Here is a 105,899-nt window from a genome sequence, read left to right as displayed (position 1 = left end):
TTGCTTGCCCAGGATGATCAGGCCCGGTTGCTCCTTGGCCACCAGCGCGTTGAGCAGCTTGGCCACGGCCAGGGGCTGCAGTTCGAGGTCGGCGGGGGTTTCGACCAGGATGGCCCGGTCCGCACCGATGGCCATGGCCGTGCGCAGGGTCTCCTGGCACTGGGCCACGCCGCAGCTCACCGCGATCACCTCGGTGGCCACGCCTTTTTCCTTCAGGCGCACCGCTTCTTCGACGGCAATCTCGTCAAAGGGGTTCATGCTCATCTTGACGTTGGCGATGTCCACACCCGTGTTGTCCGACTTCACCCGGACCTTCACGTTGTAGTCCACCACGCGTTTGACGGGGACGAGAATCTTCATGTTGCTTCCTCTTGAATGAATGCTTTGTTCAGTCGAGCTGGGCGCCAGACTGCTTGACCAGACGCTCCCAGACGGGAAATTCGCGTTTGTAGAATGTACCGAATTGTTCGGGGGTGTTGCCCACTGCCATGAAACCCATGGACGCTATGCGCTCCTTAACGTCGGGTAGCGCGCAGACCGCGCGCACCTCGCTCGAGATGCGTTGCACGATGTCCACCGGGGTTTTGGCCGGTGCTGCCATGCCCACCCAGCCCGAGGTGCGGTACACCTCGTCCTTGAGCCCCTGTTCAGGGAGTGTGGGCACGTTGGGCAGCACGGTCATGCGCTGCTCTCCTGTGACGCCGATGGCCTTGAGCTTACCCGTTTCAATGTGGGGTTTGGCGCCCAGGGCGCTGGCAAAAGCCAATTGAATCTGCCCGCCAATCAAATCCTGCAGCATCGGGGCCTCGCCCTTGTAGGCCACATGCGACATGTCAGCGTCCTGGGCCTGGCTCATGTAGGCGCCGGCCAGATGAGCCTGGGAGCCCACGCCCCAGGACCCATACGACAGCTTGCCCTTGTTCTTGGCCATGTAGGCCATCAGCTCGGCCCCGTTGCTCACCGGCAGGCCGGCATTGACGACCAACACCGTGGGCGCATTGGCGATCAGCGACACCAGCGCCAGATCGCGCTGGGCGTTGTAGGGCATCTTGGTGTACAGGAACTGGTTGATCAGCAGCGAGGTGCTCAGCGACAGCACCAGGGTGTAGCCATCGGGCGCGGCCTTGGCCACGGCATCGGTGCCCAGGATGCCTGCGGCACCGCCCCGGTTGTCGATCAGCACCGGCTGGCCCAGGCGCGAGGACAGCTTCTCGCCGATCACGCGGGCCACCGTGTCGGTGGCGCCCCCCGCATTGAAGGGCACGATGATCTTGACCGGCTTGGTGGGCCAGGGCTCGGCGGCACGCAAGGGCATGGCCCCGGCCAGGAGCAGCCCGGCGGCGCCGGCCTGCCCCAGCCAGTGGCGGCGGGTGCTGTGATGGATGTCTTTCATGATGTCTCCTTTTTTGAATTCTTGGGGCCTGATGCTCAGCCTTGCCAACGCACCTTGACGGGCAGGCGCTCCAGGGCGGTGGCCAGGGCCTGGGCCCAGGCCTCTGGGGCCTCCCCATTCGCGGGCGCCACAAGCCAGCCCTCGGCTGAATGTTCGATGCGCAGCTCAGGGGCCTGGGCTAGGCCGGCCTCGGTCGCACATTGGCGCGCCAGGTCCTCGATCACGGCCCGGGTGGCCAGGGCGCGCAGATCGGGCTTGAAGATCTTGCCCACGTTGGTCATGGGCATCTGATCGAGCACGGTGATGTGGCGCGGCCGGGCCGGCGCCTCGTCCACGCGGCTGGCGGCAAAGGCCAGCAGCTCCTGCTCGGTGACGCTCTGGCCGGGCACCAGCGTGACGTACACCACCGGCAGCTCACCCGCGTAGGCATCAGGCGCCCCCACGGCGGCGCTGAGCTGCACGGCCGGGTGGGCCGCCACCGCGTCTTCGATCACCTTGGGGTCGATGTTGTGGCCGCCGCGGATGATCAGGTCCTTGGAGCGGCCCGAGATGTTCAGGCGCCCCTCCTCATCCACAAAGCCCAGGTCGCCCGTGGCCAGCCAGCCATCCGCGGTGAAGGCCTTGGCGGTGTCGGCCGGGTCCAGAAAGCCCGAGAACAGGTTGGGCGACTTGAACAGGATCATGCCGGGCTGACCTGCGGGCAGGTCCTCGTTGCTGGCGTTGCCGCTGGCGTCCAGGCGCACGATGCGCATCTGCACGAAGGGCAGCGCAAAGCCCACGCAGCCCGCCGGCCCCACCACGCCGGGCGGCGTGATGGTGGAAATGCCCGCCATCTCGGTCATGCCCAGCGATTCGTGCACCTGCAGGCCGAACTGCTGCTGGTAGCGCAGCGCCAGCTCAGGCGGCATGGGGGCGGCGCCTGTGCGGGCATAGCGCAGCGAAGAAATGTCGGCCCCGTCGAGCGGCACATTGGCCAGCGCGGCCAACACCGTGGGCACGGCCGACAGCACGGTGCTGCGGTAGGTCTGCACCAGCTTCCAGTAGTTCTGGATGACGGCGCGGTTGCGCATCAGGCTGGTGGTCGGAATGATGGTCTCGGCCCCGGCCGAGCAGGCGCTCAGGGCACCGGCCAGCACGCCGGCCACATGGAACAGGGGGTAGCCGTTGATGGTCACGTCCTTCGGGCCCATGCCCTGCACCTGGATGCCGGCCCAGGCCGAGAACACCTGTGCCCCATGGCTGTGCCGCGCCAGCTTCGGAGCGCCCGTGGTGCCCCCGGTGTGGAAATAGGCCGCGATGTCGGTGGGCTGGATCTCGCGCCCGCTGAGCAGGCGGTCATCGGGCTGAGCCGCGATCAGCTGGCGGAAGCACTGCACGCCTTCGGGCAAGGCCGGTGTGTCCACTTCGTCGTGCGGTGGCACACGCAACACGGTGCGCAAGGTCGGTACCTGGTCCAGCAGGTGCCGGGCCTTGGTCCAGTAGCCGGCCTCGGCATCGGCACCATAGGCGATCAGCACCCTGGCCTGGGCCGCATGGAGCAGCGACACCAGCTTCTCGTCACTGAGCAAGGGGTTCAGTGGCTGCACGATGCCTGCGGCACCACCGCCCCACAGGGCCAGGTGGTACTCCAGGCAACCCGGCAGCAGCACGGCCACCGCGTCGGTGGGCTCAAAGCCCAGGCTGTGCAGCGCGTTGGCGGTCTGGTGGATGCCGGCCAGCAGTTGACGGTAGCTCCAGCGGATCGGGGCATCGGCCGGGTCGGCCGTGCGCAGAAAGGTCAAGGCAGTCTTGTCACCAAAGGCGGCCGCCGAATTGCAGAAGATCTCGTAGGTGCTGCGCACCGGCAAGGCCTCGGCCAAAGGGCGGGCCTGCTCGATGCGCAGGATGTCGGCGCGGCTGCGCACCGGGTGGGCTTGAGAAAAAGGCGGGTGGATCACAGGCATGGAAGCTGGAAAAAGAAGTGGACAAGGGCCAAGACAGAACCCGGCAAGTTAAAGCCGGATGAGCCAACCGTCTGTCGTTTACGAGACCCCGATCATGATGGTTTCAGGCACGCATTCACTCGAGTGCAATGCCTTTGTCGCGGATCACCTTGCCCCACTTGGCGTCGTCCTGTTGAACGCGCTGGGCCATCTGCTCAGGCGCCTGGAAGCGACTGAAGGTGCCGGCCTGCAGAAGTTTGTCCTGCGTTTCCTTTTCGGCCAGGATGGCCTTGACCTCGTCGGCCACGCGGTTCACCACCTCTTTGGGGGTGCCGGCCGGGGCCATCAGGCCACCCCAGGACACGGCATCAAAGCCTGTGATGCCCTGTTCGGCCACGGTCTTCACCTCGGGCAGCATGCTCACGCGCTGGGGCGAGCCCACCGCGATGGCGCGCAGCTTGCCCGAACGGATGTGCGGCAAGGCGGCCACCAGATCGGCATACATCATCGGCACCTGGCCGCCCAGCAAGTCGGTGATGGCGGGCACGCCGCCCTTGTAGGGCACGTGCTGCATGTCGAAGCCGCCGAGCTGCTTGAGCAGCTCCATGCTCAGGTGGCCGAAGCTGCCGGCGCCCGAGCTGGTGTAGTTGATCTGGCCGGGCTGGGCCTTGGCCTTGGCGATCAGCTGCGCCAGCGTGTTCACATCAGGCAGCACCGTGGGGTTGACCACCATCACGATGGGCAGGTCGTACACCGTGGCCACGGGGCTGAAATCTTTCACGATGTCGTAGCCGGCCTTCTTGTACAGGTGCGGCGCCAGCAGCGTGGGGGTGGCCAGCATCATCAGGGTGTAGCCGTCGGCCGGGCTCTTGGCCACGGCCGCCGCGGCGATCGAGCCCGAGGCACCGGCCCGGTTCTCGACCACCACGGGCTGCTTCAGGCGCTCGGCCAGGCGCTGGCCCACGATGCGCGAGGCGGTGTCGGTGGGCCCCCCGGGTGGGAAGGGCACGATCAGCTTGATCGGGCGGCTCGGAAAGCTCTGTGCCAGGGCCACGGCGCCCAGGGTGTGGGCGGCCAGCAGCCCGCTCAGCAGGCCCAGCGCCCAGCGGCGGCCCAGGGGCATTCCGGCGCCCCAGGCGCCAGCAGACATCTTGCTCATGAAACAGTCTCCGTCGGCAGGCTGGGGCCGGGTGGCCCGCCTGCCTTTGTTGCAATCAGAAAGGGGCAGAAAAAGAGGTTCAGAGCACGCCGCGGGCCTTGAGGTCGGCCACGCGGGCCGCATCCAGGCCCAGCAGCTCACTCAGCACATCCTGCGTGCCCTCGCCCAGCACCGGTGGGGGGCGGCGCACCGGCAGACGCTCGCCATCCAGCCGATACGGCGGCGCCAGCACGGCCATGCTGCCGGCCACCGGGTGCGGCTGCTCGGTCACCAGGCCGCCGCGCACGGCGCGCTCGGAGGTCAGGGCCTCGTGCAGGCCCAGCACCTCGCCGCAGGGGATGCCCACCGCAGCCAGGCGCTCCAGCAAAAGCTTGCGTGGGCGGGCCTTCAGTTCGGCCAGCAACTGGGGCACCAACTCGTCGCGGTTGGAGCCGCGGCCCAGGTTGGTCTTGAAGCGCTCGTCGCTGGCGATGTCAGGGCGGTCGATCACGTCGCGGGCAAAGCGCTCGAACTGGGCGTTGTTGCCCACGGCAATCACCAGCGGGCCGTCGGCCGCGTCGAACACGCCGTAGGGCACGATCGAGGGGTGGGCATTGCCATAGCGCGGCGGGTCTTTCTGCTGCAGCAAGGCCTCCAGCCCGTAGTAGGCGGTGATCATCAGGCCGCAGTCGAACAGCGCCATCTCGATGTGCCGGCCCTGGCCGGTGCGCTGGCGCTCGAACAGGGCCGCCAGCACGGCCTGGGCCGAGTACATGCCGGTGAACATGTCGACCGCGGCCACGCCGAACTTCAACGGGGGCTGGGTGGCCTCACCGTTGAGCGCCATCAGACCGGCCTCGCCCTGCACCAGCAGGTCGTAGCCGGGGCGCGCGGCCTCGGGGCCGGTGCGGTCGTAGCCTGAGACCGAGCAGTAGATGAGATCGGGCTTGAGCGCCTTGAGCTGCTCGTAGCCCAGGCCCATGGTCTCGACATCGCCGTACTTGAAGTTCTGGATCACCACATCGCACTGCAGGGCCAGGTCGCGCACGATCTGCTGGCCCTCGGGGGTCTTGAGGTCGACCGTGACCGAGCGCTTGTTGCGGTTCACGCTGTTGAAGTAGGCGGTCTCGGTCTGCCCGATGCGCAGGCCCCAGTCGCGGGTGTCATCGCCGCGCTTGGGGTGCTCGACCTTGATCACCTCGGCGCCGAAATCGCCCAGCACCATGCCGCACCAGGGGCCGGCCAGCACGCGGGAGAGATCGAGCACACGGACGCCGGCCAGCGGCAGTCCAGAGGGGGAAGCGGTCATGGGTCTTGTCTCCGTCAAATCGTTGGGGTCAGCCGGGCTGGCGCAGTTTCACGAAGTCAGGTTTGCGCTTGTCGAGAAAGGCACCGATGCCCTCCAGCGATTCTGCACTGCCCTGGGCCCGCACCATGTGCTGGGCCTCCAGGTCAAGCTGCTCTTCGAGCGTGGCCTGGGGCGCGGAGCGGCACAGGGCCTTGATGGCGGCATTGGCCTGCAGCGGGCCGCTGGCCACCTGCCGGGCCAGGTGCACGGCCTGGGCCAGCGCGTCGCCCGCTTCGGTGAGGCGGTTGACCGCCCCCAGGGCGTTCAGGCGTTCGCCGGTGATGCGCTCGCCGGTCAGGCACAGCTCGGTCAGCACCTGGCGCGACACGAACTCGGCCAGGAAGGCGGTGGCGCCACCATCGGGGGTGAGCCCCACCTTGACATAGGCCACCGAGTAGATGGCGTCGCGGGCACTGACCAGCAGGTCGCAGGCCAGGGCGATGGACAGGCCGGCCCCGGCGGCCGCGCCCTCCACCGCCGCCACCACCGGCTTGGGGCAGTCGCGCAGGGTGCGGATCAGGTCGTGCAGCCCTTCCAGGCGCTCGCGGCGCTCGGTCTCGGGCAGTTCGCGGCGCTTGATCAGTTGGCGCAGGTCGCCGCCCGAGCAGAACATGCCACCCGCACCGGTCAGCACCACGGCACCGACCGAATCATCGGCGGCGGCCTGTTGCAACGCTGCGGTGAGCGCGGCATAGAACTCGGGTGACAGCGCGTTGCGCACGGCCGGGTTGTTGTGCGTGAGCACCAGCACCGCGCCGTCGCGCTGCTGCAGCAGGATGTCGGTGCTGCTCATGCCACGCTCCGGCCCAGCGCGATGTAGCGCTGCAGGTGGTGGTCTTCATCGCCCAGCTGGTGGTCGATCATGACCAGGCGCTTGGCGTAGTGGGCCAGGGGCAGCTCCCAGGTCATGCCGATGCCGCCGTGCATCTGCACCGCTTCTTCGGCCACCCGGGCCCCGATGCGCCCGATGCTGAACTTGGCGGCCGACAGCGCGCGCTCGCGCGTCAGGCGATCGGCGTCCATGGCGGCAGCGGCATTGATCACGGCCGAGCGGGCCTGTTCGATCTCCAGCAGCACATCGGCCATGCGGTGCTGCAAGGCCTGGAAGCTGCCGATCGGCACGCCGAACTGCTTGCGCGTCTGCAGGTACTCGAGTGTGTACTGCTTGGCCACGTCCATGGCGCCCACAGCCTCGGCGCACAGCGCCAGCAGGCCCCAGCCGATGGCCAGCTCGAGCGTGGCAAAGCCCTGCCCTGCCACGCCCAGCAAGGCGTCGGCGCCCAGCTGCACGCCTTGCAGCGTGACTTCGGCAGCCCGCCCGCCGTCGATGCGGCCGTAGCTGCGCAGATGCACACCGGCGGCATCGGCCGGCACCAGGAACAGCGAGAGGCCGTCTTCGGACTCGATGTCGTCCGACACCCGGGCGCTGACCAGCAAGAGCTGCGCGGCCTGGGCCTGCAGCACCACGGCCTTGGCGCCGTCCAGCTGCCAACCGGTGGCGGTGGGCGTGGCCCGGGTGGCCACGCGCGACAGCTCGTAGTGGTTGCCAGGCTCGTCGTGTGCCAGGGCGGCCACGGTGCTGCCGTCGATCAGGCCGGCCAACGCCGCCTGCTGCGCCGGGCTGCCGGCCGCAGCCAGGGCCCGGCCCACGATCAGCGCGCCCAGAAAGGGTTCGACCACCAGGCCACGGCCCAGGCTTTCGAACACCACACTGACGTCAAAGCCCGCGCCGCCGAAGCCACCCACGCCTTCGGGGAACAAGGCGCCCAGGGCGCCGATCTCGGCCAGTTGTTGCCAGACGGCGGTGCTCAGGCCCTGCTCGCTGCCCGCCACCTGCTTGCGCACCTCGAAGGGGTATTGCTCGGTGATGAAGCGGTTCAGGGTGTCCGCCAGCATGCGGCGGTCTTCGGTGTGTTCAAAGTTCATCGCGGTGTCCCTTGCTTCACAGGCCCAGGATCATCTTGGAGATGATGTTCTTCTGGATCTCGTTGGAGCCGCCGAAGATCGACAGCTTGCGGTTGTTGAAGTAGATGGCGGCCGCCTGGGCGGCCTCGGCCGGGCCCACGGGCTCGTCGGCATAGCCTTCGTACATGGCCTCTTCGATGAAGGGCAAGGCGTAGGGGCCCATGGCCCGGCGCGTGAGCGAGGTGAGCTCTTGCCGGATCTCGGTGCCGCGGATCTTCAGCATCGAGCTCTCGGCGCCCGGCACGCCACCACCGGCCACGGCGGCGATCACGCGCAGGTTGGTGGTCTTCATGTTCTCGAGGTCGATCTCGACCTTGGCCAGGCGGGTGGCAAAGGACGGGTCTTCGATCAGGGGTCGGCCATGGCGCTGCACCTTGGCAGCGATGCGCTTGAGCCGCTCAAGTGCGGCCACGCTGAAGCCCACGCCCGCGATGTTGGTGCGCTCGTAGGTCAGCAGGTACTTGGCGTAGGTCCAGCCCTTGTTCTCTTCGCCCACCAGGTTGCCCACGGGCACCTTGACGTCGGTGAAGAAGACTTCATTGACCTCGTGCTCACCGTCCAGCGTGATGATGGGCCGCACTTCCACGCCAGGGCTGTTCATGTCGACCAGCAGGAAGCTGATGCCCGACTGCTGCTTGGCCTCTTTGTTGGTGCGCACCAGGCAGAAGATCATGTTGGCGTGGTGACCCAGCGTGGTCCAGGTCTTCTGGCCATTGACGATGTAGTGATCCCCCTCGCGCACGGCCGTGGTCTTGACCGAGGCCAGGTCCGAGCCCGAGCCGGGTTCGGAATAGCCCTGGCACCACCAGTCGTCGCCGTTCAGGATGCGCGGCAGCCAGTATTGCTTCTGGGCTTCGCTGCCGTACTTGATCAGCACCGGGCCCAGCATGTTGACGCCGAAGGGCACGATGCGCGGCGCACCGCCCACGGCACATTCGTGCTCGAAGATGAACTTCTGCACCGCGTTCCAGCCCGGGCCGCCGTACTGCGTGGGCCAGTGGTTGGCCAGCCAGCCGCGCTCGTTGAGCAGGGTGTGCCACTCCACCGAGTCGTCCCGGGTCAGGCGCAGGCCGGCCTTGACCTTGTCGCGCAGGCGGGCGGGCAGCTTGTCGCGCAGAAAGCCCTGCACTTCGGCGCGGAAGGCTTCTTCTTCAGGGGTGAAATTCAGGTCCATGAGGGCTCCGGGATCAGAAGATTTCGAACAGGCCGGCAGCGCCCATGCCACCGGCGATGCACATGGTGACCACGGCCCACTTGGCCTTGCGGCGGCGGCCTTCGAGCAGCACATGGCCGGTCAGGCGGGCGCCGGTCATGCCGAAGGGGTGGCCGATGGAGATGGCGCCCCCGTTGACGTTGAGGCGCTCATCGGGGATGCCCAGCTTCTGCTGGCAGTAGATGGATTGCGAGGCAAAGGCCTCGTTGAGCTCCCACAGGTCGATGTCCTCGACCTTGAGACCGTGGCGGGCCAGCAGCTTGGGCACGGCGAACACCGGGCCGATGCCCATCTCGTCGGGCTCGCAGCCGGCAATCGCCAGGCCCCGGAAGGCGCCCAGGGGCTGCAGGCCCAGGCGCTCGGCCTCGGCGGCTTCCATCAGCACGCAGGCCGAGGCACCATCCGACAGCTGCGAGGCATTGCCGGCGGTGATGAACTTGTCGGGGCCATTGACCGGGGCCAGCTTGGCCAGGGCCTCGTAGGTGGTGCCGCGGCGGTTGCAGTTGTCGGCGGTGGCGGTCACCTCTTGCTTCGTGACTTCCTTGGTCTCTTTGTTGACCACGGCCATGGTGGTGGTGCAGGGCACGATTTCTTCGGCGTAGCGACCGGCCAGTTGGGCCTCTTCGGTCTTGCGCTGGCTCTCGGCCGAGAAGCGGTCTTGCGCCTCGCGGCTGATGCCGTAGCGCTGGGCCACGATGTCGGCGGTCTCGATCATCGACAGGTAGAGATCGGGCTTGTGCTCGACGATCCAGGGGTCCAGCGTGAGCTGGGCGTCGTCGCGGCTCTTGATGCCCGAGATGCTTTCCACGCCACCGGCAATCATCGCCGGCACGCCCTCGGCCACGATGCGGCCCGCCGCCATGGCGATGGCCTGCAGGCCCGAGGCACAGAAGCGGTTGACGGTGGTGCCGCCGATGCTCAGCGGCAGGCCCGCGCGGATGACGGCTTGGCGGCCGATGTTGCGGCCGGTGATGCCCTCAGGGTAGCCGCAGCCCAGGATGGCGTCTTCAATCAGGGCCGGGTCGATGCCCGAGCGCTCGACCGCCGCCTTGACGGCAAAGGCGGCCAGCGTGGGGCCGGGGGTGATGTTGAACTCGCCGCGATGCGACTTGGTGAGCGGGGTGCGGGCGGTGGAAACAATGACGGCTTGGCGCATGGTGAGTCTCTCTTGAAAAGTTGGGTTCAGGCTGGCTCTGACTTATTCGGGCTTGTTCAGCGAGTCGAAATTGGCACCCTTGGCGACCAGTTCCACCAGCAGGGGCGAGGGCTTCCAGAACAGCGGGTCTTCCTTGGCGAAGGCTTCGATGTCAGCCAGGATCCGCGGCAGGCCCACCATGTCGGCGTACTTCATGGGGCCACCGCGGAAGCGCGGAAAGCCGTAGCCGTAGACAAAGGTCACGTCCACATCGAGCGGGCGCAGCGCGATGCCCTGGTGCACCACGTTGGCCCCTTCGTTGACCATGGCGGCCATGTAGCGGCGCATGATTTCTTCGTTGCTGAAGGCGCGCGGCGTGATGCCGGCGCGCTCGCGCTCGGCGTCCACAATGGCCAGCACCTCGGGGTCGGGGCTGCCGACGCGGGCGCCGTTGGGGTACAGGTAGTAGCCCCGGGCGGTCTTCTGGCCGAACCAGCCGCGCTCGCAGATGCGGTCGGCGATCTGCACGTAGCGGGCCTGCGGGTCGCGGGTGGCGGCACGGCGCTTGCGCGTGGCCCAACCGATGTCGCCGCCGGCCAGGTCGGACACCTGGAACGGCCCCATGGGGTAGCCAAAATCGCGCACGGCCTGGTCGATCTGGTAGGGCGAGGCGCCGTCTTCCATCATGTGGTCGGCGGCCGCCCGGTACACCGCCAGGATGCGGTTGCCGATGAAGCCATCGCACACACCGGCGCGCACCGGCACCTTCTTGAGCTTTTGCGCCAGCGCGAAGGCGGTGGACACCACATCGGCACTGACCCGGGCGGGCACCACGATCTCAAGCAGCTTCATGATGTTGGCCGGCGAGAAGAAGTGCAGGCCCACCACATCCTGCGGGCGGCTGACGCTGCCCGCGATCTCGTCGATGTCGAGGTAGGAGGTGTTGGTGGCCAGCACGGCGCCGGGCTTGCAGACGCGGTCGAGTTCGGCAAACACGGCCTTCTTGACGCCCATCTCCTCGAACACCGCCTCGATCACCAGGTCGACCTGGGCCAGTGCGTCATACGAGGTGCTGCCGCTGAAGCGGGCCATCACCGCGGCCTTGGCCTCGGGGCTCATGCGGCCCTTGGCGACCAGGCCGTCGTACACCTTCTCGACATTGGCGCGACCGCGCGCAATCGATTCGGCATCGCGCTCGACCATGGTGACCGGCAGGCCGGCATCGAGCACCGACACCGCGATGCCGGCACCCATGGTGCCGCCGCCCACCACCCCGATGGTGTTGAAGGGGCGCGGCTGGGCGGCCTTGGCCTCGGGCACCTTGACCACTTCGCGCTCGGCAAAGAAGGCATGGATCAGACCGGCCCGCTGCGGGCTGTCAATGCATTGCAGGAACAGCTCGCGTTCGCGCTTCATGCCTTCGTCAAAAGGCAGGTCAAGGGCGCCTTGCACGGCTTCGATGATCTTGAGGGGGGAGAACAGGCCCTTGCTCTTCTTGGCGGTGTCGACCTTCAAGGCGTCGAGCTGGGCCTGGGCGGCGGCCTTGTCGGCCAGCGCCAGCGCGTCGCAGCTGCGGCGCACCGGGGCCTGGCGGGCCAGCAGTTCGCCGGCATAGGTCAGGCCCTCGGTCAGCGCGTCGGCCGCGCTGCCCACGCGGTCGACCAGGCCCAGCTTGACGGCCTCATCGGCCCCGATGTGGCGCCCGCTGAGCATCAGCTCGACCGAGGCCTGGATGCCGGCCAGGCGTGGTGCCCGCTGGGTGCCGCCCGAGCCCGGGATCAGGCCCAGTTGCACCTCGGGCAGGCCCAGCTTGCTGCCGGGCATGGCCACGCGGTAGTGCGCCGAGAGGGCGATTTCGAGCCCGCCGCCCAGGGCCGGGCCATGGATGGCGGCCACCACGGGCTTGCTGCACAGCTCGATGGTGCGGCACACCTCGGGCAGCGAGGGGGCTTGCGGCGGCTTGCCGAACTCGCGGATGTCGGCACCGGCGATGAAGGCGCGGCCCGCGCCCACGATCAGCACGGCCTGCACCGCGGGGTCGGCCTCGGCGGCCTCGATGGCGGCCTTCAGGCCGGCGCGCACCGCCACGCCCAGGGCGTTGACGGGGGGGTTGTCCACGGTGGCCACCAGCACAGCGCCGCTGCGGGTGGTCTTGACGGCTTCGGTCATGGGTTTTGTCTCCGGAGGCTATGAAATGGCAAGCCAATGACAAGCAGTTGGCAGGCAGGAGGCTGGCAGATGAATCCGCCACAGCCAGCGATTGTTGTGGCGACAGTCATTCTTGACAATCCCATGAACCATTGACAGACTGTCAAACCATTTTGAACAACCACCCATCTGATGCACAGCCTGGACCTTGGCTCCCTCACCCTGCTGGTCGAGATCATCGATTCAGGCAACCTCAGCCAGGCGGCGCGCAAGCTCAAGATGAGCCGCGCCAACGTGAGCTACCACCTGAGCCAGCTGGAGAAGTCGGTGGGCGTGCAGCTGGTGCGGCGCACCACGCGCCGGGTGGAGCCCACCGAGGTGGGCATGCGGCTGTACGAGCATGGGCGCAGCATCGTCAACGAACTGCTGGCCGCCCGCGAGACCATCAACACCCTGGGTCAGGGCCTGCAGGGCCGTGTGGGCCTGAGCGTGCCCAGCGGCTATGGGCAGATGGTGATGTCGCCCTGGCTGATCGAGTTCAAGCGCCTGTACCCCGGCATCGTGCTCGATGTGATGTTCGAGAACCGCGTGGACGATCTGGTGCGCGACGGCGTGGACATCGCCATCCGCGTCATGCCCGAGCCGCCGCCCCAGCTGGTGGCGCGCGACCTGGGCCCGGTGCGCTACCTGGCCTGCGCCTCACGCGGCTGGCTTGAGGCGCATGGCCGCCCATTGACGCTGGAGCAGCTGCGCACCGCCCCGTTGATCACCTCCGGGGTGGTGGGCCGGCAATTGCGCCTGCGGGCCTATCTGGAGGGGGTGCGCGAAGAGATCACGCTGGAGCCGACGCTGATCTCGGAGCATTTTCCGTTTCTGCGCGACGGCATCCTGGCCGGGCTGGGGGTGGGCCTGGTGCCCGACTACGTGGTGCAGGACGCAGTGGACAGCGGCGAGGTGCAGACCCTGTTCGACGAATACCGGCTGAGCATCTTCGGCACCGGCATGTACCTGCTGTACATGCCCAACCGGCACCAGACCCGTGCCGTGCGCACCTGCATCGACTTCATCCTGGGCAAGGCCATGCCGGGCCACAGCCCGCCGGAGACGGCCAGCGCGACCTGATCCAGAGGGGCTCAGCGGCCCACCAGGTGGCGCACGGCGTGCATCAACTCGGTGGGCGAAAAAGGCTTGGTGAGGTAGCCGCGGGCCCCGGCGTCGCGCGCCTGGTCCACATCGGTCTTTTTGTCGAGGGCCGACAGCATCAGCACCGGGATGCCGGTCAGCTCGGGGTCCATGGTCACGGCCTGGCACACCTCGTGGCCTGACATGCCGGGCATCATCACGTCGCAGATGATCATGTCGGGGCGGCGCAGGTGCGCCATCTCCAGCCCCTCGGCCCCGTGGGTGGCTTCGACCACGTCGAAATCCTCGAACTCGAGCGTCATGCGCAGCAGGCGTCGGATGTCGTCGTTGTCATCAATGATCAGCACCACTTTGCTGAGGCTCATGCTCTGGATTCCGGTTGAATGTCTGGGACCGAACTGAATCGGGCTGGGGGATTTTAAGGCGGCTTTGCAGGCGGCCACTGCGCGAACCCCGCAATACAGGGCAAGTCCTGAGGCAGGGCAGTCACCCTCCTAAGTTCAAGATAACTGGGATATTCTGCAGGTCAAGCGGTACCAATGGGGTGCCGTCCCCCCAACACACCGCATGATCGACCCCAGCCGAACTGCTCTTGTGCTCAGCGGAGGCGGCGCCCGCGCCGCCTACCAGGTGGGCGTTCTCAAGACCCTGGCCGCCCTGCGCCGCGAGGCCGTGGGCGAGGCGGACAGCCGGGTCAACCCCTTCGGCATCATCGTCGGCACCTCGGCCGGCGCCATCAACAGCGCCGCCCTGGCCTGCCATGCCGACGACTTCAACGACGCCGTGGCCCGCATCACCGAGGTATGGGCGCACTTCCGCGCCGAGGACGTGTACCGCGCCGACATGCTGGGCGTGGCCCGCAACGGCGCCCAATGGCTGACCATGCTCTCGATCGGCTGGGCGCTGGCGCGCTGGCGGCGCTTTCGCCCGCGCTCGCTGCTCGACAACAGCCCCCTGATCGGACTGCTGCAACGCGTGGTGCCGATGGAGCGCCTGCCCGCCATGCTGGCACGGCGCCATGTGCATGCCCTGGCCGTGACCGCCTCCAGCTACAGCACGGGCGAGCACGTCACCTTCTACAACTCGACCCAGCCGATCGAACCCTGGGTGCGCTCGCAGCGCCTGGCCGTGCCCACGGCCTTGTCCCATGAACACCTGCTGGCCTCGGCGGCCATTCCGTTTGTGTTTCCGGCCCAGCGCCTGTTCAGCGAGGGCCGCTCGGCCTGGTATGGCGACGGCACCATGCGCCAGACCGCGCCGCTGTCGCCCGCCATCCACCTGGGGGCGCAGCGCATGCTGGTGATCGGCGCCGGCCGCATGCACGAACCCGCCGCCCAACGCCTGCCCGACCGGCGCTACCCCAGCCTCGCGCAAATTGCAGGCCATGCCATGTCGAGCATTTTTCTGGACGCCATGGCGGTGGACATCGAGCGCCTGGCGCGCATCAACCGCACCCTGTCACTGCTGCCGGCGCAGGCGCTGGAGAACACGCCGCTGCGCCCGGTGGAATGTCTGGTGATCGCCCCCAGCCAGCGCCTGGACGACATCGCCGCCCGCCACCTGGACGCCCTGCCCGGGCCGGTGCGCACGCTGTTGCATGGGGCCGGTGTCAGCAAGGCCGGGCCGCAGGCCCAGGGCTCGGCCCTGGCCAGCTACCTGCTGTTCGAGGCCTCTTACACCCACGCGCTGATGGCGCTGGGTGAGGCCGACACGCTGGCCCGGCGCGAGGAGGTGGCCCGGTTTTTCGGCTGGCCGCAGCGGCGGCTGGCGCAGCCGATCGTGTGAACCCGTGGTCGGAACCGAGGGCCTGAACGCTCAGGCCTCAGGCTCTTCTTCAGGCGGCGCGTCCCACAGCGCGATCTGGGCGCGCAGGCCGGCCGACACGGGGCGGGCCCGGTCCACCGACTTGATCAGGCGCTCGAAATCCGAGCCCGGCGCCACGCAGCTGCGCGGCACCTTCTTGCCCGGAAACGTGTCGGGGTAGACGCCGTCGGCCAGCGGGCGCACCCGCAGGCGCAGGCCGCGCTTGACCATCAGCTCGCGGGCGTACAGCTCGGCCAGCTGCTCCAGCGTGACCCAGCCCGAGCGCACCTTGTCTTCACCCGAGCCGCGCAGGCTCAGCATCACCTCGAACAGGCCGGCGTGTTCGCCCTCCGGCTCGGCAAAGGGGTGCACCGTGAAGGTGACCGGCTCGCTGACCTTGCGGCCCTTGTAGACGTGTTCGATCGCGATGTCGGTGAGGATCATGGTTGGGGCTCCTGCTCGGTGTCGTCGGCCTCATCTTCGCCGTCGCCGCCGTGCCCGTCCAGACCCGCAGCCAGGGCCGCTTCGCGCTTGGACACCCAGCCTTCGGGCCGGGGCGGGCGCTGCGCGGCGCGGGCCAGCACCTCGACATAGGCCTGGGTGGCACCGCCCTTGGCGATGGCATCGACCTGGCCGATCAGGGCCGACAGCAGCACCACCTCGGCGCTGTCCTTGTCGGCGCCGATGCGGCAGTCGAAATCCCAGAAATCAGCGCCCTCGGGCAGGTCGCGGCGACGCTCGCGCTTGAGGTATTTGCGGATGTCGTGCTTGACCGATTCGAGCACCCGGTCGGGGTGGCGGCCTTCAGCCTGGAAACTGTATGTTTTTCTCACAAGAGCCCTTCAGATGCCAGCAACGGCCCCCTGTGGGCGGTGCTGGCCAAGGGCGCGATTATGCGACCTGCGCCATCTCGGAGGATTGCAAGGCCCCCAAAAGCAGCGGCAACACCGCCGGCATGCTGCGCTCGTTCCAGACCAGATGCACCTCCGAGCGGATGTCCGACGGGGGCAGCAGGTGGTAGGCCACGCCGGCCACGCCGCTGCCGGCCAGCGCCTGCGGCACCAGGGCCCAGCCCATGCCCTTGCCGACCAGGGCCACCACGCTGAGCCAGTGCCGCACCTCGTGGCGCACGCGCGGCTGCAGGCCCAACTGGCCCGACAAGGTGAGCACGCGCTCGTAGTAATCAGGCGAGGCCCCGCGTGAGAACAGCACCAGGGGCTCGCTGGCCAGGACCGCCAGGTCCACCCCCTGCGGCCCACCGGCCGGGTGGGCCTCGGGCAGGCAGGCCACAAAGGGCTCGGACATGTACAGCGAGCGGCTCAGATCCGGCGGCACGCGGGCGGTGTGCACAAAGCCCAGATCGATGCTGCCGCGGGCCATGGCCTCGAGCTGCTGGGCCGAATTGAGCTCGATCAGCTCGGTCTGCACCTGCGGGTGCAGGGCCTGGAAGGCCTGCAGGCGCTCGGGCAGGCCACGGAACAGCATGGAGCCGACAAAGCCGATGCGCACCCGCGCCGTGACGCCCTGGGCCACATCGCGCGCCCGCTGGGTGGCGGCTTCGGTCTCGGCCAGCACCCGCGCGGCCGACTGGCGGAACACCTCGCCCGCCGGGGTCAGCTTGACGCCATGGCTGTTTCGCTCCAGCAGCTGCACCCCCAGGGTCTGCTCCAGCTGCTTGATGTTGAAGCTGAGCGGCGGCTGGGCGATGTGCAGGCGCCGCGCCGCGCGGCCGAAGTGCAGTTCATCGGCCAACACCAGGAAGTAGCGCAGGTGGCGCATTTCAACGGCCATACAAATTTCAGATCGGATCAGTGAAATTCAATATTAGACACAACAGTCCGCGCTTTGAACAATGCCGCATCCCCTGCCCTGGAGCCCGACCCATGAACGCCCGCCTGCCCCAAGCTCTTCAAACGCCTCCCACCGAACACCCGGTGCCCGATCGCGCCGGCACCAACGCCTACCTGGAAGACACCGAGCTGCAGCAGTTGCTGCCCCTGTACCTGCCGCCCGACCTGGCCGCCCACCTGCAGCCACACCTGGAGCGCCTGGGCGCCCTGGCCGGCGGCCGCCTCGACGAGCTGGCCCACAGCGCCGACCAGAACCCGCCCACCCTGCAGCTGCGCACCCGCACCGGGCTGGACCAGGAACGCATCCTCAAGCACCCCGACTACATCGAGATGGAGCGGCTGGCCTTCAGCGAATTCGGCCTGGCCGCGATGTCGCACCGCGCCGGCGTGCTGGGTTGGCCCCAGCCCATGCCGGCGGCCGCCAAGTACGCGCTGAGCTACCTGTTCGTGCAGGCCGAGTTCGGCCTGTGCTGCCCGCTGTCGATGACCGACTCGCTGACCCGAACCCTGCGCAAGTACGGCGAGCCGGCCCTGGTGCAGCGCTACCTCGACCGCCTGGTGACGCAAGACCTCGATGCCCTGACCCAGGGCGCCATGTTCATGACCGAGCAAGGCGCCGGCTCGGACGTGGCGGCCACCAGCACCGAAGCCCGCCCCGACCCCGAAGACCCGCAGGCCTGGCGCCTGCATGGCGACAAGTGGTTCTGCTCCAACCCCGACGCCGGCCTGGCCATGGTGCTGGCGCGCCACCAGGGCGGCCCGGCCGGCATGAAGGGCGTGTCGCTGTTCCTGCTGCCGCGCGAGCTGCCGGACGGCAGCGCCAATGCCTACCGCATCATCCGCCTCAAGGACAAGCTGGGCACCCGCTCGATGGCCAGCGGCGAGATCCGCCTCGAAGGCGCCAAGGCCTGGCTGGTGGGCGAGCTGGGTCGCGGCTTTGCCCAGATGGCCGACATGGTGAACAACTCGCGCCTGTCCAACGGCATGCGGGCCGCCGGCCTGATGCGCCGCGCCGTGGCCGAGGCCCTGCACATCGCCCGGCATCGCCAGGCCTTTGGCCGCCACCTGATCGACATGCCGCTGATGCAGCGCCAGTTGGCCAAGATCCTGCTGCCCGCCGAAGAGGCCCGCAGCATGGTGTTCCAGACCGCCGACGCCCTGCGCCGCGCCGACGCAGGCGAGCCCGGTGCCTACGCCCTGACCCGGCTGCTGACGCCGCTGATCAAGTTCCGCGCCTGCCGCGACGCGCGGCGCGTGGCCGGCGACGCCATGGAGGTGCGCGGCGGCTGCGGCTACATCGAGGAATGGGGCGACCCGCGCATCGTGCGCGACGCCCACCTGGGCTCGATCTGGGAGGGCACCAGCAACATCGTGGCCCTGGACGTGATGCGCGCCATCCGGCGCGAGGGCTCGCTGCCGGTGTGGCAGGCCCATGTGCGGCAACTGATCGCCGACAGCCAGTGGCACCCCGCCGCCCAGGCCCGGCTGCTGGGCCTGGTGGAGCAGGCCAGCACCCTGGCCCTGGCCGCCACCGAGCGCGAGCACGAAGCCCTGACCCGCCAGGCCGCCTCGGCGCTCTACCACCTGAGCGCAGCCGCCGCCATGGGCTGGGAGGCCAGCCGCACCGGCTCGGCGCGCCGCATGCTGATGGCCCAGCTGGTGCTGCTGCACCGCCTGCTGCCACACGACCCGCTGCAAGGCCCCACGACGGCCTCCGTTGACCTGGGCCCCTTGTTCGACCCCACGCCCTCGACCGGCGGTGTGGCCCGCGTCAACCTGTGGTCTGACAGCTGAGCGCCCCCCCAAAAACAACAGGAGACAAGCCCCATGACCCCCACGACCCACCCCCTCAACCGGCGCCTCAACCGGCGCCAGTCCTTGCGGCAGCTGAGCCTGCTGGCCGCCCCGACGCTGCTGCTGTCCAGCCTGCCCGCCGGGGCCCAGGGCAACCCACAGCCCGTCACGCTGGTGGTGCCGTTCTCGCCCGGCGGCCCCACCGATGCCATGGCCCGCACCCTGGCCAATGCGCTCAAGCCCTTGCTGGGCCAGAGCGTGCTGGTGGACAACCGGCCCGGTGCCGGCGGCAACATCGGCGCCGAGGTGGTGGCCCGCGCCGCCCCCAATGGCAACACCCTGCTGTTCGGCACCTCGGGCCCCCTGGCCATCAATGTGAGCCTGTACAGCAAGATGGGCTACGACCCGATCAAGAGCTTTGCGCCCGTGATCCGCATCGGCCACCTGCCCAATGTGCTGGTGGTGCACCCGGGCCTGCCGGCCAAAAACGTGAGCGAACTGATCGCCCACGCCAAGGCCAACCCGGGCAAGCTGAGCTATGCCTCGTCGGGCAATGGCGCCAGTTCGCACCTGGCGGGGGTGCTGTTCAACATGCGTGCCGGCACCGACATCCAGCACGTGCCCTACAAGGGCACGGGCCCGGCACTGAACGACCTGCTGGGCGGCCAGGTGTCCATGGCCTTCACCGATGTACTGACCGCCCTGCCCCACATCAAGGCCGGCAAGCTGCGCATCCTGGGCGTCACCTCGGCCACCCGCTCCAAGAGCCTGCCCGAGGTGCCCACGCTGCAGGAGCAGGGCCTGAACCCGTTTGACGTCAGCGTGTTCTTCGGCATCGTGGTGCCGGCCGGCACCCCGCCCGAGACCATCCAGCGCCTGAACACCGCCCTGGTGCAGGCCCTGAACCAGCCCGAGGTGCGCCAGACCCTGGAGGCCCAGGGCCTGGAGATCGCCACCCAGACCCGCCCCGAGCAACTGGGCCAGTTCATCCGCAGCGAGGTGGCGCTGTGGCGCGAGGTGGTGAAAGCCTCGGGGGCCCAGCTCGATTGAGCGCCCCGCCAACGATTTCAGGGAGACACGACATGACCACACCATCCTCACAGAACGCCCCCAACCGCCGTCAGTGGCTGAGCATGGCCCTGGCCGCCACCGCCACCATCACAGGCCCGGCCCTCGCGCAAAGCACCGCCTTCCCGACCAAGCCCATCACCCTGCTGGTGCCCTACGGGGCCGGCGGGCCCACCGACCAGCACCTGCGTGCGCTGGCCGAGGTGGCGGGCCAGCAGCTGGGCCAGCCGGTGGTGCTGGACAACCGCCCCGGGGCCAACGGCACCAATGCCGCCGCAGCCCTGGCGCGTGCCGCGGCCGACGGCTACACCCTGGCCATCCTGCCGGCCTCGGTGTACCGCGAGCCCTTCATCAACAAGGTGCCCTACGACCCGGCCACCACCTTCAGCTACCTGTTGCTGCTGTCCGACTACACCTTTGGCCTGGCCGTGCCCGCCAACGCGCCCTGGAAGACCTGGGCCGACTTTGCGGCCGACGCGAAGCGCCGCCCCGGCAAGATCAATGTGGGTGCGGCCGGCGCCATCGGCACCCCGCGCATCGTGATGGACGAGATCGCGGCCGCCGCCGGCATCGAACTCAACATGGTGCCCTACAAGGGCGATGCCGACATCACCGCCGCCTTGCTGGGCGGGCACCTGGACGCAGCCCCGCTGTCGGGCGTGGCCATGCCGCACATCGAGTCGGGCAAGCTGCGCTACCTGGTCATGCTGACCGAAAAGCCCCTGCCCAACGACAGCAAGACCCCCACCCTGGTCGACAGCGGCATCCCGCTGTGGATCGACTCGCCCTACGGCCTGGCCGCCCCACGCGGCCTGCCCCCCGAGCGGGCCCAGCGGCTGCATGACGCCTTCAAGAAGGCCCTGGAGTCGCCGGCCAGCCAGAAGGTGATGGCGCAACTCAACCAGCGGGCCAACTACCTGGGCCCCACCGAGTACCGCGCCTACGCGATCCAGACCCTGGCGCGCGAGAAGACCCGGGTGGCCCGCCTGCGCGAGCGCGGGCAACTGGACTGAACACCCATGCCAGCCCCGTTTGACGAAGGCACCCTGTTCGGCCACCCCATCGCCCTGGCCCGCCTGTTCGGGCTGCGCGGCGAACAGATCGGTGACGACCGGGCCCGCGTGCGCCTGCCGCACCGGCCCGACTTCAGCAACAGCCGCGGCGACGTGCATGGCGGCGCCCTCAGCGCGCTGTTCGACTCGGTGCTGGCCTGTGCCGTGCGCGCCCACGAGCCGCTGCGCTGGGGCGTGGTCACCGTCGACCTGAACGTGCACTTTCTGGCCAGCTGCCGCGGCGACGTGGTGGCCGAGGCACGCTGCGACCAGCGTGGCCGCAGCCTGTGCTTTGCCCGTGGCGAAGCATATGACGACAGCGGCCGCCTGCTGGCCACCGCCACCGGCACCTTCAAACTGGTCGAGCGCCAACCCGACCCGACGCCCTCCGCCTCCCCCACCCCATCCACACCCGACAGGCCCTGCCCATGAACACCCCCCACCCCTCAGCCCCTCCCGCCTCAGCCCATCCGGCCCCAGGCGCGCTGGCCGGCGTGCGCGTCATCGATGTCTCGCGTGTGCTGGGCGGCCCCTACTGCGGCCAGATCCTGGCCGACCACGGCGCCGATGTGCTCAAGATCGAGCCGCCGCAGGGCGACGAGACCCGCGCCTGGGGCCCGCCCTTCGAAAACGGCGTGGCCTCGTATTACATGGGCCTGAACCGCAACAAGCGCGGCATGCGACTGGACCTGAGCTTGCCCGAGGGGCGGGAGCAACTGCTGGCCCTGCTGGCCGATGCCGATGTGCTGCTGGAGAACTTCAAGACCGGCACGCTCGAGAAATGGGGCCTGGGGTATGAGGCCCTGGCCGAGCGCTTTCCGCGCCTGGTGCACGCGCGTGTCAGCGGCTTTGGCGCCGACGGGCCGCTGGGCGGGCTGCCCGGCTACGACGCGGCCATCCAGGCCATGAGCGGCCTGATGAGCGTGAACGGTGAAGTGGGCGCCGAGCCCCTGCGCGTGGGCCTGCCGGTGGTGGACATGGTGACCGGCCTGAACGCGGTGATCGGCATCCTGCTGGCCCTGCAGGAGCGCCAGCGCAGCGGCCGCGGCCAGTTTGTGGAGGCGGCGCTGTACGACTGCGGCCTGTCGCTGCTGCACCCGCACGCGGCCAACTGGTTCGGTGATGGGCGCGTGCCCACGCGCACCGGCAACGCCCACCCCAACATCTACCCCTATGACGCCTTTCCCACCGCCAGCACGCCGGTGTTTCTGGCGGTAGGCAACGACCGGCAATTTCAGCAACTGTGCCGGGTGCTGGGCCAGCCGGCCCTGGGGCAGGACCCGCGCTACGCCACCGCGGGCCAGCGCTCGGTGCACCGCGCCGAGCTGCGTGCCGCCTTGCTGCCCCTGCTGGCCCAACACGCGGGCGAGGCCCTGGTCGAGCAGTTGATGGCCCAGGGCGTGCCCAGCGCGCCCATCCTCGATGTGCCCCAGGCGCTGAGCCACCCGCACACAGCCCACCGCGGCATGACCGTGAGCCTGCCCGGCGGCTACCGCGGCCTGGGCTCGCCCATCAAGCTGAGCCGCACACCGGCCACCTATCGAATGCCACCGCCGGCCGATGTCTGAGGCCTTGCTGCGCTTGGCAGAGCCCCTTCACCCCGGCTCCAAGCGCTTCAAATGTTCCAAAAAGCAAGAGTGAGGCTTGAATTTGTAACCAAAACGGCCATCCGCCTCATTTGTTCACTTATGGCTTATTGGACGGACTATGGTGAAACCAGGGCGCTGAATCGCAGCCCCACCCGACTCGCCATGAACCAAGGAAGACACCCATGACCACCACCCGTCGCATGTTCCAGACCCTGGCCCTCACCGGTGCGGCCCTGCTGGCCACCGGCCTGAGCGCGCCCGCCGCATGGGCCGCCGACGCCAGCGCCCTGAGCCAGCAGGCGCAGCTCAGCCTGCAACAGCTGTACAAGACCCGCCCGGGCTCGGAAGCCCTGGCCAAGAGCGCCAAGGCCATCCTGGTGTTCCCCAAGATCATCAAGGCCGGCTTGATTTTCGGCGGCGCCTATGGTGAGGGCGTGCTGTACGAGAACGGCCTGCCCAAGGGCTTCTACAACTCGGTCACCGGCTCTTTCGGCTGGCAGGCCGGCGCCCAGTCGTATGGCTATGTGGTCTTCCTGATGAACGACAAGGCGGTCAAGTACCTGCACCAGTCGCAAGGCTGGGAGTTCGGCGTGGGCCCGACGGTGGTGCTGGTGGATGAGGGGGTGGCCCGCAACCTGAGCACCACCACCCTGAAGAACGATGCCTATGCCTATGTGTTCGACCAGGAAGGCCTGATGGCCAGCCTGAGCCTGGAGGGCACCAAGATCTCGAAGATCAAGCCCTGACCGGGCCTGGGTTCAACGCGCGGCGTAGGCGTCGCGCAGCTCGCGCTTGAGCACTTTGCCGATGGCGCTGCGCGGCAGCTCGTCGATCAGATGCAATGCGGCCAGGCGCTGGGTCTTGCCCACGCGCCCGTTGAGCCATTGGCGCAGCGCCTCGGCGGCCACATCGACACCGGGCTGCAGCACCACAAAGGCCACCGGGGTCTCGCCCCATTCGACCGAGGGCATGCCCACCACCGCGGCTTCGGCCACGGCCGGGTGGCTGCGCAGCAAGGCCTCGAGATCGCTGGGGTAGATGTTGAAGCCGCCCGAGATGATCATGTCCTTCTTGCGGTCGAACAGGCTCAAGAAGCCATCGGCATCGAAACGGCCCACGTCGCCCGTGCGGATGAAACGTTTGCCATCGGGCGCGAACCATTCGGCCTCGCGCGTCTTCTCGGGCTGGCCGTGGTAGCCGGTCATCATGCCGGCCGAATGGCCCACCACCTCGCCGGCCTCGCCCGGGGGCACTTCCTGACCGGCTTCGTCGATCAGGCGGATGTCGTGCCCCTCGGCTGGCTGACCCACGGTGTGCAGTTTGTCGGGGTTCAAGTGCGCATTGAGGATGCAGGTGCCGCCGCCCTCGGTCATGCCATAGAACTCGACCAGACCGCCGGGCCAGCGGGCCAGCACGTCGGCCTTGAGCTCGGCGTGGAAGGGCGCGCTGGTGCAGAACTTCATGTGGGTGGCGCCCAGGTCGTGGGCATCGAAGTCGGGCCGTGCCATCAGGCGCTGGTACTGCACCGGGACCAGCATGGTGTGACTCATGCGGTGCTGCTGGGCCAGACGCAGGTAGGTGGCAGCGTCGAACTTGGGCATCAGGAACACGCTGCCGCCGAAAGCCAGCGTGGGGAAGAACACCACCAGGGTGGTGTTCGAGTACAGCGGGGTGGACAGCAGGGTCAGCGATTCGGGCCCGTAACCATAGACTGCCCCCCGGCTCACGTGGGCCGAGCGCATGCCATGCGACTGCACGATGCCCTTGGGCGTGCCCGTGGTGCCCGAAGAATAGATGATGTTGAAGGGCCAGGCCGGCTCGATCTCGACCCGGGCCGGGCGGGCATCGGCACCTGCCAGCCAGTGGGCCAGCGGCGTGCCCACCGGCGAGCCATCGAGCGCGATGCGCGGCACCCGGCCCAGGCCGGCATCGGCCACCGTGGCGGCCGCGGCAGCGTCGGTGAACAGCAGGCGGGCGCCGGCGTCGTCGATCATCCGGGCCAGGGCCTCCGGTGTGCTGCCAGGGGCCAGCGGGGCCACCACCACCCCGGCGCGCAAGGCCCCCAGGAACACGGCAGCGTAAGGGATGGAGCTGCTGGCACACACGGCAATCGCCTGGCCGGGCTGCACGCCGTCACGCTGCAGGGCCACCGCCACCTGGTCCATGAGCCGGTCCAGCTCGCCGTAGCTCAGGGCCTGGGTGGCGCCGCCCTGCTCTTCCAGCAGGGCCCGCCGGCCCGGCTCCACCAGGGCGTGGGCGCGGATCATGTCGGGAATGGACTGGAAGGCCGCGGCAGCGGGCGAAGAGGCAGTGGTGGGGGTCATGGGTGTACGGGGGCAAAGGAGGCGAAATGATAAGGAGCGCCCCCCCGATCCGCCCTGTCGCAACAGCGACTGAGCCGCGCCACCAACGGGCCAGCCCCGGCTTGGGCGCGCTGTGTGCACAGAGTTTCGTGCCGATTGTTTCCAATTTCGGAACTTTCATTTGCAAGAAAAGCTGTTTTATTGCAACGGACGATCACCTACAGTCACTCCATCGATGAGCCGCGAGCCAGAAACAACGCTTCATCGAGGCTGGACAAGCCAGGCCACCCGGCCCGACCTGCCCGGAACGTTTTTTCAGCATACGAAAGGAAACTCACCATGTCCCGCTCTTTGATGGCTTATGTCCTCGTCTCCGCCGCTGCTGCTGCAGCCTTCGCCGCCGCCCCGGCTTTTGCCGCCGGTGAAGCCGACTCCTACCAGGGCCCGACCCCGGTGGTGTCGCAACGCAGCCGTGCCGAAGTCCATGCCGAGGCCTTGGTGGCCGCCCAGCGCGCCGCCGACCCAGACACCCTGTCGCGCATCGCTGCACCGGTGAAGTCGGCTCTGACCCGCGCCGAAGTGCGCCAGGCAGCGGCCGCTGCGAGCCGCGCCGCTCAAGATTTCAGCACCTACTGATGGACACAGAGTGGCCCGACAGGGCCTCTCACATGCACCGTCTCAATCACCCCATTTCAACTCGAAAGTACATCATGAACCGCCAAATCTTCGCCACCGCCCTGATCGCCGCCGCCGCCTTCGCCAGCGCCCCCAGCTTTGCCGAAGGCCTGGCCGAGTACCAGCAGACCCCCGCCAGCGTGTCGCAGCGCAGCAGCGCCGAAGTGCGTCAGGAAGCCATCGTGGCCGCCCGCCAGGCCGCCGTGGCTGTGGACGCCAAGTCCAAGGTGCAACCCCAGGTCAAGTCGGCCCTGACCCGCACCGAGGTGCGCCAGGCCGCCATCGACGCCAACCGCGCCGGCCAACTGCCGCGCGGCGAGCTGAGCTACTGAGCCTGGTCGCGCAACGCCCAGACGCCAGAGATCTCTCAACACCCCTCTTGCCCCGCTTCGCGGGGCTTTTTTGTGCCTGGAACGTATCAGCCAGCCGGCACCACGATGCGCCCCGCCACGCGCCGCGAGACCGCCCAGGCCAGCACCAGCACACCCAGGCCCGCCAGGGCCATGGCGGGTGCCAGACCGCCCTGGTCCACCGTGCTGCCCACCACCAGCACGCCCAGGCTTTGCCCCAGGAACAGCAGGCAGGCAAACAGCGTGACCGCGCTGCCACGGGCGTGCGGCGCCATCTGCGTGGCCTGCGTCTGCAAGGTGTTGTGCAGCATGTAAAAGCCCAGGCCGGCCAGAAAGCAGGCTGACACCGCCACGGCCGCCACCGGCACAAAGGCCAGCGCCCACAGCGACACGGCGATCAACGCGCCCCCCAGCAGGGCCAGGCCGCGTTCGCCCAGCAGCCGCAACCATCGGGTGACGAACTGGCTGTAGAGCAATCCACCGACGCCATAAAGCATCATCACGCCGCCTGCAGCCGAGGGGCTGAAACCCAGTGTGCTGACCAGGCGGCTCGGAACAAAGGCCAGGGTCCCGAAAGCCAATGCCCCCTCCAGGGCCGTCACAGACACCACCCAACGCACCCGGGGCAGGTGCAACAAGGTAAACGTGGCATGGAAGGAGCGTTGCCAAGGCACCGGCGGCGTCTGGGCCAGGGCCTGGGCGTGTGCCGCGCGCTGCGCACCGGTCTTGCGGTAAAGCGTCAACGCCGCCAGCGCGAACAGCACCGACAGCAGGCCAAAGGCCATGCGCCAGCCCAGGTATTCGGAGGCCACGCCGCCAAACCACTGCCCGGCCATCATGCCGGTGACCGTGGCGCCCATGAAGCGCCCCAGCGTGGCCTGCCGCTGCTCATAGCCCACCTGATCGCCGATCCAGGCCATGGACAGCGGGATGATGCCGGCGGCCGCCCCACCCATGGCGGCCCGCGACAGAACCAGCACATCCAGGCTGGGGGCCAGTGCCGTCAAGGCACTGAACACGGCGCAGCCCGCGGTGGCCAGGTTGATGACCCGGATCTTGCCCAGACGATCACCCAAAGGCCCATAGAACAACTGCAGCACGCCATAGGCCACGGCAAAGGACGCGATGACCCGCGAGGCCTCGCCCGTGCTGACGTTGAAGTCATGGCCCAGCGCCCCCAGCATCGGGTCGCACACCCGCATCGAAGCCATGCTGCCGAAGGCGGCCAGGCCCAGCAGGCGCAAGGTCAGGGACAAGGAGTTCATTCGGACCTTCTGAAAAGCGTGTGATTCTGCCGGGAATGGTCCGATTCCGCTTTGGTGCACTCAGCCGCCAACACAGTGCAGACGGCGCCATAACAGTGCCAAGCGTTTATTTTGTTGCTGAAAGCGAAATAGTATTTTTCTGATGTCACCATTTTGCTCATGAGCTAATGAGAATAAAGTTCACCCCATCGACTCACTGCCCCAATTTAGTGATTTCAGCAAGTCGGCATTACACCTAAAGGAAATCCCTCATGAACCGCACTCTCATCGCCTCCGCCCTGATCGCCGCTTCGGCTTTCGCTGCTGCTCCCAGCTTCGCTGAAGGCCTGGCCGAGTACAACCAGACCGCCGCCACCGTGTCGCAACGCACCCGCGCCGAAGTGAACGCCGAAGCTCTGGTGGCTGCCCAGCACGCCGCTGATGTGGACAGCAAGTCCAAGGTGCTGCCCCAAGTCAAGTCGGCCCTGACCCGCGTTGAAGTGCGTCAGGCTGCTGCCCAGGCCAACCGCGCCGGCATGCTGCCGCACGGCGAACTGAGCTACTGAGCCACGAGCCGGATTCACCCGACCGGGTGAACCTCCAGCCGCAAAAAAACCCGCTTGAGCCTTTGGCTCAGCGGGTTTTTTGTTAGGGCCTGGCTGCAGAGAGGTCAGCGGGCAGCCAGACGGGTCGCCGCGTCGGACGGGGACAGGCCCCCTACCCGCGACACACCGGATTGCTGCTGCAATTGTTCACGGGTGTAGGGGCGCTCGGCGCCCGACAGCTTGAGGGCAATGCGCACCTCCCACTCGTGGGTGGGCAGGTGCGGGGCACCACGCCCCGCCAGCAACAGCAGGGCCAAAGGAAACACCCCGGCCAGACGCGGCAGAGGCTTCATGCGCCCCAGGGTCTGCAAGGTGCACAGGCAGACCATGGCGCCGAGAAGCCAGGCCGACACCACCTCGCTCACGCTGTGGGCCCCCAATTCCACCCGCGACACGCCCACCAAGGCCGCCAGCGCCAGGCCCGCCGCGGCCGTCAGCCAGCGCCAGGCCCGCTGCTGCGGGGCCAGCAACACACTGAACAGGATCGGCAACACCGAGGTGGCAAGCAAGGTGTGGCCGCTGAAACCCGTGAAGTCCCAGGCGGCAATGCCGATGCCCCAGCCGATGAACAAGGTCTTGCTGACCAGCGTCAGCGCCACCGCCACGCCCAGGCTCAGCAGCCACACCGCTGCAGCCAGACGCTCACGGGCCCACCACACCCCGCCCCAGGTCAGAAGCCACACCGGCAGCATGAGGCCCGCCGACCCCAGCCGGGTGATGATTTCCCATTCATGGGAGGTCGATGGCAGCCAATCGATCATGGAGATTCGGTGTTTCTCATGGTTAATACCTAGTCAAGTGTAGCGATGAATGGCAAAAACACCGTATCAAGACGCGACCAAGGCCAGGTAAGCACGCTGGGTTTCGGGCGACACCGCAGCCAACACCTGGGCATGCGAGGTCTGGTGACGCGCCAGCAGCCGCGCCGAGGCCACCGCCTTCGACTTGCAGAACCAGTGACAGCTGTGCTGCATGAGGAACAGCTCCGCCGACAAGCGATAGGCCCGGTCGCGTTGCGACAGCTCCCCCTGGGCCAGCGCGGCCTGGGCCAGGCCGCGCGCATGGATCTTGAACAGTTCGCGCAGATCGAAAGTGAAGGCCGGCAGCAGCCGGTCCACCCAGGGCAAGGCGATCGGGAAGCGGCTCACCCGCGTGATCGTGGCATCCAGCCGTGAGAACTCCTGGGCAAAGCGACCGAACTGGTCGCTCAGGCTGTTCTCGGCACTGGCCAGCAGCTGCCAGATCTGGTCGCGGCGCGCCAGGTCTTTCTCCCCCAGGGCGCGCAGGTAGCCCTCGGTCACGGTCTCCATCAGCTTTTCGATCTGGTACTGACCCAGCACACTGCCCAGCACGCCGATGCGGCGGCGCTGCTCATGGGTCTTGACGATATGAAAGGCAAAGCCCGCGAGCAGGGCCAGTAAAAAGAAATCCATCGGGGGGCGCAGTCAGCGTTGGTTGGAACGGGGGGAGCCGCTGAGTGTAGCCAGCCCGCACGCCACCGGCCTCCATCCACGCGGGTTCAGCCCAGCGATTCGATGCGCAACCAGGCCGAGTCCTGCGCACCCGCCCCACCCGGCTCCTGCGCCATGGCCGCCCGCAGCGCCACGACGTCGCCCTCCAGGGCCGGCCCCGTCAACACCACCAGCGCCGGCGCCTGTTCTGCCTCGCCGGGCACCCGCTCCAGCCGGCGCACCGGGATGCGGTGGGTTTCCAGTGCTGCGGCCAGGCGGGCCATCAGCGGGCTCAGGCCGGCCTCGTCAGCGGCGCTCCAGCGCAGGTAGTGGGCACCGCGCAGCCCTGCCATGGGCAGCACCGGCAAGGGGCGCAGGGCCGCGGGCTGGAAGGCCAGGTGCGGCACCCGGTGCTCATGGCGGCCACCGTGCAGGCGCGCCAGGTCGATCAGATCGGCGATCACGGCGGAGGCCGTGGGCTCGGAGCCCGCCCCGGCGCCGTAGTACATCGTGACGCCCGAGGCATCTCCCTTGACCAGGATGCCGTTCATGCTGCCGTTCACCTGGGCCAGCAACTGATCGGCCGGCAACAGGGCCGGGTGCACGCGCAGCTCCAGCCCCTCGGGCCGGCGCCGTGTGATGCCCAGCAGCTTGACGCGGTAGCCCAGGCGTTCGGCCAGGCGCACATCCTGCGCCTGCAGGTGGCGGATGCCCTCCACATGCACCCGGTCGAACTGCACCGGGGTGCCGAAGGCCATGGCCGACAGCAGCGTGAGCTTGTGCGCGGCGTCCACGCCGTCCACGTCGAACGCCGGGTCGGCCTCGGCGTAGCCCAGGCGCTGGGCCTCGGCCAGCGCGGCGTCGAAGCCCAGACCCTGCTCGCGCATGGCGCTCAGGATGAAATTGCTGGTGCCATTGATGATGCCGGCCACCCACTCGATGCGGTTGGCGCCCAGGCCTTCGCGCAAGGCCTTGATGATGGGGATGCTGACCGCCACCGCACCCTCGAAGGCCACGCTGGTGCCCGCGGCCGAGGCGGCGGCAAAGATCTCGCTGCCGTGCTGGGCCAGCAAGGCCTTGTTCGCGGTGACCACCGGCTTGCCCAGGGCCAAGGCCTGCAGCAGCCACTGGCGGGGCAGCTCGGTGCCGCCCACGGCCTCGACCACCACATCCACCTCAGGGTCGTTGATCAGGGCCTGGGCGTCGCTCACCAGTCGCACCGTGGGGCCCAGCAGGCTGGCGGCACGCTCCAGATTGCGCGCTGTGGCCACCGTGACGCGGATCGGCCGGCCGGCCCGCAGCGCGATTTCATGGCGGTTGCGCTGCAGCACCTGCAGGGTGCCCGCGCCCACCGTACCCAGGCCAATCAGGCCCACGCGCAGGGCCGGCAGCGAGGCGGCCGCCAGGGCGCCCTCGGGAAAATGGGATTCGGGATCGTGGTACATGTGTTTCTCCGGACCAGAAATGAAAAAACCCAGCTGCCGGGCTGGGTTGGTTCGGAGACTCACACCAGGGGCAGCCGGTACGGCCACCCCAACGCTGCTAGGGGGCCGCGGTGGTAATGGTGATCATCATCATGCCCATGCACGATGCCCCGGTCCGTGCAATCACGGACACGCCTGCAGGCACCGCGATGGCGGGGCAAAAGGCGTTGAGGAAGCGTTCAAAGGTCATGCGGCACAGTGTAACGTGAAAAATCAGCGCCCTGCACGCGCTCGCTCGCAGCTTCGCCGCAACCAGGCCGGGTCGAAGCATTGCTCGACCTGATCGGCCAGGCGCTCGAACACCTGCTCCAGCGTGGGCGCATCGGCACCGAACAGGGCCCGCAGCACGGCGGCGTCCTCGAACAGGCCATGCAGGTACAGGCCCAGCACGCGGCCATTGGCGCTCTGCCAGGCCAGGCCCGGGATCAGCTCGCGTGCCACATCACCCGCCGCGGCCATGGCCGGGTGCTGGGCGGTCTGGCCATGGTGGATCTCATACCCCTGCAGGGCCACCTGTGACAAGGCAGCCCAGGGCTCGGCCACCTCGGCAAAGCGCGCCTGGGTGTGGCGCACGGTCTTCTCGACCTCGAAGGTGGTCACCAGGGGCAGCAGGCCCAGGCCAGGGGCGTTGCCATCGATGCCCTGGGTGTCGATCAAGGCTTCGCCCAGCATCTGCAGACCGCCGCACACGCCCAGCACCCGGCCACCCCGCTCGGCATGGCGGGCCACGGCCTGGTCCAGGCCTTGGGCGCGCAGCCAGGCCAGATCGGCCGCCGTGGCCTTGCTGCCGGGCAGGATCACCCAGTCGGCACCGTCCAGATCGGCCGGGCTGCGGGCCCAGTTCAGGCGCACGCCGGGCACGTTCTTGAGCGGCTGGAATTCATCGAGGTTGCTGATGCGCGGGTAGGCCACCACCGCGATGCGGGTGTGCACCGCGCCGCTGACACCCGCGCTGCGATCGTCGAACACGCCGTCCTCCTCGGGCAGGCCGTGCTGCCAGTTCATGGGCACCACGGCCACGGTGGGCACGCCAGTGAGCTGCTCCAGCATCTCGGGCCCGGGCGCCAACAGGCTGGCGTCGCCCCGGAACTTGTTCAACACAAAGCCCTGGATGTAGGGGCGCTCGTCTTCGGGCAGCAGGGCCCAGGTGCCGTAGAGGTGGGCAAAGGCGCCGCCCCGGTCGATGTCGGTCACCAGCAGGCATTCGGCCTGGGCATGGCGGGCCACGCGCAGGTTGACGATGTCGCTGGCGTGCAGGTTGATCTCGGCCGGCGAGCCGGCGCCTTCGATCACCACCACATCGTGGTCGGCGCGCAGCGCGTCCAGGGTTCGGGCGATGGCCGGCCACACCTTCTCGCTGCGACCGCGCCAGGGCATCTCGGTCAGGGCCGTGTCGACCTGGCCCAGCAACACCACCTGGCTGCGCGTGTCGGCCTCGGGCTTGAGCAGCAAGGGGTTCATGCGCACCTCGGGCTCGGCCCCGGCGGCCAGCGACTGAAAGTACTGGGCACTGCCGATCTCGCCGGGCTGCCCCCCCGGGCCGGCCACCACGCGGGCGTTGTTGCTCATGTTCTGCGCCTTGAAAGGCGCCACCTTGAAGCCCTGGCGCGCATACCAGCGGCACAGGGCGGTGGTGAGCCAGCTCTTGCCGGCGCCGCTGGTGGTGCCCAGCACCATCACGCAATGTGCCGGGCCGGGGGTGGTTTTCTGAAGAGTCATGTCGGTTCCGGTTTCAAGACAGGGCCTGGGCCAGCGCCTGCTGGGCGGCCGGCGGCAGCACGCCCATGCGCCACCAGCCCGGCAGACCGAAGGAGGTGGCGTCACGCAGCTTGATGCCCTGCTCGCGCAGGCCCGGCAGGCGGGCCGCGTGCGCGGGCGTGGGCTGCACGCAAAAGAAGTTGGCCTGGCTGGGCTGAACCTGCCAGCCCAGATGGTGACACAGCGCCTGCTGCTCGGCCTTCCAGGCGCGCAATCGCGGCAAGGCATCGGCCAGCCAATCGTGCACGGCCGGCTCGCACCAGGCCTGCAGCAGGGCCACCCCATGGGCCCCCAGCGGCCACGAGGGGCACAGGGCCTGCAAGGCACCCACTGCCGGCTCGGCCCCCACCGGGGCCAGCGCGTAAGCCCCGCGCACGCCCGTCAGACCCAGGGCCTTGTTGGGGCTGTACAGCTGCCAGACCTGGGCCAGGCCGGTGGCCGAGAGGCCGCTGGCGCCGCTCAGGCGCAGGGGCTCGTAGGCGCGATCGAGCACCGCCAGGGCGGCGCCCTGGAGCACCGCATCGCCGGGCAGGTCATCCCCCAGCGGGCTGGCAGGCTCACAGGCCCAGGCCAGGAAGGGCGGCGCGGATGCGGCCAAATCGAGCCCTGCCGCGTCGTCGTGGGTCGTCAACGCCAGGCCCCAGGCCTGGGCCGCCTGGGCGTAGTCGCCATAGGCGTGGCGGGGCAGGCGCGCGTGGCGCAGCCCTTCGCGCCAGGCCCAGGCCGTGAAGCGGAAGATGAACTCACTGGCGCTGCCGGCCAGCACCACCCGCTCTGGCGCCACCCCGTGGCGCGCGGCCAGGCGCTCGCGCAGCGCGTGGTAGCCCGCATCGGGGTAATGGGTGGCGTCGGCCGATTGCACCCGCTGCCAGGCGGCCGGACACGGGCCGCAGGCATTGCTGTTGGTGGAGAAGTCATGCAGCGGCACCCCCAGCGCATCGGGGCCGCCATGCACGCGCGGGGAGCTCATCATGCAAGCCACCCTGAAGTCAGGGCCACGGCGCCCGCCGTGAGCGCGGTCGCCCAGGCCACGGCGCTGCCGGCCCAGGCCAGGGCGCGCTGGGTGTGCACAGGGCCTGGGCTGGGCGCCTGCGGGTTCAGCACATAGGCCCCAGGCTTGCCCAGGCGCACGCCCAGGCGCAAGGCCATGGCCGCCATGGGCCAGCCGCTGTTGGGTGAAGGGGTCTTGCCCGCCTCGGTGCGCAAGCGGTGCCAGCGCAGGCGCGCGGGCAGCGCCAGCAGCAGCGCCGTGAGCCGTGCCGGCACCCAGGACAGCACGTCGTCCGCCCGCGCGGCCCACTTGCCGGCCCAGGCCCAGTAGTGGCGCCCGGCACTGCCGCCGCGCCAGCCCGGGTAGCCCCACATGGCATCGGCGGTGTTGGCAAAGCGGTACAGCGCCGCCCCGGGCAGCCCGGCCACGGCAAACCAGAACAGCGGGGCCACCACCGAATCGTTGAGGTTCTCGGCCAGCGACTCGATGGCGCTTTCGCGCACCTGGTGCGGCCCCAGCTGGCTGACATCGCGGCTCACCAGCCAGGCCAGGCGGGCGCGACCGGCGGGCAGCGATTCGGCCAGGGCCTCCTCCACCGCCTGCACCTCATCGCCCAGCAGGCGCCAGGCCAGCAGCGGCTTGAGGGCCAGGCCCAGCACCAAGGCCGCCAGCCAGACCGGCTGCTGAGCGGCCCAGGCCTGCAGCCCGACGGCCAGCCCGGCACAAAGGGCCGCACCGCCACACCACAGCAGGGCCCCACCCAGCAGGCGCGGCAGATCACGCCGGCCTTCCGGGTCGGTGCCCTCGCCTTCACGGGGGGCCAGGCGATGCCCGGTCCAGGCCAGGTAGCGCCCCATCCAGACGACAGGGTGCACGGCCGAGGGCGGCTCGCCCCACAGGCGGTCCACCCCCAGGGCCAGCGGCACGGCGGCGGCCAGGGCCAGGCCCACCCAGGGCTCAGTCAGACTCAAGGGCGGGCCCCTCGGCGAACAAGGCGCTGGGCTGGCCCCATTGCTCGTCAAACACCAGATCGCCCAAGGCCGCGCGGCGCGCCCAGCGCTCCTGCTGCAGCATGGGCTGCTCGTAGAAGGCGCTGACCGGGCCCAGGCACAGCAGCGCGATCACCTCGGCCCCCTCGGGCAGGCCCAGCACGCGGGCCACCGCCAGCGGATCGAAGATCGAGACCCAGCCCAGGCCCAGCCCTTCGGCACGGGCCGCCAGCCACAGGTTCTGGATGGCACAGCTGGCCGAGGCCAGGTCCATCTGCGGCAGGGTGCGGCGCCCGAAGATGTGGCGCTCGCGCCCATCGCTGAGCGCCACGGCCAGCAGCTCGGCACAGTCGAGCACGCCCTGCACCTTGAGGCGCATGAACTCTTCCTGCCGCACACCCAGGGCCTGGGCGGTCTGCACGCGCTCGGCCTCGACCAGCGCATGCAAGCGCGCCCGGGTGTCGGGCCGGCTGATGCGGATGAAGCGCCAGGGCTGCATGAAGCCGACGCTGGGCGCGTGATGGGCGGCCTCCAGCAGTCGGCGCAGCAGCTCAGGCGCCACCTGCCCGCCGCTGAAGTGCCGCATGTCGCGCCGCTGGTGGATGGCGCGGTACACCGCCTCGCGCTCGGCGGGCGCAAAGGCCTGGGCCGCAGGGGAGGTGTCGGTGCCCGACCCAGGTGAGGTGTCACCAGCCACGTTCAGTCCTCGATGCCACGCTGGGCCGGGATGCCGGCCTGGAAGGCGTGCTTGATCAGCTTCATCTCGGTCACGGTGTCGGCCATCGTCACGATCTCTTCGGGGCAGCGGCGCCCGGTGAGCACCACGTGCACATGGCGCGGGCGCTCGCGCAGGGTGGTCAGCACCTCGCCCAGGGGCAGCCAGCCATAGATCAGGGGGTAGGTGATCTCATCGAGCACCACCAGAAAGTGCTCGCCGCCCAGGATCACGGCGCGGGCGCGGGCCCAGCCGTCGCGGGCCAGTTGGGCGGAGTGGTCCAGGTCCTTGCTCTTCCAACTGAAACCGTCGCCCAGGCCTTCGACCGGGATGCCCAGTTGCTCGAACATGCGGTGCTCGCCAAAGCGGGCCGTGGGCACCTTCATGAACTGGTAGATCTTGACGGCCTTGCCACGGCCATGCGCGCGCAGCGCCAGGCCGAAGGCCGCCGTGCTCTTGCCCTTGCCGTCGCCGGTGTTGACGATGATCAGGCCGCGGCGTTCGCCCTCGGCTTTGTCATAGGGCTTCTCGGTGGGTGGGGTTTCGATCTGCATGGCGTGGCTTTCAGGAAGGCTCGGGGTGGGGTTTGGTTTCGGCACGGGCCACGGGCAAGGGCACCCATTGCCCCTGCACCGGGTGGATGCGCAGGCGCTGGTCAAACACCTGCTCCAGCGCACGGTGCGTGGCCGGCGCGGCGGTGGGGCCGTGGTGGCAGATGCGGCCTTGCGCCATCACCACCAGTACGTCGGCCTGCAGGGCCATGCCCAGCTCGTGCAGCACGCTGACCACGGTGTGGCCTCGCCCCACCAGTTGGCGCACGGTGTCCAGCCAGTCGGACTGGTGCGGCGGATCGAGGTTGGCCAGGGGCTCGTCCATCAGCAGCACCGGGGCCTGCACGGCCAGGGCGCGGGCCAGCAGCACGCGCTGGCGCTCACCGCCCGAGAGCTGGCCCAGGCTGCGCTCGCGCCAGTCCCAGGCCTGGGTGCTGCGCAGCGCCTGTTCGACGGCGGCGTGGTCGACGGCACCGGGGGCGGCCAGCCAGCCGCGGTGCGGCAGGCGGCCCAGCATCACCACGTCCAGCACCCGCAGATCGTGCGCGGCCTGCTCGCCCTGCCCCAGCCAGGCCACGGTGCGGCCGCGTTCACGCGCGGGCCACTGGCGCAGAGGGCGTTGCAGCAGGGTGATCTCGCCCCCGCAGGGCAGCAGGCCCGCCAAGGCGCGCAGCAGGGTCGACTTGCCGGCCCCGTTGGGGCCCACGATGCTGGTCCATGCCCCCTGGCGCAGCCCCAGATCGATGTCGTGCAGCACCGGGCGCTCGCCCAGGCGGGCGCTCAGGCCCCGGGCCTGCAGGGCCAGTGGCACGGTGCTCATGCGCCGCCCCCCAGGCTGCCCCGGCGGTGCATGAGCCACAGCAGGTAGCTGCCGCCCAGCACGGCCGTCAAGGCGCCCACGGGCAGCTCCTGCGGTGCCGTGAGGCCGCGCGCCAGCACGTCGGCCAGCATCAACAGGCAGCCCCCGGTCAGGCTGGCCAGCAGCAGCTGCCAGGCGTGGCCCGTCTTGACCAGGCCGCGCACCAGGTGCGGTGCGGCCAGGCCGACAAAGGCAATCAGGCCGGTCTGCGCCACCGCCGTGCCGGTGGCCAGCGCCAGCACGGCCACCAGCACACTGCGCAGCACCCCCAGCGGCAGGCCCAGGCTGAGGGCCGTGGCCTCGCCCAGCGACAGGCCATCCAGCCCTCGCGCCGCGCCCAGCGCCACCAGCGCGCACAGACACCACACCGCCCCCATCAGCGAAGCCGAGGTCCAGCCCACAAAGCCGGTGTTGCCCAGCATGAAGGCCTGCATGGGCTGCATGATCTCGGGCACGCGCAGCAGCAACAAAGAAGTGATGGCGCCCAGCACCACCCCCACGATGACGCCGGCCAGCAGCAGGCGCAGGGTCTGTTGCACACCGCGCGCCAATGCCAGGGTGAGCAACACGGCGCCCACGGCCCCGACAAAGGCGGCCCCGGTCAGGCCCAGTCGCATCAGCCAGTCGGACGACAGCAGCAGGTTCAAAGGCCGCTGCCCCAGCCACACCAGGGCAAAGGCCACGCCCAGCGAGGCGCCCGAGGCGCTGCCCAGCAAATAGGGGTCGGCCAGCGGGTTGCGGAACAGGCCCTGGGCCACGGCGCCGGCCAGGCCCAGCAAGGCCCCGGCGGCCAAGGCGCCCAGCGAGCGCGGCAGGCGGATGTCGAGCACGATCTGCCCCGCCAGCGGGTCGTCGAACAAGCGGGTCACCAACTCGAAGCCGGTGCTGCCCACGCCCAGGCTGAGCGCCAGCAGACCGGCTACCAAGAGCACCAGCACGAAGAGCACGGCGGCCGGCGGCCAGGCGCGGGGGCTCATGGTGCGCGCTCCTGCAGGCAGCGCGCCATCAGGCGGGCGGCCTCGCCCATGCGCGGGCCGGGGCGCACCATCACGTCGGATTCGGCGGCACTGAAGCGGCAGACGCGGTCTTCGCGCACGGCGCGGATGCGCTCCCAACCTGGGCGCTGCGCCAGGCCCTCGAAGTTGCGGTCACCGATCATGATCAGATCGGGGTTGGCGCGCACCACGTACTCGGGGTTGAGCTTGGGAAACGGGCCCAGCGAGGCGGGCACCACATTGCGCGCCCCGAGGCGGCTCAGGGTCTCACCGATGAAGGACGATTCGCTGGCCGCATAGGGTGCGCGATTCACCTCGTAATACACCCGGGCGTTGCGCACCCGCGCCGGCAGCGACTGGGCCGCCGCCGACACCTCGGCATCGATCTGGCGCCAGATGCGCGCCGCGCCCTGGGCCTCGGGCACCTGCAGCACCACGCCGATCTTGCCCAGCACGCGCTGCACGTCGGCGTAACTGCGCGGCTCCAGGGCCACCACCTTGAGGCCCAGCTGCTCCAGCCGCGGCGTGGCACGGGCCGATTTGGCCAGCAGCACCACATCGGGCCGCAGCGCCACGATGCCTTCGATGTTGGCATCGTCCAGCCCGCCCAGATGCGGCAGGGCCTGAACGGACACGGGCCAGGTGGAGTAGCGGTCCACCCCCACCAGGCGGGCACAGCCGCCCATGGCGCAGATCGACTCCGTCAACGAGGGCAGCAGGCTGATGATGCGCTGCGGCGGCTGGGCCAGTTGCACGCTGACGCCCCGGTCGTCCTTCAGTTCGATGGCGGGCGGGGCCGCCCACAGGCTGGCACTGGCCACCAGAGCCAAGCACGGCAGCATGCCGCGGGCCAAGGATCGAAAGGGAGCGAAGAGATTCAAGCGAGGGCCTTCAAGGTTTCAAGGTCAGCGGCAAGCCGGCGGCCATCAAGGTGACGCGGTCGCAGGCCTGGGCCAGGCGTTGGTTGAGCTGCCCCAGCGCATCGACAAAGGCGCGCACCTCGCGCCCCATCGGGATGACGCCCAGGCCGATCTCGTTGCTGACCAGCAGAACCGGGCCCGAGGCCCGGGTCAGGGCTTCGGCCGCGTCGCTGATGCGCCGCGCCAGCCCATCGACGCCCACCGCAGCGGCCGGGTCGATGGGCATGAGGAGGTTGGTCAGCCACAGGGTCAGGCAATCGACCACCACCAGGGTGTCGTGCCGGCTCAGGCGGCGCAATTCGGCGGGCCAGTCCAGCGGTGATTCGACGGTCTGCAGGCCCGGCACACGCTGGGCCCGGTCGCGCTGGTGACGCTCGATGCGCGCGGCCATCTCGGGGTCCCAGGGCTGGGCGGTGGCGATCAGCATGGCCTGGCGCTGCGGCTGGGCCAGCCACTGGGCGGCCTGCTGCTCGGCACGCGCCGACTTGCCACTTTTCTGGCCGCCCAGGATCAGCTCACGGTAGGCATGGTTCATGACTGGGCCTCCGGCAGGAACAAGGCCGCCACCGCCTCGGGGGCAGAGGCAAACCAGGCATGGAAGTAACTGGCCCGCACCGGGCCCAGGCCATACACGGCCTCGCCTTCGCTGCCATGCGGCGACACGCCGGGGCGCACGCTGCGGCCCACGGGCTGCAGCGCGGTCTCGCAGCGCGAATGGTGAAAGGTGTGCCCGCGCAAGCTGGCGCCGCCCGGGGTGGGGGTCCATTGCTGCGGGCCCAGGGCCACCAGCCGCTTTTGCATCAGCACCTGGCCGGGCAGCAGGCCGAAGCCGGCGTGCGGCTCGCCCTCGCGGGTGACCAGGCGGTCGAACAAGGCCATCATGCCGCCGCACTCGGCCCACACGGGGCGGCCGGCGGCCACATGGGCGTGCAGGCTTTGGCGCATCGCGTGGTTGCCTGCCAGGGCCGGGCCGTGCAGCTCGGGGTAGCCGCCGGGCAACCACAAGGCATCGCAATCGGGCAAGGCGGCGTCGGCCAGCGGCGAGAAGAAGACCACCTCGGCCCCCAGGGCACGCAGGCAATCCAGGTTGGCCGGGTAGATGAAGCAGAACGCAGCGTCGCGGGCCACGGCCACGCGGCGGCCTGCCAACAAGGGCGGCACCGGCAGCGGGGCGGCGGGCAGGTCGGCCGGGGGCTGCCAGGCCGGCCAGTCAGCCAGCGCACGCTGGCCGATGGGGGTGGCGGCCAGGGCATCGGCCGCCGCGTCCAGCCGGGCCAGGGCGTCGGGCAGTTCTGCCGCCTGCACCAGGCCCAGGTGCCGCTCAGGCAGAGCCCAGTCGGCACTGCGTGGCAGCGCGCCCAACCAGGTGGCAGGCTCGCGCAGGCCATCGCGCAGCATGTGGGCGTGGCGCTCGCTGCCCACGCGGTTGGCCAGCACGCCCAGCCAGGGCAGGCCCGGCTGGTAATGCTGCAGGCCATGGGCCAGGGCGCCGAAGGTGCCGGCCATGGCCGAGCCGTCGATCACCGCGAGCACCGGCAGGCCAAAACGGCGCGCCAGATCGCCAGCGCTGGGCTGGCCGTCGAACAGGCCCATCACGCCTTCGACGATCACCAGATCGCTGTCGGCGGCGGCCTGTTGCAGGCGGGCCGCACAGTCGGCCTCGCCATTCATCCACAGGTCAAGCGAATGCACGGGGCCGCCGCTGGCCAGGGCCAGCCAGCAGGGGTCGAGAAAATCGGGCCCGCACTTGAAGGCACGCACCCGCCGCCCGGCCCGGCTGTGCAGCCGCGCCAGGGCCGAGGCGACCGTGGTCTTGCCCTGGCCGGACGCGGGCGCGGCCACCAGCACCACGGGGGCCAGCGCAGCCATGGGTGCGCTCATCAGCGCGGCGCCCAGATCAGGCCCAGGTACACGCTGCGGCCGGGGGTGGCGTAGGTGTTGGCCAATTGGTAGGACTTGTCGGCCAGGTTGTTCAGGCGGGCCAGCAGCTTCCAGTCGGGGGCGATGTCGGTGCTGGCGCGCAGGTTGAACAGGGTGTAGCCGCCCAGCGTCACGGTGTTGGCGGCATTGTCGAAGCGGCGGCCCGACCATTGCGCCTCGGCGGCCAGGTTCCACCGGGCCAGGCGGGTCTCGGCACTGAAGGTGCCGTGCTGGCGCGCACGGCGGGCCAGTTGCTTGCCGGTGACCAGGTCCTTGGGGTCTTGCACATCGAGCGAGCCGCGCAGCAGCACGGTGTCGACGCGCTGCTCACCCGTGAAAGTCAGGCCTTCGTAGCGCGCATGGCCGGTGTTGGCATAGCAGCCAAAGGGCGAGGAACAAGCGCCGGCGCCGCCGAAGTTGATCAGGTTGTCCACCGTGTTGCGGAAGGCCACCACGCTGTACAGGCTGCTGCCCTGCTGGTAGCGCAGGCCGGCCTCGAGGTTGCGGCTGGTCTCGGGCTGCAGCGAGGCCAGACCGTACTCACTGAAGCGCTGGTACAGCGTGGGCGCACGGAAGGCCGTACCGGCCGACACCGTGGCGCGCCAGGCCGGGGTGATCGCATAGCCGTAGGCGGCACTGCCGGTGTTGTGGCTGCCGAATTCGCTGTCGCGGTCATGGCGCAGGTTGAGCTGCACGGTGTGGGGCTGCCAGCGCAGGCCGTAGCCCAGGGCCAGAGCGTCCTGCGAGCGGCTGCGGTCGATGGGGGCGTTCTGCAGCTGATCCTCACGGCGTTCGAGCGCCGCAGTCCAGTTGGCCGCGCCACGCTTCCATTCGTTCTGGAACAGGTAGCCGCGCACGCGGGTGTTGGTCTGGTAGGGGTTGGGCTGGGTGGTGTAGTGGTCGGACGATTCGGTGATGCTGACGCGGGTGCTGTAGCCCTCGTTCCAGCGCGCCGACCAGTTCAGGCCGGCGGCATACAGGCGGTGCATGTTGCGGTCGTCCTTGCTCAGATTGGCGTCGTAACCCGAGTTCATGTTGCTGCCCAGCAAGGTGGCTTCCAGCCGCTGGTCGCGGTTGAGCTGGGCGCCGACACGGGCATAGCCCGAGTTGCTGCGGTAGCCGTCGCGGTCGGGGTTGGCCGAGGCGATGGGCCGGGCGTTGAAGCCCAGGCTGGTCTCGTTCTGCACGCCCAGGGCGTAGTCGATGGCCCCGTCGGCACCGCTGATGGCGGCCTCAAGATGGGTGCTGCGCAGGCTGCCGATGCCCACGCCGACATAGGGCTTGGGGGCGCCCTCGCCCTTCTTGGTGAAGATCTGCACCACGCCGCCGATGGCGTCGGAGCCGTAGACCGCGCCCGCCGGGCCACGCAAAACCTCGATGCGGTCGATCAGGCCCAGGGGAATGGCCTCCCAGGCGGCGCCGCCGGTGGATTGGGAGTCGACCCGGATGCCATCGATGAACACGGCGGTGAAACGGGTCTCGGCCCCGCGCAGGAACACGCTGGTGGTGGTGCCCGGACCGCCATTGCGGGAAATTTCAATGCCGGGCACGCGGGCCAGCACATCGGCCAGGCCGGTGGCACCGCTGTTTTCGATGGTCTCGCGGTCGATCAGGGTGACGTCGGCCACCAGGTCGGCCAGAGGTTGCTCGGTGCGCGTGGCCGTGACCACGGTTTCCTTGAGCGGGTTCAAGCCGGCCACCAGGACAGGCGCTTCGGCGGCCTGCGCAGCAGTCTGCAGGACACACAGGCCGGCGGCCAAGGCAAGAGGGCTCAGGGCCAGGCAGGCGCGCGCACGGACAGGCGATTGAACGGATGGGTTCTTCATGGGGCAGGAGGCAGGTCAGCAAAATAGGTCCGGGCCGGCTTCCCCGCCGGCACTTGGACGTCACGAACACCCGGGCCTAAACAGGCAAGCCATGGCATTCACCTTGTTGGCCGGTATCCGGGCTGGCAGAGACAACCCCCCTCGCCTTCCCAGATGCGTGTTCAGAGCATCCAGTGGCTGGTGTGAGAGAGGCGGAGCCTGCAAGAGGCTCGTCTGCTTGACCGTTGCGGGGGCAGCGCAGGTTGAAGGCGGTGCGCGTGGCGCCTGCCCGTTCCTGCTTCCCGTTGAACTGCGGTGTGTGAACCACACCGCGAGCACCAACAGTCGGCATTTTAGAACCATTCACTGACGCTCGTCCTACAATAGCCGGCTGTATGGCACCCTCCGACCTGCACCCCATTGACCAGATCGCCGATCGCGTTGAGCGGCTTCTGGTGCGCCACGAAGAGTTGCAACGCACCAACGCCTTGCTCACCGAGCAGGTGGCCGCCCTGGGGCGCGAGCGTGACAGCCTGAAGTCGCGGCTGAATGCCGCGCGCTCCCGTGTCGAGGCCTTGCTGGAGCGCCTGCCACCGCTGCCCACCGAACCGACCGAGGACAAGGCCGCATGAAGCAAGTCGAAGTCCAGATCATGCAGCAGAGCTATCTGCTGGCCTGCCCCGATGGCCGAGAGTCGCGCCTGCTGGATGCGGTGGAGCGACTGGACACCGCGATGTGCAAGATCCGCGACGCCGGCAAGGTGCGGGCCCGTGACCGCATTGCCGTGCTGGCCGCGCTGAACTTCGCCTTTGAGCTGGCCGACCGCGAAAACGCCGAACTGCAGGCCCAGGCCCTGGCCCGACAGTCCCCCCCCACACCCCAGCCCGCCCCCGCCGAGAGCCTGCCGGCCGGCGCGCTCAGCGAGCACGATGCCCAGCGACTGAACCAGCTGATCCGCCAGCTCGACCACGCTCTGGGCGGCGACGGCCACCTGATCTGATCCAGCCCAACGGGTGGGCTGTCAAGCAAAGCCCCCGAACTGCCAAAGATCTGAGCCACTTTGGTGCCAGCACCTCTTCGACAGGCCTACAATGGCAACCGTCTGCAGTGCATGCCGGGCTTTATATTTCCTTGAACCAATGCTCATTGAGCCCGGGCTTGGTACATCGGCTGGTGAGCGTGATCGTCTCGCGTCAGATGAACCCAACGCCAGTCTGCCCTTGCCCACCTGAACCCCCGGTTCAGGATGCCGGTCCGGTGGCACTTGCAGACACCTATCTCCTGAACAAGCCGGCCTCGCGCCGGCTTGTTTTTGTCTGCCGTCGCCTCCAGGTGCCTTCGCCATGCTGCTTGAGCCCATCCTGATTCTTGAACTGGCCCTGCTGGGCATCTTCTCGGGCTTTCTGGCAGGCTTGCTGGGCATCGGCGGCGGCATGCTGATGGTGCCCTTCATCACGGCCATCCTGGGGCGCCAGGGCGTGTCGGCCGACCTGGCCGTGAAGATGGCGATCGCCACGTCGATGGCCACCATCATGTTCACCTCCATCTCCAGCGTGCGCGCGCACCACAAGCGCGGCGCCGTGCGCTGGGAGCTGGTGCGCGGGCTGGCACCCGGCATCGTGCTGGGGGGCGCACTGGCCAGCCTGGGTGTGTTCGCCTTACTCAAGGGCAGCGCGCTGGCGATCTTCTTTGCACTGTTCGTGGGCTTTTCGGCCACCCAGATGTTCCTGGACAAGAAGCCCGCCCCGGCACGCCAGATGCCGGGCATGGCCGGGCAATTGGCCGGCGGCGGCGTGATCGGCTTTCTGTCGGGCCTGGTGGGCGCGGGGGGCGGCTTTGTGAGCGTGCCCTTCATGACCTGGTGCAACGTGCCCATCCACAATGCCGTGGCCACCTCGGCCGCGCTGGGGTTTCCGATCGCGGTGGCCAATGTGGTGGGTTATGCGATCGCAGGCCAATCACTCACCCAGTTGCCGCCCGCCTCGTTCGGCTACATCTGGCTGCCCGCGTTGGGCGTGATCGCCGCCTGCAGTGTGCTGACCGCGCCCCTGGGCGCCAAGGCCGCCCATCAACTGCCGGTGAAAAAGCTCAAACGGGTGTTTGCCAGCCTGCTGTACCTGCTGGCGGCCTACATGGCCTGGAAAGGCCTGAGCGCCTGAGCCTCTGAACCGGCCTCGGCGACCGAGCCCGGCACGCTTCAGCGCCTCGAAGCAGGCCCCGGCAGAAAAGCGGCGAACTGCGCCGCTGGCACACCGGGCGAGCACAGAAAGCCCTGGTACTCGTCGCAGCCCAGTTGCTGCAGGGCGGCGCGCTGTTCTTCGGTTTCAACACCCTCGGCGATCACCGACAACCTGAGGGCACGGGCCAGGCCGATCATCGCGGCGACGATGGCCACATCGCTGTCGTCGCCCGGCAGGCCGCGCACAAAGGATTGATCGATCTTCAGCTTGCTGATGGGAAACTTCTTCAGGTAGGCGAGGCTGGAGTAGCCGGTGCCGAAGTCGTCGATGGCCAGATGCACCCCCAGGCCCGCGAGCGCCCGCAGCCGCTGCAAGACCTCGTCGGCATCCTGCACCAGGATGGACTCCGTGAGTTCCAGCTCCAACAGGTCGGGCGGCAGGCTGAACTGCGCCAACACCTGGGCCACCCGCTCCACAAAATCAGGCTGCCTGAACTGCAGGGCCGAGACGTTGATCGACACCTGCACCGGGGTGCCCGCCCGCCACCAGGCCGCGGCCTGCTGCACGGCCTCTGCCAACACCCAGGCACCGATCTGCACGATCAGCCCCGACTCTTCGGCCAGCGGGATGAACTGCCCGGGGGAGACCGCGCCGCGCTCGGGGTCGGACCAGCGAATCAGGGCCTCGGCGCCGATGAGTCGGCCCGAGCTGAGGTGGAGCTGGGGCTGGTAATGCAGGCGGAAGGCCTGCTGCTCGATGGCCTGACGCAGCGCCGTCTCCAGCTTCATGCGCGAAAGCATGTCCACATTCATCTGGGGCCGGTAGAAGCGGACATGCCCGCGCCCCGCCCCCTTGACCTCGTACATGGCGGTGTCGGCCTGCTTGATCAGTTCATCCAGGGTGTTGCCGTCGCCCGGGTACATGGCCACCCCGATGCTGCAGCCGATGCTGAAGTTCATCTCATCCTGCAGGAAAGGACGGGACAAGGCCTCCAGAACGCGCGACGCGACGCGCTCGGCACCGGCCACATCCACATCGTGCAGGTACAGCACGAACTCATCGCCGCCCAGGCGGCACAGGGTGTCCACATCGCGCAGACAGGAGCGGATGCGATCGGCCACCTGGATCAGCACCCGGTCGCCGAACTGGTGGCCCAGCGAGTCATTGATGTTCTTGAAACGGTCCAGGTCCAGGAACAGCACGGCAAAGCTGCAGGCCTGACGCCGAGCCATGTTCAGCGCGAAATCCACGCGCTGCGACAGCAGCAGGCGATTGGGCAGGCCCGTGAGCGCATCGCTGTAGGCCAGTTGCTCGATGCGGCGCTGAGCGGCCCGCTGCTCGGTCAGGTCGCGGAAGAAGCCGATGCTCTGGCGGACGCCAGACGCTTCATCGTGAAGCTGAACCCAGGACAACTGCACCGGGCAGCGGCTGCCGTCCTCGCGGCACAGGCTGACCTCGCCCTCCCAGAAACCCAGTTGCTCGCGCCGCTGCCGGATGCGCTCCATCAGCCCCGGGTCGGCAGGATCGGCAAACAAGTTGGCCGCAGTGCGCCCGAGCCAGCGCTGAGGCGCTTCAGGCGAGCTCACCTGGACCAGGCGCACAAAGGCCGGATTGACCGCCATCAGCTCATCCCGCGCAGTCGCGATGAAGACCGCATCGAGGCTGCACTCAAACACCTTGGCGGCACGCCTGAGCTCGGCCTGCGCAGCCACCTGATCGGTGATGTCACGAAAGGAATACACCCGCCCGACCGCCCGACCGCGGCTGATCTGCGTCACGCAGGAGCGCTCGAGCACATGGCCATTCTTCAGCAACAGGGTATCGGTCACCTCCAGCTCGGGGCTGGCGGCCAACTCGTCGAGCCGGGCCTGGTAATGCGCCGGGTCCAGCACCGAGGCCTGCAGATGGGCATGCAGTGCCGCATCGTCACGCCGGATGTGCAGTGGCTCGGGCACCGCCCAGATCTGGCTGAAACGTCGGTTGAATGCACGCACCTCGCCGCGCAGACTGCACACCAGCATGCCATCGGCGGTCGAGTCGAGGGTGGCACGCAACTCGGCCACCAGTTGCTCGAATTCATGCGCTGCCCGCTGTTCACGGCTGCGATCCAGCATCACCACCTGGTAGGCAGGCGCACCGTCGGGCAGGCGGGTGACACTCACGCGCCGCTCCACCGGCAGCACCGAGCCGCCCGGGCGGCGCAGCAAGGTCTCGGACCACAAGCCCGGATCCTGGTCGGGTTGGACCGTGGCCCAGAACACCATGTCTTCAGGCGAGGCCGCCCAATCGGTCACCGGGCGCCCCAGCACGGCCTCGGGCGTCACATCGCCCAGCAAGACGCAAGCGGCCTGGTTGACCCAGCACAATGTGAGCCCCGCCGCCTCCACCAACCAGACCGACTCCAGCAGGCCATCCAGATCAGGCCTGGCCAGGGCGGCATCGCTCACTGCTCGGCTCCAGCCGGTGAAGGCGCCTCCACGGCCCGTTCAAAGAAGTAGCAGATGCGTTGACGGGGGGACAGGTAGTCCAGCGCGGCCTTGGGCAGCTGCGACGCCTTCAGGCTGCGCTTGATGCCCAGTTCGGGCACTTGCTCCAGGTCCAGGATCAGCGCTTCGGAACGCGGCACCTGCGGGTCATGCACCAGCACGCGGGGGCGCAGTGGCCGGGATGAGTTGACCGACACCACCAGGGCAAAACGGTCATTCACCAACTGGACCACCGAGCCCGGCGGGTACACCCCCATCATGCGGATGAAAGCCCCCAGCACCGAGGTGTCAAAGCGCGCCTTCATCTGGGCAAAGATCACCGACAGGGCCTCGTGCGGCGTCAGCGCAATCGCCAGGCGTGAGGGGTTGCACAGGTTGTCGTAGCGGTTGACCAGGGCGACGATCTTGCCCAGGGTCTCCAGGCGATCGACCTTGTGCCGCATCGGAAAGCCGCTGCCGTCCGCCATTTCGTGGTGCTGGGAGATGCCCTTGAGCACCCCGGGCGACAGCCCCATGCGCTGCCCCAGGATCACGCCCTGTTCGACGTGCTCCTGGTACATGCGGTATTCGGCAGTGGTGAACTGGTCATCAAATGAGCGGACCCGGTCGGGCAATTCGAGCTTGCCGATGTCATGCAGCATGGCCACCAGACCCAGGTCCTTCAAGGCAGCCTCCTCCAGGCCCAGGGCCTTGCCCAGCAGCAAGGCAATCACCATCACATTGATGGGGTGGGTGGCACTGCGGTCACCCGATACCTCGGTCAGCAAGCGGATCACCGACTCGCCATTGGCCAGCAATTCAGACACGCAGGAGCCGACCAGCTCCTCGCTCTGGCGCCGGGCCTCCTGGGGACTCAGGCGCAGTTGCTCGCCCACCTTCTTGTACTGGCGTGTGGCATCAAAAAAACGCCGCTCGCAGACCTCCAGGCAGCGCTCCTGGGCCAGGCGCGCCGCCAGACGCGCCTGACGCGCCCGCTCAGGACCCGAGCTCGGGCTTGCTTCGGGGGGGTTGGCGGTCTCTTGCGCTGCGGCCGCGGGTTCATCGACCGCGGCCGGCACCGGCAGGGCCTGGGCTTCATCCACCTGCACATCGCTGCGCGAGGGCACGTAGCGGATCTGGGTCAGACCGAGCGAGCGCAGGGTCTGGATCTGCTCGTCCGAGGAGATCTTGAAACTGCCCATCGGAAACGGATGGTCCATCCAGCCGAGCTCAAGCTGCACAAACATGCCTTTGCGCAGCCGCTGAATGTCGATGAGCTTGCTCTTACTGTCTTCCATGGATTCGAGAATAGCTGACCAATGAGTCAGTGATACGAAACCATTATGGCGGGAATTTGCGACATCTTTTACTTCTCAGAAGCATCCCCCTGTAAACCTGATTCCCAGGAGGTTCACAGGGTGCACAGCGTGCAAATCACAGACACCAGTCGGCCACCCGGTGGGCCACGTCCAACCACAAAGACCAGCCTGCCAGCGCGCAGAGGAACAAGCCCGCCAAACGGGTGCCCCAATCCTGATGCCAGCCGTTGACGCGCTGCCGCAGCGAGCGCCAGAGCCAAGGCCCCAGCAACAGCGAGACACTGCCTCCCAGCGCAAACATGGCCATGACCAGCGCGCCCTCAGCAGGCCCACCCGCCAGACCGGCCACCAGCAAGGCCGAGTAAAGCAGTCCGCAAGGCATGAAGGCCCAGGCCACACCTGTTGCAAAAACACCACTGCTGCGCGCCGTGAGGGGCTGTACGCGCTGCCAGACCGAGCGAGCGGCGCCTTGCACCCAGGCAGGCTGCTCCGCACGGATCACGAGCCACAAGCCCCAGGCCAACACGGCCACATGAAACAGGCTCCAGACAGGCCGCAGCACCGCGGTCTTGCCGCTGAGCCATGCCAGGCCGCCGACCGCAACAGCAGCCACGGCGCCAGCACCGGCATAGCCCATCAAGCGCCCGATCTGGAACAGCCATTCGCGCCAGGTCGGCATGCTGTGCAGACCGGGGGCAGACAGCGCCCCACCCTGTCCAGCCGCCGCCCATTGAATCGGCTGAGCCCCCCCACCCGAGGAGCGCCCCAGGGCTGCGCAGGCAGCACCACACATCGCCACACAGTGGGGGCCACCGGCCAAGCCCATGAGCAAAGCCGTCCAGGCCAGAGAACTCAACACCTTCCGTCTCCTTGCAGACAAGCGCCAGCCGCGCCCGCCCGGGCGCGCTGACAACCAGGCTCAGATGATGCGGGAGAAACGGGCACGGTTGCGATCGGCCTGCAAATAGCGATCAAAGACCATGGCGATGCCACGGATGAAGAACCAGCCATTGGGCGTGACCTCGATGCCAGAGTCGTCCATGGTCAGCAGGCCTTCTTTGGCCAGATCCTGCAGCAGGTTCATCTCTGTCGCGAAGTAGCTGCGACTGTCGATCAACCAGGCCAGGTCGATCGATTCGTAGACCAGCCTGCCCTGGCACATGAGGGCCATGATGACGGCGCGCCGCACCAGATCGTCCCGCGACAAGGCCAGGCCCCGCACCACGGGCAGTCGCCCCTGGTTGAGGTAGTCGTAATAGTCTTCCAGGGTCTTGGCGTTCTGGCTGTAGGTGGCCCCGACACGCCCGATGGCCGAAACCCCCAGACCGATCAGATCGCAATCAGGCTGGGTGCTGTAGCCCTGGAAGTTGCGATGCAAGCGGCCCTGGCGCTTGGCCACGGCCAAGGCGTCGTTGGGCAAGGCGAAGTGATCCATGCCGACATAGACGTAGCCCGCCTCGATGAAGGCCGACAACGAACGCGACAGCATGGACACCTTGGCCGGACCACCCGGCAACTCGGCCGAGATGATGCGACGCTGGGGCTTGAATCGCTCAGGCAGATGCGCATAGGCGTACAAGGCAATGCGATCAGGTCGCAGCTCGTTCACCTGGGCCAGGGTCCGGTCAAAGGATTCGGGGGTCTGCCGCGGCAGGCCGTAGATCAGGTCAACGTTGATCGACTCGAAGCCGATGCGACGGGCCTCGGCCACCAGTTCGAACACCTGCTCTGCAGGCTGGATGCGATGCACGGCTTTCTGCACCGCAGGATCGAAGTCCTGCACGCCAAAGCTGAGGCGGTTGAACCCCAGGCGGGCCAGGTGGGCCAGACGTTCCCGGGTGACGGTGCGGGGATCGACCTCGATGGAATATTCACCGCCCGGCGCCAGCGAGAAATTGCGCCGCAGCATGGCCATGAGCTCGCTCAAACCATCGTCGTTCAGAAAGGTCGGGCTGCCGCCGCCAAGGTGAAGCTGACTGACGGCCTGCCCCGTGCCGATCTGCTGCACATGCAGGTCCACTTCACGCCCGAGGTAGCGAAGGTACTCGTCCGCCCGCTCGGGGTGCTTGGTGATGATCTTGTTGCAGGCGCAGTAGTAACAAAGCGACTCGCAAAAGGGGATGTGGATGTACAAAGAAAGAGGCAAGGCCAGCGTCGCAGCCCCCCCACCACGGCGCTGATCCAGAGCTTGCCGGTAATCTGCCTCCGTGTAAGCCTCAACAAAGCGGTCGGCCGTAGGATAGGAGGTGTACCTGGGCCCCGGTACATCAAACCGACGCAACAGCTCTGGCGAAACGACATTCATCTGGCATTTTTCCTTCTGGACACCATAATGTGCATCAGCCAAGGAAAGAGGACTTGATGTGGATCAAGCAGGCGACGCGGACCCGAAGTCACAATTTGAGGCATATCAGGAGGAGCCATGTTTGACACACCTGTAACTACCGAGCCAACAAAGCCGTTAAGCTCTGGCGCAGACTCTTCTACTAGGCGAATGAACCCACAAACCATCAAAGTTGCCTGCTCCAACTGCAATCTGCGCGAGTTGTGCATGCCCATGGGCCTGAAGCCCGAAGAACTTGAACGCATTGATGAAGTGGTGGCGATCCGGCGCAAAGTGAAGCGCGGCACAACGCTGTTTCGCAACGGCGAGAAATTCACGTCGCTGTATGCGATCCGCACCGGGTTCTTCAAAACCTGTGTGGCCACCGAAGACGGCCGCGACCAAGTCACGGGCTTCCAGATGGCCGGCGAGATCATCGGCCTGGATGGCATTGTGCAGGACCATCACACCTGCGACGCCGTGGCCTTGGAAGACGCCGAAGTGTGCGTGATGCCGTTTGACCGCATCGAAGAACTGTCGCGCGAGGTGACAGCACTGCAGCACCACGTGCACAAGATCATGAGCCGAGAAATCGTGCGCGAGCACGGCGTGATGCTGCTGTTGGGCAGCATGCGTGCCGAAGAGCGTCTGGCCGCCTTCCTGCTCAACCTGGTCCAGCGCCTGCACGCACGCGGGTTCTCCCAGTCAGAGCTGGTGCTGCGCATGACACGTGAAGAAATCGGCAGCTACCTGGGCCTGAAGCTTGAAACCGTGAGCCGCACCTTCTCCAAATTTGTGGAAGAGAACATCGTCGAGGTCAAGCAGCGCCATGTGCGCATTCTTGATACCGATGCCCTCAAGCGCATCGTGAACTCGCAGACCTGCCAGTAAGATCCAGGGGGCTTGCCCCTTGGGGTCGCCGACACCCACCCAGGCCTTGTCAAAAGGCCCACAAAACACCCGGTCAGCCGGGTGTTTTCACGTCAGAAGCTGTGGGCTGGCCTGGCAGAAAGCAGGCCCGAACCCCATCGCAGCTCAGACGCAGGAAGCCTCTTGCTTGGGGCAACCATCAGGCCGATCCGAGCCCGGCAGCGGGCAGCGATTGACCTCGAAAGGGGACTGCGACAGCAGGGTCGTCAACCCGCTGGAAACAATCGCGCACACCCAAAAAGCAAAGAACGCAATGGTGTACACCCCTTGGCGGGACAGCTCCACAGGCTGACCGAACCAGGTCAGGTCGTTGGGGTCAACAACGGCAAAAACCAGTATTTCAAGCACCCCTGCCACCAAAAAGGCAGGCCAGGCGATCCACATCAAGCGCTGATTCAGCATGAGGCTCTCCGGTTGTTTGAACCATCCTAGCCCCCATCCACCAAATCGGTAAGAGGCTTAACGCTTGGGCTCGGGAATATCCTGAGTCGGGGTCGCCGCATGGTTGCGCCCCTGCAGGGCCGGCATCATGGCCTTGGGGTCCACATCGGGCAGGGTGCGGTTGATCTCCACCCCTCGTTTGTAGTAATCCGCCTCGATGACGGGATCCGGGGTGCGGATGGCCAGCCACAGGGTGACAAAGCCCGCAACCACGACGATGGCAGGGCCGGAAATGATCATCCAGACATGGCCGTGGGTCCACCAGGGGCGTGGAGTCACCTCAGCGACGGGGGACTTGGAAGAGATGGAAGAGTTCATAAGACATTGCCCTCAGCGAGGTACCAGGAAAACTGACTTTTCAGACACATGGGCCCCCCCACCGGCTTCGCCGACGGCGAAGTACACAGTATGGGACCCAGGAGGAACGGCACCATAAGGAACCTGCAGGCGCACCGGCACCCAACGCGACTGGGCTGGCTCGATGACCACCTGCTGCTCGGAAGCGACCTCGATGCCCTCCAAGCCGTTGGCCTGGATCACATAGGTCTGCTCTTTTTCGGTGGCATTCATGATCTGCAGACGGTAGACGTTCTCGAGCTTGCCGCCGGACACGATGCGGGACAAGGCCGCGCGGTCACGCACGATGTCGACCTTGAGCGGGGTCCTGAGCACCAGGCTGACCAACAGCCCCACCGTGAGTGCCAGCAGCACCACCCCATACAAAATGGTGCGCGGCCGGAACACGCGCTGCACGATCTCGGGCCGCCCCCATTTGTTGGAGACTGCATTCTGAGTGGAGTAACGGATGAGCCCACGCGGGTAGTTCATCTTGTCCATCACGGTGTCGCACACATCGACGCAGGCGCCGCAGCCAATGCATTCGTACTGCAACCCTTTCCGGATGTCGATGCCGGTGGGGCAGACCTGCACGCACAGACTGCAATCCACACACGAACCCAGGCCCAGCGCCGCAGGGTCGGCCTTGCGGGAGCGTGATCCTCGCGGGTCACCCCGGGCCTCGTCGTAGGTGACGATCAGGGTGTCCTTGTCGAACATGGCGCTCTGGAACCGCGCGTAGGGGCACATGTACTTGCACACCTGCTCGCGCATGAAGCCGGCATTGCCATAGGTGGCAAAACCATAGAACAGCACCCAGAAGATCTCCCAGCCGCCCATCTGGGTGGTCAGAAATTCCATGCCCAGATCGCGGATGGGTGAAAAGTAGCCCACGAAGGTGTACCCCGTCCAGACCGACAGGGTCAGCCAGACGATGTGCTTGAAGCTTCGCTTGACGAATTTCTCGAGGCTCATGGGCGACTCGTCCAGACGAATGCGCGCCTGACGATCACCTTCGATGTGGTGCTCGATCCAGAGAAAGATTTCGGTGTAGACGGTTTGCGGACAGGCATAACCACACCAGAGCCGGCCGGCAATGGCCGTGAACAGGAACAGGGCCAGGGCCGAGATGACCAGCAAGCCCGTCAGATAGATGAAGTCCTGGGGATAGAGAACCAGGCCAAATATGAAGAAGCGGCGCGCGCCCAGATCAAACAGCACCGCCTGACGCTGCCCCCACTCCAGCCAGGGCAGGCCATAGAAAACCAATTGCGTGAAGATCACCAGCGCCCAGCGCCATTGACTGAAAAAGCCACTGACGGAGCGGGGATGGATTTTTTGCTGGGCCGCATACAAAGACACCAGCTCGGCGCTGTCATCGGTGGCAGCAACGATGGGAATGATTTTGCGACGATCGCCTGAGGTGGGTTCCAAACTGCAGTCCCCGATCAGGCCCCACAGAGGCCTCATCACGATTGAAAAGGAAAACCCGCCCGGACGTCAATCAGCGTCCGGGCGGGCGCAAGGGTCAAGCCTTACTTGGCAGCCGCAGCGGGAGCCAGATTGGACATGCCCCACACGTAGGATGCGAGCACATGGATCTGAGCTGCGGTGAGCTTCTCAGCCTGAGCAGGCATCTGGTTGGTCTTGCCATTGTTGATCATGTTGATGATCGCGGCTTCGCCGTAACCATGCAGCCAGATGTCGTCGGTCAGGTTGGCCGAGCCCAGGGCCTGGTTGCCCTTGCCGTCGGCACCGTGGCAGGCGGCGCAAGCACCGAACTTGGCCTTGCCCAGCGAAGCGCGCAGCGAGTCGTGGGGGCTGCCCGACAGACTCAGAACGTAGTTGGCCACGTTCTTCACGTCGTCAGCCGTGCCCACGGCTGCGGCCATGGGAGGCATGTTGCCGATGCGGCCACCGGTGATGGTCTCGGTGATCTTTTCGGGCGTGCCGCCATGCAGCCAGTCGCCATCGGTCAGGTTCGGGAAGCCCTTGCTGCCGCGGGCATCAGAGCCGTGGCACTGAGCGCAGTTGTTCATGAACAGACGCTCGCCAATGGCCTTGGCCTGCGGGTCCTTGGCTGCATCTTCCACAGACATGCTGGTGAAGCGTGCATACAGGGGCTCGAGTTCCTTGTTGGCCTTGGCCACTTCCTTGTCGTACTCGTTGGCGGTCGACCAGCCCAGCTTGCCGGCAAAGTCACCCAAGCCAGGGTAGAACGTGAGGTAGCCCAGACCGAAGACCACGGTGATGATGAACAGGCCCACCCACCACAGGGGCAGCGGGTTGTTCATTTCACGCAGGTCCTCATCCCAGACGTGGCCCGTGGTGTTGTCCGCCGTGGCGGCCACTTTCTTGCGGGACGCGATCCACAGCAGCAACAGGCAGGCAAGAATGCCCCCCAGCGTCACTGCCGCCACGTACACCGACCAGAAGTTGCTTTTGAAGTCACTCATGGTGCTCTCTCGTTCTGTGTTCAGTCTTGATCAAACGGAAGCTGTGCAGCCTCCTGGAAACCTGCGGCATTGCGGCGCGAGAAGGCCCACACCATGATGCCGACAAAGGTCACGAAGCAGGCCAGCGTGGCTGCAATGCGAAGTGTGGTGATGTCCATCACAGCTCCTTACTTGAGTGCGCGACCCAAGGATTGCAGGTAGGCCACGAGCGCGTCCTGTTCGGTCTTGCCCTTGACTTCGTCGCCACCGGCAGCGATCTGCTCGTCGGTGTAAGGCACGCCCACGGTGCGCAAGGCCTTCATGCGGGGAGCCACCACAGCGGGATCGATGGTGGACTTGTCCAGCCAGGAGTAAGCCGGCATGTTGGACTCGGGCACCACGTCACGTGGGTTGTTCAAGTGGATGCGATGCCATTCATCGCTGTACTTGCCACCCACACGCTGCAGGTCGGGACCGGTACGCTTGCTGCCCCATTGGAAGGGGTGGTCGTACACGAACTCGCCAGCCACCGAGTAGTGGCCATAACGCAGGGTTTCAGCGCGGAAGGGGCGGATCATCTGCGAGTGGCAGTTGTAGCAGCCTTCGCGGATGTAGATGTCACGGCCCACCAGTTGGAGGGCGGTGTAGGGCTGCACACCCTTCACCGGCTCGGTGGTCGACTTCTGGAAGAACAGAGGAACGATTTCCACCAAGCCACCGACCGCCACCACCAACAGGATCAGCACGATCATGAGGAAGTTGCTGGTTTCGATGCGCTCATGCGAGAAGGCGCCGGGAGCCGCTTGATTTGCGTTGTGTTGACTCATGGTTTTTCTCTCCTCAAGCGTGGGCGACCACTGCAGGCACCGGGGTGTCGACCGAGCGACCCGAGATGGCAGTCATCCAGGTGTTCCAGAGCATGACAATCATGCCGCCCAGGTACAGCAGACCTCCGGTCACACGGATCACGTAGAACGGGAAGGTGGCCTTGACGCCTTCAACGAAGGTGTAGGTCAGCGTGCCGTCGGCATTGATGGCGCGCCACATCAGGCCCTGCATCACACCGGCAATCCACATGGCAGCGATGTACAGCACGATGCCGATGGTGGCGGTCCAGAAGTGGACTTCAATGGCCTTCACCGAGTACATGGTCTTCTTGCCGAACAGGCGCGGGATCAGGTAGTACAGCGAACCCATGGAGATCAGACCCACCCAACCCAGAGCGCCCGAGTGCACGTGGCCCACGGTCCAGTCGGTGTAGTGGCTCAGGGCGTTGACGGTCTTGATGGACATCATCGGGCCCTCGAAGGTGCTCATGCCGTAGAACGACAGGGACACGATCAGGAAGCGCAGGACGGGGTCGTCACGCAGCTTGTGCCAGGCACCCGACAGGGTCATGATGCCGTTGATCATGCCACCCCAGCTGGGGGCCAACAGGATCAGGGAGAACACCATGCCGACCGATTGGGTCCAGTCCGGCAGAGCCGTGTAGTGCAGGTGGTGAGGACCCGCCCACATGTAGGTGAAGATCAGCGCCCAGAAGTGGACGATGGACAGGCGATACGAGTAGACCGGACGGCCTGCCTGCTTGGGGATGAAGTAATACATCATGCCCAGGAAGCCTGCGGTCAGGAAGAAGCCCACCGCGTTGTGACCATACCACCACTGCACCATGGCGTCTTGCACACCGGCATAGGCCGAGTACGACTTCATGAAGCCAGCCGGCACTTCAGCGCTGTTGACCAGGTGAAGGATCGCCACGGCAATGATGAAGGCACCGTAGAACCAGTTCGCCACATAGATGTGACGCACCTTGCGGATGCCGACCGTGCCGAAGAACACGATGGCGTAGGACACCCACACCAGCGTGATCAGGATGTCGATCGGCCATTCGAGTTCAGCGTATTCCTTGCCGGTGGTGTAACCCAGGGGCAGGCTGATGGCCGCCGCCAGAATCACCAATTGCCAGCCCCAGAACGTGAACGCGGCCAAGGGGCCCGCGAACAGACGCACCTGGCAGGTTCGCTGCACCACGTAGTAGCTGGTGGCGAACAGCGCACAACCCCCGAACGCGAAGATCACGGCGTTGGTGTGCAAGGGTCGCAAGCGACCATAACTGAGCCATGGAATGCCTAAGTTGAGTTCGGGCCAGGCGAGCTGGGCGGCGATCACGACGCCCACCAGCATGCCAACCACCCCCCAGACCACCGCCATGATTGAGAACTGCCTGACTACGGTGTCGTTGTACAGGGCAGCTTGTGTATTGGATGAATTCATCGGTTACCTCTAAGTTGCTGATCGAGTGTCAGAGCGAACGTGCACAGGTGCATTGACGTGCGTCAATCGTTCCTGAGAATCCGCTCTCCCTCCTGCTCCACGCCCTCAAATTGCCCATGGTGGATCGCCCACCAGAGCCCTCCCAGAATCAGCAGCACCAAGGCCACCGACAGCGGAATAAGCAGAAAAAGAATGTCCATCATTGGCTCCGCAAAGACAGGCTGGGCAAGGACAGGCGGGCCGCGTTGAGCACCACGATCAGCGAGCTCAAGGCCATGCCCAGGCCAGCCAGCCAGGCAGGCAACCAGCCCACCACCGCCAAAGGCACACAGATCGCGTTGTAGCCTGCCGCCCAGATCAGGTTCTGACGCACCACACGCAAGGTGCGACGGGCCAGCGCCACGGTGTAGGGCAGGCGCGACAGCTGCCCCCCCATCACCACAAAATCAGAACGGGAACGCGCCAGCGGCACCGCATTGCCGAAGGCGAAAGACACATGCGCCCCCGCGAGCACCGGGCCATCGTTGAGCCCATCGCCCACCATCGCCACATGGTGGCCCTCGCGCTGTGCTTCGCGCATGATCGTCAGCTTGTCGGCCGGGGCACAGTCACCATGGAAGCGCTCAATGCCGACCTGCCCGGCCACCCGACCGGCCGATGCTGCCCGGTCGCCCGAAAGCAAAGCCACACCCACCCCCTGCGCCTGCAGATGACGCACCGCCTCTGCAGCATCTTCACGCACGTCCTCCTGCAGGTCGAAGGTGGCCAGCCACCCTTGCTCATCGGCCAGATAGACCTGCTGGAGGTCGCCGGCACGCGCCATCTCTGCGGCGCTCAGGCGACACCAACTGGCCGAGCCCAGGCGATAGCTGACCTCGCCGTGCCCGAACAGATTGACCCGGCCTTCCAGCCCTGAGCCAGAGACCTCGCGCACGTGCTCCAGCACAACGGGCGACAGATCTTCGAGGGACAAGCCCTGCTTGTGCAGGGCCGGGCTCAAACCCGCGGCCGAATGCACCGACCGGGACACCGGATGCAGCGAATGCGCTGCCAGCCCGCGGGCCAGCCGCAGGGCAAGCCCGAGGTCAAAGCCTGGCCGCACGCGCATGGCCTGCACGGTCATGCCGTCGCGGGTCAGGGTTCCGGTCTTGTCGAACACAAATTGATCCACCTCGGCCAACGCCTCGAGCGCCTGCAGATTGCGCACCAGCACGCCTTGGCGGGCCAGGGCCCCGGCCGCAGCCAACATGGCCGCCGGCGTGGCCAGTGACAAAGCGCAAGGGCAGGTGACGATCAGCACGGCCACGGCCACCATCAAGGCCCGCCCCGGGTCCACCGACCACCACCAGGCGGCCGAGAGGGCCGCCGCCGCCAGAACAGCCAGCAGGAAAGGCCGGGCCAGCCGATCGGCCAGCAGGGCCAGGCGTGGCTTGTCCATGGAGGCGTGCTCCATCATCGTGACGATCTCTGCAAAGCGGGTATCGGCCCCCAGGCGCGCCACGCGCACCAGCACGGGCGCCGACAGGTTGTGGCTGCCCGCCGTCACCTGCGAGCCCACGGCGTGGTGCACCGGGCGCGACTCGCCGGTGAGCAAGGCCTCATCGACCAGGGTTTCGCCCTCCAGCACCTCGCCATCGGCCGGGAAGCCTTCACCCGGCAGCACGCGAACCACATCACCCACCACCAGACGGCGTACCGCGACACGCTCGAATTGGCCGTCGGCGCCGCGACGCTCCACACTGTCGGGCAGGCGGTTCATCAAGGCCTCCAGGGCGCCCGCCGTGCGATCCCTCAGGCGCAATTCCATCCAGCGCCCGGTGAGCAGAAAGAACACGAACATGGTCAGCGAGTCGTAGTAGACCTCGTGACCCAGCGGCCCGCTGGCATCGAAGGTGGCCGCCGAACTGACCACAAAGGTGACGGCCATGCCCAACGCCACCGGAAAGTCCATGCTGATGCGGCGCTGGCGCACATCGCGCCACGCATTGCGAAAGAAGGGACTGCACGAAAACAGCATCACCGGCAGGGTGAGCACCCACGAGGCCCAACGCAGCAGTTGAGCCATGTCGTCGGTCATGTCGCCCGGGCTGGCCACGTAGGCCGGCCATGCGTACATCATGACCTGCATCATGCAAAAGCCTGCCACCCCCAGACGCCACAGCGCGCGGCGCTGCTCCTGTTGGCGCAACTCCACGGTGAAGGCATCACGGGCCGGCAAAGCGCGGTAACCCGCCGCCCCGACCGCCGACATCCAGCGAGATGGGGCCACCTGCGCCGGCTGCCAGACCACGCGTGCACGGTGCGTGGCGGCGTTGACCTGAGCCTCCATGACCCCCGGCACCGCCAGCAAGGCCTGCTCGATGGTCAGGGCGCAGGCGGCACAGTGCATGCCCTCCAGCACCACCTGAGACTCCCACGGGCCCGACGCACTGGCCTCGGAAGGCGCCTCGGACGGCCCCGTGTCTTCGCATCGCCGACCGAACACCGGCCATTCCTGAGGATCGTCCAGCAGGCTCAGCCGCTCGGACTCGCGGGCTGCAGCACCACCCACCGGCTGGGCTTCCGTCGGAGACGCCAGCAGGTCAAGCGAAGATAGGGGCGCGGTGCTTGCTGAATTCATGGGCTGGAGCCTAACCGCGATTCTGTGTCACCCTCTTGATTCAGATCAAGCCCGAAATGGCGCTCGATCGCTAATCTGACCTCACTGAAGCCCAAGGAGATCCTCTCATGTACAAGCGAATTCTTGTTGCAACCGATGGTTCCAAACTGTCCCAGAAAGCCGTCAAGACCGGTATCGACCTCGCCACACTGGCGGGCGCCGAGTTGGTGGCCGTGAAGGTGGTGCCGCGTTACCCGCAAAGCTACTTCGAGGGCTCGGTTCCATTGAGCGTGGACGAAGTGGGGCGAATCGAAAAAGAATGGACCGACCATGGCCAAGCCGTGGTCGATGCCGTCAAGAAGGCCGCTGTCGAGAACGGCCTCAAGGCCAAGTCGGTGGTGGTCAAGTCCGACCTGATTGCCGAGGCCCTGCTGGCTGCCGCCAAGAAGCACAAGTGCGACCTGATCGTGATGGCTTCGCACGGTCGCAAGGGCATCAAGCGCCTGCTGCTGGGCAGCGAAACCCAGCAGGTGCTGACCCACTCCACCATCCCGGTGCTGGTTCTGCGCTGATCGGATTCCGCCTGCGCCCCGCTGGCCGTCAAGCCGGCGGGCGCCGCTGCAGGCTCAGGGATAGCTGCCTTGGCAACTGCCGGGCAGGTACTTGGCCTCGATGGTGGTGTTGCCCTTGATCGGCGTGCTGCCCTCCCGTGCGCCGCAGGCCCAGCCATGCAGTTGCGCATTACCGGCGGTGGTGCCATCCAGAGCCTCAAACACGCCCTCAGATTTGCGGATCACCGGCGTGAGGGTCAAGACGTTCTTGCCCTCCTCCAGCTTGGCAAGCGTCGCTCTTTTACCTGTGACTGCGATCTGGCCGTTCTTGTCAGTCGCCACAGACTCGACGTACTTGGTGGCTTGCGGCGGGCACCCTTCGGTAAAACGCTTGCTCAGATCCGCCTCTGGCGCAGTCTGCACCAGTTCACTCACGACCAGGCGGCACGGTGCAGCGGCCAGGATCAGCTCCGTCACCTTGGTCCGGGTGGTGTAGTCCTGGTAGGCCGGCAAGGCCACCGCAGCCATGATGCCGACGATGGCCACCACAATCATCAGCTCGATCAGCGTGAAGCCGCTTTGCGCAAGATGTCTTCTCATAGGTCCTCCTTGAAGCTGGAACCCCTCCAGAAGGCAGGCAGCCCCTGGTGTTCCAAGCGCAAGGTTGTCAAAGAGGACAGGCCGCGGGGCTCCAGGCTGTAACGGCCAGCTTGGGCTCTGCGGCTTCGCCATTCGCCGTGGGAGGCATGGCAGGTGAGATGAAATGTTGCAAGCGGCTCATCCACCCCCACGGCTCAACCGCTCACCGACCTGCCCCGAGGCAACAAGGCCCAGGCCTTGGCTTACACCCGCTGATCGTCTTTACATGGCCATGCAATGGTGGAGGATCCAGTGCCCAAAAAAAATCCCCGCACCAGGCGGGGATCAGGCAGCTCAGCTCAGAACGAGATCAATAGGTTTCGTCCAGCTGGGTCAGGATGGCCGGGTTCTCCAGCGTGCTGGTGTCCTGGGTGATGGACTCACCCTTGGCCAGGCTGCGCAGCAGACGGCGCATGATCTTGCCCGAGCGGGTCTTGGGCAGGTTCTCGCCAAAACGGATGTCCTTGGGCTTGGCGATCGGGCCGATCTCCTTGGCCACATGGTCACGCAATTGCTTGGCGATGGCCTTGGCCTCGTCACCCGTGGGGCGTGGGCGCTTCAACACCACGAAGGCGCAGATGGCCTCGCCGGTGGTGTCGTCGGGGCGGCCCACCACGGCGGCCTCGGCCACGAGTTCGGTGCAGCTGACCAGGGCCGACTCGATCTCCATGGTGCCCATGCGGTGGCCCGACACGTTCAGCACGTCGTCGATGCGACCGGTGATGGTGAAGTAGCCGGTCTTCTCGTCACGGATGGCACCGTCGCCTGCCAGGTAGTACTTGCCCTGGAAGTCGGCCGGGTAGTAGCTCTTGACGAAGCGGTCCGGATCGCCCCAGATGGTGCGGATCATCGATGGCCAAGGCTTCTTGACCACCAGGATGCCGCCCTGCCCGTTGGGCACGTCCTTGCCGGTTTCGTCCACGATCGCGGCCTGGATGCCCGGGAACGGCAGGGTGCACGAACCGGGCACCATGGGGGTCACGCCCGGCAGCGGAGTGATCATGTGGCCGCCGGTCTCGGTCTGCCAGAAGGTGTCGACGATGGGGCAGCGGCTGCCGCCCACTTCGCGGTAGTACCACTCCCAGGCGGCCGGGTTGATCGGCTCGCCCACCGAGCCCAGCAGGCGCAGGCTGCTGAGGTCATAGCTCTTGGGGTGCACGGCTGCATTGGCCTCGGCCGCCTTGATCAGCGAACGGATGGCGGTCGGTGCGGTGTAGAAGATGCTGACCTTGTGGTCCTGGATCATCTTCCAGAAGCGGCCGGCGTCCGGGTAGGTGGGCACGCCCTCGAAGACGATCTCGGTGCCGCCCAGTGCCAGGGGGCCGTAGGTGATGTAGCTGTGGCCTGTCACCCAGCCGATGTCGGCGGTGCACCAGAACACATCATCGGCCTTGAGGTCGAAGGTCCACTTGGTGGTCAGCGCTGCATGCAGCAGGTAGCCGCCGGTGGAATGCTGCACGCCCTTGGGCTTGCCGGTGGAGCCCGAGGTGTAGAGCAGGAACAAGGGGTGCTCGGCCTCGACCCATTCCGGCTCGCAGGTGGTGGACTGCTTGTCCGCCACATCCGCCATCCACAGGTCGCGGCCTGCGGTCATGGCGATGTCGGCGCCCGTGCGCTTCACCACCAACACGTGTTGAACCGATTCGCAGCCGCCCAGGGCCAGTGCCTCGTCGACGATGGCCTTCAGGGGCAGGTGCTTGCCACCGCGAACCTGCTGGTCGGCGGTGATGATGGCCTTGGCGCCGGTGTCCTGCACACGGTCACGCACCGATTGGGCCGAGAAGCCACCGAACACCACCGAGTGGATGGCGCCGATGCGGGCACAGGCCTGCATGGCGGCCACGCCGTCGATCGACATCGAGATGTAGATGATGACGCGGTCGCCCTTGCCGATGCCGATGGACTTCAGGCCATTGGCGATCTGGCTGGTCTTGGCCAGCAGATCCTTGTACGAGATCTTGGTGACCTCGCCGCCGTCGGCTTCGAAGATCAGCGCCGTCTTGTCGCCCAGGCCACGCTCGATGTTGCGGTCCAGGCAGTTGTAGGACGCGTTCAGCGTGCCGTCGGCAAACCACTTGAAGAAAGGCGCCTTGCTTTCGTCCAGCACCTGGGTGAAGGGGGTCTTCCAGGTGATCAGTTCCTTGGCGAGCCGACCCCAGTAGCCCTGGTAGTCGGTTTCGGCTTCTTTGCACAGCGCCTCGTAGGCGGCCATGCCTGACACGTGGGCGTTCTTCACGAACGCCTCGCTGGGCAGATACACGGCGGCGTTGTCGCCTGCTTGGGGGTTGGCACTCATGCTTGTCTCCTTCAATTCGATAGGGCTATTTGCGCGTAAATGTGGGCCTTCGCCCTTACAGCGCTCTGACTGGCGTCAAGCTTACAGCCGCTTAACAGCGGAGTTGCTGACATGGCCGGTATTCAGCATGGGCATTGCGTTGGATTCCCGTATCGTTTGTTACAACCTAGGCTTGGTTTCAATCGTTCAGAAAATTCAATCATGAGTTCACCCACTCCACCCAAAGCCTCGCCACTGCGCCCACTGCCCGCGCTGATCTTTGCCAGCCGCTGGCTTCAATTGCCGCTGTACCTGGGCCTGATCGCCGCCCAGGGCATCTATGTATTTCACTTCTGGGTGGAACTGGTCCACCTGATCGAAGCGGCCTTCGGCAGCCAGACGGCGCTGCAGGCACTTGTGAACGGTATTGGTTACAAGACAGGCACGGACATCCATGCCCTGAACGAAACCATCATCATGTTGGTCGTGCTGGCCTTGATCGACGTGGTCATGATTTCCAATCTGTTGATCATGGTGATCGTGGGCGGCTACGAAACCTTTGTGAGCCGCATGAACCTCGAAGGCCATCCGGACCAGCCGGAATGGCTGAGCCATGTCAACGCTTCGGTACTGAAAGTGAAGCTGGGCACGGCCATCATCGGCATCAGCTCGATCCACCTGCTCAAGACCTTCATCAACGCCGACAACTACTCCGACCGCGTGCTGATCGCCCAGACGGCGATCCACATCACCTTCCTGCTGTCGGCCCTGGCCATCGCCCTGACGGATCGGCTGATGGGCGGGCAACACGCCGACGCGCACTGAAACGAGGGCGGGCCCACCGCCCTGCCCCACTCAACCCGGCTGGGTCATGGTGGCCGGCACCACCCAGGCATCGAACTGTTCGGCGGTGACAAATCCCAAGGCCAAGGCCGCCTCGCGCAGGCTCACCCCATCGCGGTGGGCCGCCTTGGCCACCTGGGCCGCGCGGTCGTAGCCGATGTGCGGGCTCAGCGCCGTGACCAGCATGAGCGAGCGCTCCAGCAACTCGGCAATGCGCCCGCGCTGGGGCTCGATGCCCACCACGCAATGCACCCTGAAGCTGTTCATGCCGTCAGCCAAAAGACGCACACTTTGCAAAAAGTTGTGGGCCGCCATGGGCCGGAAAACATTGAGCTCGAAATTGCCGCTGGCCCCCCCCAGGTTGATGGCCACGTCATTGCCCATGACCTGGGCCGCCAGCATGGTGAGGGCTTCGCACTGGGTGGGGTTGACCTTGCCCGGCATGATGGATGAGCCCGGCTCGTTCTCGGGCAGGGCAATCTCGCCGATGCCACAGCGCGGCCCGCTGGCCAGCCAGCGCAGGTCGTTGGCAATCTTCATGAGGCTGGCCGCCAGCGTCTTGAGCGCGCCATGGGCGTGCACGATGCCGTCCATCGAGGCCAGGGCTTCAAACTTGTTCGGTGCCGTCACAAAGGGCAGGCCCGTCAAACCGGCCAGTTCGTCCGCAACGGCCTGTGCGTAGCCTGGCGGCGCGTTCAGCCCGGTGCCCACCGCCGTTCCGCCCAGCGCCAACTCGTACAAATGCGGCAGCGCGTCGCGCAGGTGGCGCTCGGCATGCAGCAGTTGCGCAGCGTAGCCCGAGAACTCCTGGCCCAGCGTGAGCGGGGTGGCGTCTTGCAGGTGGGTGCGTCCGATCTTCACGATGTCGGCAAACGCCTGCGCCTGCTCGCTGAACACGGTCTGCAACTGCAGCAGCGCCGGCAGCAGCCGATGGGTCAGCCCGTCCACCGCGGCCACGTGCATGGCGGTGGGAAACACATCGTTGGAAGACTGGCTGCAGTTCACCTCGTCGTTCGGGTGCACCAGCCGCCCCTGCCCGCGCGGCCCGCCCAGCAACTCGCTGGCCCGGTTGGCCAACACCTCGTTGAGGTTCATGTTGGTCTGCGTGCCCGAGCCGGTCTGCCAGACCACCAGCGGAAACTGGTCGTCGTGCCGCCCTTCCAGCACCTCTTCGGCCGCCGCGATGATGGCCATGGCTTTGGGGGACGGCAGCAGCCCCAGGCGCTGGTTGACATAGGCACAGGCCCGCTTGACCTGGGCCAGCGCCATGATGAGCTCGCGCGGCTGGCGCTCGCCTGAAATGGCAAAGTTCTGCAGCGATCGCTGGGTCTGCGCGCCCCACAGGCGATCGGCCTGAACGTCAATGGGTCCAAAGGAGTCGACTTCGATGCGAGTTGACATGACGCGACCTCGGGTTGTTTCAACCTGTCAAAATACCGCCTGCCCGTGATTCGGGCAAGCTGCTGACGTGCCCGGCTTTCGCGCTCACCCCTGGGATAATCGCGCGGGACCGCCAGACGGCCAGCCCTCACCGGATCCCGCATTGTCCCTTCCAGCCCACGAAGAACCATGACCACCATCAAGCAAAGCGACCTCATCGACTCCATCGCCGGGGCCCTGCAGTACATCAGCTACTACCACCCCACCGACTACATCGCCCACCTGGCCCGCGCCTACGAGCGCGAGCAAAGCCCGGCGGCCAAGGATGCGATCGCTCAGATCCTGACCAACAGCAAGCTCAGCGCCACGGGTCAACGACCGATCTGCCAGGACACCGGCATCGTGAACGTGTTCCTGAAAGTGGGCATGGACGTGCGCTGGGAAGGTTTCACCGGCAGCCTGGACGACGCCATCAACGAAGGCGTGCGCCGCGGCTACAACCACCCCGACAACACGCTGCGCGCTTCGGTGGTGGCTGACCCCCAGTTCGCGCGCAAGAACACCAAGGACAACACCCCGGCCGTGATCTTTGCCGAGATCGTGCCCGGCAACACCGTCGAAGTGACCGTGGCCGCCAAGGGCGGTGGCAGCGAGAACAAGAGCAAGATGGTCATGCTCAACCCTGGCGACAGCGTGGTCGACTGGGTGCTCAAGACCGTGCCCACCATGGGCGCCGGCTGGTGCCCGCCGGGCATGCTGGGCATCGGCATCGGCGGCACCGCTGAAAAAGCCGTGCTGATGGCCAAGGAAAGCCTGATGGACGACCTGGACATGTACGAGCTGCAAGCCAAGGCCGCCAAGGGCGAGAAGCTGACCCAGGTCGAAGAACTGCGCCTGGAGTTGTTCGACAAGGTCAACGCCTTGGGCATCGGCGCCCAGGGCCTGGGTGGCCTGACCACCGTGCTGGACATCAAGATCAAGATGTACCCCACCCACGCCGCCAGCAAGCCCGTGGCCATGATCCCCAACTGCGCCGCCACCCGCCACGCCCACTTCGTGCTGGACGGCTCGGGCCCGGTCTACCTCGATCCGCCCAGCCTGGACTTGTGGCCCAACGTGGACTGGACCCCCGACTACAACAAGAGCCGCAAGGTCGACCTGAACACCCTGACCCCGGCCGAAGTCGCCAGCTGGAAGCCCGGCGACACCCTGCTGCTCAACGGCAAGATGCTGACTGGCCGCGATGCCGCCCACAAGCGCATCCAGGACATGCTGGCCAAGGGCGAGAAGCTGCCGGTCGACTTCACCAACCGCGTGATCTACTACGTGGGCCCGGTCGACCCAGTAAAGGACGAGGCCGTCGGCCCGGCCGGCCCCACCACCGCCACCCGCATGGACGGCTTCACTGAAATGATGCTGGCCCAGACCGGCCTGATCGCCATGGTGGGCAAGGCCGAGCGTGGCCCGGTCGCCATCGAGGCCATCAAGAAGCACAAGTCGGCCTACCTGATGGCCGTCGGCGGCGCCGCCTACCTCGTGTCCAAGGCCATCAAGGCCGCCAAGGTGGTCGGTTTTGCTGATCTGGGCATGGAGGCCATCTACGAATTCGACGTGGTGGACATGCCCGTGACCGTGGCCGTGGATGCCGGCGGCACCAGCGCCCACATCACCGGCCCGGCCGAGTGGCAAAAGCGCATCGCCACAGGCGAGTTCAAGGGCATCGCGGTCGCGGGTGCCTGACAGCCGCAAGTGGGTGCCGGGCCGCAGGGGCTGGCACTCACCCGGAGTCAGCCCCTCCTCGCGAGGGTCTGACCTGCACCCTTGGTTCATCCATGTTGAACTCCCCTCTGCAGGCGCCTGACGCAGGTGCCTCGGGCCCCATCGGGGTCTTTGACAGTGGCATTGGCGGCCTGAGCATCCTCAAGGCCTTGCGCCAACGCATGCCACGGGAAGACTTCATCTACATCGCTGACAGTGGCCACGCCCCCTACGGTGAACGTGGCGATGAGTTTGTCCGCGAACGATCCCGCTTCTTGACACAAACCCTGGTCGATCAGGGTGCCAAGGCTGTTGTCGTGGCCTGCAACACCGCCACTGCCGCAGCCGTGCAGGAACTGCGATTGCACTGGCCCCATCTTCCGTTGATCGGGGTCGAGCCTGCACTGAAGCCGGCGGCCCTGCAAACCCGTACTGGCCACATCACCGTTCTGGCCACCCGGGGCACCCTCAACAGCGCCAAGTTCCAACAACTGCTTGCTCAACAAGCGCCTGAGCTGGACATACGCTGCCAGCCTTGCGATGGCTTGGCCGATGCCATCGAGAACCTGGACGACCGCCAAATTGCCCACTATTGCCGGCACTACCTGGACCAGACCGGACCTTGGCTCAACGCGCCCTCCGCACCGGACACCCTCGTGCTGGGATGCACCCACTACCCCCTGGTGCTGCAGCAGTGGCTTTCAGAATTGCCGCCTCACGTGACCGTGCTGGACACGGGCGCACCGGTCGCCGAACAGACGCATCGGCGGCTGCTGCAGATCGGGCAACTGCGCCAGCCCGACCTTGCGGAGCCAGTTGAGCCGACCGGTCTGGTCCGTTGGTACACCACAGGCAAGGTCGAGCACCTGGAACGCGCCGTTCAGCATTGGCTGCCGGAGGCCTCCGGGCCCTGCCAGCCCCTCCCCAAACGATGAAAGCCGGCACAAGGCCGGCTTTCTATCTGATTCAGACCGCGAAAAGGCGATCAGGCCTTCTTGGCGTAAGCACTGCACCAGCCTTTGGTGGCCACTTGCTTGCCGGCAAACAGCGGGCAGCCACCGGCAGCGTCAGAGGCCTTGCCCTGGAACAGGGCGCAGCTGCCGCAATGGTCGCCGGCAGCGTACTTGGGGAACTTGGTCTTGTCGACCTTGGTGGCATCCGCCTTGTAGCCCAGGGCCGCGGCCTGCGGATCGTTCTCAGCCACCAGCGGAGCGGCAGCGCGAACAGAGGAAGCGGCCAGCACGAAGCCGGTACCAGCACTCAGTTGGAAGAAGAATTGACGACGATTGGACATGGCAAACCTCAGGTGGGGAGAGTCTTGTTTGTAAAACGCCAGCGCCTTGCGAAGCTGGCAAGGCATTGTGAACCGCCCCCGGGCAGCCCACCTTGAGCCAAAGCAAGACCAAGCACCAACCCCGGTCAATTTCTGGACCACCTGCCTCACAGGCTTGCCCGGCGGCAAGCTGATCAGGCCGACGCCGAATCCGGCAAGCCCCACAGCCGGGCGCCCCCGGCCTCCAGATGGGTCAGGTACAGACGCACATCCAATTCAAGCTGGTGGTAGGCCGGCTCCAGGTGCTCACACAGGCGATAGAACGCCTTGTTGTGCTCGCGCTCGCGCAGGTGGGCCAACTCGTGAACCACGATCATGCTGAGGAATGGCGCGGGGGCGTCCTTGAACAAGGCGCCAATCCGGATTTCATGCTGCGCCTTGAGTCGCCCACCCTGCACGCGAGAGCTGATGGTGTGCAAGCCCAACGCGTTGCGCACCACATGGATCTTGCTGTCATACACCACCCGGTCCAGCCGCGGCGTCTGTCGCAGGTGCTCCTGGCGCAGCGCCTCGACATGGCGATACAAGGCGCCATCGGTGCGCAGGCCGTGCGGCGTGGGGTAGCGTTCCATCAACCATTCGGGCAAGCGCCCCGAGGCCAGCAGGCGGGCGGCCTGCTGCTGCAATGACTCGGGATAGGCCGCCAGGTACTTGGAAGCAGAAACGGCAGCAGACAGGGCCTCGGTCACAGCACCCTCACCCGACCCTGAACCACACGCGCCTTCACTCAGTGCAGATGGCGCGGCCTGCGGCCACCACCGTGCCCGGAGCCCCCCCGAACCACGCGGCGGACGGCCGATCTCGAGCGAGTTGACCAGGTCATCAAAGCGCTGCGAGAACAGCTTGTCGATCTCGGCAACCACACCACCCAGCTCGGAGCCGTCGAAGTGGCGCTCCATCATGTTCACGACATCCTGCACCAGCAGATCACGCTGCACCTGCATGATGGCGGCCGGGTTGGGGCCCACGAACAGCATCAGAAAATCATCGCGCGACTCGGCGCCACGGTCTTCTTCCTCTTCGTCAAACTCGGCGTCGTAGAAGGTGACTTCGATCGCGGCACCCAGCTCGGAAATCTCGTTGAGATTCATGCACATCTCGTCCAGCGACTGGCGGAAATCCTCGTCGCCGCGCACCGTCCAGCACATCTGCAGCAGATGCTCCTTGGGGTCGAACTTGATCCCGGGCTCCTCGTCGTAGGCGCTGGTCGCCCCATCGGCCAAGGAACGCGCGCCGGCGTAGTGCCACAGGGGCTTCAGGGCCTCTTGCAACTGGTCAAACTGGACATCACCACGCAACTGCACCTGACCGTGTACGTGGATTTCAAAGGGGGCGTTGTAACTTGACATGATTCAATGGTAATAGTGCCCCGAAACAGACCCATCGGGTCCGAACCTGATTGGCGAATGGTCCTGGCTAGGGGGGGAACCACTGGCTGAGCGCCAAGCAGACCTGCACCCATTTTGGCACGGCGTCAGACCGACGAAAGGCATTTGAGAGACCGAAGCAGGCCCCAATCGCGCACTTTGCGTGCTGCAAACAAGGCCCGACGAGCCAGCAACAGCCCGCGTACGACCTGGGTTCGAACCCAAAAAAACCCGTTCCGCCTTGCAGCGCGCGGGTTTTGAGGTGGTGTGAGATGGCTTGAAAGCCAAATTTGGTGCCCCGAGCCGGGGTCGAACCGGCACGCCCCTTTTACGGAAAGCGGCGGATTTTAAGTCCGCAGTGTCTACCAATTTCACCATCGGGGCACACCGCTCAAGCCAAGGGGCTGCGGGTGAGCAGTTCGCGGCCTGATCGGTTCAGGCGCGCATCATAACGCGACCCGGCACAGCCCGTGGCTGCCACACGGGCAACAAAAAAGGGAAGCCTGGGCTTCCCTTTTTCTAATTTGGAGCGGGAAAAGAGTCTCGAACTCTCGACCTCAACCTTGGCAAGGTTGCGCTCTACCAACTGAGCTATTCCCGCATATTTTTCACCGTGTCTGCAGTTCAACTTGTTGCCCTGCGTATCCAGCGAAGCCTCGAATTATACATATTTTTTGCCCAGCTCAAGACAGTCCCAAAAAGTTTTCATGGCCCCACGATCGGCAGGTGCTGGCGACAAGCCCAAGCGAATTCCACGATACTCATCGCCCAAGCAGACCCTCGAAGCCATCATGAAAATTGCCACCTGGAACGTCAACTCCCTCTCGGTCCGACTGCCGCAAGTGCTGGACTGGCTCAGTACCCACCCGGTGGACGCCCTGTGCCTGCAGGAACTCAAGCTGAGCGATGACAAGTTCCCGGCCGCTGCGCTGCAGGAGGCCGGCTACCACAGTGCCTTCATGGGCCAGAAGACCTACAACGGCGTGGCCATCCTGAGCCGCACGCCAGTCACCGAGGTGGTGAAGAACATCCCGGGCTTTGCCGACGAGCAGTCACGCGTGATTGCCGGCACGCTGCACACCGACACCGGTCCGGTGCGCCTGGTCAATGGCTACTTCGTGAATGGGCAAGAGCCCGGCTCCGACAAATTCGACTACAAGATGCGCTGGCTGCAGGCGCTGCAGGACTGGCTCCAGGAGCAGCTCCAAAGCCACCCGCGCCTGGTGCTGGTGGGCGACTTCAACATCACCGCCGATGACCGCGACACCTGGGACCCCGAAGGCCTGCGCGAGACCATCCACCACACCACAGCCGAGCGCGATCATTTCAAGGCCTTGCTGGCGCTGGGTCTGCACGATGCCTTCCGCCTGTTTGATCAGGCTGAGAAAAGCTACTCGTGGTGGGATTACCGCGACTTTGCCTTCCGCCGCAACCGCGGCCTGCGCATCGACTACACCCTGGTCAGCGATGCGCTCAAGCCCCTGGTCAGCGCCTGCGAGATCGACCGGGCCACGCGCAAGAACGAACGCCCCAGCGATCACGCACCAGTGATCGTGACCCTCTGATCACCGGCAGGAAGGCAGGCCGTCGGCCCGCCTTCCTCAGACCGGGATTCACTCCAGGCCCAGTTCCTGGATCTTGCGGGTGATGGTGTTGCGGCCGATGCCCAGTTTCTGAGCCGCCTCGATGCGACGGCCCCGCGTGTTGGCCAGCGCCGTGAGGATCAGCTTGGACTCGAAGCGGCGGGTCAGCTCGTCCCACACATCGTGGCGACCGCTGGCCAGCAACTCCAGGGCCTCGAGCTCCAGGCCCTGCTCCCAGGCGGCCGAGCGCCCCAGGCCGGCGACCGGCAAGGCGGCAGACTCGCCACGCCCGGCGTCCGCCAGCGCCATGTCCGAGGCCGGGATCGCAATTGGCTGGGCCAGCACCGAGGCCGGCAACACGGTCGCAGCCGGCGAGACCAACGCCGCGGTCTGCTCGGCCACCGGCTCTTGCTCCAGCACCGGCGCCGCGGGGTGGAAACTGGTGCTGTTGATGGCACCGGATGCGCCTTGCATGCCCAGCACTTCAGGCGGCAGGTCCTTGGCCTCGATCACCTGGGCCGGCGCCATCACCGTGAGCCAGTGGCAGATGTTCTCCAGCTGCCGCACGTTGCCCGGAAAGTTGAAGGCGCCCAACTGGGCCAGGGCGTTGTCGGCAATGCGCTTGGGCTCCACGCCGAGCTGCTTGGCGCTTTGCTGCAAGAAGTGCCGGGTCAGCATCGGCACGTCTTCCTTGCGCTCGCGCAGCGCCGGCAGACGCAGGCGGATCACGTTGAGGCGGTGGAACAAATCCTCGCGGAACACGCCGTCTTTGACGCGCTGCTCCAGATCCTGGTGGGTGGCCGCAATCACGCGCACATTGGCCTTGACGGCGTTGTGCCCACCCACTCGGTAGAAGTGCCCGTCCGACAGCACACGCAGCAGGCGCGTCTGCAGATCAAAAGGCATGTCGCCGATTTCATCGAGGAACAGCGTGCCCCCCTCGGCCTGCTCGAAGCGGCCGCGGCGCATGGTCTGCGCGCCCGTGAAAGCACCGCGCTCATGGCCGAACAGCTCCGACTCCAGCAGATCCTTGGGGATGGCCGCCGTGTTGATGGCCACAAACGGGCCATTGGCGCGCGGTGAATGCTTGTGCAGCGCCCGGGCCACCAGCTCTTTGCCGGAACCCGACTCGCCGGTGATCATCACCGTCACATTGCTCTGGCTGAGCCGGCCGATGGCGCGGAACACGTCCTGCATGGCAGGCGCCTGGCCCAGCATCTCGGGCGTGGCGGCCATGCGCTCTTCGGCCACCTCTTCGCGCTGGCTTTCCTCCACCGCGCGGCGGATCAGCTCCACCGCCTTGGGCAGGTCAAAGGGCTTGGGCAGGTATTCAAACGCGCCGCCCTGGAAGGCCGACACGGCGCTGTCCAGGTCCGAGAAGGCGGTCATGATGATGACCGGCAAACCCGGATGGCGCTCCTTCACCTTGGCCAGCAGATCCAGGCCCGAGCCGCCGGGCATGCGGATGTCACTCACCAGAACCTGAGGCCCCTGGTTGTCGACGTCTTCGTCACCGATCTCATCGAGTGCTGCCAGCACCTCGCGGGGGTTGGTGAAGCTGCGGGTGGGCAGCTCCTCCCGCAACAGCGCTTTTTCGAGCACAAAGCGGATCGATTGATCGTCATCTACTATCCAGATCGGCTTCATGTGCAAATACCACCTCAGGTCAAATTGTTGTCAATCACACTCAGGGCAACGGAATCAACATCTTGAAGTCCGTCCTCCCTGGCACGCTATCGCACTCGATCAAGCCGTGGTGTTGCTGAACAAAGGTTTGCGCCAAAGTCAGCCCCAGCCCTGAACCACCATCCCTGCCCGACACCAGCGGGTAAAAGATGCGGTCCTTGATCGAGTCCGGCACGCCGGGCCCGTTGTCGATGACATGCAATTCCAATGCCAATCGGTAGCGTTGTTTGCCAAAAGTAACCTGTCGCGCAATCCGCGAGCGGAAAGTGATTTGCGCATCGCCCGCAGCCACCCGATCGGCCAAGGCCTGGGCCGCGTTGTGGGCGATGTTGAGCACCGCCTGGATGAGCTGTTCGCGGTCACCGCGGAACTCAGGGATCGAGGTGTCGTAGTCGCGGATCACCCGCAGGCCGCGCGGAAACTCCGCCAGGATCAGCGAGCGCACGCGCTCGCACACCTCGTGGATGTTCACGTCGCCCACCACATGCGGGCGCCGGTGCGGTGCCAGCAGGCGGTCCACCAGGGTCTGCAGCCGATCGGCCTCGTGGATGATGACCTGGGTGTATTCGATCAGGTCACGTGACTCGATCTCCATCTGCAGCAACTGCGCCGCGCCCCGGATACCGCCCAGCGGGTTCTTGATCTCATGGGCCAGGTTGCGGATCAGCTCCTTGTTGGCCTGGGCCTGGTCGATCAGGCGCTCCTCGCGGTCCTGCCGGGCCTGCTGCTCCAGGGGCAGCAACTCGATGATCACCTCGCCCGGCTGATCGGTCTGGGCCACGATCACGTGCACCAGCACCGGGTCGTGGGTGAAGCGCTTCAGCCAGGCGTCATAGCGCAGCGCGGCAAACTCATTGCTGCCCGCGCCGTCCAGGGCATTGCGCAGGATCTGGGGCTCCGAGAAGAAGTCGGCAAACTGCGAACCTTCGATGGTGCGGCGCGAGGTGCCGATGGCGTCCTCCAGGGCCGCATTGGCAAACACCACCGTGCCATCGATGCGGACCACCGCCACCAGCGTGGCCAGCAGGTCGTAGGCATGAAAGGCTTCCGCGACCGGGTCTGTGAGGGTGAGCCGGTTCATTTGAGGCGCGCGATTTCACGCTTGATACCGGCCACATCGGCCTCGGCACGCGTCACGGCCTCTTTGAGCGCCGCCACCCGATCCAGGTACTTCTGGTAGTTCTTGGCCTCACCGCCCTGCTTCTCGGGTTCGCCGTTGTTGTATTCCTTTTGCAGCTCGGCCAGCCGTGCCTCGGCCTTGCGCAGCTCAGACTCCAGAATGGCGCGCGCATCGGCGTCACGCGCCTTCTGCTCACTGTTGTCCACCTTGGGCGAGCCTGCGGGCGCGGTGACCACCTTGGAGGCATCACCGCCGGCGGGGGCCTGGGCGGCCGGCCGGGTGCCCGGCACCACGGTCACATTGCCGCCCTCGATCAGCTTGCATTCCTTGGCGCGGTTGGCCGGGACCGTGTTGGTGTATTCATTGCCGCAACGGTAGATGCGGTCTTGCGCCATGGCGGCGCTGCAGATCAGGGTCAGCAGGGAAATCAGTACAGCGTGTTTCATACATCCAGTTCAGCACCCCATCGGGCGGCGAGCCAAGTATCTCCGAATCGGCTTGTGAGGCAAAGGCAAAGCCCCGACACGCCACCAACCAGGCAGCCTGCAAGAAAAAAGGGCAGCCGAAGCTGCCCTTTTGGTTGACGTGGCCTAGCCGCTGATCACAGCGAGTAGTACATGTCGTATTCGACCGGGTGCACCGACATGCGGTAGCGGGTCACTTCCTGCATCTTCAGATCGATGTAGGCGTCGAGCATGCTGTCAGTGAACACGCCACCCTTGGTCAGGAAGGCACGGTCCTTGTCCAGGGCTTCGAGGGCTTGGTCCAGGCTGTGGCAGACGGTCGGCACCAGTGCGTCCTCTTCGGGCGGCAGATGGTACAGATCCTTGGTGGCGGCTTCGCCCGGATGGATCTTGTTTTCCACGCCGTCCAGGCCGGCCATCAGCAGGGCGGCAAAGCCCAGGTACGGGTTCATCAGCGGATCGGGGAAGCGGGCTTCCACGCGACGGCCCTTCGGGTTGGCCACGAAGGGGATGCGGATCGAGGCCGAGCGGTTCTTGGCCGAGTAGGCCAGCTTCACCGGGGCTTCGAAGTGCGGCACCAGGCGCTTGTAGCTGTTGGTGCCGGGGTTGGTGATGGCGTTCAGGGCACGGGCGTGCTTGATGATGCCGCCGATGTAGTACAGGGCGAAGTCAGACAGACCGGCATAGCCGTCGCCGGCGAACAGGTTCTTGCCGTCTTTCCAGACCGACTGGTGCACGTGCATGCCCGAGCCGTTGTCGCCATGGTAGGGCTTGGGCATGAAGGTGGCGGTCTTGCCGTAGGCATTGGCCACGTTGTGCACCACGTACTTTTGCAGGATGGTCCAGTCAGCGCGTTCCACCAGGGTGCTGAACTTGGTGCCGATCTCGTTCTGGCCGGCGCCCGCCACTTCGTGGTGGAACACTTCGACCGGAATGCCCAGCGATTCGAGGATCAGGGACATCTCGGCGCGCATGTCTTGCGTGCTGTCGACCGGGGGCACCGGGAAGTAGCCGCCCTTGACGGTCGGACGGTGGCCACGGTTGCCGCCTTCGAGCTTGGCACCGGTGTTCCAGGGGGCTTCGTACTCTTCGATCTCGTAGAAGGTGTTCTGCGGATCGGTGCTCCAACGGATGCCGTCGAAGATGAAGAATTCGGGTTCCGGACCGAAGTAGGCGGTGTCGCCCAGGCCCGAGGCCTTCAGGTAGGCTTCAGCGCGCTTGGCGATCGAACGCGGGTCGCGGTCATAGGCCTTGCCGTCGGCGGGTTCCACCACGTCGCAGGTCAGGATCAGGGTGGTCTCTTCGAAGAAGGGATCGATGTTGGCCGAGTTCGGGTCCGGCACCAGCAGCATGTCCGAGGCTTCAATGCCCTTCCAGCCGGCAATCGAAGAACCGTCAAAAGCATGGCCTGACGTGAACTTGTCTTCGTCAAAGTGGGACACGGGAACAGTGGTGTGCTGTTGCTTGCCACGGGTATCGGTGAAGCGGAAATCAACGAACTTGACTTCGTTTTCCTTCACCAACTTCATCACGTCTGCGACGGTCTTTGCCATCAGGATCTCCTGTTCGAGGCTGGTTAAAAATTCAATGACGCCGGAAGGAATGCAGTTTTTATGCCAATCCTTGGTGCATGGCACCAGACGCCGACTTCGGTATTTTGCCCTGCTTGAACGGCATTGCCACCCGTTTGCAGGCTCTGAAATGCACTCGAGCGGGGATTTTTTGTCTCAACCCGCCATGCACCAATTCGATGCGAACACCAATGCATCAAATTGGTGCAAAACATCAACGCACCAATTCGGGGCCCAACTTGAGATCGAAGCGATGCAGGCCCGCCAGCAGGGCCGGGTAGGCCGCCAGCACCAGGTCCGGGTCACCCTTCACCCCCAGTTCGATGTGCCGGCCGTATTGCGGGTGGTCCACGCTGGGCAGGCTGAACACCTTGACGCCCGCGTGCTCGCGCTCGATGGCCTCCATCAGGGGCGTGAGCGTGGCCTCCATCGAGCCGAACACGATGACCGACTTCTCCACATGCGCCACGCGGTTGAAGAGGTGGGCGTAATGCGTGTCCAGCACCCACTCGACCATCGGCCAGGCCATCACCGGAAAGCCCGGCACAAAGTGCACCGCGCCACCGCCCTGCCCCACGCAGGTGAAGCCCGGGATCTTGTTGTAGGGGTTGGGAATGATCTGCGCCGAGGCCGGAAACACGCCCATGTTCAGGCGGTGCACGTTGTCGTCGCGTTCGGGCTCGTAAGGCAGGCCATTCTCGCGGGCCACGTCCTGCATGCGTTCGCGGATCAGCTCGGCGGCACGCGGGTGCAGTTGCAGGGGCTCGCCCAGGGCACGGGCCGCGCACTGGCGGGTGTGGTCGTCGGGGGTGGCCCCGATGCCGCCACACGAAAACACCGCATCGCCCGAGGCAAAAGCCCGCGCCAGCGTGGCCTCGATGCGCTCGGGCGAGTCGCCCACATAGTCGGCCCACGCGAGCTGCAGCCCCCGCGCGCCCAACAGTTCGATGACCTTGGGCATGTGCTTGTCGGCCCGCTTGCCCGACATGATCTCGTCACCGACGATGATCAGCCCGAAATTTTGGGGGGCTTCAGGGATGGGACGGGGGCTCGAGGCCGCCGCTGCTGCTGGAGTGGAGGGTGTTGCGCTCATCCTGCCATCCTACCGGCACCGGCTCGACCACCACGGTGGCGGCCTCAGAAACCGACTCGGCCCGAAGCCTTTCGAGCGCCGCCAGGCAGTAGTGGGCAAACCACAGCGAAGAAAACGCAAACACCAGGGTGTAGATCCAGATCGCCACCGGCACCAGGATCACAAAGGCCGCGGCGAACAGCGCCCCTGAGGCCCACACCAGGCTGGGCGCGGCCCCCAGGTAGCCCGTCATCACCCCCATGGCCAGCAAAGACAGGCGGTGCCGCTTGAACAGCACTTGCCGCTCGGCCTTGCTGGCATGCACGGCCAGGGCGTCATAGGCCATCACGCGGTAGGTCAGCCAGCCCCAGATCAGCGGGGGCAGGATCAAAATCAGGGGCGGCACCAGCCACAGGGGGATGGAGGCGATCAAGGCCACCAGCGCCAGCAGCACCGAGCCCAGCGACCAGGCCAGGCTGCCCAGCGTGGAGCCCCCGCGCAGGCGCTGCAGGTTGGCGAAGCGCCGCTCCCCCACCATGGCCACCAGCGAAGGCACCATCAGCACCGCCACCACCAGCAGCGACACCACCACCAGCACCGGCGTGACCACCGCGATCACGATCAGCGGCGCCACCACGGTCTTGAGCTGCCCCACGCCGGCACCCTGCAGCCAGGCCCAGAACGAGTTGAGCAGGTCGGACGACTCCAGCATCTGCCGCACGCCGTCCACCGCGGGTTCCCAATAGAAATAGCCCAGGCCCAGGGCCATGCCCACCAGCAGCAGCAGGGGCAGAAACGAGAGGGCAATCACCCGGGGGTGCAGGCAATACACCACCGAGCGCCAGAAAGAATCAAGCAAAAGCGTCATGCCGGCAGCATAACGCCATGGCCCGCCCACCGGGCAGGCTCCAATGCCCGGGCAGCCCCCGGGAACGCCAACAAGTTCCGCCTCAGGCGCGGCCGAACAGCCTCTTCAAGCCCAGCCACTGCTGGGCCACAAAGCCCTGGCCGTAATCACGCAGGCCCTGGGGCCCGGGCTCCACCTGGTCGCGCACGCCGGTGGGTTCGTAACGCAGCTCGAAATTGGCGGTGCCGAACAGCATGTCCCACCAGGGCAGCAACACCCCGAAATTGCAGCCCCCCAGCACCGGGCGGCCCGAACGGCCGGTGAATTCATGCCCGATGCCGATGGCATGGTGCATTCGGTGAAAGCGCGGGCTCACCCACAGCCGCTCGCCCCAGCGGCCAAACCAGCAGCGCAGGTTGGCGTGCTGAAAATTCTCGCTGAGCTGGGTGATGGCCACCACCGCCACAAACTGCCCCGGCGCAATGCCGATCAGCTGAGACACCAGCACCAGAATGCAATCGCCCAGCAAGTCGTCCAGCAGGTGGTTGCGGTTGTCCGTCCACATCGTCATCTGACGCTGCGAATGGTGCAGCGAGTGCAGGCGCCACCACAGCTCCGACTGGTGCTGGGCGCGGTGCACCCAGTAGCCCACAAAATCAAACACCACCAGGTACAGCGCCAGGCTCACCCAGGGCAGGTCGGTGATGCCGGGCCACAGCTCGTCCAGGTGAAAGGTCTGCCAGCCCGCCACCCGCAGGTGGCCGAACAGCTCATCGAACAGCGGGTCGACCAGGAAGAACAGCGCCACCCGCACCAGCCCCAGGCGGTGCAGCAGCGTGTAGAGGATGTCGGTGCGCACGGCGGCGCGGTCGCGCAAAGGCTCGGCCGGCCACAGGCGCTGCAAGGGGCCGAACACCGCCACCATCACCGCCAGCTGGATCAGGCCCACCAGCAGCCAGCCTGTGGCATTGAAGCCGTCTTCCAGGAAGTTGCCCAGGCCGGCATGGAACATCACCGGCTGCACCACCGCCTCAAACAGGCCGGTCTGCGCCTGGCCAAACCAATCGATCAAGCTGTCCATCATCATTCAAACGCAGTCTCAACGCCCGTTGCGGGCCAGCCAGTCGCGGTAGGCCGGGTGCTCACGCAAGGTTGCAAAACAAAAGCCCTTGGCCTTCAGGCCCTGGATCAGCGGCTCCAGCACCGCCGGTGCCCAGGGGTCGCGGCGCGACCAGATGCCCAGGTGGGCCATCAGGATGTCGCCGGCGCGCAGGTTCTTCAGGGCCCGCTCCAGCAACTGCGCGTTGCTGAAGCGCTCGCTGGGCAGTTCGTCGCCCAGAAAGCCCGCCGGCGCCCAATCCACGTGGGCATAGCCGCACTGGCGGGCCGCCGCCAGCAACTGGGGCGAGGTCTTGCCCCCCGGCGCGCGGAACAAGGGCAAGGGCGCCTGCCCGGTCAGGGCCTGCAGGCGTTGCGAAGAGCGGTCGAGTTGCGCGCAATAGGCCGGGCCGTCGATCACCGACTCACGCCCGGCGTCCGGGCCGGCCGAGGGCTTGACCCGGAAGCGCCACTGCCCGGCGGGCGCCGGCAGATCGGCACGCCAGTAGACGTGGTCGTAGGTGTGGCTGGCAAAGGTATGACCCTCGGCAGCGCGCTCGCGCCACCAGTGGGCCCAGTACTCGCCCAGCGTGCCGTCCCCCTGCTGGGTGGGCTCGTTGGCGGCAAAAAAGGTCACCCGCACCTGCTCGCGCTTGAGCACCTCGGCAATCAGGGGTGCCACGCCCATGTGGCCGGTGTCGAAAGTCAGGTACAGCGGCTTGGCGCAGGTGGCGGCCGCCTGGGCCGCCGAGGCCAGCCCCAACAGCAGCCCGGCCCCCAGGCCCAGCCACCGGTGGCAACGATCAGCGCGGTGCGTGGTCAAGGGTCCAGACGCCATGAGGAGACTTGCCCACGCTGATCTGGCGCAGCACCTTGCGGCTTTCGGTGTCGATCACCGTCATCTTGCGCCCCCAGCGCGAGCTAAGCAGGATCAGCCGGCCATCGGCCGACACGTCCATGCAGTCCGGCCCGGTGGGGCCGGGCAGCTGGGCCACCACGGTCTGGGTCTGCATGTCGATCTTGCTCAGCGTGTTGGCCACGCGGTTGCTCACATAGATGTGGCGGCGGTCGCCTGCCCCACGGAAGGCGTGCGCGCCCTTGCCGGTGGGGATGGTCTTGAGCAGGCGGGCTTCCTTGCCCCCGCTGACGTCATACACCTCCACCCCCTCGCCACCGGTCAGGCCGATGAACAAGGTCTTGTCGTCGGGGCTGCCGTACACGTCGGCCGGCAGCGAACCGGTCTTGACGCGCCACTTCAGGGTCTGGGTGTTCAGGTCGATGGCCACCAGCTCATCGCTGTCCTGCATGGTCGAGTAGACGATGCTGCTGGTGCTGTCGATCCACAGGTGGCTGGGCGTCTTGCCGGTGGAAATGCGCTTGGACAGCGTCACGTCCTTGCCGTCCCAGCGGTAGATGTCGACGTGGTTCAGGCGGTTGCCGGCCGTCACCATCCACTTCATGTCGGGCGAGAAGCGCAGCTGGTAGGGGTCGACGATGCCGCGCACCGTGCGCTGCACCTCGGCCGTGCGGGGGTCCAGAAAGGTCAGCGAGTCGCCCAGCGCATTGGCCACGATCAGCGATTTCTCGTCGGGCGTCAGGTACAGGTGATGCGGCTCTTTGCCGGTCGGGATGCGCTTGGTCTCGGTCCAGGTCTGCGGGTCGATCACGCTGATGGTGGCGTCCAGCGAATTCAGCACAAAGATCGGGTGGGTCAGACCACCATTGCCCGAGGCTGCAGCCGCCGTGGCACCGGCTGCCGGTGCAGGCGTGCTCGCCGGGGGGGCGGATGCGGCCACAGCGGCGGCGGCCGCGCCTGCGGTGGCTGCGGCGGCCACAGCCGCCTCAGCCTTGGCCGGGCGCTTGGCGTCGGCCTTTGCATGGGCCTTGGCCTTGGCGGCGGGGTCGGTGCCCGGCTTCGCAGCCGGCTTGGCCTTGGGCTTGGCGCTCTCGGTCGCCACGGGCTTGGGCGCCTCGGGGCTGGCGGACGCCGAACTGGCGGTCACCGGGCTGGGCGCCTCGCCGGCCGCACCGGCAGGCGACTGGGCCCAGGCGGGGGCCATGGCGGCCCCCAAAAGCAACGATGCGGCCATCACGGCATGCCCATGGGCACGCGAAAGACCAGAGACACGACGGCGGGCAAACGACTTCACAAACATCCACTTTCAGATCAGGCCGCCAGTGTAGCCGGGGCTCGGCAGGGGCCTGTTACATCAACACACACAGGTATACAGATCCCTCAGGCCTTGAGCAGCTCCAGGTCGGCCGGGCTCAGAAAGCGCCATTGGCCCGGGGCCAGGTCGTCGGGCAGCGCCAGGCCGCCGATGCGCGAGCGGTGCAGGCCCTCCACCCGGTTGCCCACGGCGGCCACCATGCGCTTGACCTGGTGGTACTTGCCTTCCAGCAGGGTCAGGCGCAGGTGCAGCGGGCTGGGCGCCTCGCAGGCCGCGGCGCGCACGGGCTTGGGGTCGTCGTCCAGCACCACGCCGGCCAGCAGGCGTTGCACCTGGCTGTCGTCGATCGGGTGCTTGGTCACCACCTCGTACACCTTGGGCACGTGCTTCTTGGGCGAGCTCATGCGGTGGATGAACTGGCCGTCGTCGCTCAGCAGCAGCAGGCCCGTGGTGTCCTGGTCGAGCCGGCCCACGGCCTGCACGCCCTGCACGGCGCTCTTGCTGGGGCGCTGGCGCAAGGCCGCTGGCAGCAGGGTGTAGATGCTGGGCCAGGCCGAGGGCTTTTGCGAGCACTCGGTGCCGGCCGGCTTGTGCAGCATCACGTAGGCCTTCTCGTGGAAGGCCCAGGGCACACCCTGAACCTTGAAGCGCAGACCCTCGGGCTCGAAGTCGCGGGCCGATTCGGTGACCGTCACCGCGCTGTCGGAAGACGCCGACTCGAAGACCTCGACCAGGCCTTGTTGAACCAGGCCCGCGCAGACACGGCGCGTGCCGAAGCCTTGTGAAAAAAGAATATCCTGCAGTTGCATGGGCCCGATTGTTCCAGAAGTCATGGCGGCTCCTGACGCCAGGCCGGGCCAACCCTCGGCCCGCAGGCGTTAGGATGGCGCCCGAAAGCCGCGGCCAGCCCGCTGCCGCCCTGCCCACCCTGCCCCACCGTTCATCACCCTGCCCATGCGCATCCTGCTGGTCGAAGACAACCGCCCCCTGTCCGAGTGGCTGGCCCGCACCCTGCAAAAAGACCGCTACGTGATCGAATGCGCCTACGACGGCGCCGACGCCCACGCCCGGCTGCTCAGCGAGCGCTATGACCTGGTGATCCTGGACCTGGAGCTGCCCGGCCTGGCCGGCGACGAGGTGCTGCGCCGCCTGCGGGCGCGTGACAACAACGTGCCGGTGCTGATCCTGAGCGCCCGCGACACCCTGGCCGGGCGTGTGGCCGGGCTGGACAGCGGGGCCGACGACTACATGGGCAAGCCCTTCGAGGTGGCCGAGCTGGAGGCCCGCATCCGCGTGCTGCTGCGCCGCCACGCCAACCACAAGAACCCCCTGCTGCGCTGCGGCGCGCTCGGCTACGACAGCAACACGCGCCTGTTCAGCCTCGGCGAGGGCCCGGACGCCGCGCCACTGCAGCTCACCCCGCGGGAACACGCCCTGCTCGAGACGCTGCTGCTCAAACAGGGCCAGACCGTGAGCAAACAGGCCCTGAGCGAGGCCTTGTTCACGCTGGACGACAACGTCTCGCCCGACGCGGTGGAGATCTATGTGCACCGGGTGCGCAAAAAGCTGCTGGGCAGCGATGTGGCCATCATCACCCTGCGCGGCCTGGGCTACCTGCTGAAATCCCAGGCCCCCTGAAGCCGCCCATGGCGCCGACCGAATCCCCCCGTCGCACCAGCCTGCTGCGCCAGCTCATGGGCTGGCTGCTGCTGCCCCTGGCCCTGCTGGCAGCGCTGGACCTGTGGATCACCTACCGCGACGCCCGCCAGACCGCCACCCTGGTGCAGCAGCGCATGCTGCTGGGCGCCGCCCGCATGATCGGGCAGCAGATCGAGATCCAGGACGGCCAGCCCAATGTGGTGCTGCCGCCCGCGGCGCTGGAGCTGTTTGCCTCGCCCTACGCCGACCGCGTCTACTACCGCGTCACCCAGGCCAACGGCGAGCTGCTGCTGGGCTACCCCGAGCTGCCGCCACCGCCCCAGCCCCCCGCACCCGACGAGGCGGTGTACTTCGACACCTGGCAGAACCAGCAGGCCGTGCAGGCCGTGGCCTTCAGCCAGCCGGTGCTCAGCGCCCCCGCGCAGACCACGCTGCTGATCGAGGTGGCCCAGACCCTGGTGGGGCGCGATGCCCTGGCCGGCGAGATCTGGCGCAGCGCACTGTGGCGCGAGTTGGGCCTGTTGACCGGCGTGGCGCTGCTGTTGGGCCTGGGGCTGCGCCGGGGTTTGCGGCCGGTGACACGCTTGCGCGACCAGGTGCTGGCCCGCCAGCCCGGCACGCTGGAGCCCCTGCCCTCGCGCCACCTGCCCACCGAGCTGGCCCCGCTGGCCGACGCCATGACCGACTACGCGGCCCGGCTGGACCACCACATGTCGGCCCACAGCCGCTTCATTGCCGATGCCGCCCACCAGCTGCGCACCCCCCTGACGGTGCTGAACACCCAGCTGGTGTTTGCCCTGAGGCAGAGCGACGAGCCCGCCCGCCAGGAGGCCCTTCGCGCCGCCCAGACCACGCTGCAGCACGGCACGCGCCTGGTGCAACAGCTGCTGAGCTTTTCGGCGGCCGAGGCCAACCGCAGCCGCCCCGACACGCTGAGCCCGCTCGACCTGGGCCAGACCGCCCGCGAGGTGCTGGAGCGCCTGGCCCTGCTGGCCGCGCAGCGCGAGATCGACCTGGGCTTCGAAGCCGAGGGGCAGGATGGACATGAGGGGCCGGATGGGCGCCAGGCGGAACGCTTCGAGGTGACGGGCTCGGCCCACCTGCTGCACGAGCTGTGCGCCAACCTGATCGACAACGCGCTGCGCTACACCCCGCCGGGCGGCGCCGTGACCCTGCGCCTGCGCCGCCCCCCGGGGCAGGTGCTGCTGGAGGTGGAAGACAACGGCCCGGGCATCCCGCCCGCGCTGCGCGAGCGCGTGTTCGAGCGCTTCTTCAGGCTGGACAACCAGCAATCCGATGGCTGCGGCCTGGGCCTGGCCATCGTGCGTGAAATCGCCCAGGCCCACCGCGCCAGCGTGCAATTGGGCGATGGCCCCCAGGGGCGGGGGCTGCGCGTCACGGTGGCGTTCGCCGCCAGCGCAACTGCGGCGGCCGGCACCCCGGCCTGAGTTCAGGGTGAACTCAGGGGCCCCAGGCTGGCGTTGGCCTGGCGCGCAAAGTCGTTGGTGAAGGTGCGGCCCAGGTCGAGCCGCCGCTCGCGCTGCGGCCGGTTCACCAGCGCGGCCAGGCGCTGAACCTGCTGCGGGCCGCCCTCGGGCATCAGCCCGTCGGCCGAGAACATGGCCCGGCTTTCGCCCAGGGCCCGGGCGTAGAGCGCGGCCTCATCCCCCTGCAGGCCCAGCGCTGCGGCCACCTCGGCCGGGCTGCGCTGCTGGATGAAGCGCAGCGCCCGCACCAGCGCCGTCACCAGGCGCTGCACCTCGCCCGGGTGGCTGCTGATCCAGGCGCTCTGCATGTAGAGCGCGGCAAAGGGGTAGCTCTGCCCCAGTGCCTTCTGGGTGGACTCGGGCGTGCGCAGGTCCACCAGCACCCGGGCCTCGCCGCTCTGGACCAGGCTGCTGGCCAGGGGCTCGGAGCTCATGCCGCCGTCGATGCGCCCTTCGCGCAGGGCCGCGGCAAAGGCGGGGCCGCTGCCCACGGGCAGCACGGTGTAGTCCTGCGGCTTCAAGCCCTGGCGCAGGGCCAGGGCATGGGTGAGCACATGGGTGACCGAACTCAGGCCCGTCACCCCCAGGCGGCGCCCCTTCCAGTCGGCCGGGCTGCTGATGGCCGCGGCCTGGCGGGTGGCCACCAGCTCCACCTCGCCGGGCGACAGCGTGAACAGCACCACCGATTGCGCCGCCTTGCCGCGCGCCTGCAGGTCCAGCGTGTGGTGGTAGGCCCCGACCACGCCCTGGGCCGCGCCCACCAGCAGCACATCTTCGGCATTGGCCCCTGAGGGTTCGCTGAGCAATTCCACCTCAAGGTCTTGATCCCGGAAGTAGCCCAGTTGGGCGGCCAGCTTCACCGGCAGGTAGATCTGCTTGTCCAGCCCGGCCACGATCAGCGCCACCCGGTCGCCCGCCCGGGCGGGCAACAGCCAGGCGCATCCGAGCAACAGGCACAGGCAGCAACGCAACATGAACATCAAACGGTCTCCGAACAGGCTCCGAACAAGCTTTGAATTGGCTTTGAGCGGGGATGCCGCCCCGGTCAAAGCCCGGATTGTGGAGCATCTGCAAAAAGCCCCATGGCGCTCTGACAGCCGACTGAAAGCTTGGGCACGCTACATTGGTGGGGCTTGGTGGCCCCTGCTCTGTGGTGGGCCGGTACAAAGAGACAAACGAAGGACATCCCTCATGCAACGCCGCACCCTGCTGCAATTGGCTGGCGCCGCCAGCCTGCCCGGCCTGGCCAATCTGGCCCTGGCCCAAGACAAGTACCCCAGCAAAGCCATCACCTGGATCTGCCCCTACGCCGCCGGCGGCAACGCCGACATCCGCTCGCGCCAGGTGGCCAAGGCCATGAGCGCCCTGCTGGGCCAGCCCATCATCATTGACAACAAGGCCGGCGCCGGCGGCAACATCGGCACTGAAGCCATCGCCCGCGGCAAGCCCGATGGCTACACCCTCGGCATGGGCAACCTGGCCCCGCTGTCGGTGAACCACGCGCTGTTCAAGAAGCTCAATTTCGACCCCTTCAACGACATCACGCCCATCGTGCTGATCGAAAAGGGCCCGTTGATCCTGATGGTGCGCAACGACTCGCCCTACAAGACCCTGAAAGACCTGGTGGCGGCCGCCAAGGCCAGCCCGGGCAAGATCATCTACGCCTCGGGCGGCATCGGTGGCTCACACCACCTGAGCGGCTCGCTGTTCGAGCACGCCGTGGGGGTGGACATGATCCACGCGCCCTACAAGAGCGGCTCGGCCGCCGCCACCGACCTCATGGGCGGCCAGGTCGATTTCATGTTCGAGCAGATGTACGCCGCCATGCCCTCGATCAAGGCCGGCAAGATGCGCGCCCTGGGCATCACCAGCAAGACCCGCTCCACGCTGCTGCCCGACCTGCCGACCATGACCGAACAAGGCTTTGCGGCCGTCGAGGTGCTCAACTGGCAAGGCCTGGTGGGCCCCAAGGGCCTGCCCGCCGACCTGGTGAAGATGCTCAACGCCGTGGGCAACAAGGCCCTGCAAGACCCCGACCTGCGCCAGAAGATCACCAGCCAGGGCAACGAGGTGGGCGGCGGCACACCCGAAGCCTTTGCCGCCCTGATCAAGGCCGAGGCCCCGCGCTGGGCCAAGGTGGTGCGCGACGCGAAGATCGAACCCGAATGATCCACGCCGGTTGATCCGGTCCGCTGGATCCCCCAGCCTCACAACGGCCCGCCTTGGCGGGCCGTGTCGTTTCAGGCAAAGCTGAAGGCCGCGCTCAAGTCGCCCGGCGGGCGCTCGCCGCGGGCGCGGAAGGCCGCATCGCGCGCGGCCAGGCCCTCGAGTTGCGGCAGCCCGTGCAGGCGGGTGATGAAGCGCAGGATCGAGGTGGTGTCGTAGAAGGTGTGGTCCACATGGCCCTTCTTGACGTGCGGCGACACCAGCAGCGCCGGCACGCGCGAGCCCGGCCCCCAGCGGTCGCCCTGAGGCGGGGCCACCGGGTCCCACCAGCCGCCGTTTTCATCAAAGGTGACCACCACCAGCATGTGGGGCCACTGCGGGCTCTTCTTCAGGTGCTCGATCACATTGGCCACGTGCTGGTCGCCCGACTCCACGTCCGAATAGCCGGCGTGCAGGTTCAGATTGCCTTGCGGCTTGTAGAAGGTGACCGCAGGCAGCCGCCCGGCCACCACATCGGCCAGAAAGTGGTTGGAGATAGGGCTGTCGCCGGTGCCGCCATCGCGCAGGTGCAGCGCGCGCTCTGCCGTGCCCGGGCCGAACTGCTTGAAGTAGTTGAAGGGCTGGTGGTGGTACTGGAAGTTGGGCCGCTCGCCCCCGCCCTTGTGGTCCAGCGCGGCCTGCCAGGCGCCGCCATACCAGGCCCAGCTGACGCCCTTGCGCGACAACAGGTCGCCAATGGTGTCGTAGGTCTGGGGCGGCAGGGTGCGGGCGTCGTCGGGGTCGGCCAGCGTGGGGTCGCCCCCCGGGGCCGGTTTGATGTAGCTGGGCTGGAACGGCGGCGCCATGGTATTGACGGCGTAGCCGTCAGGGGTGATGGCCCCATCGTTCACGTACTTGGGCTTGCCGTCCAGGGCCGAGGCCGGGCTGTCGGGCGCCAGCGCCAGGCGGGTGCCGGTGGGGCCGTCTTCGGTCACGGCGATGCGGCTGCGCGCCGCGGTGTTGGCGGCGTTGAAATACTCGGGCGTGCGCCCCGAGACCAGAAACTGGTGGTTCAGGTACGAGCCGCCAAAGGCCGCCATGAAGAAGCGGTCGCACAAGGTGTACTGCTGGGCCAGCTTCCACAGGCCCAGTTGCTGGCGTGAGGCGCCGTAGTAGCCCATCACCAGCCCGCCCGCGTCGGACCAGGCCACGAACTCGTCGTTCTTGCCGCCATGGATCTGCATCTGGTTCTGGTAGAACAGGTGGCACAGGTCGCGCGTGATCACCGACTCGGGCAGGGGCTGGCCCTCGGCATCCTTGAGCACATAGGGGGCGTTGGGCAGACCGCTGATCTTGCCCTCGTCGATCATGTAGGTCTTGCCGCCCAAGCTCTGGCTGCGCGGCACCATGCCGCCCCACACCTTGGGCAGGCTGGGCAGGGGCTGGCCATTGCGGTCGCGCTGCACAAAACGCTCAGGCGGCAGGCTGGACAAGGGCTCCAGCGTGCCCGGGAAATCGGCAAACAGGTTGTTGAAGCTGCGGTTTTCCAGGTAGATGACCACCACGTGCCGGATGTGGCGCTGCAACTGCTGCTGCAGCGAGCGGGCCGGCCCCGGTTTGGCCCCGGCCGCCGGGCTGGGGCTTTGCGCCTGGCTGGCGGCCAGGCCGCCTGCGGCCGCGGCACCCGCCCCGGCCTGCAACAGGCGCCGCCGCGATGGGCTGCTGGGTGAATCGGACTCGGGCGCACGGGCGCTGTGGCCCTGTGGCTGATCGGGTGCTTGGCTCATGAAGATCCCCTGATGACGGTGCCCGCCACGGGACGGCGGGCCGGCCGCCATTTTGACGCAAGCGCCAGGCGTTGCAGGCCAGTGCCCTGGCCCGCGCACAGTCGTTGCTCTGCCGTCGTTCAGTCGTCGCGCCGCCGGATCGCCCAGGCCCCGGCCAGCACGGTGAAAGTGACCACAATGCCCACGATCACTGCAAAGCCGTGGGGGTGGTCGGCCAGCGGAATGCCCCCCACGTTCATGCCCAGCAAGCCCGCCACCAGGTTGATGGGCAGGGCCAGCACGGTGACCATGGTCAGGGTGAACACGCTGCGGTTGGTCTGCTCGCCCACCTGGGCCTCGATCTCTTCCTGCAGCAGGCGGATGCGCTCTTGCAGCTCGGCCGCGTCGCGGATGACCAGCGAGAACTCTTCGGTGGCCTGGCGCAGCTCCTCCAGGTCTTCGGGGGTGATCCAGGGCGGCGGGCGGCGCAGCAGGCGGAACAAGGCCCCGGGCTCGGGCGCCAGCAGGCGTTGCAGGCGCACCAGCACACGGCGCAGCTGCCCCAGCTCGGCCCGCTTGCGTTGCAGCCGACCCAGCAGCAACTGGTCTTCCACATGGTCCACCTGCAGGGTGGCCTTGCGCACGATGCGCAGCAGCACATCGCCCTGGTCGTGCATGAGGCGGTTCAAAAACGCCACCGACGAGCCGAACACATGCCCCTCGCGCACCGACTGGCGCAACACATCGATGGTGCGCAGCGGGTGCAGGCGCGCCGTCACCGCCAGGTGCGGGCCCACATGCACCCACAGGGTCTCGATGTCGGAGGGGTCGAAAGAAAACTCATACGACACATCGTTGACCACGGCCACCAAGGTGTCGTCGGCGTCTTCGATGCGGGTGGAGCGTGAGCCCTCGTGCAGCGCCTCGAAGAACTCGGGCACCACCGGCAGGTGCTTGCGGATCCAGGTCTCGGCCGCGGCGTCGCTGAGCTTGAAATGCAGCCACACAAACTCGCCCGGCGCACGCGGGCCGGGCGCGGCCAGCCACTCCAGGGCTTCGTCCAGGCCCAGCTCCTGGCCCCGGGTGCCGGCCTCGAAGCGGTAGCCGCAGATCAGGCCGTTGCGTGAGGCACTGTGGGGGGGCTTCATGGGCTCCCCGTCCGGTCGGGGGCCTGGGCCCGCAGATCCGGTGCCATGGCTCAATACACCTGAGGGACGATCATGTCTTCAGGCACGGGGTTGCGCAGGTAATCCTCGTGGTGCTCGCGCTGGGGCAGCTCGATGGTGGGGTGCTGCACCTCTTCATACGGCATCTGGCTCAGCAGGTGGTTGATGCAGTTGAGGCGGGCCTTCTTCTTGTCGTCGGCCTGCACGATCCACCAGGGCGCCTCGGGGATGTGGGTGCGCTCGAGCATGATCTCTTTGGCCTTGGTGTAGTCCTCCCAGCGGCGGCGCGACTCCAGGTCCATGGGGCTGAGCTTCCATTGCTTGAGCGGGTCGTGGATGCGGCCCAGAAAGCGCAGGCGCTGCTCGTCGTCCGAGATCGAGAACCAGTACTTGATCAGTTGGATGCCCGAACGCACCAGCATGCGTTCGAACTCGGGCGCCGAGCGGAAGAACTCTTCGTACTGGTCGTCGTTGCAAAAGCCCATCACGCGCTCGACGCCGGCGCGGTTGTACCAGCTGCGGTCAAACAAGACCATCTCGCCAGCGGCCGGCAGGTGGGCCGCATAGCGCTGAAAGTACCACTGGGTGCGCTCGCGGTCGTTGGGGGCCGGCAGGGCCGCCACACGGCACACGCGCGGGTTCAGGCGCTGGGTGATGCGCTTGATCACGCCGCCCTTGCCGGCGGCATCGCGCCCCTCGAACACGATCACCACTTTGTGGCCCGTGGCCACCACCCAGTCTTGCAGCTTGACCAGTTCGCCCTGCAGGCGGAACAGCTCACGGAAATACAGCCGGCGCAGTTCGCGGTACTCGCTGGTCTGAACCGACTCGGCGCCGCCGGTGTACTGGTCGATGTCGCGGTCTTCCAGCTCCAGCTCGAGCTCTTCGTCGTAGCTGTCGTGGGCTTCCTGGTGGATGCGGCGGATGAGGTCGTCGTCAGAGATCAAAGCGGGGCCTTATGAAGCAAAGCCCCGATAACGTACCCACCCCATGTGTCCGCTTCATGACAAGGCCCCATCCACCTCGGCCCAGACCCCTCAGCCCAGCACCGCGTGCGCCACCTGCATGTAGAACGGCACCCCCAGCAGCACGTTGAGCGGAAAGGTCAGACCCAGCGACAGGCCGAAGTACAGCGCCTGGTTGGCCTCGGGCACGGCATAGCGCAGCACGGCCGGCACGGCGATGTACGAGGCGCTGCCCGCCAGCACCATCAGCAGGCCCGCATCACCGGCCGGCAAACCGGCCAGCCAGGCCAGGCCCAGGCCCAGAAAGGCGTGGGTGAACGGCCCCAGCACGGCATACAGCAGCACCCAGGGCGATTGCCCGCGCAACTGGGGCAGCTGGCGCGCCGCGTTCAGGCCCATGTCGAGCATGAAGAAAGCCAGCATGCCCTTGAACAAGTCGCCCGAGAAGGGCTGCATGGCGGCCTTGCCCGCATCCCCCGACACCAGGCCCACCACCATGGCCCCGAGCAGCAGCAGCTGCGCTCCATCGGTGAACGACTCGTGCAGCAGGTGGCCGATGCGGTTGCCCGGCGCCCCGCCGCCACCCCAGCCAGCGCCGCCCAGGCTGGCGGTGCCGCCCCCGTTGAGCTGCACCGAGCCGGCCGTGCGGGCCTGGCGCAGGTGGTTGGCCATCAGCACGGCCAGCACGATGGCCGGCGACTCCATCAAGGCCATGGCGGCGGCCATGTGGCCGCCGTAGGGCAGGCCATTGCGCTCCAGGTAGGCCACCGCTGTGATGAAGGTGACGGCGCTGACCGAGCCATAGGTGCTGGCCACGGCCAGGGCATCAAAGGGCTTCAGCAGGCGGCGCAGCACCAGGTAGCCCAGGGCCGGCACGGCCAGCGCCAGCAGCACCGCGCAGAACAGGCTGTGCAGCACCTCGCCGCTGAAGCCCGAGTGGGCCAGCGCAAAGCCGCCCTTCAGGCCCAGTGCCATCAGCAGGTACAGCGACAGAAAACGCGACACCGCGGCCGGGATCTCCAGGTTGGAGCGCACCAGGCCGGCCAACACCCCGAAGACAAAAAACAGAATGGCTGGATCCAACAGGTTTTGCATGAATGACTCCTCAATGCGCCGATGTTAGGAAGCCCAACCCATTAAGTAAAATCAGTTTTTAGGCCAATAACCATCGAGCAAACTCTATGCATGTGAGCTTCAGGCAACTTCAGTTGTTTCTGGCCCTGGCCGATCAGGGCAGCATCAGCGCCGCCGCCCGGGCCTGCCACGTGACCCAGCCCACGGTGTCGATGCAGCTCAAGGAGCTGAGCGAAACCCTGGGCCTGCCCCTGTACGAGCAGGTGGGCAAACGCCTGTTTCTGACCCAGGCCGGCGAAGAGCTGGCACGCAGCGCGCGCAACATGGTGGACGAATGGAGCGGCCTGACCCAACGCATCGACGCCATGAAAGGCCTGCAGCGCGGACGCCTGCGCGTGTCGGTGGTGAGCACCGCCAAGTACTTTGTGCCGCGCATGCTGGGCGCCTTCTGCCAGCGCCACCCCGACATCGACATTGCCCTGCAGGTGCTGAACCGCGACGGCGTGCTGCAACGCCTGCGCGACAACCTGGACGACCTGTGCATCATGTCCATGCCGCCCACCGACTTGGACATCGAGCAGCAGGTGTTCATGCCCAACCCCCTGGTGGTGATTGCCCCGGCCACGCACCGGCTGGCGGGGGTGAAGCACATCGAGCTGAGCGAGCTGGCGAACGAGCGCTTCATCTTGCGCGAGCGCGGCTCGGGCACCCGGCTGGCCGGCGATGCGCATCTGAGCCAATTGGGCTTCAAGCCCCAGGTGCGGCTGGAGCTGGGCAGCAACGAGGCCATCATGCAGGCGGTGGCCGGCGGGCTGGGCCTGGCCCTGGTGTCGGAGCACGCGCTGGGCGAGCACCGGGTGGACGAGGCCCTGACCGTGCTCGACGTGAAGGGCTTCCCCATGCACGCGCACTGGTACATGGTGTACCTGAAGGGCAAGCGGCTGTCACCGCTGGCGGCGGCGTTCCACAGCTACCTGGGGGCCCAGGCCGCCCAGGCTGCGGCGCAATTGGCATCGCAGGCCGGTGCCTGGCCGGGCGCTGGGACCGAAAGCGAGATTTCGTCACCTTCTTGACGGTTTGGGCTGGCCAGTGTCACGCAAGACTGGTAATTTGAGACCAATCGCCGTCCGATTAACATCTTTAACCGCCTGTACCTCTGATGACCTTGAAACACATTCCCGATCCGACCGACACCCGCAGCCAGCGCATGGTTTACGCGCTCAAGCAATTGCTGCAGTTCAAGCCGGCCCAAGAACGCGAAATGGCCATCCATGTGCTGAGCGGCGTGGTCGTGACCCCGCTGGACGACCCGCAACACCAAGGCCACGGCCTGCTGAACCTGACCTTTCCGGGCGGGCGCAGCGAAGCCGTGATGGGCGACGCCTACCTGAAGCTGCAGATGATCGAGCACTGCCGGCTTGAGCGCGACGGGCTGGAGGGCGAAGGCCCGGTGGCCGCCCGCGTGCAAGAGCTGGCCCAGAAGCTCACCCAGATCTACGAACTGGGCTGAACCCCACACCAGAACCGCAAGGAACCCACCCATGACCCAGCCCCTGACGACCGATGAGATGCTCAAGATGCCCAACACCTTGCTGTACGACCCGGTGGGTGAAGTGGGTGCCGCCTACGACGGCCTGCACCGCCTGATCACCGAGAAAGCCAGCCACGCGCTGGTGCACTACGCCCTCAACGAGGGCTACCAGGACGCGCCCTGGGACCCTGCCAAGCACGACCCGAATGGCGACTGGAACCCCCTGCCCTCGTGGCTGCAGGGCGAGGTGCTGCACCGCTGCGTGCTGTACTGGATCAAGAGCGGCGACGAAAGCGACGAAGACCTGCTGCGAATCCCGGCGGCCTGAGGCCCAGGCTGCGCCCGCGAGCCGGGCCAGCCCCTCAGGCTGGCCATCAGCCCGTCAAGCCATCAGCCCGCTCAGGGCTTGCCGACTGCCACCGGGGCCATGGTGACCCGGGGCATGACCTTGAAATCTTCCAGCGCCGTGACCGTGAACGCCATCCGGCCGTTGTCCCAACCCCGGTTGGGCGTGAAGCCCACGCGGGTGACACGGCCCAGGCTGCCGATCACCTTGGGCGGCACATCCACCAGGCGGTCGTAATCCACGAAGGCGTAAGCGCGCCAGGTCATGCCGGCCTTGGGCAGCGGATCGTTCGACAGGTTTTCGGCCACCCAGGCATCCTGCACCCAGCATTGGGGGCCGGGGCGGATGGGGTCGATGATCTCGGTCACCACCTGCATCTCGTGCTTTTCGCGCTCTTCCTTGGGGGTGCGGGCCGTGGTGAAGCGGATCAGGCCATCGAGCACCAGCGTGCCGCGCGCATCGGGCCCGGCCGGCGTGTTGGCATCTCGACACAGGCGCACCTGGCCCGATTCGCCCCGCGCCTGCACCCCGCCAGCCGCCAACAGCGCCGACGCACACACCACAGCCATCAGAAACTTCATGTGAACCCCTCAGCGGCCTGGGCCAGCCCCCTTTTTCAACAAGGGCCCGGCCCGGCACATCGATTATTTGTAACTGGGTGGCATTTCATCACAAATACCCCGCTCAGGGCCATCGATGCGCGGTCCAGGGCGGACTTGTTGCACAGGGTCGGGCCTCAGATCGGAGGCCAGGGAAGGCCAAGTGCCGCGCTCAGGCCCCAGCCTGGCGCAAACGCGCCGGCGACAGCATCGCCGCCGTCAAGCCAAAGCCCGCCAGCCGATCGGGCAGCGGCAGGCCCCGCGCCAGCGCCGCACAGGCCTCGCCCATGGCGGCCGAGGTTTGAATGCCATAGCCCCCCTGCGCCGCCACCCAGAAAAACCCCGGCAACTGCGCATCAAAGCCGCCGACCAGATCGCCATCGGCCACAAACGAGCGCAGGCCGGCCCAGGTGCGCGCCGGGCGGCGGATGCTCAGCGTGGTGGCCTCTTCGATGCGGTACAGGGCCAGGGCGATGTCCATCTCTTCGGGCTGCACATCCTGCGGCGGAACCGGATCGGCATTGGCCGGCGAGCCCAGCAACATGCCCGCATCGGGCTTGATGTACCAGTCTTCACCGGCACCGATCACCGCCGGCCAGGCCGCCACGCTCAGGCCTGCGGGCGGCGCAAAGGTGAAGGCCGAGCGCCGGCGCGGCTCCAGCCCCAGGGGCTGTGCCCCCGCCAGGGCGCCCAGCACATCGGCCCAGGCGCCCGCGGCATTGAGCACCACCGGGGCCTGGTAGACCACGCCACTGGCGCGCACCTGCCAGGCCGAACCGACACGCTGCAACTGATCCACCTCGGCGTTGCACACCAGCTGGCCGCCCGCCTGCCGCATGCTGCGCAGGTAACCCTGGTGGATGGCATGCACATCCATGTCGGCGGCATCGGGCTCGTACACCGCGCCCACCACCTGATCGGGCCGCAGCGCGGGCACCATGGCACAGGCCTGCTCGGGGCTGAGCTGGCGCGCATTCGGCGCCATGGCCTGCAGCACCGCCCAATGCGCCGCCAACTCGGCCTCTTGGCCCGGGGCTGCCACAAACAGCACGCCGCGCGGGCTCAGCAAGGGGTGCTCGCCAAACGCGGCCGGCGGCTGCTCAAAAAACGCCCGGCTGGCCAAGGTGAGCGCCCGCACCTGCGGCGTGCCATAGCTCTCCATGAACAAGGCCGCCGAACGGCCCGTGGAGTGGTAGCCGGGCTGGTCTTCGCGCTCCAGCACGATCACCTTGCCATGCGGCGCCAGCCAATGCGCCACCGAGGCGCCCGCAATACCGGCCCCCAGCACCAGAAAATCGGCCTGCACAGGGGAGGAAGGGCTTGAAGACGATGAAGAAGTGGGTGATGTCATGGCACCCAGTCTAGGCAAAAATTTGCATATACGCAAATTTCCAGCAAAAAAGTCAGGCACCAGCCCACCCCGCGCAAACCCCACGCAAACGGCCTGCCACTGGCAAAATCACCGCACAAGCCCTGCCTCACATCCCCTGCCCCACCCACCCCACCATGCCCGCCCCCTCGCAACAAAACGCCCTGGACCGGGACACCTTTGGCCAACGCCTGCGCCAGGCGCGCAAGCAAAAGGGCTGGACACTGGCCCAGGTGGCAGAGCGATCGGGCGTGTCGATCACCACCATCTCGCGCGCCGAGCGCGGCCAACTGGCCCTGGGCTACGACAACTTTGCCGCCCTGGGCCAGGCCTTGCAGATGGACATGGGCTCGATGTTTGCCAAGGCCGACGACGCCACAGCCCCCCAGCAGCCAGCCCCCAGCCCCCTGCAACAAGGCCCCGTGCTCACCCGCGCCGGCCAGGGCGTGGTCTACCAGGGCCCGGCCTTTGCCTACGAGTTTTTGGGCACCCAGGCCGTGGGCAAAAAAATGATCCCCACCCTGGGCACCGTGCACGCCCGCCGCATCACCGGCCCGCAAGACTTTGCCCGCCACCCCGGCGAAGAGTTTGTGTACGTGCTCTCAGGCGCCATCGAAGTGCACTTTGAAGACGGCCAATGCCTGCCCCTGGGCCGGGGTGATTCGCTGTACTTCGACAGCCGCCTGGGCCACGCCTACATCAGTGTGAGCCGGCAGTTGGCCAAGGTGATCGGGGTGGTGACGGATGAGAGTGGGTTGATGAGGGAGGCCAGGGGGGAGTGAGGGTGGGCTGGCTGGTTTGCGCGGCCAGATGTCCATTCGATCAATCAGGCGCACGCTCTGTGTCGTCTGGTGCTTGGGGCTGGGCAAGATCGGCGAAAACCAGGCGTGAAGCTCGTACGGGCTTACGGGTGTCTATCACCGCGAGAGCAGTTCAACGTAGGCCTGATAGCTGTAAATCCGGTTTTTCTTCTGCCCAGTCATTTCCATCACGACGCCCAGCTCTTCCAATACCTTGACCGCTGCCGTTGCGGTGGGGAAGCTGGTGTCAAGTTGCTGGCGAACGCGTTCGATGGTGAAGCGCGGCATCATCGGCAGCATTTCGAACAGCCGATAGCTCGCCGGGCCGGCCTTGGTGGATTGCAACAAGCGTCTGCGATCACTGGCCACGAGGCTGGCCACTTCAATGATGCTTTTTTCAGCGTCGCCCGCAGAGATAGCCACGCCTTCCAGAAAGAACCGGATCCAAGACTCCCAATCTCCCTCCGTGCGGATGGCAGACAAGCGACGGTAGTACTCAGCCTGGTGTTGCTTGAGGTAGCCACTGAGGTACATCAAGGGCTCGGACAACAGCCCCCAGTGCTCAAACAGGGCGGCGATCAGCAGCCGGCCAATGCGTCCGTTGCCGTCGAGAAATGGATGGATGGTTTCAAACTGCGCGTGGATCAGAGCCACCCTGACCATCGGCGGCAAATCCGTCGCGGAGTCATGAATGAACCTTTCCATGTCGGTCAACAGCGTGGGAACCTGCTCCGGCGGAGAGGGTACGAAAATCGCATTGCCGGGCCGTGTGCCACCGATCCAGTTTTGTGACCGACGCAGCTCGCCCGGTTGCTTGCCTGCGCCGCGAGCACCGTCAAGCAGGCGACGGTGTGCCTCGCACAACAGCCGCACGCTGATGGGCAGCCCTTTGGGATCGCGGAGCTGCTCCTGAGTCCAACGAAAAGCACGAAGGTAGTTGGTCACCTCCTCCACATCGTCGGTATTGTTGACTTTGAAGCCCGCTTCTTCATCGAACAGATCTGTCAGCGTGGCTTGTGTGCCCTCGATCTGCGACGTGAGAAGTGCCTCCTTGCGGATGGCGCTGTACAACAGCCAGTCAACCGAAGGCACCAAGCCAGACACACCCGCTAAACGTGCGAGCGCCAGCTCGGCTTGCCGGTTGAGGTCGGCAAATACCTCGGGCGCCAGGCCTGGATCAGACGGTGGCAAGGCATGGGGCACGAATGCGCGCACCGACTCGCCCAATGTCGTGGAAATCGAATAGGTCCCGGTGAGGCGTTTCATTGAAAGCGGCCTTGAGAAGAGTACAGCCTGATTAAAGTATTCTTTAATTTAACTTGCAACAATTAAAGCCAGCTTTCATTGGCTCAAGGCACATCGCTTCACACTGAGCAGGCGTCTAACCATCACGCGGGGCCAATCCTCTGGCTCGCCGCGGCGGCTTGATCCCAGCGGCAGGATAGGGCGCCAAGATCAATCCCCGGGGTCAGATGGCTTGCCGAAACGTCAGATGCGGTCAAAAGGTGCGGTGACTTACTTTGCTTCGACAGCCGACTCGGCCACGCCTACTACATCAGCGTGAGCCGGCAACTGGCCAAGGTGATTGGGGTGGTGACGGATGAGAGTGGGTTGATGAGGGAGGCGCGGGGGGAGTGAGGGGCGGGCTGGTTGGTTTGTGCGGCCTGATATCCATTCGAACATTCGGGCGCAGGCTCTGTTTCTCCTGATGGTTTAGGCGGGTCATATCAGCAAGACCACCCTAACCCGCATTGGAACGATCAATTCCGCTGGAGATAGTTGTACACATTTCGTGATCCAAAAGCGATTGCAATACCGTTGCAGTTCTGGCCCATCGAATCGGGGATCAGAGGATTGCCGTCGTGCCGAATCATCAAGTCAAACAGCTCGATCAGGTCGATCTCTGCCGCCAGCATCAGTGGTGTTCGGCCTGGTACAGGGTACGTGTGTGGCGCATTGGGGTTCGCACCAGCTTTCAATAGATCAGCGGCAATTCGCATCAGGTTGGAAACGGTATGTCTTGTGATATGCCTGCTGACCGACAGCTTGGTTGCCGCAATGGCAAGTTCAGGGTGCGAGCGTGGGCCAGATACATCCGATCCAAAAGTGCCCGCCATCCCCACACCGAAGCGCCGCAAGGTATCTTGCAGAACAACATCAGGCTCTTCCATCATCTTCTCCAACAAGCTGGACGCCATGCGTGCCGGATTGATTTTGTGGAACAATTGGCTCACCAGGTAGTAGAGCGGTGACTGGTTGTCGGTCAACGCTCGCTTCTCAACGTCGGCACCTTGCGCGACCAGAGCCTCGACCACGTGCGGCCAACCGAGGTCGATGGCGCACATCAAAGGTGTCAGCCGTTTTCTCTGGGTCGGCGCATTGATCGTCGCTATGTGGTGTGGCTGAGCCAGTAGCAAGTCAACGACCTCACGCTGCCCCGTTGCCTCCGCGTGTTGCAGGGCGCAGAGAAGGGCGGATGCCCCAGAGCTGTCCAGATCGTCTACCGAGGCGCCGGCATCAAGCAAGGCTTTGGTTTGCTCAATCAGTCCGAATGTAGCAAAGAGTCGAAGCTGTGGCCAGCGCCGAACTGCTCCGTTGGCGAAGTGCACCGCCCGAACACGGTTCACGGCTTTGAGGTCCGGCAGCGTCTTGGACAGGGTGTCCTTGTCAATGAACAGCCAACCCTCCATGGGTTGAGCGGACAGATCGTTCTGGCTTTCAACAAAGCGCCCTTGAGCTGGAAACCGGATCGACAGCTGTTGTGCAAACTGATCGAACTCCCAGTCTTCGAGCACGGTTCCGCTCTCAGGTTTGCGAAATAGGCCGAGCGCGATTCCCACATGCTTCAACCGCTTCAAGAATGGCTTTTTGCCTAGAAAAGCCGCGATGCAAGATCCTTCAGAGACAAGCTCTTTGATTTGGTGCCCTGCACGGTAGCAAGCGAGTTCAAAGGCCTGCTCGTAGTGTGGGAGCGCCTCTTGATACTGCCCCGACATCGCATGCCAGCGACCTTTCATCCACTCGTAGTGGTAAGCCGAACGGCCTTCTGGATCAATCGCTGCGGCTGTCGATTCGAGTGATTGGATTTCACGCCAAGTTCGATCCTGATCGCCAACCTGTTTCGGTGATGTGCGTTGTAGGTCGTGCCAAAGTTTCCTGCCGGGCTCTGCCAGTTCCGGCCAAATGCTTCCTGCGCTCTTGACCAACTCGCTAAGAATTGCGTGGATGGAGTTTCCAACGGGTGAGCTGTGATCAGGGTGAGAGAGCATCAATGGCCGTACCGATCCTGCCGTTTGCCTTTCCAGTCGAGCCAGAGCCGAAGCAATCAGCAGCCAAGTGGCGCAAGACGGGGTCTTCCTCCAGCATTCGTCCAGCTTCCTGCAAAACAGCTGAATGCTCTGTGAGGAAGGTAAGTCGATGCCATTGCGCCACTTGCGCACCTTCTCCTGCTCAGTACGGGCTGACCCAGTGCTTCCTGGGTAAAGGAGCTTTTCAACGGGGCCACCAACAAGGCTGTCCAGCCATTCGAGCGCCACCTGGACAGGATCAAGCTCTTTCGCAAGCAACAGCTGGAGGCTTGGACCCGGCATGGCGTTGTGGATCTGCTGTAGCAGATTCGCCGCAGCGGGCACAAAAAACTTCTCCATCAGGATTGGCTGCGCATCGCTTCTTCCCAATGAGTCCAGTGGCACATCCAACACCACGCGCGTGTAGGCCTCTCTGACGGAGACGAGCCACGGCAAAAGGATGCTTTGGGCGGCATCGCCAATCACCCGTCTACTGCCATCGACCAGAACCTCGTTGATGACTCCGTCCAGCTTCTCCCAGTCGAAGTCACCTTCGCGGGCCAGACGTCCAACATCGCTACCGGCCTTGTTGATATCGAGTGTGCCAGCCAGCACGGCGATGCATTCGCCAAACCTGGGGTATGGGGGCAGAGCTTTTGTCATGATTGGGCGATCAACGCAAGACGGCGGACATCCCGCTGGAAGTTCATGCTTGCTCGCCAATCGCTGGGTGTTCCTGGCACTGCCAGCTTTCTGCCGTTCGGCGCGATGATCTTTCCGTGCTTTTTTCCATTCATGTACCGCCACCCTGTATTGACCAGTGTCCGCACCAAGGCGGCGACTTCTTTGTTGTTGCTGTATCTCATGGTAAAGGTTGGTTGACACCCGAACGGGTGTCAACCATTGAGTGATTATTTGGAACCCTTCGTTGCGCCGCCTTGGTTGCCCGCAGCGGCACGCTGTGCAACGGCTGCAAAACTGCTTGCTTTCACTTGGCCGCCGTTTGCCTTGGCAGTGGCTGATTGGATGCGTGCAGCAGCTTGGCTGGTCATGGGAGTGGACTTGGCTTGAGACTTGGACATAACAGACCTTTCAGTAAAAACGTTGCTCGGATCGGCAACAGATGAAAGGTTAGAGATCGGCCCAAAAATCGTCTGCCGCGCCGTTGCTCAAAAATTTTTGATTTCTGCGCCGGTGCAGGTGCCCTCACAGCAGGCTTGGCAACTTCCTCTTGGCTACCGGCCGGATGTACCGGGCCAGCATCAAGTCGCTGCTGTGGCCGGTCTGGTCACGAATCTGCCAAGGCTGAAGTCCTGCCATTGCAGCCTGGGTGCAATAGCCCGCGCGTAAGCTGTGGCCGCTCACTGCAGAAGGGTCGCCGCCAACGCGCCGGACGGCATCCTTGACGATTGGTGCTACCGACTGCGCCGACAACAGCGGCAACTGCAACAGCAAGTCGCGCATTGGCCGCTCCGTGTCGCCCGAATGAAAATGCTCGGTGCATCGCTGCATTTCAATACTCGCTCGGAAACAAGAGGCAAGTCAAACTGCGATCCGCTTCGGTAATGATCCGAACTCGCTCGCCAGGGATGGGGTAGCTTGAAAGCAGTCGCAGGCGACGCGTGACCGCTAATTCGTTTTCCTTCGCATCCTCGGATGGAAAATCGCCCCAATCGCCCCGCACATGGCGGTTCAGATATTCGCTTGCATTGACGCCGTGCCGCTCAAGGTGCTCAAGCACGGCTGGCGTGGCCACGATTTGGCCGAGCGTGAAGCGCGGGGACAAAAACGAGGCGCTATGAGATTTTGTTTGCACGGCTATGGCTCCCAAAATGGGTTGTCCGCTATATATGCAACAACGACAACGCCATCGGAAATAGAAAAAGCCAAGTCAGTTGCCCGACTTGGCTTTTCATTCAGAGTTTTATTGTGGCTGCGACAGTTTCGCGGCACGGCACGGTATGCGCTGTTTTTTCAAGTTATCAGCGCCTGCCGCAAAGATCGATTACAGTGTAACTTTGGCAAGGCCGAACGTCTAGAGTAGCAATGAACTGCCGTCTATATCGATAGTTCATTGGAGTTATTTCAGACTCCTGCAGCGGGCTGATTATTTCTGGACGCGACTTGCAGCCTCATACTTTTCTGGCTGATTGGGTATCAAGTTGGCTGTGTAAGCGCGACGATCAAGAATGCAGAGAAAATCATGCTCGTGGCCGGCGTCTGGGGCAAGTTGACCTTGGTTGGCGTTCTGAATTTGCACACCATAGTTTTGGCAGGCTTGGACAAGCAAATTTCTATCAATCAGATGCAGGTCATTTCTTCCCTTGATAGCGGCGAGGAGTCGTGCGGACTTCTTGTGCGTACTGGCATACGCGGAAATGCCAGTTACATCGAGGTAGTTAACAGACGCAGCGATGCTTTGAGCATTTGCTGCCGATGCCTGCAGAATTTGAGCGCCAACGTTTGTTGTGTATTCGAATCCGCTCGGACGAAGGATAAAAACATCCTGGTCGGCAACAAAATAATCAAAATCGATATCCAGTCTAAAGATGTGATTAGTTACCATTGTTAACAAGCCACCGTTAACCCAGGCTAATTTTGATCTGGTTACCCCTTTGAATTGACCGGCTCGGCGAAACGCGTATAAGTTTCGATGTTGATTGTCGGTGAATATCGCGTAGTAATAATCCAGCTCGGCAACCTGAATTAGGGCGTTGGCGTTGCTTGGTAAATTCGTAAGGGCAACAACTGCGGCAAGGTCCTGCAAATACGGCGTTGTAAGCGAGATCTTTAGTTGTTCTTCTGATCCATATTTCTCTGCAGGATCGAATATGTCCATATTGGGCGCGCTTGCCGGGAGGCCAAGACGAGCAATCGTCTCGGCAAGCATCGCCTTCAATTCTCCTTGAACTTGTGGGTCAACTGGAATTTGAATATGTCGAGGGTTTTGGGATTGTGCATCTTCAAAGTACCCATAGAGCGTGATGAGTGTGACGTTTTGCGGATCGAAATTCATCTTTAACCCTGATAGATGATTTTTACTTGTCAAAAAGCAAGAAGTCGGTAACCCGTAGAGGTTTGATGTCTGTCGTGCTCGATATTGATGTCTTCTTGGTTATCAAAACATGCGAAACGGATAAGTTCCCCGATGCAGAGTCGGGTCGAATGGAAAGAATGCGGTACCCAGCCAACGCAAAGAAAAAATTCATGTAGTACAGCTCCATGTGTCCGAAAATGTAGACCACGAAAAGCAGAGCGCACAAAGCTGCATACAGATCTTGTTCCGTGGATACCGAAGATTGAAAAAGCGGGAGAAGCATCGCAAATATGTAGGTTATAAGCTGCTCTCTGTTGTCGGTCGAATTTGTGACGCGAATTCTCTTTCGGTCATTATTTTTGGTGGCAATGAATAGCCTGGCTGCAAGAATGAGATTGGGAATTAGCGCAAACCCGATAAACACAGGGAAATAAATTTCCCAAGGCACAATTCCAACTCCACGTATGGCCATGAGGATGAATAGCGGTGCCATGCAGGCAAGTACTAGCATCAATCTAATCAAGTCCATATTGATGCCTCATGTTCTCTCTGTTGGACTTGGCGTAAGTCAGCGTGTTTCATACGAAAGCAGTCCATCCACATCCGTGAACTTCCCGTAGACAGCCGGGTTCTCTCCCACCGCCAGCGCCTTAAAGTGCGCCGTGCCGCACTTGATTTTTCCGCCTTCACGGTCGCGCAGGTCATCGTCGAACAGGCTGCTCTTGGTTTCCACCACGAAGTACAGGCGCTCGTGCCCATCGCGTTCGATCAATACGGCCCAATCGGGGTTGTAGCTGCCCAAGGGTGTCGGCACTTTGAACCAGCTCGGGAGTTTGGCGTAGACCTTGACCGCGTTGTTCTTTTCCAGCTGGTCGGCAAACTCCCACTCCACCGCTGAATCAATGGCTACGTGCTCGTAGACCGATTTTTCGGCGTTCATCCGCGCGTTGTGCTCGTTCAAGTAGCCCATCAGCACGTTCTTGGGGTCTTCAAACAGCTCCTGTGCCCAGTACGAGTCGTCACCCAGCCGCTGATACTTGATACCTTCGACCAGGGAGCGCCGTTTGCAGCGGTTGATGGAGTCGGCCGCCAGCTCGATGAACTGCTGAGGGTTGCGCTTGAATTCGTTCAGGCGCGTGCTCTCGGTCAGGATGCGTGCAATCGTCTTGCGCGTGAGCTGGGTGCGGTCCTGCAGCTCTGTTAGCAAATCGGGCAACTCGATGTCGGTCTCGTTCAGCGTGACGTTGTCCGCTCCGGCCTTCTCGATGGCGCCCACGCCAGACTTGGCAATCTCGATGCCGGCCTTGCGCCATTGCAGGCGGGTCTTGGCCACCGGGGGCATGTCGTTCAAGGCTTCGATGCACTTCTCGATCAACTTCTCGTTGTCGAAGTGCACGCGGTACGTGGTCTTGTGCTTGATGCGATCCCACAAGGCTTTGAACTCGGGGCTCACCAGCACCGACTTGCGCACCGCGATCTGCTTGCGCTCATCGGCGTTCTTCACCTCCAGCTTGCCTGACAGCTTTTTCAGCACACCCGTTATTTGTGCTCGCTGGGCTTCAAAGTTGGCGGGCAGCACCAAGGTGCCGTCTTTCAAGGCGGTCTTCAATGCATCTTGGACTTTGCCCTTGTCGGTGATGTAGCCCTGCACCTTGAGGTGCGTCCACAAGGTTTTGGATGCCTCGAAGCCCAGTGCGGCAAGTTCGCCGTTTTCTTGCTTCACAGAAATCGCAGAGAAGACATGTGGCTTGACGATGCCAAAGTCGATGCCGGCGTCCTCGTAGTCTTTCTGCAGTTTTTCTGCGAACTGTTTGTAGCTTTCCGTGGCGATCACGGTCAAGGTGTTGATCTCGAAGCCGCGCAGCCGTTCGCCTTGCTGGTTCACGCACAGGCGCAGTCCGCGGCCAATGGTCTGACGCCGCCAACGTTCCGTCTCGCGCGTCGAGAAGTTGCAAATCTGGAAGACGTTGGGGTTGTCCCAGCCTTCCTTCAAGGCAGAGTGCGAGAAGATGAATTTCAGTGGCGACTCGAAGCTCAGCAACTTCTCTTTGTCGCGCATGATGAGGTTGTAGGTGTCGTCATCGGCGGCGGTGCTGCCACTGGTGTCCTTCACCATTTCCACCGTCTTGCCGCCCACCTTTTTCTTGTCGATGGAGAAGTAGCCGTTGTGCACTTCTTCGGCTGCGGCGGTTAGGTCAATCTCGTTGAACAGGCTTTGGTAATCGGGGTGCCTTGCCCACCGCTTGTATTCCTCTTCAAACATCAAGGCGTATTCGGCCTTCACCGCGTTGCCTTGGTCATCGTACTGGCGGTATTTCGCCACCTCGTCAATGAAGAACAGGCTCAACACCTTCACACCCAACGGGCGAAGGCGCTTCTCTTTGTCCAAGTGTTCCTTGATGGTGCGGCGGATCATTTCGCGCTGCACGGCAGATGCATCCACATCACCCCATGCATCACCCACACGCAAAAAGACTTCGCTGCCGGGCACTTTCAGTTCCATGAACTGGTTGCCCTTGGCTGTACGGATTTCACCAATACGGATGTCGCTGTACAGCGGGCGCTTGGTTTCCTGTTCAAGGTCGAAACCGTCTTGCACCGTGATGGTCTCGCGGCGCACCGCGCCCGCCGCATTCTCTTTATCCACCTCGATGCTGGCGGTGATGAGCCCCTTCTTACTTTTGACGGCCAGCAGCTTCACGTAGGGCTTGTTGTTGCCACCTTGCACGGTGGCCGCCGCCACCTCGATCTGCTTTACCAACTTCTGTTCGTAGGCGTCCACAGCATCCAGCTGGTAGACCATGTTGTGCTTGTCCACGTGTGTGGCGGAATAGCGCAAGGAGCACAGCGGGTTCATCAGGCCCAAGGCCTTCTTGCCCTTACCATCACTACCGCCATCCACACTCTGTGGTTCGTCCACGATCAGGATCGGCCGGGTGTTGCGAATCAAGTCGATGGGACGTTCTCCACCTGTCTTCTCACTTGTCCGATACATCTTGTTTTTTGACTTCTCGCGGCGGATGGCCTCGTTCGCCTCTTCTGCCGCAGCGGCGTTTTCATCACCAAACTTGACCATCGCCTGAATCGTGATGACCATGATCTGAATGTTGGGGCTGGTGGCGAAGTTCCGCACCTCACCCAAACGGTCAGAGTCGTACTGAATCGCCCCGGATTTTGAGGAGGCTCAACACTCTGAGAGGATTGAGCCATGAGCAAGTCGAACAAGTTCTCACCCGAGGTGCGTGAGCGCGCGGTGAGGATGGTGCAGGAGCACCGTGGGGAGTACCCGTCGCTGTGGGCGGCTATCGAGTCCATCGCGCCGAAGATTGGATGTGTGCCGCAGACCTTGAACGAGTGGGTCAAGCGTGCCGAGGTCGATGCTGGCGTGCGTGAAGGCGTCACGACCGGCGAGGCCCAGCGGATGAAGGA

Annotated in this window: 99 protein-coding genes, 2 tRNA genes, 3 pseudogenes and 1 riboswitch; of the genes and pseudogenes, 29 read left to right on the top strand and 75 right to left on the bottom strand. The window is 66.0% G+C overall.

Features of this window, described 5'->3' with window-relative positions; all coding sequences use genetic code 11:
- The 10 genes from L880_RS0118700 to L880_RS0118655 form a co-directional block, all read right to left on the bottom strand.
- A partial coding sequence (locus L880_RS0118700) for an electron transfer flavoprotein subunit beta/FixA family protein (RefSeq protein ID WP_027476966.1) occupies positions 1 to 360 on the bottom strand: 360 nt, incomplete at its 3' end.
- A 28-nt stretch (positions 361 to 388) separates the two neighbouring features.
- Positions 389 to 1,393, bottom strand: a complete 1,005-nt coding sequence (locus tag L880_RS0118695; protein ID WP_027476965.1) for a Bug family tripartite tricarboxylate transporter substrate binding protein — start codon at positions 1,391 to 1,393, stop codon at positions 389 to 391.
- A gap of 35 nt (positions 1,394 to 1,428) precedes the next feature.
- Positions 1,429 to 3,336, bottom strand: coding sequence for an acyl-CoA synthetase (locus L880_RS0118690; RefSeq protein WP_051443423.1), 1,908 nt, complete (start codon positions 3,334 to 3,336; stop codon positions 1,429 to 1,431).
- Between the two features lie 115 nt (positions 3,337 to 3,451).
- Complete coding sequence (locus tag L880_RS0118685) at positions 3,452 to 4,438, bottom strand: Bug family tripartite tricarboxylate transporter substrate binding protein (protein WP_027476963.1); 987 nt, start codon at positions 4,436 to 4,438, stop codon at positions 3,452 to 3,454.
- Between the two features lie 115 nt (positions 4,439 to 4,553).
- Positions 4,554 to 5,762: a CaiB/BaiF CoA transferase family protein gene (locus L880_RS0118680; protein WP_027476962.1), complete on the bottom strand. Its 1,209-nt coding sequence runs from the start codon at positions 5,760 to 5,762 to the stop codon at positions 4,554 to 4,556.
- A gap of 28 nt (positions 5,763 to 5,790) precedes the next feature.
- Complete coding sequence (locus tag L880_RS0118675; protein ID WP_027476961.1) at positions 5,791 to 6,594, bottom strand: oxepin-CoA hydrolase, alternative type; 804 nt, start codon at positions 6,592 to 6,594, stop codon at positions 5,791 to 5,793.
- Positions 6,591 to 7,727, bottom strand: coding sequence for an acyl-CoA dehydrogenase family protein (locus L880_RS0118670; protein WP_027476960.1), 1,137 nt, complete (start codon positions 7,725 to 7,727; stop codon positions 6,591 to 6,593). The genes L880_RS0118675 and L880_RS0118670 overlap by 4 nt, the downstream gene beginning before the upstream one ends.
- A 16-nt stretch (positions 7,728 to 7,743) precedes the next feature.
- Complete coding sequence (locus L880_RS0118665) at positions 7,744 to 8,940, bottom strand: acyl-CoA dehydrogenase family protein (protein ID WP_027476959.1); 1,197 nt, start codon at positions 8,938 to 8,940, stop codon at positions 7,744 to 7,746.
- 13 nt (positions 8,941 to 8,953) lie between these two features.
- Positions 8,954 to 10,135: an acetyl-CoA C-acyltransferase gene (locus L880_RS0118660; RefSeq protein WP_027476958.1), complete on the bottom strand. Its 1,182-nt coding sequence runs from the start codon at positions 10,133 to 10,135 to the stop codon at positions 8,954 to 8,956.
- Between the two features lie 42 nt (positions 10,136 to 10,177).
- Positions 10,178 to 12,283 carry a 3-hydroxyacyl-CoA dehydrogenase NAD-binding domain-containing protein gene (locus L880_RS0118655; protein ID WP_027476957.1) on the bottom strand — a complete coding sequence of 702 codons (2,106 nt, stop codon included), beginning with the start codon at positions 12,281 to 12,283 and terminating at the stop codon, positions 10,178 to 10,180.
- 180 nt (positions 12,284 to 12,463) lie between these two features.
- On the opposite strand from L880_RS0118655, the gene L880_RS0118650 reads away from it, so the two are divergent.
- Positions 12,464 to 13,384 carry a LysR family transcriptional regulator gene (locus L880_RS0118650; protein ID WP_027476956.1) on the top strand — a complete coding sequence of 307 codons (921 nt, stop codon included), beginning with the start codon at positions 12,464 to 12,466 and terminating at the stop codon, positions 13,382 to 13,384.
- 11 nt (positions 13,385 to 13,395) lie between these two features.
- Here L880_RS0118650 and L880_RS0118645 read toward each other — a convergent pair whose 3' ends face one another.
- A complete protein-coding gene (locus tag L880_RS0118645; RefSeq protein ID WP_019573111.1) occupies positions 13,396 to 13,770 on the bottom strand; it encodes a response regulator in 375 nt (124 codons plus the stop codon).
- A gap of 202 nt (positions 13,771 to 13,972) precedes the next feature.
- Here L880_RS0118645 and L880_RS0118640 point away from each other — a divergent pair, with 202 nt between their 5' ends.
- The gene (locus tag L880_RS0118640) at positions 13,973 to 15,190 is read left to right on the top strand and encodes a patatin-like phospholipase family protein (RefSeq protein WP_043329909.1); all 1,218 of its coding nucleotides are present in this window, start codon (positions 13,973 to 13,975) and stop codon (positions 15,188 to 15,190) included.
- A gap of 30 nt (positions 15,191 to 15,220) precedes the next feature.
- Here L880_RS0118640 and L880_RS0118635 read toward each other — a convergent pair whose 3' ends face one another.
- The 3 genes from L880_RS0118635 to L880_RS0118625 are packed head-to-tail and all read right to left on the bottom strand — an operon-like array spanning position 15,221 to position 16,999.
- Positions 15,221 to 15,652 carry a hypothetical protein gene (locus L880_RS0118635; protein ID WP_027476953.1) on the bottom strand — a complete coding sequence of 144 codons (432 nt, stop codon included), beginning with the start codon at positions 15,650 to 15,652 and terminating at the stop codon, positions 15,221 to 15,223.
- A complete protein-coding gene (locus L880_RS32860; RefSeq protein ID WP_051443422.1) occupies positions 15,649 to 16,041 on the bottom strand; it encodes a DUF6172 family protein in 393 nt (130 codons plus the stop codon). Before L880_RS32860 ends, L880_RS0118635 begins: the two co-directional genes overlap by 4 nt.
- A 58-nt stretch (positions 16,042 to 16,099) precedes the next feature.
- Positions 16,100 to 16,999 (bottom strand): LysR family transcriptional regulator, encoded by a 900-nt coding sequence (locus L880_RS0118625; protein WP_027476952.1) that lies wholly within the window; start codon positions 16,997 to 16,999, stop codon positions 16,100 to 16,102.
- Between the two features lie 92 nt (positions 17,000 to 17,091).
- Between L880_RS0118625 and L880_RS0118620 the strand changes: the two genes are divergently transcribed.
- The 6 genes from L880_RS0118620 (at position 17,092) to L880_RS0118595 (ending at position 23,307) form a co-directional block, all read left to right on the top strand.
- The gene (locus L880_RS0118620) at positions 17,092 to 18,852 is read left to right on the top strand and encodes an acyl-CoA dehydrogenase family protein (protein WP_051443421.1); all 1,761 of its coding nucleotides are present in this window, start codon (positions 17,092 to 17,094) and stop codon (positions 18,850 to 18,852) included.
- A gap of 33 nt (positions 18,853 to 18,885) precedes the next feature.
- The gene (locus L880_RS0118615) at positions 18,886 to 19,902 is read left to right on the top strand and encodes a Bug family tripartite tricarboxylate transporter substrate binding protein (RefSeq protein WP_051443420.1); all 1,017 of its coding nucleotides are present in this window, start codon (positions 18,886 to 18,888) and stop codon (positions 19,900 to 19,902) included.
- Between the two features lie 32 nt (positions 19,903 to 19,934).
- On the top strand, positions 19,935 to 20,933 hold the full coding sequence (locus L880_RS0118610) for a tripartite tricarboxylate transporter substrate binding protein (protein ID WP_027476949.1): 999 nt from the start codon (positions 19,935 to 19,937) through the stop codon (positions 20,931 to 20,933).
- 6 nt (positions 20,934 to 20,939) lie between these two features.
- Positions 20,940 to 21,404 (top strand): PaaI family thioesterase, encoded by a 465-nt coding sequence (locus L880_RS0118605; RefSeq protein WP_027476948.1) that lies wholly within the window; start codon positions 20,940 to 20,942, stop codon positions 21,402 to 21,404.
- The gene (locus L880_RS0118600; protein ID WP_051443419.1) at positions 21,401 to 22,540 is read left to right on the top strand and encodes a CaiB/BaiF CoA transferase family protein; all 1,140 of its coding nucleotides are present in this window, start codon (positions 21,401 to 21,403) and stop codon (positions 22,538 to 22,540) included. The genes L880_RS0118605 and L880_RS0118600 overlap by 4 nt, the downstream gene beginning before the upstream one ends.
- A gap of 203 nt (positions 22,541 to 22,743) precedes the next feature.
- Positions 22,744 to 23,307, top strand: coding sequence for a lipid-binding SYLF domain-containing protein (locus tag L880_RS0118595; protein WP_027476946.1), 564 nt, complete (start codon positions 22,744 to 22,746; stop codon positions 23,305 to 23,307).
- A gap of 12 nt (positions 23,308 to 23,319) precedes the next feature.
- On the opposite strand, the gene L880_RS0118590 is transcribed toward L880_RS0118595, so the two are convergent.
- Positions 23,320 to 24,885, bottom strand: a complete 1,566-nt coding sequence (locus tag L880_RS0118590) for a class I adenylate-forming enzyme family protein (RefSeq protein ID WP_027476945.1) — start codon at positions 24,883 to 24,885, stop codon at positions 23,320 to 23,322.
- Between the two features lie 318 nt (positions 24,886 to 25,203).
- Between L880_RS0118590 and L880_RS0118585 the strand changes: the two genes are divergently transcribed.
- Positions 25,204 to 25,500, top strand: coding sequence for a hypothetical protein (locus tag L880_RS0118585; RefSeq protein WP_027476944.1), 297 nt, complete (start codon positions 25,204 to 25,206; stop codon positions 25,498 to 25,500).
- Between the two features lie 74 nt (positions 25,501 to 25,574).
- Positions 25,575 to 25,871, top strand: a complete 297-nt coding sequence (locus tag L880_RS0118580; RefSeq protein ID WP_027476943.1) for a DUF4148 domain-containing protein — start codon at positions 25,575 to 25,577, stop codon at positions 25,869 to 25,871.
- Positions 25,872 to 25,957: 86 nt separating this feature from the next.
- On the opposite strand, the gene L880_RS0118575 is transcribed toward L880_RS0118580, so the two are convergent.
- A complete protein-coding gene (locus L880_RS0118575; protein ID WP_027476942.1) occupies positions 25,958 to 27,154 on the bottom strand; it encodes an MFS transporter in 1,197 nt (398 codons plus the stop codon).
- A gap of 251 nt (positions 27,155 to 27,405) precedes the next feature.
- Between L880_RS0118575 and L880_RS0118570 the strand changes: the two genes are divergently transcribed.
- The gene (locus L880_RS0118570; RefSeq protein WP_019573096.1) at positions 27,406 to 27,699 is read left to right on the top strand and encodes a DUF4148 domain-containing protein; all 294 of its coding nucleotides are present in this window, start codon (positions 27,406 to 27,408) and stop codon (positions 27,697 to 27,699) included.
- Between the two features lie 104 nt (positions 27,700 to 27,803).
- Here the strand turns inward: L880_RS0118570 and L880_RS32855 are convergent, their stop codons facing one another.
- From L880_RS32855 to L880_RS0118490, 14 genes are all read right to left on the bottom strand, one after another.
- Positions 27,804 to 28,499 (bottom strand): phosphatase PAP2 family protein, encoded by a 696-nt coding sequence (locus L880_RS32855; protein WP_084461431.1) that lies wholly within the window; start codon positions 28,497 to 28,499, stop codon positions 27,804 to 27,806.
- Positions 28,500 to 28,565: 66 nt separating this feature from the next.
- Positions 28,566 to 29,171 carry a hypothetical protein gene (locus L880_RS0118560; protein ID WP_027476941.1) on the bottom strand — a complete coding sequence of 202 codons (606 nt, stop codon included), beginning with the start codon at positions 29,169 to 29,171 and terminating at the stop codon, positions 28,566 to 28,568.
- Between the two features lie 86 nt (positions 29,172 to 29,257).
- Positions 29,258 to 30,634 carry a homoserine dehydrogenase gene (locus L880_RS0118550; RefSeq protein WP_027476940.1) on the bottom strand — a complete coding sequence of 459 codons (1,377 nt, stop codon included), beginning with the start codon at positions 30,632 to 30,634 and terminating at the stop codon, positions 29,258 to 29,260.
- Between the two features lie 252 nt (positions 30,635 to 30,886).
- Positions 30,887 to 32,350, bottom strand: coding sequence for a cobyric acid synthase (locus L880_RS0118540; protein WP_027476939.1), 1,464 nt, complete (start codon positions 32,348 to 32,350; stop codon positions 30,887 to 30,889).
- Positions 32,351 to 32,405: 55 nt separating this feature from the next.
- Entirely contained in the window at positions 32,406 to 33,404 is a 999-nt protein-coding gene (locus L880_RS0118535) for an aminotransferase class I/II-fold pyridoxal phosphate-dependent enzyme (RefSeq protein ID WP_027476938.1), read from the bottom strand.
- The gene (cbiB, locus tag L880_RS32850; RefSeq protein WP_245615234.1) at positions 33,401 to 34,393 is read right to left on the bottom strand and encodes an adenosylcobinamide-phosphate synthase CbiB; all 993 of its coding nucleotides are present in this window, start codon (positions 34,391 to 34,393) and stop codon (positions 33,401 to 33,403) included. Before cbiB ends, L880_RS0118535 begins: the two co-directional genes overlap by 4 nt.
- On the bottom strand, positions 34,380 to 35,108 hold the full coding sequence (bluB, locus tag L880_RS0118525) for a 5,6-dimethylbenzimidazole synthase (RefSeq protein WP_027476937.1): 729 nt from the start codon (positions 35,106 to 35,108) through the stop codon (positions 34,380 to 34,382). Before bluB ends, cbiB begins: the two co-directional genes overlap by 14 nt.
- Positions 35,109 to 35,110: 2 nt before the next feature.
- The gene (gene cobO / locus L880_RS0118520) at positions 35,111 to 35,680 is read right to left on the bottom strand and encodes a cob(I)yrinic acid a,c-diamide adenosyltransferase (protein ID WP_027476936.1); all 570 of its coding nucleotides are present in this window, start codon (positions 35,678 to 35,680) and stop codon (positions 35,111 to 35,113) included.
- A gap of 10 nt (positions 35,681 to 35,690) precedes the next feature.
- On the bottom strand, positions 35,691 to 36,497 hold the full coding sequence (locus L880_RS0118515; protein WP_027476935.1) for an ABC transporter ATP-binding protein: 807 nt from the start codon (positions 36,495 to 36,497) through the stop codon (positions 35,691 to 35,693).
- Positions 36,494 to 37,513: a FecCD family ABC transporter permease gene (locus tag L880_RS0118510; RefSeq protein WP_027476934.1), complete on the bottom strand. Its 1,020-nt coding sequence runs from the start codon at positions 37,511 to 37,513 to the stop codon at positions 36,494 to 36,496. Before L880_RS0118510 ends, L880_RS0118515 begins: the two co-directional genes overlap by 4 nt.
- Entirely contained in the window at positions 37,510 to 38,373 is an 864-nt protein-coding gene (locus L880_RS0118505; RefSeq protein WP_051443418.1) for an ABC transporter substrate-binding protein, read from the bottom strand. The genes L880_RS0118510 and L880_RS0118505 overlap by 4 nt, the downstream gene beginning before the upstream one ends.
- 49 nt (positions 38,374 to 38,422) lie before the next feature.
- A complete protein-coding gene (locus tag L880_RS0118500) occupies positions 38,423 to 38,986 on the bottom strand; it encodes a bifunctional adenosylcobinamide kinase/adenosylcobinamide-phosphate guanylyltransferase (protein WP_027476932.1) in 564 nt (187 codons plus the stop codon).
- The gene (locus tag L880_RS0118495) at positions 38,983 to 40,332 is read right to left on the bottom strand and encodes a cobyrinic acid a,c-diamide synthase CobB (RefSeq protein ID WP_027476931.1); all 1,350 of its coding nucleotides are present in this window, start codon (positions 40,330 to 40,332) and stop codon (positions 38,983 to 38,985) included. The genes L880_RS0118500 and L880_RS0118495 overlap by 4 nt, the downstream gene beginning before the upstream one ends.
- The gene (locus L880_RS0118490; protein WP_027476930.1) at positions 40,332 to 42,197 is read right to left on the bottom strand and encodes a TonB-dependent receptor domain-containing protein; all 1,866 of its coding nucleotides are present in this window, start codon (positions 42,195 to 42,197) and stop codon (positions 40,332 to 40,334) included. The genes L880_RS0118495 and L880_RS0118490 overlap by 1 nt, the downstream gene beginning before the upstream one ends.
- A 91-nt stretch (positions 42,198 to 42,288) precedes the next feature.
- A riboswitch (cobalamin riboswitch) is annotated at positions 42,289 to 42,534 on the bottom strand.
- A gap of 37 nt (positions 42,535 to 42,571) precedes the next feature.
- On the opposite strand from L880_RS0118490, the gene L880_RS0118485 reads away from it, so the two are divergent.
- From L880_RS0118485 to L880_RS0118475, 3 genes are all read left to right on the top strand, one after another.
- Positions 42,572 to 42,808: a cell division protein ZapB gene (locus tag L880_RS0118485; RefSeq protein ID WP_027476929.1), complete on the top strand. Its 237-nt coding sequence runs from the start codon at positions 42,572 to 42,574 to the stop codon at positions 42,806 to 42,808.
- Positions 42,805 to 43,176 (top strand): cell division protein ZapA, encoded by a 372-nt coding sequence (locus L880_RS0118480; RefSeq protein WP_027476928.1) that lies wholly within the window; start codon positions 42,805 to 42,807, stop codon positions 43,174 to 43,176. Before L880_RS0118485 ends, L880_RS0118480 begins: the two co-directional genes overlap by 4 nt.
- A 343-nt stretch (positions 43,177 to 43,519) precedes the next feature.
- Positions 43,520 to 44,335 (top strand): sulfite exporter TauE/SafE family protein, encoded by an 816-nt coding sequence (locus tag L880_RS0118475; protein WP_027476927.1) that lies wholly within the window; start codon positions 43,520 to 43,522, stop codon positions 44,333 to 44,335.
- Positions 44,336 to 44,373: 38 nt separating this feature from the next.
- Here L880_RS0118475 and L880_RS0118470 read toward each other — a convergent pair whose 3' ends face one another.
- The 4 genes from L880_RS0118470 to hemN all read right to left on the bottom strand — a co-directional run bounded on the left by L880_RS0118470 (position 44,374) and on the right by hemN (position 50,445).
- Entirely contained in the window at positions 44,374 to 46,803 is a 2,430-nt protein-coding gene (locus tag L880_RS0118470; protein WP_027476926.1) for a sensor domain-containing protein, read from the bottom strand.
- Positions 46,800 to 48,119, bottom strand: coding sequence for a cyclic di-GMP phosphodiesterase (locus tag L880_RS0118465; RefSeq protein ID WP_027476925.1), 1,320 nt, complete (start codon positions 48,117 to 48,119; stop codon positions 46,800 to 46,802). The genes L880_RS0118470 and L880_RS0118465 overlap by 4 nt, the downstream gene beginning before the upstream one ends.
- A gap of 136 nt (positions 48,120 to 48,255) precedes the next feature.
- On the bottom strand, positions 48,256 to 48,999 hold the full coding sequence (locus L880_RS0118460) for a sulfite exporter TauE/SafE family protein (protein WP_027476924.1): 744 nt from the start codon (positions 48,997 to 48,999) through the stop codon (positions 48,256 to 48,258).
- A 60-nt stretch (positions 49,000 to 49,059) separates the two neighbouring features.
- Entirely contained in the window at positions 49,060 to 50,445 is a 1,386-nt protein-coding gene (gene hemN, locus L880_RS0118455; protein ID WP_027476923.1) for an oxygen-independent coproporphyrinogen III oxidase, read from the bottom strand.
- A 117-nt stretch (positions 50,446 to 50,562) separates the two neighbouring features.
- Here hemN and fnr point away from each other — a divergent pair, with 117 nt between their 5' ends.
- Entirely contained in the window at positions 50,563 to 51,354 is a 792-nt protein-coding gene (gene fnr / locus L880_RS0118450; RefSeq protein WP_281174775.1) for a fumarate/nitrate reduction transcriptional regulator Fnr, read from the top strand.
- 144 nt (positions 51,355 to 51,498) lie between these two features.
- Here fnr and L880_RS0118445 read toward each other — a convergent pair whose 3' ends face one another.
- The 9 genes from L880_RS0118445 to L880_RS32845 all read right to left on the bottom strand — a co-directional run bounded on the left by L880_RS0118445 (position 51,499) and on the right by L880_RS32845 (position 59,502).
- Positions 51,499 to 51,795 carry a hypothetical protein gene (locus tag L880_RS0118445; protein WP_027476921.1) on the bottom strand — a complete coding sequence of 99 codons (297 nt, stop codon included), beginning with the start codon at positions 51,793 to 51,795 and terminating at the stop codon, positions 51,499 to 51,501.
- A gap of 57 nt (positions 51,796 to 51,852) precedes the next feature.
- Entirely contained in the window at positions 51,853 to 52,152 is a 300-nt protein-coding gene (locus L880_RS0118440) for a FixH family protein (protein WP_211245339.1), read from the bottom strand.
- Between the two features lie 12 nt (positions 52,153 to 52,164).
- Positions 52,165 to 53,604 carry a cytochrome c oxidase accessory protein CcoG gene (gene ccoG / locus L880_RS0118435; RefSeq protein ID WP_027476919.1) on the bottom strand — a complete coding sequence of 480 codons (1,440 nt, stop codon included), beginning with the start codon at positions 53,602 to 53,604 and terminating at the stop codon, positions 52,165 to 52,167.
- Between the two features lie 101 nt (positions 53,605 to 53,705).
- Positions 53,706 to 54,626 carry a cytochrome-c oxidase, cbb3-type subunit III gene (ccoP, locus tag L880_RS0118430; RefSeq protein ID WP_027476918.1) on the bottom strand — a complete coding sequence of 307 codons (921 nt, stop codon included), beginning with the start codon at positions 54,624 to 54,626 and terminating at the stop codon, positions 53,706 to 53,708.
- Positions 54,627 to 54,646: 20 nt separating this feature from the next.
- On the bottom strand, positions 54,647 to 54,784 hold the full coding sequence (locus L880_RS0118425) for a cbb3-type cytochrome oxidase subunit 3 (RefSeq protein ID WP_027476917.1): 138 nt from the start codon (positions 54,782 to 54,784) through the stop codon (positions 54,647 to 54,649).
- A 9-nt stretch (positions 54,785 to 54,793) separates the two neighbouring features.
- Entirely contained in the window at positions 54,794 to 55,432 is a 639-nt protein-coding gene (ccoO, locus tag L880_RS0118420; RefSeq protein ID WP_019573067.1) for a cytochrome-c oxidase, cbb3-type subunit II, read from the bottom strand.
- Between the two features lie 13 nt (positions 55,433 to 55,445).
- A complete protein-coding gene (gene ccoN / locus L880_RS0118415) occupies positions 55,446 to 56,882 on the bottom strand; it encodes a cytochrome-c oxidase, cbb3-type subunit I (protein ID WP_027476916.1) in 1,437 nt (478 codons plus the stop codon).
- Between the two features lie 62 nt (positions 56,883 to 56,944).
- Positions 56,945 to 57,082, bottom strand: coding sequence for a cbb3-type cytochrome oxidase assembly protein CcoS (ccoS, locus tag L880_RS0118410; protein WP_027476915.1), 138 nt, complete (start codon positions 57,080 to 57,082; stop codon positions 56,945 to 56,947).
- Complete coding sequence (locus L880_RS32845) at positions 57,082 to 59,502, bottom strand: heavy metal translocating P-type ATPase (RefSeq protein WP_043329902.1); 2,421 nt, start codon at positions 59,500 to 59,502, stop codon at positions 57,082 to 57,084. The genes ccoS and L880_RS32845 overlap by 1 nt, the downstream gene beginning before the upstream one ends.
- 107 nt (positions 59,503 to 59,609) lie before the next feature.
- On the opposite strand from L880_RS32845, the gene L880_RS0118400 reads away from it, so the two are divergent.
- Positions 59,610 to 60,053: a universal stress protein gene (locus tag L880_RS0118400; RefSeq protein ID WP_027476914.1), complete on the top strand. Its 444-nt coding sequence runs from the start codon at positions 59,610 to 59,612 to the stop codon at positions 60,051 to 60,053.
- Between the two features lie 54 nt (positions 60,054 to 60,107).
- Here the strand turns inward: L880_RS0118400 and L880_RS0118395 are convergent, their stop codons facing one another.
- Both L880_RS0118395 and acs read right to left on the bottom strand, forming a co-directional pair.
- Positions 60,108 to 60,632, bottom strand: coding sequence for a pilin (locus tag L880_RS0118395; protein WP_027476913.1), 525 nt, complete (start codon positions 60,630 to 60,632; stop codon positions 60,108 to 60,110).
- Between the two features lie 349 nt (positions 60,633 to 60,981).
- A complete protein-coding gene (gene acs / locus L880_RS0118390) occupies positions 60,982 to 62,967 on the bottom strand; it encodes an acetate--CoA ligase (protein WP_027476912.1) in 1,986 nt (661 codons plus the stop codon).
- A gap of 201 nt (positions 62,968 to 63,168) precedes the next feature.
- Here acs and L880_RS0118385 point away from each other — a divergent pair, with 201 nt between their 5' ends.
- Positions 63,169 to 63,771, top strand: coding sequence for a YqhA family protein (locus tag L880_RS0118385; protein WP_027476911.1), 603 nt, complete (start codon positions 63,169 to 63,171; stop codon positions 63,769 to 63,771).
- Between the two features lie 30 nt (positions 63,772 to 63,801).
- On the opposite strand, the gene fumC is transcribed toward L880_RS0118385, so the two are convergent.
- Positions 63,802 to 65,190 (bottom strand): class II fumarate hydratase, encoded by a 1,389-nt coding sequence (gene fumC / locus L880_RS0118380; protein WP_027476910.1) that lies wholly within the window; start codon positions 65,188 to 65,190, stop codon positions 63,802 to 63,804.
- Between the two features lie 168 nt (positions 65,191 to 65,358).
- Here fumC and L880_RS0118375 point away from each other — a divergent pair, with 168 nt between their 5' ends.
- The gene (locus L880_RS0118375; protein WP_027476909.1) at positions 65,359 to 66,909 is read left to right on the top strand and encodes a fumarate hydratase; all 1,551 of its coding nucleotides are present in this window, start codon (positions 65,359 to 65,361) and stop codon (positions 66,907 to 66,909) included.
- A 92-nt stretch (positions 66,910 to 67,001) separates the two neighbouring features.
- On the top strand, positions 67,002 to 67,862 hold the full coding sequence (gene murI, locus L880_RS0118370; RefSeq protein WP_027476908.1) for a glutamate racemase: 861 nt from the start codon (positions 67,002 to 67,004) through the stop codon (positions 67,860 to 67,862).
- A gap of 50 nt (positions 67,863 to 67,912) precedes the next feature.
- Here murI and L880_RS0118365 read toward each other — a convergent pair whose 3' ends face one another.
- The 5 genes and pseudogenes from L880_RS0118365 to L880_RS0118345 all read right to left on the bottom strand — a co-directional run bounded on the left by L880_RS0118365 (position 67,913) and on the right by L880_RS0118345 (position 70,228).
- Positions 67,913 to 68,221: a high-potential iron-sulfur protein gene (locus L880_RS0118365; protein WP_027476907.1), complete on the bottom strand. Its 309-nt coding sequence runs from the start codon at positions 68,219 to 68,221 to the stop codon at positions 67,913 to 67,915.
- A gap of 173 nt (positions 68,222 to 68,394) precedes the next feature.
- Positions 68,395 to 68,832 carry a YgjP-like metallopeptidase domain-containing protein gene (locus tag L880_RS0118360; protein WP_342669180.1) on the bottom strand — a complete coding sequence of 146 codons (438 nt, stop codon included), beginning with the start codon at positions 68,830 to 68,832 and terminating at the stop codon, positions 68,395 to 68,397.
- Positions 68,833 to 68,987: 155 nt separating this feature from the next.
- A pseudogene (locus L880_RS32840) lies at positions 68,988 to 69,609 on the bottom strand (DUF6806 family protein).
- A 309-nt stretch (positions 69,610 to 69,918) separates the two neighbouring features.
- A tRNA-Leu gene (locus tag L880_RS0118350) sits at positions 69,919 to 70,011 on the bottom strand.
- A 141-nt stretch (positions 70,012 to 70,152) separates the two neighbouring features.
- A tRNA-Gly gene (locus tag L880_RS0118345) sits at positions 70,153 to 70,228 on the bottom strand.
- A gap of 190 nt (positions 70,229 to 70,418) precedes the next feature.
- On the opposite strand from L880_RS0118345, the gene xth reads away from it, so the two are divergent.
- Complete coding sequence (gene xth, locus L880_RS0118340) at positions 70,419 to 71,192, top strand: exodeoxyribonuclease III (RefSeq protein ID WP_027476905.1); 774 nt, start codon at positions 70,419 to 70,421, stop codon at positions 71,190 to 71,192.
- A gap of 48 nt (positions 71,193 to 71,240) precedes the next feature.
- Here the strand turns inward: xth and ntrC are convergent, their stop codons facing one another.
- From ntrC to L880_RS0118290, 10 genes are all read right to left on the bottom strand, one after another.
- Positions 71,241 to 72,857, bottom strand: coding sequence for a nitrogen regulation protein NR(I) (gene ntrC / locus L880_RS0118335; RefSeq protein WP_027476904.1), 1,617 nt, complete (start codon positions 72,855 to 72,857; stop codon positions 71,241 to 71,243).
- Positions 72,858 to 72,897: 40 nt separating this feature from the next.
- Positions 72,898 to 73,977, bottom strand: a complete 1,080-nt coding sequence (gene glnL, locus L880_RS0118330; protein WP_027476903.1) for a nitrogen regulation protein NR(II) — start codon at positions 73,975 to 73,977, stop codon at positions 72,898 to 72,900.
- Positions 73,974 to 74,462, bottom strand: coding sequence for a hypothetical protein (locus tag L880_RS0118325; protein ID WP_027476902.1), 489 nt, complete (start codon positions 74,460 to 74,462; stop codon positions 73,974 to 73,976). Before L880_RS0118325 ends, glnL begins: the two co-directional genes overlap by 4 nt.
- 155 nt (positions 74,463 to 74,617) lie before the next feature.
- A complete protein-coding gene (glnA, locus tag L880_RS0118320; protein ID WP_027476901.1) occupies positions 74,618 to 76,033 on the bottom strand; it encodes a type I glutamate--ammonia ligase in 1,416 nt (471 codons plus the stop codon).
- A 232-nt stretch (positions 76,034 to 76,265) separates the two neighbouring features.
- Complete coding sequence (locus tag L880_RS0118315; RefSeq protein ID WP_425389199.1) at positions 76,266 to 77,144, bottom strand: competence/damage-inducible protein A; 879 nt, start codon at positions 77,142 to 77,144, stop codon at positions 76,266 to 76,268.
- Positions 77,083 to 77,991 carry an EI24 domain-containing protein gene (locus L880_RS32835; protein ID WP_043329900.1) on the bottom strand — a complete coding sequence of 303 codons (909 nt, stop codon included), beginning with the start codon at positions 77,989 to 77,991 and terminating at the stop codon, positions 77,083 to 77,085. Before L880_RS32835 ends, L880_RS0118315 begins: the two co-directional genes overlap by 62 nt.
- Positions 77,992 to 78,073: 82 nt before the next feature.
- Positions 78,074 to 79,057: a sterol desaturase family protein gene (locus L880_RS0118305; RefSeq protein ID WP_425389198.1), complete on the bottom strand. Its 984-nt coding sequence runs from the start codon at positions 79,055 to 79,057 to the stop codon at positions 78,074 to 78,076.
- A 12-nt stretch (positions 79,058 to 79,069) separates the two neighbouring features.
- Positions 79,070 to 79,906: a polysaccharide deacetylase family protein gene (locus tag L880_RS0118300; RefSeq protein WP_027476898.1), complete on the bottom strand. Its 837-nt coding sequence runs from the start codon at positions 79,904 to 79,906 to the stop codon at positions 79,070 to 79,072.
- A complete protein-coding gene (locus tag L880_RS0118295; RefSeq protein WP_425389197.1) occupies positions 79,872 to 81,128 on the bottom strand; it encodes a YncE family protein in 1,257 nt (418 codons plus the stop codon). The genes L880_RS0118300 and L880_RS0118295 overlap by 35 nt, the downstream gene beginning before the upstream one ends.
- Positions 81,129 to 81,304: 176 nt before the next feature.
- Positions 81,305 to 82,048: a 16S rRNA pseudouridine(516) synthase gene (locus L880_RS0118290; protein ID WP_027476896.1), complete on the bottom strand. Its 744-nt coding sequence runs from the start codon at positions 82,046 to 82,048 to the stop codon at positions 81,305 to 81,307.
- 145 nt (positions 82,049 to 82,193) lie between these two features.
- On the opposite strand from L880_RS0118290, the gene L880_RS0118285 reads away from it, so the two are divergent.
- Complete coding sequence (locus L880_RS0118285; RefSeq protein WP_027476895.1) at positions 82,194 to 82,877, top strand: response regulator; 684 nt, start codon at positions 82,194 to 82,196, stop codon at positions 82,875 to 82,877.
- A gap of 8 nt (positions 82,878 to 82,885) precedes the next feature.
- Positions 82,886 to 84,346 carry a sensor histidine kinase gene (locus L880_RS0118280; RefSeq protein WP_043329898.1) on the top strand — a complete coding sequence of 487 codons (1,461 nt, stop codon included), beginning with the start codon at positions 82,886 to 82,888 and terminating at the stop codon, positions 84,344 to 84,346.
- A 2-nt stretch (positions 84,347 to 84,348) separates the two neighbouring features.
- Here L880_RS0118280 and L880_RS0118275 read toward each other — a convergent pair whose 3' ends face one another.
- A complete protein-coding gene (locus tag L880_RS0118275) occupies positions 84,349 to 85,365 on the bottom strand; it encodes an ABC transporter substrate-binding protein (protein WP_027476893.1) in 1,017 nt (338 codons plus the stop codon).
- Between the two features lie 211 nt (positions 85,366 to 85,576).
- On the opposite strand from L880_RS0118275, the gene L880_RS0118270 reads away from it, so the two are divergent.
- A complete protein-coding gene (locus tag L880_RS0118270) occupies positions 85,577 to 86,554 on the top strand; it encodes a Bug family tripartite tricarboxylate transporter substrate binding protein (RefSeq protein ID WP_027476892.1) in 978 nt (325 codons plus the stop codon).
- A gap of 71 nt (positions 86,555 to 86,625) precedes the next feature.
- Here the strand turns inward: L880_RS0118270 and L880_RS0118265 are convergent, their stop codons facing one another.
- From L880_RS0118265 to L880_RS0118250, 4 genes are all read right to left on the bottom strand, one after another.
- Positions 86,626 to 88,317: an acid phosphatase gene (locus tag L880_RS0118265; protein ID WP_027476891.1), complete on the bottom strand. Its 1,692-nt coding sequence runs from the start codon at positions 88,315 to 88,317 to the stop codon at positions 86,626 to 86,628.
- A 119-nt stretch (positions 88,318 to 88,436) separates the two neighbouring features.
- A complete protein-coding gene (locus L880_RS0118260; protein WP_027476890.1) occupies positions 88,437 to 89,444 on the bottom strand; it encodes a transporter in 1,008 nt (335 codons plus the stop codon).
- Between the two features lie 50 nt (positions 89,445 to 89,494).
- The gene (gene ppk2 / locus L880_RS0118255; RefSeq protein ID WP_027476889.1) at positions 89,495 to 90,406 is read right to left on the bottom strand and encodes a polyphosphate kinase 2; all 912 of its coding nucleotides are present in this window, start codon (positions 90,404 to 90,406) and stop codon (positions 89,495 to 89,497) included.
- 93 nt (positions 90,407 to 90,499) lie between these two features.
- Positions 90,500 to 91,522, bottom strand: a complete 1,023-nt coding sequence (locus L880_RS0118250; protein WP_027476888.1) for a sodium-dependent bicarbonate transport family permease — start codon at positions 91,520 to 91,522, stop codon at positions 90,500 to 90,502.
- A gap of 86 nt (positions 91,523 to 91,608) precedes the next feature.
- Here L880_RS0118250 and L880_RS0118245 point away from each other — a divergent pair, with 86 nt between their 5' ends.
- From L880_RS0118245 to L880_RS0118235, 3 genes are all read left to right on the top strand, one after another.
- The gene (locus L880_RS0118245; RefSeq protein ID WP_027476887.1) at positions 91,609 to 92,574 is read left to right on the top strand and encodes a LysR family transcriptional regulator; all 966 of its coding nucleotides are present in this window, start codon (positions 91,609 to 91,611) and stop codon (positions 92,572 to 92,574) included.
- 86 nt (positions 92,575 to 92,660) lie between these two features.
- Complete coding sequence (locus tag L880_RS0118240; RefSeq protein WP_157462978.1) at positions 92,661 to 93,011, top strand: hypothetical protein; 351 nt, start codon at positions 92,661 to 92,663, stop codon at positions 93,009 to 93,011.
- Positions 93,012 to 93,042: 31 nt separating this feature from the next.
- Positions 93,043 to 93,360, top strand: coding sequence for a hypothetical protein (locus L880_RS0118235; protein WP_027476885.1), 318 nt, complete (start codon positions 93,043 to 93,045; stop codon positions 93,358 to 93,360).
- A 71-nt stretch (positions 93,361 to 93,431) separates the two neighbouring features.
- Here the strand turns inward: L880_RS0118235 and L880_RS0118230 are convergent, their stop codons facing one another.
- The gene (locus tag L880_RS0118230) at positions 93,432 to 93,959 is read right to left on the bottom strand and encodes a hypothetical protein (protein ID WP_027476884.1); all 528 of its coding nucleotides are present in this window, start codon (positions 93,957 to 93,959) and stop codon (positions 93,432 to 93,434) included.
- 190 nt (positions 93,960 to 94,149) lie between these two features.
- Complete coding sequence (locus L880_RS0118225; protein ID WP_031254054.1) at positions 94,150 to 95,328, bottom strand: NAD(P)/FAD-dependent oxidoreductase; 1,179 nt, start codon at positions 95,326 to 95,328, stop codon at positions 94,150 to 94,152.
- 155 nt (positions 95,329 to 95,483) lie between these two features.
- Between L880_RS0118225 and L880_RS0118220 the strand changes: the two genes are divergently transcribed.
- Positions 95,484 to 96,128 (top strand): helix-turn-helix domain-containing protein, encoded by a 645-nt coding sequence (locus tag L880_RS0118220; protein WP_027476883.1) that lies wholly within the window; start codon positions 95,484 to 95,486, stop codon positions 96,126 to 96,128.
- Between the two features lie 135 nt (positions 96,129 to 96,263).
- On the opposite strand, the gene L880_RS0118215 is transcribed toward L880_RS0118220, so the two are convergent.
- Complete coding sequence (locus L880_RS0118215; RefSeq protein WP_027476882.1) at positions 96,264 to 97,412, bottom strand: Fic family protein; 1,149 nt, start codon at positions 97,410 to 97,412, stop codon at positions 96,264 to 96,266.
- A 243-nt stretch (positions 97,413 to 97,655) separates the two neighbouring features.
- On the opposite strand from L880_RS0118215, the pseudogene L880_RS36445 reads away from it, so the two are divergent.
- Positions 97,656 to 97,784 (top strand): annotated as a pseudogene (locus tag L880_RS36445) (XRE family transcriptional regulator); the annotation flags it as partial.
- 122 nt (positions 97,785 to 97,906) lie between these two features.
- Here L880_RS36445 and L880_RS0118210 read toward each other — a convergent pair.
- The 6 genes and pseudogenes from L880_RS0118210 to L880_RS32830 all read right to left on the bottom strand — a co-directional run.
- Positions 97,907 to 100,096, bottom strand: a complete 2,190-nt coding sequence (locus L880_RS0118210) for an ankyrin repeat domain-containing protein (RefSeq protein ID WP_027476881.1) — start codon at positions 100,094 to 100,096, stop codon at positions 97,907 to 97,909.
- Positions 100,093 to 100,299, bottom strand: coding sequence for a hypothetical protein (locus L880_RS35100; protein ID WP_084461429.1), 207 nt, complete (start codon positions 100,297 to 100,299; stop codon positions 100,093 to 100,095). The genes L880_RS0118210 and L880_RS35100 overlap by 4 nt, the downstream gene beginning before the upstream one ends.
- A 340-nt stretch (positions 100,300 to 100,639) precedes the next feature.
- Positions 100,640 to 100,897 carry a tyrosine-type recombinase/integrase gene (locus L880_RS0118200; RefSeq protein WP_245615229.1) on the bottom strand — a complete coding sequence of 86 codons (258 nt, stop codon included), beginning with the start codon at positions 100,895 to 100,897 and terminating at the stop codon, positions 100,640 to 100,642.
- A 49-nt stretch (positions 100,898 to 100,946) separates the two neighbouring features.
- Entirely contained in the window at positions 100,947 to 101,249 is a 303-nt protein-coding gene (locus L880_RS35095; RefSeq protein ID WP_245615227.1) for a hypothetical protein, read from the bottom strand.
- A 291-nt stretch (positions 101,250 to 101,540) separates the two neighbouring features.
- On the bottom strand, positions 101,541 to 102,449 hold the full coding sequence (locus L880_RS35090; protein WP_084461425.1) for a Kiwa anti-phage protein KwaB-like domain-containing protein: 909 nt from the start codon (positions 102,447 to 102,449) through the stop codon (positions 101,541 to 101,543).
- Positions 102,450 to 103,038: 589 nt separating this feature from the next.
- Positions 103,039 to 105,627, bottom strand: a pseudogene (locus L880_RS32830) (restriction endonuclease); the annotation flags it as partial.
- Positions 105,628 to 105,678: 51 nt separating this feature from the next.
- Here L880_RS32830 and L880_RS0118175 point away from each other — a divergent pair.
- On the top strand, positions 105,679 to 105,899 hold a 221-nt coding region (locus L880_RS0118175; protein WP_027476877.1), incomplete at its 3' end, for a helix-turn-helix domain-containing protein.

It is taken from the genome of Curvibacter gracilis ATCC BAA-807 (genome assembly GCF_000518645.1).
Classification (GTDB): domain Bacteria; phylum Pseudomonadota; class Gammaproteobacteria; order Burkholderiales; family Burkholderiaceae_C; genus Curvibacter; species Curvibacter gracilis.
Note: the sequence above shows the minus strand (reverse complement) of the source record. Positions and strands in the feature narration are given on the sequence as shown.

What these genes read in the sequence shown, in the direction of transcription:
- L880_RS0118695 (WP_027476965.1), bottom strand. Translation starts at nt 1,393, where the DNA reads ATGAAAGACATCCATCACAGCACCCGCCGCCACTGGCTGGGGCAGGCC.
- L880_RS0118690 (WP_051443423.1), bottom strand. Translation starts at nt 3,336, where the DNA reads ATGCCTGTGATCCACCCGCCTTTTTCTCAAGCCCACCCGGTGCGCAGC.
- L880_RS0118685 (WP_027476963.1), bottom strand. Translation starts at nt 4,438, where the DNA reads ATGCCCCTGGGCCGCCGCTGGGCGCTGGGCCTGCTGAGCGGGCTGCTG.
- L880_RS0118680 (WP_027476962.1), bottom strand. Translation starts at nt 5,762, where the DNA reads ATGACCGCTTCCCCCTCTGGACTGCCGCTGGCCGGCGTCCGTGTGCTC.
- L880_RS0118675 (WP_027476961.1), bottom strand. Translation starts at nt 6,594, where the DNA reads ATGAGCAGCACCGACATCCTGCTGCAGCAGCGCGACGGCGCGGTGCTG.
- L880_RS0118670 (WP_027476960.1), bottom strand. Translation starts at nt 7,727, where the DNA reads ATGAACTTTGAACACACCGAAGACCGCCGCATGCTGGCGGACACCCTG.
- L880_RS0118665 (WP_027476959.1), bottom strand. Translation starts at nt 8,940, where the DNA reads ATGGACCTGAATTTCACCCCTGAAGAAGAAGCCTTCCGCGCCGAAGTG.
- L880_RS0118660 (WP_027476958.1), bottom strand. Translation starts at nt 10,135, where the DNA reads ATGCGCCAAGCCGTCATTGTTTCCACCGCCCGCACCCCGCTCACCAAG.
- L880_RS0118655 (WP_027476957.1), bottom strand. Translation starts at nt 12,283, where the DNA reads ATGACCGAAGCCGTCAAGACCACCCGCAGCGGCGCTGTGCTGGTGGCC.
- L880_RS0118645 (WP_019573111.1), bottom strand. Translation starts at nt 13,770, where the DNA reads ATGAGCCTCAGCAAAGTGGTGCTGATCATTGATGACAACGACGACATC.
- L880_RS0118640 (WP_043329909.1), top strand. Translation starts at nt 13,973, where the DNA reads ATGATCGACCCCAGCCGAACTGCTCTTGTGCTCAGCGGAGGCGGCGCC.
- L880_RS0118635 (WP_027476953.1), bottom strand. Translation starts at nt 15,652, where the DNA reads ATGATCCTCACCGACATCGCGATCGAACACGTCTACAAGGGCCGCAAG.
- L880_RS0118625 (WP_027476952.1), bottom strand. Translation starts at nt 16,999, where the DNA reads ATGGCCGTTGAAATGCGCCACCTGCGCTACTTCCTGGTGTTGGCCGAT.
- L880_RS0118620 (WP_051443421.1), top strand. Translation starts at nt 17,092, where the DNA reads ATGAACGCCCGCCTGCCCCAAGCTCTTCAAACGCCTCCCACCGAACAC.
- L880_RS0118615 (WP_051443420.1), top strand. Translation starts at nt 18,886, where the DNA reads ATGACCCCCACGACCCACCCCCTCAACCGGCGCCTCAACCGGCGCCAG.
- L880_RS0118610 (WP_027476949.1), top strand. Translation starts at nt 19,935, where the DNA reads ATGACCACACCATCCTCACAGAACGCCCCCAACCGCCGTCAGTGGCTG.
- L880_RS0118605 (WP_027476948.1), top strand. Translation starts at nt 20,940, where the DNA reads ATGCCAGCCCCGTTTGACGAAGGCACCCTGTTCGGCCACCCCATCGCC.
- L880_RS0118600 (WP_051443419.1), top strand. Translation starts at nt 21,401, where the DNA reads ATGAACACCCCCCACCCCTCAGCCCCTCCCGCCTCAGCCCATCCGGCC.
- L880_RS0118595 (WP_027476946.1), top strand. Translation starts at nt 22,744, where the DNA reads ATGACCACCACCCGTCGCATGTTCCAGACCCTGGCCCTCACCGGTGCG.
- L880_RS0118590 (WP_027476945.1), bottom strand. Translation starts at nt 24,885, where the DNA reads ATGACCCCCACCACTGCCTCTTCGCCCGCTGCCGCGGCCTTCCAGTCC.
- L880_RS0118585 (WP_027476944.1), top strand. Translation starts at nt 25,204, where the DNA reads ATGTCCCGCTCTTTGATGGCTTATGTCCTCGTCTCCGCCGCTGCTGCT.
- L880_RS0118580 (WP_027476943.1), top strand. Translation starts at nt 25,575, where the DNA reads ATGAACCGCCAAATCTTCGCCACCGCCCTGATCGCCGCCGCCGCCTTC.
- L880_RS0118575 (WP_027476942.1), bottom strand. Translation starts at nt 27,154, where the DNA reads ATGAACTCCTTGTCCCTGACCTTGCGCCTGCTGGGCCTGGCCGCCTTC.
- L880_RS0118570 (WP_019573096.1), top strand. Translation starts at nt 27,406, where the DNA reads ATGAACCGCACTCTCATCGCCTCCGCCCTGATCGCCGCTTCGGCTTTC.
- L880_RS32855 (WP_084461431.1), bottom strand. Translation starts at nt 28,499, where the DNA reads ATGATCGATTGGCTGCCATCGACCTCCCATGAATGGGAAATCATCACC.
- L880_RS0118560 (WP_027476941.1), bottom strand. Translation starts at nt 29,171, where the DNA reads ATGGATTTCTTTTTACTGGCCCTGCTCGCGGGCTTTGCCTTTCATATC.
- L880_RS0118550 (WP_027476940.1), bottom strand. Translation starts at nt 30,634, where the DNA reads ATGTACCACGATCCCGAATCCCATTTTCCCGAGGGCGCCCTGGCGGCC.
- L880_RS0118540 (WP_027476939.1), bottom strand. Translation starts at nt 32,350, where the DNA reads ATGGTGCTGGGCACCACCAGCGGCGCCGGCAAGAGCTGGCTCACCACC.
- L880_RS0118535 (WP_027476938.1), bottom strand. Translation starts at nt 33,404, where the DNA reads ATGATGAGCTCCCCGCGCGTGCATGGCGGCCCCGATGCGCTGGGGGTG.
- cobO (WP_027476936.1), bottom strand. Translation starts at nt 35,680, where the DNA reads ATGCAGATCGAAACCCCACCCACCGAGAAGCCCTATGACAAAGCCGAG.
- L880_RS0118515 (WP_027476935.1), bottom strand. Translation starts at nt 36,497, where the DNA reads ATGAGCACCGTGCCACTGGCCCTGCAGGCCCGGGGCCTGAGCGCCCGC.
- L880_RS0118510 (WP_027476934.1), bottom strand. Translation starts at nt 37,513, where the DNA reads ATGAGCCCCCGCGCCTGGCCGCCGGCCGCCGTGCTCTTCGTGCTGGTG.
- L880_RS0118505 (WP_051443418.1), bottom strand. Translation starts at nt 38,373, where the DNA reads ATGCTGCCGTGCTTGGCTCTGGTGGCCAGTGCCAGCCTGTGGGCGGCC.
- L880_RS0118500 (WP_027476932.1), bottom strand. Translation starts at nt 38,986, where the DNA reads ATGAACCATGCCTACCGTGAGCTGATCCTGGGCGGCCAGAAAAGTGGC.
- L880_RS0118495 (WP_027476931.1), bottom strand. Translation starts at nt 40,332, where the DNA reads ATGAGCGCACCCATGGCTGCGCTGGCCCCCGTGGTGCTGGTGGCCGCG.
- L880_RS0118490 (WP_027476930.1), bottom strand. Translation starts at nt 42,197, where the DNA reads ATGAAGAACCCATCCGTTCAATCGCCTGTCCGTGCGCGCGCCTGCCTG.
- L880_RS0118485 (WP_027476929.1), top strand. Translation starts at nt 42,572, where the DNA reads ATGGCACCCTCCGACCTGCACCCCATTGACCAGATCGCCGATCGCGTT.
- L880_RS0118480 (WP_027476928.1), top strand. Translation starts at nt 42,805, where the DNA reads ATGAAGCAAGTCGAAGTCCAGATCATGCAGCAGAGCTATCTGCTGGCC.
- L880_RS0118475 (WP_027476927.1), top strand. Translation starts at nt 43,520, where the DNA reads ATGCTGCTTGAGCCCATCCTGATTCTTGAACTGGCCCTGCTGGGCATC.
- L880_RS0118465 (WP_027476925.1), bottom strand. Translation starts at nt 48,119, where the DNA reads ATGGAAGACAGTAAGAGCAAGCTCATCGACATTCAGCGGCTGCGCAAA.
- hemN (WP_027476923.1), bottom strand. Translation starts at nt 50,445, where the DNA reads ATGAATGTCGTTTCGCCAGAGCTGTTGCGTCGGTTTGATGTACCGGGG.
- fnr (WP_281174775.1), top strand. Translation starts at nt 50,563, where the DNA reads ATGTTTGACACACCTGTAACTACCGAGCCAACAAAGCCGTTAAGCTCT.
- L880_RS0118445 (WP_027476921.1), bottom strand. Translation starts at nt 51,795, where the DNA reads ATGCTGAATCAGCGCTTGATGTGGATCGCCTGGCCTGCCTTTTTGGTG.
- L880_RS0118440 (WP_211245339.1), bottom strand. Translation starts at nt 52,152, where the DNA reads ATGAACTCTTCCATCTCTTCCAAGTCCCCCGTCGCTGAGGTGACTCCA.
- ccoP (WP_027476918.1), bottom strand. Translation starts at nt 54,626, where the DNA reads ATGAGTGACTTCAAAAGCAACTTCTGGTCGGTGTACGTGGCGGCAGTG.
- L880_RS0118425 (WP_027476917.1), bottom strand. Translation starts at nt 54,784, where the DNA reads ATGGACATCACCACACTTCGCATTGCAGCCACGCTGGCCTGCTTCGTG.
- ccoO (WP_019573067.1), bottom strand. Translation starts at nt 55,432, where the DNA reads ATGAGTCAACACAACGCAAATCAAGCGGCTCCCGGCGCCTTCTCGCAT.
- ccoN (WP_027476916.1), bottom strand. Translation starts at nt 56,882, where the DNA reads ATGAATTCATCCAATACACAAGCTGCCCTGTACAACGACACCGTAGTC.
- ccoS (WP_027476915.1), bottom strand. Translation starts at nt 57,082, where the DNA reads ATGGACATTCTTTTTCTGCTTATTCCGCTGTCGGTGGCCTTGGTGCTG.
- L880_RS32845 (WP_043329902.1), bottom strand. Translation starts at nt 59,502, where the DNA reads ATGAATTCAGCAAGCACCGCGCCCCTATCTTCGCTTGACCTGCTGGCG.
- L880_RS0118400 (WP_027476914.1), top strand. Translation starts at nt 59,610, where the DNA reads ATGTACAAGCGAATTCTTGTTGCAACCGATGGTTCCAAACTGTCCCAG.
- L880_RS0118395 (WP_027476913.1), bottom strand. Translation starts at nt 60,632, where the DNA reads ATGAGAAGACATCTTGCGCAAAGCGGCTTCACGCTGATCGAGCTGATG.
- acs (WP_027476912.1), bottom strand. Translation starts at nt 62,967, where the DNA reads ATGAGTGCCAACCCCCAAGCAGGCGACAACGCCGCCGTGTATCTGCCC.
- L880_RS0118385 (WP_027476911.1), top strand. Translation starts at nt 63,169, where the DNA reads ATGAGTTCACCCACTCCACCCAAAGCCTCGCCACTGCGCCCACTGCCC.
- fumC (WP_027476910.1), bottom strand. Translation starts at nt 65,190, where the DNA reads ATGTCAACTCGCATCGAAGTCGACTCCTTTGGACCCATTGACGTTCAG.
- L880_RS0118375 (WP_027476909.1), top strand. Translation starts at nt 65,359, where the DNA reads ATGACCACCATCAAGCAAAGCGACCTCATCGACTCCATCGCCGGGGCC.
- murI (WP_027476908.1), top strand. Translation starts at nt 67,002, where the DNA reads ATGTTGAACTCCCCTCTGCAGGCGCCTGACGCAGGTGCCTCGGGCCCC.
- L880_RS0118365 (WP_027476907.1), bottom strand. Translation starts at nt 68,221, where the DNA reads ATGTCCAATCGTCGTCAATTCTTCTTCCAACTGAGTGCTGGTACCGGC.
- L880_RS0118360 (WP_342669180.1), bottom strand. Translation starts at nt 68,832, where the DNA reads ATGGAACGCTACCCCACGCCGCACGGCCTGCGCACCGATGGCGCCTTG.
- xth (WP_027476905.1), top strand. Translation starts at nt 70,419, where the DNA reads ATGAAAATTGCCACCTGGAACGTCAACTCCCTCTCGGTCCGACTGCCG.
- ntrC (WP_027476904.1), bottom strand. Translation starts at nt 72,857, where the DNA reads ATGAAGCCGATCTGGATAGTAGATGACGATCAATCGATCCGCTTTGTG.
- glnL (WP_027476903.1), bottom strand. Translation starts at nt 73,977, where the DNA reads ATGAACCGGCTCACCCTCACAGACCCGGTCGCGGAAGCCTTTCATGCC.
- L880_RS0118325 (WP_027476902.1), bottom strand. Translation starts at nt 74,462, where the DNA reads ATGAAACACGCTGTACTGATTTCCCTGCTGACCCTGATCTGCAGCGCC.
- glnA (WP_027476901.1), bottom strand. Translation starts at nt 76,033, where the DNA reads ATGGCAAAGACCGTCGCAGACGTGATGAAGTTGGTGAAGGAAAACGAA.
- L880_RS0118315 (WP_425389199.1), bottom strand. Translation starts at nt 77,144, where the DNA reads ATGAGCGCAACACCCTCCACTCCAGCAGCAGCGGCGGCCTCGAGCCCC.
- L880_RS32835 (WP_043329900.1), bottom strand. Translation starts at nt 77,991, where the DNA reads ATGACGCTTTTGCTTGATTCTTTCTGGCGCTCGGTGGTGTATTGCCTG.
- L880_RS0118305 (WP_425389198.1), bottom strand. Translation starts at nt 79,057, where the DNA reads ATGATGATGGACAGCTTGATCGATTGGTTTGGCCAGGCGCAGACCGGC.
- L880_RS0118300 (WP_027476898.1), bottom strand. Translation starts at nt 79,906, where the DNA reads ATGGCGTCTGGACCCTTGACCACGCACCGCGCTGATCGTTGCCACCGG.
- L880_RS0118295 (WP_425389197.1), bottom strand. Translation starts at nt 81,128, where the DNA reads ATGGCCCCCGCCTGGGCCCAGTCGCCTGCCGGTGCGGCCGGCGAGGCG.
- L880_RS0118290 (WP_027476896.1), bottom strand. Translation starts at nt 82,048, where the DNA reads ATGCAACTGCAGGATATTCTTTTTTCACAAGGCTTCGGCACGCGCCGT.
- L880_RS0118285 (WP_027476895.1), top strand. Translation starts at nt 82,194, where the DNA reads ATGCGCATCCTGCTGGTCGAAGACAACCGCCCCCTGTCCGAGTGGCTG.
- L880_RS0118280 (WP_043329898.1), top strand. Translation starts at nt 82,886, where the DNA reads ATGGCGCCGACCGAATCCCCCCGTCGCACCAGCCTGCTGCGCCAGCTC.
- L880_RS0118275 (WP_027476893.1), bottom strand. Translation starts at nt 85,365, where the DNA reads ATGTTCATGTTGCGTTGCTGCCTGTGCCTGTTGCTCGGATGCGCCTGG.
- L880_RS0118270 (WP_027476892.1), top strand. Translation starts at nt 85,577, where the DNA reads ATGCAACGCCGCACCCTGCTGCAATTGGCTGGCGCCGCCAGCCTGCCC.
- L880_RS0118265 (WP_027476891.1), bottom strand. Translation starts at nt 88,317, where the DNA reads ATGAGCCAAGCACCCGATCAGCCACAGGGCCACAGCGCCCGTGCGCCC.
- L880_RS0118260 (WP_027476890.1), bottom strand. Translation starts at nt 89,444, where the DNA reads ATGAAGCCCCCCCACAGTGCCTCACGCAACGGCCTGATCTGCGGCTAC.
- L880_RS0118250 (WP_027476888.1), bottom strand. Translation starts at nt 91,522, where the DNA reads ATGCAAAACCTGTTGGATCCAGCCATTCTGTTTTTTGTCTTCGGGGTG.
- L880_RS0118245 (WP_027476887.1), top strand. Translation starts at nt 91,609, where the DNA reads ATGCATGTGAGCTTCAGGCAACTTCAGTTGTTTCTGGCCCTGGCCGAT.
- L880_RS0118240 (WP_157462978.1), top strand. Translation starts at nt 92,661, where the DNA reads ATGACCTTGAAACACATTCCCGATCCGACCGACACCCGCAGCCAGCGC.
- L880_RS0118235 (WP_027476885.1), top strand. Translation starts at nt 93,043, where the DNA reads ATGACCCAGCCCCTGACGACCGATGAGATGCTCAAGATGCCCAACACC.
- L880_RS0118230 (WP_027476884.1), bottom strand. Translation starts at nt 93,959, where the DNA reads ATGAAGTTTCTGATGGCTGTGGTGTGTGCGTCGGCGCTGTTGGCGGCT.
- L880_RS0118225 (WP_031254054.1), bottom strand. Translation starts at nt 95,328, where the DNA reads ATGACATCACCCACTTCTTCATCGTCTTCAAGCCCTTCCTCCCCTGTG.
- L880_RS0118220 (WP_027476883.1), top strand. Translation starts at nt 95,484, where the DNA reads ATGCCCGCCCCCTCGCAACAAAACGCCCTGGACCGGGACACCTTTGGC.
- L880_RS0118215 (WP_027476882.1), bottom strand. Translation starts at nt 97,412, where the DNA reads ATGAAACGCCTCACCGGGACCTATTCGATTTCCACGACATTGGGCGAG.
- L880_RS0118210 (WP_027476881.1), bottom strand. Translation starts at nt 100,096, where the DNA reads ATGACAAAAGCTCTGCCCCCATACCCCAGGTTTGGCGAATGCATCGCC.
- L880_RS35100 (WP_084461429.1), bottom strand. Translation starts at nt 100,299, where the DNA reads ATGAGATACAGCAACAACAAAGAAGTCGCCGCCTTGGTGCGGACACTG.
- L880_RS0118200 (WP_245615229.1), bottom strand. Translation starts at nt 100,897, where the DNA reads ATGCGCGACTTGCTGTTGCAGTTGCCGCTGTTGTCGGCGCAGTCGGTA.
- L880_RS35090 (WP_084461425.1), bottom strand. Translation starts at nt 102,449, where the DNA reads ATGAATTTCGATCCGCAAAACGTCACACTCATCACGCTCTATGGGTAC.